We start from the raw sequence: 115,343 nt of genomic DNA on the forward strand, positions 1-115,343 counted from the left end.
AGGTAAGAGCACCAAAATCAACCCACTAAAGATGTCCGCTCTTCGCTCAAAGCAGACATTATCCTCATCCAAGTCTGCATCGCGCCAGGATAAAACCCATTACCCCCGCAGCCACGGCGTAATCGTCAGCCCGGTAAGCAAACCTTCCGGGCTGAGCAGGCGAGTGACGGTTTGCCCCCACGGCTCTATACGGTTAGCCACCAGCAACCGATAGCCTTTTTCGCTCAGAACGCGGGTAGCCGAGTCCAGATCCTGTACTTCGTACTCAATCCATCCCTGCGGTATCGGGTGCTCCGTGGGCCACTGTTCTTCTCCAAAACAGGACGCAGCCGCCTGTGCGAGCGGCCAGACGGCAAAATGCTTCACGCCTTCCAGCTGGCCCTCTTCAGTGAGCAGATATTCGCTGTTCCCCTCCATCGGCCTCAGCGGAAGGCCGAGTGTCTGGACATAAAACGCGGCGCTGGACTCCGTATCCCGCGATATGGGCCCGAACCCGGCGACGAACAAGACATTAACACCCGGTAACGTCTGCAACATATCCACTCCTGAATGAGGTGAAATTCACCCTGACATTATCTCACGATCGGCTGAAATACGACTCTAAATTCTGGTATCGCATTCACCGTGCCTGAACGTCCACGACGGGTTTAAAATTCAGCGCGATGACGATCAGCAGCACGACTCCCGCACTCATGATCAACCATGCGCTGGTCAGCGAGACCGAACTGTCGCTAACGATCCCCGCAATTAACGGCATAAGCGCGGCAATCATATATCCACCTCCCTGAACTTTAGACAGTAACTTCCCGGCCTGCGCGGGCGTTCGCGCATGATCGAACGTGACGATAAGCGACAGCGGGAAGAGGGCGCCGATCCCGGTGCCAAGCAGCAGCGTGGATAAGACGGGCGTTGTACCCGGCGAAAAGACCAGGCACAGGAGTCCCGCCAGCAGCAGCAACAATACGGCGATCAGCGGCACGCGGCGATCGGGGAATTTACCAATCAGCGCGGAGACGACAAACCCTGCAACAACCTCGGTTAACGTCAGCCAGGCCAGCATGTAGCCGCTGCTGCGTGCGGTCCATCCCGCCTGAATATAGAGCGGGGGCAGCCAGGCCAGTACCAGCGTATAGGCTCCCGTTCCCACGCCGAAAAAGAGCAACAGTAGTGCCGTACGGGAGGACGAGAGCGTAACGGTTTCGCGTGCTGGTTTTTCCCCCTGAGGATGCTTAACCAGAGTTAACCACATTATCAACGCCAGCAGCGCTAACAGTCCTGCCATAGCCAGTGCGGGCTTGAGCGTGAGCCATGAAAACAGCGGCTCGGCGCTGGCGGCGGCGACTGCAGCTCCGGCCATAATGCCCGTGCTGAATAGCGACATAATCGTGCTGGCCGTTTGCGTATACTCCTTTTTTACCAGGGCAGGCATTAACGCCTGGATAGTGCCTATGCTGGCCCCGCCGAGTAACGCGGTGCCCATAAGATTCGCCGGTGAAGCGCTAAAACCGCGTAATAAGCAGGCTACCAGCAGGATGAACAGCCCGAACATAATTCCCCGTACGGCGCCGACTGTGGCCAAAAGCCAGGGACCACACAGGGCGGCGAGTCCCATCATCGCCACCGGCAGGGTGGTCAGCAGGCTAAATTGCGTCGCGGTCAGCCCCGCTTCGCGCTGCAGCACGGAGTACAGTGGTCCAACCGAGGCCAGAATAGGGCGAAGGTTCAGCCCGACGATAAAAGCGATAATGGCGAAGAGTAATGGCGATGTGCGTTTCAACATGGAATCCTTTTCGGGTGTGAATGGCCCGGGCAAATCGCTGCGAGCATTTATCTTAACGTTAAGATAAAATGTGTTTTTGCGTAAGATGTACCGCACAACAGGATAAATTCCCACGCCATCAGGGGTGAAAATGAAAGACCATGTAGACTTCGTTGTCGGCCAGTGGAGCAGCGCCATGCCGGAGCTGGACGCCTCGTCGATGAAAATTTTTGGCCGAATGCTCCGGCTGATGAAGCATCTTGGAAAAGAATGGGCGGAGGCGATGGCGCAGTTTGGCTTTCGCGAGGGCGAGTTTGACGTCCTCGCCACGCTGCGTCGCGCCGGGGAGCCGTACTGCCTTTCGCCCACGCAGCTGTATACATCGCTGTTGATCACCTCAGGGGCGATAACGAACCGGCTCAACCGTCTTGAACAACAAGGGCTTATCAGGCGGATTGCCGATCCCGATGACAAGCGCAGCTCGCTCGTCAGCCTGACGCCGCGCGGGCAGGCTCGTATCGAACAGGCGCTGGTCGTGCACACGGAAACGCAGAATGCGCTACTGAGCAACTTGTCGGACGCGCAGCGCGCGCAGCTAGAGTCCCTGCTCAGGGAGCTGCTGCTGACGTTCCCATCTGAGGAATTGGGCGACAAGTCACTTAGTGCCGATAATACAAAAACTGCATGATTACACCTTACAGAAAGGGAACGTATGTCTTTACCGCCACTGTATGCGCTGCGCGCGTTTGAAGTTGCCGCACGGCTGAACTCCTTCAGCAAAGCGGCTGAAGTCCTTAATATCACGCCGGGTGCGGTCAGCAGGCATGTCCAGACGCTAGAAATGTGGTTCGACTGCGAGCTGTTTAAACGACAGGGGCCGAGAGTGGAGGTCAGCGACGCCGGGCGTATTCTGGCCGGTCAGCTTAGCGAAAGTTTCTCGAATATTGAGTGGGCCTGTCGCGCATTTAAAAGTGAAAACCACCTTCTGCGACTCAAAGCACCAAGCTCCCTGACGATGCGATGGCTTCTGAATGTGCTTAAATCCTTTCGCGAGAACCATGCGAAGCCGAAAATCGAAATTGCCAGCGTCTGGATGGACTTCGACACGGTTGACTTCAGCCGGGAACCTTACGATTGTGCGATCCTCCTCGGTAACGGCTATTTCGGCGAGTCAACGGAGAGCCGGCTGCTGTTCAGCGAATGGCTTATTCCGGTTTGTACGCCGTCTTTGCTGGAGCCTGCCCGGCATCAGCTTGCCCAGTGCGAGCTTATCCATCCCTCACCGGACCGACGAGACTGGCGACGCTGGCTTAAAAGGACGGGCTTATTCCCCGGACTCGACATGAGTGGAGGGATCGTGTTCGACACCCTGGAGCAGGGAAGCCTTGCGGCCATGCACGGACATGGTGTTGCTATAGCCGATCTTCGACTCACGCTGGAAGCCCTGAAAAGCGGGCTGCTCGCATTGCCCTTCAGGGAAGCCATCGCAACCGGTGACGGCTACTATCTTGTCTGGCCCAAAAATTCGCTCAGAGGAGAGAGCATTGAACGGTTGCTGGCCTGGCTTAACCTTAATGCGCCTGTGGTGCCTTCTTTGGATATCGTCTGTCTTGATTTCAATGAAAAGCGGGTTTAATAAATAGCGGAATATTATTGCGAGATATTCCGCATATTGAACGTATTTATGCGTAGGGGATATTTGCCATCTTTTTATATCTATCCGGCAGGGCGCTGTTCAGGTTGAGTAATTTATCCAGTATATAAAGCGCAGGCGTTCCCTTTGCGCGTTCAGCTTCGATCAGCGCAGAGCGCAACAGATTGGCAGCCGATGTCATTTCACGGAAGTACTCCTCAGATTCAGCCGTCTGAACTTCGCCTGACGCGGCGTAATGCACCCTTGGCCAGTCCGCAAAGTCAAGCAACGGAAGGAGACCATCTTCTTTGGGCAAATGCGCTGAAAGCAACTCTTCAGCGTTACCCGGATTGCTTTGGGCGAAAGACAGAAGATGCAGTCGATGCAAGAAAGGCGAAAGCGCTTCTGAACTTTCTTTTTCTGCTGAAAGTAATGTTATTAACTCATGCATATTTGCATCGCCGCTAAATTTACGCGGCGAGATAATATTTATTACAGGGAATAAAACATCGAGAGTCATAGGTGCTCCATACAAGCTTAGTAATATTTTTTTTATCCCAGGGATGAGGGGATGGTATTCAGGGCAATCACTTTTTAAAAACGATAAATAGTGGGAATCAATGTGAGTTTTACTCAACCTCGAATGTTGACACATCACGCTATACTTACGTTCTGTAACCAAACGAGTAGCTGAGGATGGTATGGCTGGCGAAAACCTGTCCAGAATGGGGGCAGCAAAAGTCCAATTGATTGCAGATCAACATGGCAACCAGGTAATAGAAAAATGCCCCGTTAGTGATGTTGAATACGGCTTTTATGAACATGCGGCGGAACCACTCATTGGCGTTGTTGAATCCCCTCGACTGTTGCACGCAGATACCCATCGACGCAGCCTGACGCTCGAATACGTTCCTCATAAGATCTCCCAGGAAGAGGTTGCAGGGGACGACATACTGAAACGACTTTCGCGCCTTCACGATTATCCTGCCGAACCGGGATGGATTTATCACAGCCATACCTGGTCTGAGTCAGCGCTTGAGAAATCCTTATCTCTTTTGGAATTACCCGTCCGCGCCGAGCAGCAGATGCGATGTTTTCAGCAGGCGGGCAGCGTTTTGTTTAGTCAGGAAGGTTTAATTTCTGGTGATACCAATGCGGGCAACTGGGGCAGAAGAGAAAACGGCGATGCGGTGCTCTTCGACTGGGAAAGGTTCGGCACAGGCAGCCCGGCCATTGACCTTGCTCCTCTGGTGAAGGGGATGGGCTCAAAACATAGCATTTCACAGCTTGCCGAGCGCTACTGTGTTTTTGCCACGCATTCGGCCACAGGCAGGTTAGCCAGAGAGATTGCTCTCGCTAAAGCATGGATTGTGACTGAAGTCGTATTACTTCTGCACGAAAGGAAAAAAAGTGATTTTCATCGCTACCTGAGCTGGTACAGAGAACATCTCCCCGGCTGGCTGGATGAGTCCATCACACTGCTTTGAGCACGATATAACAGAGCATGCGAAAACGTTGCAGCGTTTTGTTTCACAAACGCCATAGCTCATCGGCTTTTGAGGATGGTATAACGTCCTGCGGCAATCGGGTTGCCGTCCGCTGATCCCATCCACAAAGGTGTATATGAAACAAATTACTTTCAGTGACCTGCAGCAGCAAAGCGAGCAGGCGGCTAATTCCCCTCGCTTACGCGCGCATCGCAATTTACATCCTGAGCTTAGCGACCCGGTGCAGCGCCTGGCCATTGCAATGGAGCCCGGCACCTATGTTCGTCCCCATCGCCATCCGCACACCTTTGAACTGCTGACGGCGCTGAGCGGTCGCTTTCTGGTGTTGAACTTTGATGACAGCGGTAGCGTGACCCGGCGTGTCGTATTAGGCGAAGAGTGCAAGGTGCTGGAGATGGATGCCGGTACCTGGCATGCCGTTCTGTCGCTGGATAAAGGCGGCGTCATTTTTGAGGTTAAGCACGGGGGGTATCAACCCGTGCCCGAGCACGATACCGCCCCATGGTCACCTCCAGAAAACGAGCCCGGCACCGGGAAGCTGATGAAATGGTACGCACAGGCACAGGTGGGTGATGGTGGGTTTACCCTGTAATTATTCTCTTATGTGCCCGGCGCGCGGAAAGGCGAGCCGGGTAAAGAGATAAGCGATCACCTGAGTCAACTCACAGTACTAAAAAGCCAGTCACGAGCAGTCGACAGCGTCACAAACGGGCCTGACAGAGTGCTGTTGTGATGGGCGATAATATCGCTGGCGGATAAACAGTCATTATCCATTGTGGTATGCGCATCTGAAATCAATACCGTCCTGAAACCCAGCTCCGGTGCGGCACGGCAGGTGGTGTCGACACAAAATTCTGTTTTCATCCCGGCAATGACCAGCTGTTTGATGCCTCTCTGATTAAGTTCACGCAGCAATTTGGTATCCCGAAAACAGCTGGGATAGCGCTTGGTGAAAACAACGTCCTGCTTCTTCACGTCCAGTTCAGGTATCAGCTGTGTTAACGGCCCCTTTTCTGAGAAGGGGGAGTCGTCCGGCCCAATATGGCGGGCAAAAAAGACGGGCGCCTGAGCGTGTCGCGCGTTGGTGATTAACAGACGGATATTGGCCAGAACGGCATCGGCGGAACTGGGGGAAACTGGGCCCCGAAAGAGGCCCTGCTGCATGTCGATAATCAAGAGGGCATTGTCAGATGAAACCATTTTCTTTCTCCATTATGAGGGTGGTGAACGGAGAGAGATTTCCCCGTCCATGTCGGCGGGGATTGAGGTTCTGTTTGTCAGTCGTTCACTACAGATACGCTCGCACCGCCGAATGTTCCGGTGGTGGTGAGGGTGGTTGTTGGCTGAACTGACTGATACATGCAATGACCTTTGTTTATTTCGCTGTTAGCGTAACTATCGCGTACAGTTATAGCGTTGGTAAGAGATTCTCTTCAATACACCAACATCAGTAGGTGCAACATTAGCGTTGCGCCTGGCTGATATTATTTAATACTGTCGAGCCCTTTCAGGAAATCCTCAACCTGTTCAGGCGTCGCCGTGTCTGCCTGGTAAAGGATATCGAGCTTGACGTTCTTCAACCCGCAGAAGCCAAACACGCCTTCGATAATCTGCGTCTGAATCGCCGTCGAATAGCCGTGTTTATCAAATCCGGTCAGATCGCTACCGCCAGAGGCAATCATGCGGACGGGAACATCCCGTAAGTTGCCCACAATCCGGCCGTCTTCGGCCACCTTATACGCCCAGTTCAGGGTTAACACGCGATCGAACCAGCCTTTCAACAGCGCGGGAACCGACCACCAGTACACCGGGAAGACGAATACCAGCATATCCGCGCGCTCGACGCGCTGCTGCTCGCGCAGAATATCATCGGGGAGGGCGCTCGGATCGCCGTGATACAAATCGAGATCGGCGCGGGTCATCGACGGATTAAACCCTTCAGCATGCAGATCGGCGATCTCAGCCTGCGTACCTTCCTCGCGTAATTTCCCGGCAATACGGGCTGCCAGCGTATGGGATAACGAATTGTCGATCGGGTGTGCCGTCACGATCAGCGCGTTTTTAATGGCATGTGTAGCAGACATAATGACCTCCAGATGGGGGAGAAGTAACGCCTATATTACTATTAGTAACTTAGGTGTCAATCCGCCCCCGGCGATCATTTTGTGCTATTCGCGTAGGTCTCCAGCACCCCGGTCATAGCGCCGCTGAGCGTATCTTCCGCCACGTTCCGGGCGAGCACGCCGTTGCCCGCCGCGGTGCTGAGCGCCTCCGCCGCGCCAATAATGGCCGTCAGTACCGCTTCCCCCTGAACGCCTTTTAAGACGATAAAAGGGGAAAGCGCGGTGCGCAGGCAGTCGGCACATTCGGCCACGCATGCTTCCCGAAACGTCTGCAGCGCGCGAGAACCGGACAGCGCCGCGGCGATTGGCCCGGTTTCAGGCCCGGCGGCAATCGCACAGTCGATATAGGCCGCGCTGAAAAAACGGATCGTCTTCTCCAGCGTTTTGCTGTCGACCGCCAGCGTCTCGCGGAATTTCGCGAGCTGCCGATCGCTATAATCCTTGTACAGCGCCATCAGCAACCCTTCACGATCGCCAAAATGGTCGTAGGGGATAGGTTTGGTCACGTTGGCCCGCTCGGCCAGGTAGCCAAGCGTCAGCGCCTCCGTGCCTTGCTGACGCACGATCCCTCGCGCAACCTCCAGCAGCTGCACGCGGCGATCCTCTTTTCTTAAGCGCTTAACAACCATGTTTTCCTCAGAAGTGTTATCTACTCATGGTAGTTTACACGTTTTCAGCAACGTGCTGCACGCGTTGTTCCGCGGGGCGGATCCGGAACCAGATCGCATACATCGCGGGCAGGAAGACGAGCGTAATAATCGTCCCGCCCAGCGTTCCACCGATCAGCGTCCAGGCCAGCGTGCCCCAGAATACCGAATGCGTCAGGGGAATGAACGCCAGCACGGCCGCCATGGCGGTCAGTAAGACCGGGCGTGCGCGCTGGACAGTCGCTTCAACCACCGCCTGGAACGGCTCAAGGCCGTCCTTCTGGTTATGATCGATTTGACCGATCAGGATCAGCGTATTGCGCATCAGAATGCCGGAAAGGGCGATCAGACCGACCAGCGCGTTAATGCCAAACGGCTGATTAAATATCAGCAGGGTCGGCACGACGCCAATCAGCCCCAGCGGCGCGGTTAAGAACACCATCACCATCGCGGAGAGTGAGCGCACCTGCAAAATGATGATCAGCAGCGTCAGGGCTATCATGATCGGGAACAGCGGTAACATCGCCTGCGTCGCTTTGCCCGATTCCTCAATCGAACCCGCCATGTCAATACGGTATCCGGCCGGCAGCGCATCAACGATCGGCTGGAGCTGCTTCATGATGGCGACCGACACGTCCGGTGGCTGAAGATTGTCGGCAATATCGCCCCGCACGGTAATTGTCGGGGTGCGATCGCGACGGCGAAGGACCGGGTCTTCCATGCCGACCTCTATCTTGCCAATTTGAGACAGCGGCACGCGCTGTCCCGCATTGCCGACCAGGGTAAAGCCTTCGATTTTTGCCGGGTCAAGACGGATATCGCCCGCCGCGCGGGCAACGACGTCTACCGATCGAATATCTTCCCGCACGGAGGTGACAGGCACGCCTGAAAGCAGAAACTGAAGCTGATCGGCAACGGCGCTGGAGGTTAAGCCGGTCGCCTGCAGGCGGTTTTGATCGAGAGTGAAATGCAGGACGGGAACGCGTGACCCCCAGTCGGTGTTGACGGTTCGCATCATCGGGCTTGCCTGGAGTACGGCTTTCACCTGTTCGGCGATGTCCTGCACCTGTTTGACATCCGGGCCCGACACGCGCCAGGCAACCGGGAAGGGCGAGTAGGGGCCAAACACCAGCTGCGTCACCCGCACGCGGGCTTCGGGCGCAAGACCGCTGGCGACGGCCTCCCTGAGCCTGAACTTAAGCGCCTCGCGTGACGTCTCGCTGTCCGTCAGGATCACGATTTTTGCAAAAGAGGGATCGGGCAGTTCAGGCGCCATTGCCAGATAAAAACGGGGCGACCCCTGACCAATATAGGCCGTGACGATTTTGGCTTCCGGCTGCTGGCCCAGCCACGCTTCTATTTTTGCGGTGGCGGCGCTGGTTTGCGCAATCGAGGTGCCGTAGGGCATCTGTACTTCAACCAGCACTTCCGGGCGATCGGAGGTCGGGAAAAACTGTTTTTTTACCAGCCCCATGCCGAGCACGGCCAGAATGAAAATGGCAACCACGGAGCCGGCCACGCGCCACTTTCTGGCGATAACGCGGCCAAGCAGCTGGCGAAAACGGTTATAGCGGGGTGTGTTATAGATGGCGGCATGACCCCCTTCTACTTTGGGGATCGCCGGCAGGATCTTCACCCCAAGATAGGGCGTGAACACCACCGCGACAAACCACGATGCAATCAGGGCGAGGCCGACAATCCAGAACATATTGCTGGTGTATTCCCCGGCGGTCGACTGGGCAAACCCATTCGGCATAAAGCCAATCACCGTCACCAGGGTTCCGGCCAGCATGGGCGCGGCGGTATGGCTCCAGGCGTAGGCTGAGGCTTTGATTCTGTCGTAACCTTCCTCCATCTTCACCACCATCATTTCGATGGCGATAATGGCATCATCAACCAGCAGGCCGAGGGCGAGTATCAGGGAGCCCAGCGTGACGCGGTCAAAGTTTATTCCCGCGGCCTCCATCACCACGAAGACGACCGCCAGTGTCAGCGGGATCGCCGCCGCAACGACTACCCCCACGCGCCAGCCCATGCTGACAAAACAAACCACCATGACCACAAGCAGTGCGACAAAGAATTTGATCATGAACTCATCGACCGACGAGCGAATATTGACGGACTGATCGGTGACTTTGGTCAGGGACATGCCAAGCGGCAGGCTATCATTAATTTTTGCCGTTTCCGCATCCAGCGCTTTACCCAGCGCCAGACCGTTCCAGCCTTCGCGCATTACGATACCCAGCAGAAGGGCGGGTTCATGCTGATTGCGTATCAGCATCGTCGGGGGATCTTCGTAGCCTCGCTCAACCGTTGCCACATCGGACAGCTTGAGGGTTTTGCCCTGAGCGACAAAAGGTGTATCGCGGATTTTCTGCAGTTCATCGAACGCGCCGTCAAGGCGGATAAAAATCTGCGCTCCTCGGGTCTCAATCGAACCCGCCGCGGTCAACGCGTTCTGGCTGTTGAGGGCCTTGAAAATATCCTGGGGTGAGAGCCCTGTCGTCGCCAGACGGTCGTGGGAGAAGGCGACATAAATCCGCTCGGCCTGTTCGCCGATAATGTTCACTTTCTTCACGCCGGGAACGTGCAGAAGCTGCTGGCGCACGCCTTCGGCATCGCGTACCAGCTGCCGCTGCGGTTCGCCTTTTGCTTTCAGGGCAAAGAGGGCAAAGGTGACATCCGAGAATTCGTCATTGATCATCGGGCCGATGACGCCCGCCGGGAGACGCTGCGATTCATCTCCAAGCTTTTTACGCGCCTGATAGAACTCCTCCTGCACTTCGGCTGGCGGGGTTTTGTCCTGCAACGACAGCGTGATAAATGCCATGCCGGGACGGGTATAGGTTTCGGTACGGTCATACCACTTGAGTTCCTGCAGGCGCTTTTCCAGCGGCTCCGCGACCTGATCCTGGATCTCCTGCGCGGTCGCACCCGGCCAGACGGTTATCACCGTCATTTGCTTCACCGTGAAGGGCGGATCTTCCGCGCGGCCGAGCCCAAAGAAGGCGTAAATTCCGGCAATCGTCACCAGAACGATCAGAAACAGCGTGATGGAACGTTCGCGGACGGCCAGCGCGGACAGGTTGAAGCGGCTTCCGCTCATGGCGTGTCCTCCGCCAGGGCGTTATTGCGTTGTTTCGCGAGCCTGACGACCTCACCTTCGTGCAGAAGATGTGCGCCTAGCGCAACAATCTTCTCACCGGGCTTCACGCCGCCCCTGACCAGCGCCGCATCTTCACTCACGCTCAGCACCTTGACGGGCGTCCATGCGACCTTTGCGGGCTGGGCGGAAATGCGCCAGACGCCGGGACCTTTTCCTGCATCATAGAGTGAGGCCAGCGGGACCTGCATGACCTGAACTTCCGCTTTATTATCCTGAATGTTCAGCGTGACGGTCGCCCCCAGCGGCGCGTTCGCCAGCAGGCCATCCAGCACGTAGCGGGCTTCATACGTGCGGGTCGCGGCATCGGCCGAGTCAGACAGCAGGCGAAGCGTTGCGGTGACCGGGTGTTTTTCATTGCCATAAAGCGTGGCCTGCGCTTCGCTGCCGACGGCAGGGCGCAATGTTTCCGGAAGCTGCACGAGCGCTTCACGCTGTCCCGCTCTGGCAAGCCTGATCGTCACCTGTCCGGCACTGACGACCTGACCCGGCTCGGCGAGCGTCTCCATGACCACGCCGTCTGAATCCGCCAGCAGGACGGCATATCCCGTGGCGTTTTGCGCCACGTTGGCCTGCGCGCGGGCGGCGCTGAGATCGGCCCTGGCCGTATCGGCTGCCGCTTTGATCTGGTCATACTCCGAGGCAGAAACGGCGCCGGACGCCACAAGTCCGCGATAGCGCGCCTCATCGCTGGTGGCTTTTCTCGCCCGCGCCTGGGCAGCATCCACCGCGCGCTGCTGCGCCTGAGCCTGTAATTTCAGGTCAACCGGATCCAGGCGCAGCAAGGGCTGACCCTGTTTGACGGTCTGGCCCGTATCAACCAGTCGCTCAAGGATTTTGCCCTGAACTCTGAAGCCCAGGTCGCTTTGCGTTCTTGCGACCACCACGCCCGTGAAGGCGCGGGCGCTATTGTTCGCAAGCTCGACGGATGCGGATCGGACAAGCGGTGGCTTTGTACGCGGATCGTCACTTGCGGAAATATCGCCGCATGCCACCAGGGCAAACGGCAGGAGACAAACGGCAACGCGGGCTGAAGTGAGCCTGAGCATGGGAAACCTTTTCGACGTAACAGGACGGTTTCCGCATTCTCTGACTGGTGACCAAAAATGTCAATGGTCACAAATTAGGGGGCAAGGCTTCTTAAAATGAGTGAAGAGAGAAGCACCGCCGCGGTGGGAGCCATTTCGAGATTGTACTGCAGCTGAACGGGATTAATAAAAGGACACATCACCATGTGGATAGCCTGAGTGACCTCATCCAGCGGCGTTTTTCTTTCAAACTCACCGGCCTGCCTGCCTTCGATAATGATGCTCTCAATCAGCTTCATCAGACTTTCTGCATACCGCTCTGTCGACGGCCACTGCTCGCGCGCGGCGACGGCGGCGATGTCGTAAAGCTTACGATCGTGGAAAAACAGCTCGCTTCCGGCCTCGGTGAGCGCCTTGAAAAGACGGCGGAGTTTTTCGCTTGCTGACGGCGCATCCTCAATGGCGGAAAGCACTGCCGCCATGATCAGCTCCAGGCGGTTAGCGCAGATCACTTCGCCAATAGCCTGCTTGGAATCGAAGAACTTATAAATGTAGGATTTTGAAAAACCAATGGATTTTGCCAGTTCGGCGACGGTGGTTTTTTCATAGCCGTAATGGCCGAAGTGCTCAAAGGCCGCTTCGACGATTTGCTCTCTGACAGAATGGTCAAGTGGACCACGTATTGATGGGGCGTTCATAGTTTTAGTCATTATGTAAGCTTAGCGTGACGGGCCAGGGTTGGCAACGAGTGACCATTTTGTATTTTGGTTACAATTGTGCTGCCTTACGCCGTAAAGACGGGACAATCGGCCAGGTGGAGTAAGTGTATCACTGTTTTTTACGTTAATGTTTTTTAAGCCAGTCGAGAAAAAACTGGCTAAACGCCGTGACCTGAAGCGGCTGCAGTTTGCGCTGGGGGTAAACAAGCTGCAGCCCGACATCTTTGCGATCGTATCGGCTAAACCCGGTGAAGCTGTCGGCAAACAGCACCGTGAGCCTTCCGGTTTCAACGTCGTCTTTGACGTCCCACCACGATTTCCCCGCGATGCCCGCTCCGCTGAGCGCCCACTGACGAAGCAATGCTCCGTCGTCGCACACCATGGCGGGCTCAACGCGAACAATGCTTTCCTCACCATTAGTTTCAAAGCGCCATTCGTTCATCACCACGCCCTGCGATTCCAGCGCCAGGCACCGGTGCCGGGCTAAATCGGCAAACGTGGCGGGGACGCCGCGGTCGTTAAGATATTCTCCGGAGGCGACCAGCACCCGACGGTTCGGGCGGATGTTTCTTACGACAAGACTGCTGTCCGGCAGGTTGCCAAAACGCACGCTCATATCCAGCCGGTTAGCGACCAGATCCTCAACGTGTTCTCTTAACGAAATGAAAAATTTAACGTCAGGATGGCGCCGGGAAAAATCAATGACGGCGGGGCTAAGATACTGTCTGCCAAAATCCGAGGGCGCGGAAAGGCGAATATTGCCGCTGAGCACGCCCTCTTTTTGCGTCAGTAACGACTCGGCATGATGCATCTCTTCCAGCACGCGCAGCGCGGCATGGTAAAACTCTTCCCCGGCGCGGGTCAGGGTGAGGGATCGCGTTGAGCGGTGAAACAGGCGCGTCTGGTAACGCTCCTCAATCGCCTTCAGCCTGGCCGTCATGGTCGCGGGGGAAAGCGACAGGCGTCGTCCGGCGGCGGAAAGACTTCCGGCCTCGGCAACTTCCACCAGTAAAGCCATGTCTTCGAGTTTGCCCATTATTCATATTTTCCGAAAAGTGCATCTACTTTTAGCGTAATTATCAAAATCAGATGCGGACTGTAAAGTGATTTTATCCAAACCATAAGGGATAAAATCATGCAACGTACCTCACTTTTTGAACGCTACAGGCTGGGTTCGCTGGACCTGAAAAATCGTATCGTCATGGCGCCGATGACCCGCGCGCGCTCCCTTCAGCCGGGAAATATCCCCTCCGCGCTGATGGCAGAGTATTACCGGCAGCGTGCCAGCGCGGGATTAATCATCACGGAAGCCACGCAGATTTCGCCTCAGGGCCAGGGATACTCATGGACACCCGGCATCCATTCGCCTGAACAGGTTTCGGGATGGCAACTCACGACGGGCGCCGTGCATCAGGCGGGCGGAGTGATTTTTTCGCAGCTCTGGCACGTCGGGCGAATGTCGCACGCCAGTTTTCACCAGGATGGTCAGCCCGTCGCCCCGTCAGCGCTGGCCCCGGATGCGCAGGTGTGGGTGGTGAATGAGCGTGGGGAAGGCCAGATGGTTGACTGCCCGCAGCCGAGAACGCTCTCGCGCAAGGACATTCAGAACATCGTTGCGGACTATCGCCAGGCCGCTTTGAATACCGTTCAGGCCGGGTTTGATGGTGTCGAGGTTCACGGCGGAAACGGGTATCTGATAGACCAGTTCCTGCGCCAAACCTCCAACAAACGCACGGATGAGTACGGCGGTACGCTGGTGAACCGCATCCGTTTTGCCCAGGAGGTGTTAAGCGCCATTGCCGAGGCCATTGGTCACGAGCGCACGGGCATCCGCCTTTCCCCATTTATTACCCAGCGCGGGATGAACGACCCGCAGGTCTCTGAAGCCATACTTGCGCTTGCGGCCTGGTGTGAACAAAAAGGTATTGCGTTCATCCACCTGGCGGAAGCCGACTGGGATGATGCCCCTCAGGTACCCGAGCGTTTCCGTCAGTCCCTTCGCGAGACCTTCAGCGGAACTCTTATCGTCGCGGGTAACTATGACCTTGATAAAGCAGAAAAGATCCTTGCTGCCAGCTATGCCGATTTGATTGCCTTCGGCCGTCCGTTTATTGCCAACCCCGATTTGCCCCACCGGCTGGCAAACCAGCTGCCTCTTGCCCAAGTGCGCGACCCCGCCACGCTGTTTGGCGGTACCGGCACGGGATATACCGATTACCCAACGTACGCTCTACAGGAGGAAACATTATGACCCGTAAAACCTTAATTATCGGCGGCGCTTCCGGCATCGGTTTCGCCGTGGGCAGCCTGCTTGCCGGGCGCGGTGAGGAGATTATTCTTGCGGGACGCGACAGCGCAAAACTGGACGCCGCGCGACAGCGGCTGAGCGCCCACGCCGCGTCCGTTCATACCCTCGTGCTGGACATCAGCCGTGAGGAAGAGCTTGTTGCGCTCGGTGAAACGCTGGGCGAGGTCAATAATATTGTCGTCACGGCGGGTTCACAGGCGCCGGGCGGGTTGCTTTCCGGACTGGATCTCCGTGCGGCAAGGCAGGCCTTTGATACAAAATTCTGGGGAAGCCTCAATGTCGCTCGCTATCTCAGCGGGAATATTGCCCCCCGCGGTACGTTGACGTTCACCAGCGGTTTCGTGGCGCGCCGCACCGTGGCGGGCGCCATCGTAAAAACAACGATGAATGCCGCCATTGAGGCTGCGACAAAAGTGCTGGCGAAAGAGCTTTCACCGCTGCGCGTCAACGTCGTCAGTCCGGGGCTGACCGACACGGAAGCGTATGCGGGGATGGACGCCGCCGCGCGGGAAAAAATGCTCGTCGGCGCGGCGGAAACCCTGCCAGCCAAGGCCTGGGGAAGGGCGGAGGACATCGCGCAGGGGTATCTTTTCGCCATTGATAATCCCTTTGTCACGGGATCGATTATTGATATTGAGGGCGGGGCGTTAATTAACTGACCCTCATTAATTTGATCCGCAGGGCATCGTCTGCGGGTGGCGTAATACTCTATTGAGAAACAACATGAAATATACGACGTGTTTTCGTCCCGCTATCGCGGCGCTTATTTTTGCTGGTCTGTCGGGCAATGCTATTTCCTCGCAGGGGAAATGGCTGCAGCCGAACCAGCTTATTGTGGACAACAGTCTGTCACAGGCACAATTAAAGGCGAATGAAGCTGCTGCCAGAAAATATGCCACGTTCTGGAACACCGGTAATGAAACTCTGGCGCGTGATGCCCTGGCCGTAAACTTTATTGATAAAACGCCCCCGGAAGGACGTAAGCAAGGTCCCGAGGGCGCTATTCTAGCTTCCAGGGCGTTTCGGACAGCCGTGCCTGATTTGCGTTGTGACGTTGAGCAAATGATTATTTCAGGCGATCGCGTGGTTTCGCATCTACATTTTCACGGCACCTTCACCGGGACATTTGGCAAGTTGAAAGGACAGGGGCAAAAAATAGATTTTATCGCCACCGATATTTATGAATTCGCTGACGGTAAGATTGCGGCAAACTGGCACATTGAGGACAACCTGACGCTGATGAAACAGCTCGGCGCGCTGTAAAGTCACCACTCCGGTGCGGCCCGGAGTGATGCGAAAATCCTATAAGCCAAGATCGCTCAGCGAAGGGTGATCGTCCGGGCGTCTGCCAAGCGGCCAGTGGAACAGCCGCTCGGATTCTTTTATCGGCATATCGTTTACGCAGGCAAAGCGGCGCTTCATCAGGCCGTCCGGCTCAAACTCCCAGTTTTCATTGCCGTAAGAGCGGAACCAGTTGCCGGAATCATCATGCCATTCATAGGCATAGCGCACCGCGATCCGGTTATCCGTAAATGCCCAGAGCTCTTTAATCAGACGATACTCCAGCTCTTTTTTCCATTTCCGCTCCAGAAACGCCTGGGCTTCTTCACGGTTGGTGGCGAACTCTGCGCGGTTACGCCATTGGGTGTCCAGCGTATAGGCAAGCGCGACTTTCGCCGGATCGCGGCTGTTCCAGCCATCTTCTGCCAGCCTGACTTTTTCGATGGCGCTTTCACGAGTGAAGGGCGGTAAAGGAGGACGAGTGTTCATGGCGATTACCTCAGTGTGATTTATGTAGACAGGTCTGTCTACTTGCGGTAATCTATGCCTGAAAAATAACGCTGTCAACACTCTTTTTGAGGCTGTCGAAAAAATGAAAATCGAACCCGCAAGTAACGAGACAAAAATCAGCGTCAGAGATAAAATATTACTCACGGCGCACGATCTTTTTTATTCCACTGGATTCAGGGCGACGGGGGTGGACACGCTGATTAAAGCGTCGAAAGTGACTAAGGTGACGTTTTATCGCCATTTTCCGAGTAAGAGCTTGCTTATTCTCGCCTATCTACACTATCGACATGAAATATGGATTAACTGGTTTGAGGCCACGCTTCGTCGACATCTCGTGGACGGCCAAACGCCTGCGGACGCTCTATCGGCTACCCTTTATGAATGGTTTATTTCGCCCGAGTTCCACGGCTGCGCGTTTATTAATGCCAGCGCCGAAGCCAAATCCGAAGATATTGAAAGCGAAATAAAAGCGATATGCCGCGATCATAAAATCGAAACAAAGAAGATTATTGCGTCGCTGACAAAGATTGCTGATGAGCGCGTCGTCAATGAAATCATGCTGCTCATTGACGGTGCCATTATTCATGCGCAGATGGGCATGGATACAGAAACGATAATAAATGCGTTAAAAAGGGTCTTAGCGGAACTGACCGGCCAGTGAGATTCCGGTGCTTAATCAACTCTTGCACCAAGTCGATTAAGCATCCGCGTTACACTGTTGGAATGGTGCCGCCATCAATCACAAATTCAGTACCTGTGATACTCGCAGCATGCGATGAAGCGAGGAAGACGATGAGGTTGGCAACCTCAATCGGTCGGGCAGGGCGTCCGAGCGGTATTCCACCTAACGCCTTCATAATGATCTGTTTGCCACCTTCGTAGTCTGTTCCTGCTTGCTTTGCCAGTCTCTCCGCCAGTGCCACCGCCGCTTCAGTTTCGATCCAGCCGGGGGCAACGCGCACCACCCGAACACCTTTCGGCGAGACTTCCTTTGAAAGACTTTTACTGTAGGTTGAGAGGGCTGCCTTAGCCGCCGCATAACCCGTTGTTGAATCCGGTAAAGGCAGTTCGCGCTGGATAGACGTCACGTGAATAATCACCCCATTTCCCTGCTCAAGCATTCCGGGAAGCAGGGCGCGATCTAAGCGTACTGCAGGTAACAAATTAAGATTGAGCTCCTGCTGCCACTCGTCTTCGCCAAGTGCAGCAAAGCCGCCACCGGGTGAGGTTGAACCGCCTGCAACATGGATAATTACGTCGACACCTCCCATCTGTTCCTGCACTGCGGATGCGACTGAGGCACATCCAGCGACCGTAGTAAGATCAGCGGCTACGAAAGTATCCGCGATATTTACGTCTGGATCGTGGCGCGCCGTGGTAAATACCGTTGCACCGAGTTGTTTTAAAAGTCCGACGACTGCTTTGCCGAGCCCTTTCGTGCCAGCGGTAACAAGCACGCGCTTGCCTTTAAAATCAATATCTAATGACATGGACTTTCGCTCCCATTATTTACAGTACAGGTATATTCAACATAGACTGAGTAATTAACAAGTACGCACGAAAAAGTGAGTTACTAAATTATGAGTAAGTTATATAGTCCGGAATCTGCCGCAAGCGGCGTGGAGCAAGTATTACGGTTGCTGGAAGGGCGCTGGAAATTAATTATTCTTTTTCATCTTTTCGACGGAAAAGTGCAGCGCTATTCTGATTTCGAAAAACTGATCCCCGGTATTTCCCAAAAGATGCTGGCGCAGCAACTTCGACAACTCGAGTCCGACGGTATCGTTTCGCGGATGGTTTACCCTCAAGTGCCACCGAAAGTAGAGTATCGCCTCACCGATTGGGGGCAGGCATTATGCCCGGCGCTTGATGCCATGCTGAAATGGGCAGAAAAACGTGAGGCTTACGCAAGCCTGTAAGCCTGGCGGTCAGCACGCTTCAATGGAATAGCGTTATCCGTAACCCATTTGTGCAAAGGAAACGAAAAAATGAGAACACAGAAACGATGCCTTGGCTGCGTAGCTATTGTGGTTGATGACTACGATCGCGCCATTGAGTACTACACCGACAAGCTGGGGTTTACCCTCGTAGAGGATACGCCCCAACCGGGAAAACGCTGGGTAGTCGTCTCACCCAACCCGGAAAGCGACTGCAATATCCTGCTGGCTCGTGCCTCTAACGAGAGGCAGGAAGGTTTTATCGGTAATCAAAGCGGCGGCAGAGTTTTCCTGTTCCTTCAGACGGATGATTTTTGGCGCGATTACCATGCCATGAAGGCAAAAGGCGTTCATTTCTGCGAAGAACCTCGTGAGGAAGAATACGGTACGGTGGTGGTGTTTGAAGATATTTACGGCAACCGCTGGGATCTTTATCAGACTGCGCAACCGTGAATACCACCGCAAATGATGTGTCATTCGCTTTTTGTCCTGTACGCTTCCCAGCAGAGTGTACTCAAAATTATGGGGATGTCTCTTTAGGGCCAGGGCTCTCGTCCCGCTGTGCCAGCGCCAGCGCGCTGGCGCTGGCGGGATCGAACAGCGAGATGCTCTCAATCTGATTGAGTAAAATCACCTTGCGGAATGACATGGCGCTGCGGGGTTCAGAGTCGAGCGTAATGTCATGCTCCGCATACCACCTGCTGTAATTATTCTCGATGCGCAGGTTCATCGTCTTCGCATCCCGGTACCCGCTCAACATCGGGATCAGCACGATATTGGCCGTTTTTTCATATTCCAGCGTCGCGGTGTGGATCATGCCGACGTAAATCCGTCTCGAGCGGAGCGTGACCTGCGCCAGCTCGCCTTGTTCCATACACTGGTATAGCAGTTGTTCGATCCCGCTCGACTGCGCCAGACGTTTGTAGAGCTTTTTCCGGCTTTCGCCGTCCAGCCTGGCGCTGCCCGCCCAGTTAGAGCGGTAGAGGCAAAACAGGATGGCGAACGCCAGCATCACGACCACCGGCGCCTGAATGCCTAAAAAACTCCAGTTCATAAAGTCGATTTGCCAGTCGGTATATTTCGGTGAGGCAAAGTGAAAAGCGTTATTGGCGGCGGAAAGGGCGAGCAGCAGCAGCCAGAGCAGACCCGTGGCAATCACCCCCTGCAGAACGAAAATACAGCCGTACAGCGCCACAAGAAAATAGACGTCCCAGCCAAAGGAACGCTTGATTTTAAAGCGGGTCGACAGGTCGCGGCTGGTGTACCAGTACCCGCAGACCATCAGCACCATAAATATCGCCGTTCCCATATCAGGCCCTCTTCAGCATGTTGACGTGACGCAGAAAATCCTGCCGCACCTCGTTGCTTTTGTAGTTCACGGAGGCGTTTCCGTCCTGGTCGATAATGATGCGGTCGCCATCTTCGACGGCTTCAATAATTTCCTGCTGGCTCATCACCTGCAGTAAGGATTCCGGGCTGGAGAAAAGGGAGAGAAAGAAACGTTTCATGTCAGACATCCTTATGAATAAAAAGGATAAGCCTGGAAGATGACCGCTGAATTTGCCTTAAGGATAACCTGAAAGTGAAAGCCGGGTGGCGGCTACGCCTTACCCGGCCTACAAAAACGCCAAATGATTGAGTTGTCAAGTTGTTGATATTTATAAGTAATAAAAAATAAATTTGCACAAACTTGGACAAATAACGTTAATTGTGTAAGTTTTAAGTATGCGATTACGCCACGTTGTTTACAGCCAGGATGTGACCCATGAGCACTTTGCCCTCTGTCGTGAGTCGGTTTGTTGAGTACTACGCCGCACTGGATAGCCAGCCGCCGTCCGCGCTGGTCGGGCTTTACCATTCAAATGCCACGCTTGTCGATCCGTTCGGCGAGCATGACGGTATCTTTGCGCTTCAGCGCTATTTCACCCATTTGCTGGCCAACGTCGAGAATTGCCGTTTTTCTATCGATCCGCCGCTGTGCAGTGGGAACCGGTTTGTTGTCACCTGGGTGATGCACTGGTCGCATCCGCGCATTGCCGGAGGTGAGCCGCTCGATCTGCCAGGGTGCTCGGTGGTGGAGACGGAAAACGATCTCATCACGCACCAGCGCGACTACTACGATGCGGGAGAGATGATCTACGAGCATCTCCCTCTGCTGGGCTGGGCGGTACGCGGCGTGAAGCGGAGAGTTAAATCATGAAGACGGTGCTGATTACCGGCGCAAGCTCAGGCATTGGCGCCGGGCTGGCAAAATCCTTTGCCGCTGACGGCTACCATGTGATTGCCTGCGGGCGCGATCCGGCGCGTCTGGAAGCACTGCATCAGACCTGCCCCAATCTCACCGTTCGTCTGTTCGATATGACGGACCGGGACGCCTGTCGCCAGGCGCTGACCGGCAGTTACGCCGATCTGATTATTCTCTGCGCCGGTACCTGCGAATATCTCGACCAGGGCATGGTGGACGCGGCGCTGGTAGAGCGGGTCATGAACACCAATTTCCTCGGGCCGGTGAACTGCCTTGAGGCGCTACAGCCGCAGCTGGTTGCCGGTAACCGCGTGGTGCTGGTGAGCTCGATGGCCCACTGGCTTCCCTTCCCGCGTGCAGAGGCCTATGGCGCGTCCAAAGCCGCGCTGAGCTGGTTTGCCGAAAGCCTGCGCCTGGACTGGGAGCCAAAAGGCATTGCCGTGACGGTTGTTTCCCCGGGCTTTGTCGATACGCCCCTGACGCAAAAAAACGATTTTGCCATGCCGGGCAGGGTGGCCGTCGACGAGGCGGTGAAGGCGATCCGTATCGGTCTGGCGGCCGGGAAAATGCACATCGCGTTTCCGTCCGGGTTTGGCTTCATTTTGCGGCTGCTCTCCGGGCTGCCTGCGTTTCTACAGCGCGCGCTGCTGCGCAGGATGGTGCGTTCATGAACATTGCGATTATCGGCAGCGGCATTGCCGGGCTGACCTGCGCCTGGCGCCTGGCCGGGCATCATCAGGTGACCCTGTTTGAAGCGGGATCCACACCGGGCGGCCATACCGCAACGGTTGACGTGACGACGCCCCAGGGCACATACGCGATCGATACCGGTTTTATCGTCTACAACGACCGCACCTATCCGCGCTTTATGGGCCTGCTCAGCGAGCTGGGCATCAGCGGGCAAAAAACGCAGATGAGCTTTTCGGTACACAACCCCGAAACGGGGCTGGAGTACAACGGTCACACCCTGACGTCGCTGTTTGCCCAGCGCCGCAACCTGGTGAACCCGGCGTTCTGGCGTCTGCTCGGCGAGATCGTCCGCTTCAATCGTCTGGCAAAACAGGCGCTGGACGGGATGGTGGACCCGAACGCCACGCTGCAGACCTTTCTGGACCAGCACGGCTTTACGCCGTTTTTTGCGCGCCACTATATTTTGCCGATGGGGGCCGCCATCTGGTCATCCTCGCTGCAGGAGATGAAGCGTTTCCCGCTGCCGCTTTTCTTACGTTTCTTCCAGAATCACGGGCTGCTGGATATCACCCATCGCCCGCAGTGGTACGTGGTGCCGGGCGGCTCGCGAGAGTATATCCGTGCGATGCTGGACAAATTAGGCGATCGGCTGACTCTGCACCTCAATTCACCGGTGCAGCGGGTGAGCCGCCACGAGGACGGGGTTACGCTTCAGCTTGAAAACGGCAGCCATACTTTCGATCGGGTGATTTTTGCCTGCCACTCCGCCAGTGCTCTGGCGATGCTTGACGATCCCACCTCCGCAGAGCGCGAGGTGCTGGGCGATATTGGCTGGCAGCGCAACGAGGTTGTGTTGCACAGCGACCCGCGCTGGCTGCCGGTGCGGCCGCGGGCGTGGGCGAGCTGGAACTACCGCCTGAGCGCGCAGGAGCAGGCCAGCGCCTGTGTTACCTACAACATGAACATTCTGCAGGGGCTGCCTGCGGGCAGTCCGCTGTTCTGCGTCACCCTGAACCCTGACGCACCGGTAGATGAACGCTTCGTTCTGCAACGCTTCGTTTATGAACATCCGCTGTTTAACCCGCAAAGCTGGCGGGCGCAGGCGCGGCGCGGCGAGATCAACGGTCATAACCGGAGCTGGTACTGCGGGGCCTACTGGTACAACGGTTTTCATGAGGATGGCGTGCGCAGCGCGCTGGACGTGGTCAATGCGATAGCGGCCGGAGAGGGGAACTAAGATGAACAGCTGCCTCTACCACGGCGTATTACGCCACCGCCGCCTCCAGCCGAAAAACCACGAATTCAGCTACAGCGTCTTTATGGCCTGGCTGGATCTCGATGAACTGCCGCTGCTGCCGTCCGTCGGCGTACGGCACAATCGCTTTGCCGCCGCCTCGTTCCACGACGCGGACTATCCGCTCGGCACGCCGCTTAAGGAGAACGTGCTCAGCAGGCTGGAGAGCCTGACCGGAGAACGTCCGGACGGGCGGGTCATGCTCCTGACGCAGCTGCGCTATTTCGGCTTTCATTTCAATCCGGTCAACTTTTACTACTGCTATGACGAGAAGGAGACGCTGCGCTGGGTGCTGGCGGAGGTCCGCAACACGCCGTGGAATGAACGTCATTACTATGCCGTCAACGGACAGAATGCACAGCCCACGGAAAAAGCGTTTCACGTCTCCCCCTTCAATCCAATGGACATGATCTACCACTGGCGCTTTAACGACCCGGATAACACGCTGCATATGCACATTGAAAATCATCAGGAAGCGAAGGTCTTTGACGCCACGCTGGCGCTGCGCCGGGAGCCTTTGACGCGCCCCGCGCTGCGTGGGCTTTTGGTGCGTATCCCGCTCATGACCCTGAAAACTGTTTTTGCCATTTACTGGCAGGCGCTGCGGCTATGGCTCAAGCGCGTGCCGCTGTATAACCACCCCGTCAGCAGGAGTGAACGCTCATGACCGATCCCGTCTTTGCGTTAGAACCCGATATCCCGCGCAACGTGCGCATCGCGCGCTGGCTGCTTTTTCGTCTGTTAAGCGGTATCCGCGGCGGCTCGCTCACCCTGCGTGAAGGGGCGCAGACCTTCCATTTTGGCGAGACATCCTCCGCGCTGCACGCCGACGTACAAATCCTCACGCCCGGCGTTTACTGGCGCGTTTTAACGGGCGGTAGCCTTGCTGCCGCAGAAGCCTGGATGGACGGCGAATGGGAAACCACCCACCTTACGCCGCTTCTGGAACTGCTGGCGCTCAACGGCGAGGTGCTTGGCCGTCTGGAAAACGGGTTCCGCCTGTTCGGCAGGCCGCTGGAGCGTCTGCGCCACTGGACGCGACGTAACTCCCGCGCGCAGGCGCGTGAAAATATTGCCGCTCATTACGATCTGGGCAATACCTTCTACGCCCATTTTCTGGATAAAGAGCTGCTCTATTCCAGCGCCTTGTTTACGGATGACGAGCAGGATCTGACGGTGGCCCAGCAGGCCAAAATGGCGCGCCTGTGTGACCAGTTAATGCTAGAACCGAGTGACCACCTGCTGGAAATCGGTACCGGCTGGGGCGCGATGGCGGAATACGCGGCCCGTCATTATGGCTGTCGGGTGACTACCACCACGCTGTCACAGGAGCAATACGTCTGGGCGACCGAGCGAATTGCGCGCGCCGGACTGCAGGATCGGGTCGAGGTGCTGCTCTGCGACTATCGCGACCTCACCGGGCAGTACGACAAGCTGGTCTCGATAGAGATGATTGAAGCAGTCGGGCAGCGCTATCTGCCCACGTTCTTCCGTACCTGCCAGGCGCGGCTGCGCCCGGGAGGACGGATGGCGATTCAGGCCATCACGATTCAGGACCAGCGCTATCGCGACTACAGCAAAAGCGTCGACTTTATCCAGCGCTACATCTTCCCCGGCGGCTTCCTGCCGAGCATCACCGCGATGAACGAGCTGATGACGCGCCACACCGATTTCGTGGTGCGCAATCTTTTCGACATGGGACCGGACTACGCCCGCACGCTGGCCCACTGGCGGCAGCGCTTTGTCCACGCCTGGCAGGAGATTGAAAAGCTCGGCTTCGATGAGCGGTTTCGCCGCATGTGGCTGTACTACTTTGGCTACTGCGAAGCCGGGTTTAACGCCCGCACCATCAGCGTGGTGCAGCTGACCGCCGAGCGCGTATGAAACGATATCTTCAGGTCTTTCTGCTGGCCGTCGCGTTCGATCTTTACTGGGCGCTGGTGGTGCTCTTTCGCGAACAGGGCCTGATTATCTGGCTCGCGCTGGCGGTTCTGGCGTGCCTGCTTTTGCCGTCTGTATACCGTTTTTACGCCATTGGGCTGGCCGCGGCGGGAAGTTTGCTGGATACGCTCTGGACGCTGACGGGACTGATTGCCTTTACGGGCGACTCCCTGATGCCGCTATGGATGGTGGCATTGTGGCTGATGTTTGCCACCGTCTGGACGCAGCTTACGCGCACCACCACGTTGCCCGGCTGGCTGCTGACCCTGCTTGCCGCCGTGGGAGGCCCGGTAGCGTACCTGATTGGCGAGCGGCTGGGTGCCATCACGTTTCTGGAGCCAACCTTTATCGTCGTTAGCTGGATGGCGCCGGGGTGGCTGGTATTGATGCTGTTTTTCCACCTGCTGATGGGGAGACAAAAATGAAAGCTGCATTTTTGCTGCTTTGTCTGACGCTGGTTGTTCCCGTTGCCCAGGCCGCCGACTGGCTGGCGTGGCGGAAGGTGGGCGACGCCACGCTTACCTGGGGGCCGTTCACGGTCTATACCTCCCAGCTGCGTACTCCGGACGGGCGTTACGGTCGGGAGGACCAGGATCAGGCGCTGATTATTACCTATGCGCGCGACATCGATCGCGATGAACTGGTCGAGGCGACCCGCGACCAGTGGCAGGCGCAGGGTATCCTGGCGCAGGAAGCGCAAAGCGAAGCCTGGCTGCGGATGCTCCAGTCGCTGTGGCCTGATGTCCGACAGGGCTCACAGCTGGCGTTTGTTCTCAACGATAAGCAGGGGCAGTTCTGGTATCGCGATCCGACCCTTCAGAAAACCTTTATTCCCCTGGGACCACGCCAGTCAGAAGCGTTCAGCACCCGCTTTCTGGCCATCTGGCTCGATCCCCGCACGCAATACCCTGAACTGCGTCAGCAGTTAATCGGAGGCCAAAAATGAAACGTTTCCTGATGATGGCGCTGGCATTGACGATGCTTCTGGCGGGCTGTAGCACGGAGGTGACCGAGTACCGCCAGCAGCAGCCGCGGCTGGATATCTTCCACTACTTCCAGGGTAAAACTGAAGCGTGGGGGATGGTGCAGGATCGCAGCGGCAAGCAGATCCGTCGCTTTCACGTTGAGATTGCCGGGGATGTGATTGGCGATACGCTGACGCTCAACGAGCACTTCGTTTATGACGACGGTGAGAAGCAGCAACGGGTCTGGCATATCCGGCGCCTGGGGAACGATCGCTACGAGGGCACGGCGGGGGATATCGAAGGGGTGGCGACGGGGCAGGCCGCAGGCAACGCGTTCAACTGGCATTACAGCATGAACGTGAAGGCCAACGGCAGCACCTGGCTACTGAACTTTGACGACTGGATGTACCTGCAGGATGAGAACCATCTGTTTAATAAAACCGAGATGAAGAAGCTGGGCGTCACCGTCGCCACGGTAACGCTGTTCTTTACCCGTAAGACATGAGTCTAGTCGCGGGTGCTGTGAATTTTACTGCTCGAGTAGATGAACCAGAGAGCAATCCCCAGGCAGACTACCGCCCCCAGACGGCTCGGCGAAAAGGGAATAGCGGCATTACCCAGCCAGCCAAAGTTATCAATCAACATGCTCATGGTGAGCTGGCCGAATATGACCGCCACCGTGGCGACGGCGGTGCCGATGCGCTGCACCGCCACGACCATAATCACAATATAAGGCACGCCAAACATTGCCCCGAGAAGCTGCCATTTCGGCACGTCCAGCAGGCTGACGGCCTGCTTAGGCTCAAAGAAGAAAATCAGCAGGGCGGTCACCAGCGCGCCGACGGAGAAGGTCAGAAACGCGCTTTTAAATACCCCCACGCTGCTGCCGAGCTGGCCGTTAATGGCGGCCTGAATGCTCAGCGTTGCGCCGCCGCAGACGGCCAGAAGAATCATAATCAGTGTCATACGTTACCCCTGTGCGACCAGAACCAGTGCCGCAATGATGAACCCCAGTGCAATAATGCGCTTTGCGTTTATCTTCCTGTGCGGCGAACCCAGCAGACCATAGTGATCAATGATCAGGCTTTTAAAGACCTGGCCGGCCAGAATGCCAATCATGGTCATGGCAATGCCGATGGCGGGTGTCGCCACGGTCAGGATGACCACGTACACCGGACCGAGCACGCCGCCGAGCAGCTGCCAGCCGGGCTGTGCGAAAAACGACGGGCTGTTGCGCGGGCTGAAAAAGAGCATCAGCAGAAACGTCAGCGCGGCGCCGACGCCAAAAATGCTGAACGTCGCCCATAAATCCCCGACCTTTCCCCCCAGCGGTCCCAGCAGGCCCGCCTCGACGGAGAGGCCCATCCCGCCAGCAATCACCAGTAAAATCAAAACCAACTGCATTCTTCTTCCTCCGTTTTCAGGCGAAGAAGATTACGTGGGTTGTCCAGTGAGAAAAATGCCATAATGGTGGAAACACCTTTGCGAGAAATGCATTAATGGTTGACGCCAGCAACATTAACATTCGCACGCTGCTGATCTTCATCGACGTGTATGAAGCGCAGAATTTCTCAGTCGTGGCGCGGCGGCAGGGGATATCGGCCTCGCAGATATCGCGCGTGATCCACCAGCTTGAGGATGCGCTCGGGCAGCAGCTTTTCTACCGCAATACGCGGGCCGTCATTCCCACGGAAAGTGGTCATCTGTTTATTCGCTACGCCCGGTCAATGGCGGAAAACCTGGAAGAGGCGCGCCGGGAGCTGGACGCGCGTGCGGTGGAACCGTCCGGTGCGATCCGCATTAACGGACCGGTGTTTTTCGGCCAGAAACACATAGCCCCAGGACTTCCCGGCCTGTCGGAACGCTATCCCCGCCTGAGCGTAGAGCTGACGCTGACCGATGATTTTATCGACCCGCACCGGGATGCGGCAGACCTTATCTTCCGCATTGGTGTACTGACGGACTCCTCGTTTCGGGCGCGGGTGTTCGGGCAGCAGGTGTATCATCTGGCCGCGTCGCCAGATTACGTGCGTAGACACGGTGCGCCTGAAGGGCCGGACGATCTGAATCGCCATCACTGTCTTGTCTATCGCGGATCGTCAGGGCCTAACCGCTGGCTGTTGCGCAGGGCGGGCGAGGCGTGGACGCATTATCCCGTGACGCCATTGATGACCTCGAATAATGCGGAAGCGCTGCTGGCTGCGGCGCGGGGCGGGATGGGGATCGTGCTGTTCCCGGACTGGCTGGTGAGCGAGCCGCTCCAGCGCGGTGAGCTGATTCCGCTCCTGCCCGCGCTGGAGTGTGCCATCAATACGGAACAGCAGGCGATCGCGGCGATCTACCCTGATGCCCGACATCCGCCCCTGAACGTCAGGGCGGTAATTGATTATTACGTTGAGCGTTTTGGTACGCCGCTTTACTGGCAAACGTAAGGGATTACGCGCCAAGCTCTTTGCGGATAATCTCTGCGCCAGCGCTGAGTGCTCTCAGCTTGCCGTTAGCAACCTGACGGGAGAGGGGAGCCATGCCGCAGTTGGTTGACGGATAAAGCTTGTCCGCATCGACAAACTGCAGCGCTTTACGCAGCGTATCGGCCACTTCCTCCGGCGTTTCAACCGTGTTGGTTGCTACGTCAATCGCGCCAACCATCACTTTTTTGCCGCGGATCAGCTCAAGCAGATCCATCGGCACGTGGGAGTTGTGGCACTCCAGGGAGATGATGTCGATGTTAGAGGTCTGCAGCTTAGGGAAGGCCTCTTCGTACTGGCGCCACTCGGATCCGAGCGTCTTTTTCCAGTCGGTATTGGCCTTGATGCCGTAGCCGTAGCAGATGTGGACCGCGGTCTCGCACTTCAGCCCTTCAATGGCGCGCTCCAGCGCGGCGATGCCCCAGTCATTGACCTCGTCAAAAAAGACGTTAAACGCCGGTTCGTCGAACTGGATAATATCCACGCCCGCGGCCTCTAATTCGCGCGCTTCCTGATTGAGGATTTTGGCGAATTCCCAGGCCAGCTTTTCGCGGCTTTTATAGTGCGCGTCGTAGAGGGTGTCGATCATGGTCATCGGCCCCGGCAGGGCCCATTTGATCGGCTTGTCCGTGAGCTGACGCAGGTACCTTGCATCGTCAACGAAGACCGGTTTCTGGCGCGCAACCGCAGAAACTACGGTCGGCACGCTGGCGTCATAGCGGTTACGAATGCGAACCGTCTGGCGGTTCTCAAAATCAACGCCGCTCAGGTGTTCAATGAAGGTGGTGACGAAGTGCTGACGGGTCTGTTCCCCGTCGCTGACGATATCGATTCCCGCACGGATCTGCTCATCCAGAGACAGGCGCAGCGCATCCTGCTTGCCCGCCAGCAGTTCCTGATCCTGTAATTTCCAGGGTGACCACAGCGTTTCAGGTTGCGCAAGCCAGGTCGGCTTTGGCAGGCTGCCAGCGGTAGAAGTCGGGAGCAATGTTTTCATAATAAAAGACCTTTTTTAATGTATTAAAGCGTGTAGTTATCAGACCACTGCTCAAGAATGTGTTTGTAAGGCTTAATGAAGTACTCTTCGGTAAATCGACCCTGTTCAATCGCCAGACGGCTTCGCTCTTCCCGGTCATACACAATTTTGGTTAATGAGTGATCCTGCTGGTTCAGATCCGGTCGGTAGCACAGCCCGGCCGCCGAGTTGGCGTTATAAATCTCCGGGCGATAGATCTTCTGGAACGTCTCCATCGTGCTAATGGTGGCGATCAGTTCGAGATCGGTGTAGTCACTCAGCAAATCCCCGGTGAAGAAGAACGCGAACGGTGCCACGCTGTTTTCCGGCATGAAGTAGCGCACATTCAGGCCCATTTTCGCGAAGTACTGTTCCGTTAGCGACTCGCCGTCCGGCTGATACTCCACGCCCAGCACAGGGTGCTGGTTGCCGGTGCGGCGATAGGTATCTTTGCTGGATACGCTCAGGCAGATCACCGGTCCTTTTTTGAAGTTCTCTTTGTATTCCGGTGAACGCACAAAATGGCGGAAAATATTACCGTGCAGTTCGCCAAACTTTTCCGGAATGCTGAAGTGCTGCTGGTTCTTGTTGTGCTCCAGCAGCAGGACGCTGAAATCATAATCCCGCACGTAAGACGAGAAGTTATTCCCGACGATGCCAGGGATGCGCAGGTTGTTTTTCTTGTCGACAATAGTGGTTTGCAGTATCTCAATAGCCGGGAATGGCTTTTCCGCGCCAATGTTCAAATCGACAGAGATGATTTCAAGCTCAACCGCATAGCGATCGGCGTTTGGGTTATCCCAGCGCGCCAGAGCGTTGAAGCGGTTGTTGATCATCACCAGCGTATTGCGCAGGTTTTCCTGACGTTTTTCCCCGCGCGCCAGGTTGGCAAAGTTGGTGGTCGTACGCGTATTTTCAGACGGGTTGTAATTCTCATCGAAGCAACTGCGCTTAAGGGAATATGTGAAAGCTTTGCTCATTGTGGTTATGCATCCTAAGTTCATGTTGCTAAGAAGTTACCAATGCATAATTTATGCCTGAGCCCGCGGCGCAGGGGAAGTGACTTAATTTCACTGCAACATGAGGGAAGTTCATGATGTTGATCACAAATTCCCACGACTCCCGTTTAGTGCCAGTTGTTTTGCTAAGCAGACCGCTTCTTGCCTGCCGATGTAGGGACCATAGTTGTCAATTACGCGGTAGCCATTTCGCTCATAGAATTTCACCGCACGAGCATTAACGTGTCGGGTTTCTAGCCAGATTTCGCTATAACCTAAACGCTGTGCCGACGCTTCAAGAAAAGCCAGTAAAACCTTACCAATACCCGGCTCGCTCCTGTCGGAATACATGCGTTTCAGCTCGGCAACCTGTTCGGAAAGTGGTCGTAGTGCGGCACATCCAACGGCATCACCTGTTTCATTCCTGGCGACCAACCACAGGGCGCGTTCGGCCATCATCGAGTCGACGTTAAAATGACGCGTACCGCCATCCCCGGTAATGTTCGCCAGTTCTGATGATAATTTTTCAATCAGACTCAGGGATTCAGAAGAGTGCAGGTCGGCTTTTTGAATCGTTATCATTGGAGTGTTCCATTGTGTTTTATTTTGCAGGCGTCAAATTATCAGACGGTTAAGGTGAACCGTCCTATGTTTTACTTATGTTTCGGCACGCTCTTAATGACGCTATAATCCCCAAAATTTCCAACCGGTTTAGAAACAATCATGACAAAACTCACCTTACAAGAGCAGATGCTGAAAGCGGGCCTGGTCAGCAGCAAGAAAGCGGCGAAAGTGCAGCGTACGGCAAAGAAATCACGCGTTCAGGCGCGTGAGGCTCGGGAAGCGGTAGAAGAGAACAAGAAGGCGCAGATCGAGCGTGACAAGCTGCTGAGCGAGCAGCAGAAGCAGGCCGTGATGGCGAAAGAGTTTAAGGCGCAGGTGAAACAGCTGATTGAGATGAACCGCATCACCGTGGCGAAAGGCAACATCACCTTTAACTTCACCGACGGTAATCTGATCAAAAAAATCGACGTCGACAAGCAAACCCAGGCTCAGCTGATCAACGGCCGTCTGGCGATTGCCCGTCTGGTGATTAACGCCAGCGGCGACTGCGAATACGCGATTATTCCGGCGGTGGTAGCCGATAAAATTGCCCAGCGCGATGCCGACAGCATCGTGTTAAACAGCGCGCTCAGCCAGGAAGAGCAGGACGAAGACGATCCGTACGCTGACTTCAAAATCCCTGACGATTTGATGTGGTAAAACGCGTTCAGAACGGGGCGGCGTGTCGGGCGTTAACCGGCTCTCCGCTCACGGGATGAATAAAATTCAGCTCGCTGGCATGCAGCATCAGCCGGGGCGTTCCTTCAGCGCCCGGTACGTCAAGACCACCATACAGATCGCAGCCCAGAATCGGGTGCCCCAGCCCCTGGCAGTGAATACGCAGCTGATGGGTTCGCCCGGTCTCCGGAGTAAGTTCAACCCGCGTTAACGGCAGTCCCGTCTCCTGATAAAACCGTTCCATCACCCGGTAGCGGGAGCGGGCGGGTTTCCCGGTGATGGCGCAGATCGACATCAGCGGGAACAGCGCCGGGTCTTTGGCAATCGGCGCATCGATTACACCTTCGTCATTTTCCACATGTCCGCAAAGCAGGGCGCTGTAGACTTTCTCCACGCTACGCTGGCTGAACTGCTGGCACAGTGCCGCGTTGATGGTCTTATTGCGCGCAACCACCATCAGCCCGGACGTGCCGAAGTCCAGGCGGTGTACCAGCGTGCAGCCGGGGAAGGTCTGGACCAGACGATAGTGAACGGAATCAAGGTTTTGCGGATTTTTTCCCGAGAGGCTGAGCAGGCCGGAAGGCTTATCGATCAGCAGCAGATGTTCATCCTGCCAGAGGATCTGAATGTCATCGTGACACGGTGGGGCAATAAAAGAATCAATGATCGCAGACATCAGGCCGCCCGGCTGGAGAGTGGGAGCGGATGATAACGAAATGCGGGGGAAAAGAAAAACCCTCCCACCGGGCGGTGAGAGGGTGAAGTCTTACGCTGCAACCAGGCTGTCGATAGCGGCTTTCGCGTCGGTCTGCGCTTTGGTCGCCACTTCAGGACCGTAGGCGATACCTTCAGCGAACACGAAGTTCACGTCAGTGATGCCGATGAAGCCCAGGAACAGGCTCAGGTACGGCGCAACCAGGTCGGTTGGGGTGTCTTTATGGATGCCGCCACGGCTGGTCAGTACGATCGCACGTTTGCCTTTCACCAGACCTTCAGGGCCATTCTCGGTGTAACGGAAGGTTACGCCAGCGCGTGCCACCAGGTCGAAGTAGTTCTTCAGCTGGGTAGGGATGTTGAAGTTGTACATTGGGGCGTTGATGACGATAACGTCGTGCGCCTGCAGCTCGGCAATCAGCTCGTCAGAGAGCGCCAGGGCTTCCTGCTGACGTGGGCTCAGCGGTGCATCGCTTGGGCGCAGCGCGCCAACCAGCTCGCCATCCAGCACAGGAATTGGGTTTGCAGCCAGGTCACGCACGGTGATTTCGTCAGCAGAATGCTGTTCACGCCACTGTTCAACGAAGTAATCAGACAGCTGACCAGACTGAGAGTACCCTGCCAGAATACTGGATTTCAAAACTAATACTTTGCTCATGGGTGATTCCTGTTTTTGCATTTGATTGAAGGGGGTTGCCCCGTTGCTTGTTGACACTCTATTCACAATCCTGCCATAGAGATAGCGCAATATATCGAAGCCTATGTTCGAATTTTTTGAATAAGGCGCGAAAGGCGTCATTGTGGTACTCTATAGCAATCATTAAAAAGAGAATTTATCAGGGCGTGTACTGCCCTTTAACGCTATGACAGAACAACAAAAATTCACCTTCCCGATCCTCCTGCAACAGCTCGATTCTCTGATGCTGCGCGACAAACAGCGTTTCGCCCGCCGTCTGCACGGCGTTAAGAAGGTTAAAAATCCTGATGCTCAGCAGGCCATTTACCAGGAGATGGGGAAAGAGATTGAACAGGCGGCAGGGAAAGTCTTGCTGCGCGAAGCCGCGCGACCGGCGATTACCTACCCGGAAAACCTGCCCGTCAGCCAGAAAAAACAGGACATCCTTGAGGCCGTCCGCGACCACCAGGTGGTGATTGTCGCGGGTGAAACCGGTTCGGGGAAAACCACCCAGCTGCCGAAAATCTGTATGGAGCTGGGCCGCGGGATCAAAGGCCTGATTGGCCACACCCAGCCGCGTCGTCTGGCGGCGCGCACCGTTGCCAACCGTATTGCCGAAGAGCTGCAGACGGAGCCGGGCGGCTGCATCGGCTACAAGGTCCGTTTCAGCGACCACGTGAGCGATAACACCATGGTCAAGCTGATGACCGACGGTATTCTGCTGGCGGAAATCCAGCAGGATCGCCTGCTGATGCAGTACGACACCATCATCATTGACGAAGCGCACGAGCGCAGCCTGAACATCGATTTCCTGCTCGGCTACCTGAAAGAGCTGCTGCCGCGCCGCCCGGATCTGAAAATCATCATCACCTCCGCGACCATCGATCCGGAGCGCTTCTCGAAGCACTTCAACAATGCGCCGATCGTCGAGGTGTCAGGACGCACGTACCCCGTGGAAGTGCGCTATCGCCCGATTGTGGAAGAGGCGGATGATACCGAGCGCGACCAGCTGCAGGCCATTTTTGATGCCGTTGACGAGCTGGGTAACGAAAGCGCGGGCGACATTCTGATCTTCATGAGCGGCGAGCGCGAAATCCGCGACACCGCCGATGCGCTCAGCAAGCGCGACCTGCGCCATACCGAGATCCTGCCGCTGTACGCCCGTCTGTCCAACAGCGAGCAGAACCGCGTCTTCCAGCCGCACGGCGGGCGCCGCATCGTCCTGGCGACCAACGTGGCGGAAACCTCGCTGACCGTGCCGGGAATTAAATACGTTATCGACCCGGGCACGGCGCGCATCAGCCGCTACAGCTACCGCACCAAGGTCCAGCGGCTGCCGATTGAGCCGGTCTCTCAGGCGTCCGCAAACCAGCGTAAAGGCCGTTGCGGCCGCGTGTCGGAAGGGATCTGTATTCGTCTCTATTCCGAAGATGATTTCCTGTCGCGCCCGGAGTTTACCGACCCGGAAATTCTGCGCACCAACCTGGCGTCCGTTATCCTGCAGATGACCGCGCTGGGGCTGGGCGACATCGCGGCGTTCCCGTTCGTCGAAGCGCCGGATAAACGCAACATTCAGGACGGCGTGCGTCTGCTGGAAGAGCTCGGGGCGATTACCACCGACGAGCAGGCGACGGTCTACAAGCTGACGCCGCTGGGCCGCCAGCTCAGTCAATTGCCGGTCGACCCGCGTCTGGCGCGCATGGTTCTGGAAGCGCAAAAGCACGGCTGCGTGCGCGAGGCGATGATCATCACCTCTGCGCTCTCCATTCAGGACCCGCGCGAGCGCCCGATGGACAAACAGCAGGCGTCTGACGAAAAGCACCGCCGCTTCCACGACAAAGAGTCCGATTTCCTCGCCTTCGTGAACCTGTGGAACTACCTCGGCGAGCAGCAGAAAGCGCTCTCCTCGAACCAGTTCCGCCGCCAGTGCCGCGTGGATTTCCTCAACTACCTGCGCGTGCGCGAGTGGCAGGATATCTACACCCAGCTGCGCCAGGTGGTGAAAGAGCTGGGCATTCCGGTGAACAGCGAACCGGCGGAGTACCGCGAAATCCATATCGCGCTGCTGACCGGCCTGCTGTCCCACATTGGAATGAAGGACGCCGAGAAGCAGGAGTATACCGGCGCGCGCAACGCCCGTTTCGCCATCTTCCCGGGTTCCGGCCTTTTCAAGAAGCCGCCGAAGTGGACCATGGTCGCGGAGCTGGTGGAAACCAGCCGCCTGTGGGGACGCATTGCGGCCCGTATCGATCCGGAATGGGTGGAGCCGGTGGCGCAGCATCTGCTTAAGCGCTCGTACAGTGAACCGCACTGGGAGCGCGCGCAGGGCGCGGTGATGGCGACCGAGAAAGTGACCGTTTACGGCCTGCCGGTGGTCGCCGCGCGTAAGGTCAACTACAGCCAGATCGATCCGGCCCTGTGCCGCGAGCTGTTTATCCGCCACGCGCTGGTGGAGGGTGACTGGCAGACGCGGCACGCCTTCTTCCGTGAAAACCTGAAGCTGCGCGCCGAAGTGGAAGAGCTGGAGCATAAATCGCGCCGCCGCGACATCCTGGTGGATGATGAAGCGCTGTTCGAGTTTTACGACCAGCGCATCAGCCACGATGTTATCTCTGCCCGCCACTTCGACAGCTGGTGGAAGAAGGCCAGCAAAGAGACGCCGGACCTGCTCAACTTTGAAAAGAGCATGCTGATTAAAGAGGGAGCGGAGTCGGTCAGCAAGCTCGACTACCCGAACTTCTGGCATCAGGGCAACCTCAAGCTGCGTCTGACCTATCAGTTTGAGCCAGGGGCAGACGCGGACGGCGTGACCGTCCACATTCCGCTGCCGCTGTTAAACCAGGTGGACGAGAGCGGGTTCGAGTGGCAAATCCCCGGCCTGCGCCGCGAGCTGGTGATTGCGCTGATCAAATCCCTGCCGAAACCGGTGCGCCGCAACTTTGTGCCTGCGCCAAACTACGCGGAAGCGTTTTTGGGCCGCGTCACGCCGCTGGAGCTGCCGCTGCTGGACGCGCTGGAGCGTGAATTCCGCCGCATGACCGGGACGACCATCGACCGCGACGACTGGAACTGGGATCAGGTGCCCGATCACCTGAAAATCAGCTTCCGCGTGGTGGACGATAAAAACAAAAAGCTGCTGGAAGGGCGTTCCCTGAGCGAGCTGAAAGAGGCGCTGAAAGGCAAAGTCCAGGAGACGCTCTCTGCGGTGGCCGACGACGGCATCGAGCAGAGCGGGCTGCATATCTGGAGCTTTGGCCAACTTCCGGAAAGCTACGAACAGAAGCGCGGCAACTATAAGGTCAAAGCCTGGCCTGCGCTGGTGGACGAGCGCGACAGCGTGGCAATCAAACTGTTTGATAACCCGCAGGAACAGCAGCAGATGATGTGGCGCGGGCTGCGTCGCCTGCTGCTGCTTAATATCCCGTCGCCGATTAAATATCTGCACGAGAAGCTGCCGAACAAGGCCAAGCTGGGGCTCTACTTTAACCCGTACGGCAAGGTGCTGGATCTGATTGACGACTGCATCTCCTGCGGCGTGGACAAGCTGATCCACGAGGCGGGCGGTCCGGTCTGGACGGAAGAGGGCTTTGCCCAGCTTCATGAAAAGGTGCGCGCGGAGCTGAACGACACCGTGGTGGACATCGCGAAGCAGGTGGAGCAGATCCTCACCACCGTGTTCAATATCAACAAGCGCCTGAAGGGGCGCGTGGATATGACCATGGCGCTCGGGCTGTCAGACGTGAAGGCGCAGATGACCGGCCTGGTTTACCGCGGCTTTGTGACCGGCAACGGCTTCAATCGTCTCGGCGATACGCTGCGCTATCTGCAGGCGATTGAAAAACGGCTGGAGAAGATGGCCATCGATCCGCACCGCGATCGCGCGCAGATGCTGAAAGTGGAGAGCGTCCAGCAGGCGTGGCAGCAGTGGCTCAACAAACTGCCGCCTGCCCGCCGCGACGATGAATACGTGCAGGCGATCCGCTGGATGATCGAGGAGCTGCGCGTCAGCTTCTTTGCCCAGCAGCTCGGTACGCCGTATCCGATTTCGGATAAGCGTATTCTGCAGGCGATGGAGCAGATTTCCGGTTAAACCCTTGCCGGGTTTTCTCCCTCTCCCTGTGGGAGAGGGTCGGGGTGAGGGCATCAGCCCCGCACAATTTTCACCCGTTCACAATCGCCAGCGTAAACCCATCCCATCCCTTAACCCCCACCGTTTGCAGCGCGGTGGCGGTTAAACGCGGATTATCTCCTTCCATCTCAATAAAACGCCGCACGCCCAGCACGCGCGCGTCGTCGCTTTCCCCGTTGATTACCTCGCCGTCACGCACCACATTATCGCCGATAATTACCGTGCCGGGGCGGGAGTAGTGCAGTGCCCACTCCAGATAGCCGGGATTGTTTGGCTTATCGGCATCAATAAAGATCAGGTCGAACGGCGGAACGTCGCCGAAATTCTCCAGCGAGCTCAGCGCCGGGCCTTCAATTAATTCAATGCGTTCGTTTAACCCCGCAAGCTGAATATTCTCGCGCGCAACGCGGGCATGCGTGGGATCGGCCTCAAGCGTAATCAGCTTACCGTCCGGCGGCAGCGCACGCGCCATCCAGATTGAGCTGTAGGCACCCAGCGTACCGATCTCAAGTATCCGCCGCGCCTGCGTCATGCGCACGAACAGCGCCAGCAGCTGCCCCTGATTGGCCGCTACGTCGTGCTCGGGGAGCCCGGCGCGTTTGTTGTTTTCCAGAACCTGATTCAGTACGTCATCGTCAGGGATAAGAGAAGAAATCATGTAATTATCTACGGCAGACCATTTTTGTTGCATAGATTGACTCCTTGGGTTTTCTTCCTCGCCCTGTGGGAGAGGGCCGGGGTGAGGGCATCAGCGCCCAAACCGGGTTTACGCGCCATTCCAGCCGCCGCCCAGCGCTCTGTACAAATCAATCTGCGCCAGCAGCAGGTTATTTTTCACCTGCACGACGCTGGTCTGAACCGAGTACAGCGTGCGCTGCGCGTCCAGCACGTCCAGATAGGAGGAGTAGCCGTTGCGATTGCGGTTCTGCGCAATGCGCAGCGTCTCCTGGGCCACCTCCTGCTGGGCAAGCAGCTCCTTCAGCTGTTCCTGATAGCGACTTATCGCATCAAGGCTGTTGTTCACTTCGGCAAACGCGTTACGCACGGTTTTTTCATAGGCGTACAGCGCCTGGTTACGCTGGGACTGAGAAATATCCACCTGCGCATTCAGCGCCTGGCGGTTCAGCAGCGGGGCAAGGATACTACCTCCGACGCTCCAGAGCTGAAGCGGGTTGTCCAGCAGGCCGGAAAGGGTGCGATCCTGAACCGAACCGGTGGCGGTCAGGTTGATCGACGGCAGCAGGCTGGCGCGCGACGCCGCGAGCGAGGCGTCAGCCGCCACCAGCTGGCGTTCGGCCTGGACGATATCCGGCCTGCGGTTCAGGAGCGCAGAAGGCAGCTGTGACGGGAGCTTCAGGGGCGTCAGCGTCTCATAGCGTTCGCTGCGCGCCACCGCGCCGGGATTGCTTCCCAGCAGCAGGCTGAGGGCATTCTCCTGCTGCGCAATCTGATGCCGCAGCACGGGAACCTGCGCCCGCGTTGAGCGCAGTTCGGAATCCGACTGCATCAGCTCCAGGCGCGAGCTGTAGCCCGTCTCAAACTGACGTTTCGCGAGGTTAAACGCCTCTTCGCGCGATTTCAGCGTGGATTCGGTCACGCGCAGCTGTTCGTCAAGCGAGAGCAGGGTGACGTAGCCGGATGCAACGGAGGAGGCAACGGTCAAATCCGCGGCCGCGGCGGCGGCTTTTTGCGCCGCCAGCGAGGCCTCGGCGGCATTGGCCGTGCTGCGGTTGACGCCCCAGATATCCACGTCATAGCTCGCCGTCAGGCTACCTCTGTACAGCGTGCCGTAGACCGGCAGCCCGGTCGCGGCGGATTGTGAACGGGCGCGCGTCCCGGTTACGCCCGCGTCAAGCGAAGGAAACAGGCTCCCGTCAGCCGCATAGACCCGCGCCTGATACTCGTTAATTCGTTCGCGGGCGATCAGCACGTCGCTGTTATTCTTAAGCGCCTGATCCACATAGCGGTTGAGGTGGTTGTCATGAAAATTGCGCCACCAGAGCTGCTCCGCCGGGCTGGCAGGGCCGGAGACGGTGCGCCACTGCGCAGGAATTTGCAGCGTCGGCTGCACCGGTTTTACGTCTGCGGACTGGCATCCGGCCAGCATGACCGCCGCCGCCAGCGCGGCAATCGGGCGAAGGATCATTACTTCGCCTCCCGCGTATCAATGGTCACCTGTACCGACATACCCGGACGCAGCAGCGCGGAATCTTCTGGCTTACCGAGCACCTCAATGCGCACCGGAATACGTTGGGCGATTTTGACAAAGTTGCCGGTGGCGTTGTCCGGCGTGATGGCGCTGAACTCCACGCCGGTCGCCGGGGAAATACTCTCCACGCGGCCCTGATACGCTTTGTTGTTCAGGGCATCTACGGTGAACTTCACCGGCTGGCCGACGCGCAGCTCTGCGAGCTGAGTCTCTTTAATATTCGCAATGACCCAGTGCTGAGGAGGCACAAGGGTGGTGAGATGGGTTCCGGCGGTCACATACGCCCCGAGACGCACGGCGATCTGGCCGAGCTGGCCGTCGCGCGGGGCGATGATGCGGGTGTTTTGCAGGTCAATCTGCGCCAGCTCAAGCGCCGCTTTCGCGTTTTCGACATCCGCCTCCAGCGCGCCGCGGTTCACAATCACCGTCTGCAGATCCTGACGCGACATCTCAAGGGCGGCTTTCGCCTGGTCGATGTCGGCACTGCCCTGGGCGGCACTGGCCAGCGCCGCGTCGCGCTCGCGAATGGAAAGCGAGCCGTCAGAGGTCAGCTCTTTCACCCGCTTTAAATCCGCCTGGCTTTTCAGGCTCTGGGCGCGGGCATTTTTCAGCGCGGCGTCATTTTTGGCGATGACGGCTTCGGCGCTTTTACGCTGCTGCAGGTTGTTATTCAGGGCGGCAATTTTCATCGCCAGCTGCGCCTCGGCCTGATGCACGCGCTGCCGATAGATTCGGTCATCGATCTGCACCAGCAGGTCGCCTTTTTTGACCTGCTCAAAGTCCTGAACCTTGACCTCAGTGATATAGCCGTTTACCTGCGGGCTTATAAACGTCGTCTGACCGCGCACGTAGGCATTATCGGTAAACTGTGTGTGGCGGGTGAACGGCGGCAGCTGCCACGCGTAAAGGATCACCAGCACGCCAACAATACCGATGGCGGCGGCGGTAAAAACGGAAACAATGCGCACATTTTTGCGGGTGTTGGCCTGCTCTTTGGCGGCATCCTGCTGACTCATAAACTCTCCAGAACTCTTTCAATTATTTATTGCCGGTGGCGTTCTTCAGCGCCAGACGGGCAGTGATGCGCAGGCGCAGCAAGCGCCATAAAATCCAGACCAGCGTGGCGGCAGCGATGCTCGCCGTCAGCAGATAAGTATCGTTATAAGCCAGAATATTCGCCTCCAGCGTTGTGACCGTTTGCAGCTGCGTTATCGCCTGCGTTCCCAGCAGCGCGCTGTCGCCGATCAGGCTTTTATACATCTGGGTATAAAGCTGAATTCGCTCGTTGACCAGCGGATTGAGCGTGGTGAGCTGGTCCGCCAGCAGGCTGGAGTGGTACTTCTCGCGCCAGGTCTGGAAGGTGCCGAGGATCGCGGAGCCCAGCAGGCCGCCGAGGTTCTGGCTCATGCCAAACATCACCGAGAAGCTGACCAGGTTGCGTGGGTCGGCGATCACGCCGCCAATGGCGGCCAGCATGGCGGGCGCCAGGAAGAAGGCGCTGCCGAAGCCGAGCAGGAACTGGCTTACCATCAGCTGATCCGGGCGGGTCAGGTTGTTGGACTGGCTGTCCAGCAGCGAGGCAACAATCATCAGCGCCAGAGACGTGATGATTGGCCACGCCAGTTTCGTCGGCTTGATGGTGAGACAGCTGGTGACAATTCCGCAGACGATCCCAGCGAAAATAGACCACGCCAGGTGCGTCATCTGCTCGTTCTGTAAGCCTACGTACTGCAGCCAGCCGATGACACCGGTGTTTTGCTCTGCCAGCACGATACGGATCAGCAGCATAATCAGCCCCAGGCGGACGATGCTGCCGCTCGACAGCCAGCGGGTGTTCAGCAGCGGGTTAGTGCGGTTATGTTCAAAGACGATGGCCGCCACAATCAGCACCAGCGATAGCGCCAGCGACCAGCCAATCCACGGCGCTTCGAACCACCAGTCAAGGCGGCCTAACGAGAGTACGGCGCAGAGCAGGGCCATCCCGGGGGCCATTAAAAAGAAGGTGATAAAGTCTTTTTTCTCGAATACCTTGCGCCGGTCGCCCGGCGGCAGTTTTAAGGCTATCACGCAGGCCAGGGAGATCAGCGCCAGCCCTAGCTCGAAGAAATAGAGCCCGCGCCACTCGTCCAGCTGCAGCAGCTCGGTTGAAAACAGGCGCGCCAGCGGGATGGCGAGCGACGACCCGGTGATGCCAATGGTCAGCGCCTTCAGGCGGTGCTTCGCAGGCCAGGCCTGGATCTGGTAATAAATCCCCAGCGAGCTGAGCGCGGCGGCCACCATGCCGTGCGCGGCGCGAACCATCAGCGCCGAGCTGAGATCGTTAACGAACAGGTGGAAAAAGGTGACCAGCACGTACAGCACCAGAAACCCTTCCGTAAAGGCCCGCAAACCGTACTGCTGGCGGAATTTGACCAGTAGCAGGTTAATGGAGATGTTGGTCATCACATAGACCGCGGGCAGCCATGCGATTTCGGTCGACCAGGCGCCGAATGTCCCCTGCAAATTTTGCAAGTTGGCGGTCACCACCGCATTCCCCAGCGCCCCCGTCAGGCAGACCAGCAGGCCCACGACGCCGTAGGCAATGCGTTTTGGCGTACTGTGTTCTGGCGTGGAGGGCGAACCCAGCAGGGCGGGTTTCTCATGTGGCTGCCACTCGCGAGGAGCATAAGGGTCGCGTTCGGGCAGGCGCATAACGTCGTTTACCTTAGAAATGATTGAATAATTAGCGGGCTAGCGATTCTACGTCTGCCGCAAATGATAATTCAAGTGAATATGATTTACGCATGTTAATCAAATGGTGAAGGGAAATTTAAGGAAAAAGAGCGGCCCGCAGGACGGGCCGGGAACGGTCAGAGACGTTCGGGCTGCGCCTGGATGAGTGTTGCACGCTTAACGCGGCTGGCGCAGAAAATCGCGATTAAGGAAATGGTTACCGTGACGGCAAGATACCAGGCCACCGGCACCCAGTCGCCGTCATATTTTGCCAGCAGGCCGGTGGCAATCAGCGGGGCGGTACCGCCGGCCAGCGCGGCACCCAGCTGATAGCCGAGTGTAATGCCGGTGTAGCGCACGTTTGCACTAAAAATTTCAGAGCACAGCGTGCCGAGTACCGCCGTGACAGGGGCCCACAGCACGCCAAAGGCGATGACCGTCGCGAGCACGATGCCCCAGGTTGTACCGGTATTGAGCAGCATAAACCACGGTACGATAAACAGGCCAAGCACGAAGACGCTGATTGCGTACATGCGCTGACGGCCTATTTTATCGGAGAGCAGCCCCATCAGCGGGATCATAATGGTCGCCACCAGGGCTCCCAGCGTCACGGCCTCAAGCGCCTGTGATTTTTGATAGGTCAGCGTGCTGGTGGCATAGCTCACTACAAACGTAGAGAAGATGTAGAAGGGGGCGGTTTCAACCACCTTCAGACCGGCGGCGATCAGCACTTCACGCCAGTGATGCTTCAGCGTATCGCGCAGCGGGGCCTTAGCCACCTGACCGGACGCTTTGACTCTCTTAAAATCGGGCGTTTCATCAATATCCTTGCGGATCCACAGGCCGAGCAACACCAGAACCGAACTCAGCAGGAACGGGATACGCCAGCCCCAGGAGAGAAAATCCTCCTCGCTGAACAGAGTCATCAGCGAAACGATAAAGGTTGCCATCAGCATGCCGATGGTGACGCCCGCTTGCGGAATGCTGCCGAAGAAGCCTTTACGTTTTTCTGGCGCGTATTCATAGGCCAGCAGCAGCGCGCCGCCCCATTCACCGCCGATGCCCATCCCCTGAATGATGCGCATCAGGATCAGCAGAGCGGGAGCCCACAGGCCAATCATCTCATACGTGGGCAGCAGACCAATCATGACGGTTGCACCCCCCATTAGTGAGAGGGTTAGAACGAGGGTTTTTTTACGTCCGATGCGGTCGCCAATATGGGCGAAAAGTACCCCGCCAATGGGGCGAATAAAAAAGGTTAATGAGAAAGAGAGATACGAGAGAATGAGACCGATCACCGGATCGACCATCGGGAAAAAGATCTTATTGAAGACCAGCGCGGCCGCCGTACCGTAGAGAAAATAGTCAAACCATTCAATGGCGCTCCCGGTAAGGCTGGCGATTAATACCTTTTTATTTTTTCGTAATACCGTCGTCGTACTTTCATGTTCTGTCATGACCTGAAACCCCGCCACGTTGATGATGAGAGAGAGGTGTCACCTGGCGCGCTTCAGGTGCAACCTGTGATGATGAAAAAGGTTGTGAAATTGTTAAGCAACTTAGGGTTGGATGTTGTTTTTGGCAAGCGAAGGGGGGATAAAACTGGTCAGATCACGGTGAAATAAGCAGCGCCGGGTGCTTTTACATAACGTCTGCACAATACAATGTTTTGTAAGGCTGGAAATCAAAAGCATAATAGGCAGGTGCAACCCGATGATTTTTGGATGTTTCTGGTTATTTCAGAAAATGATAAATTCGGCGCTTCAACAACGTGAGGAGTTCACCATGGTTCAGCCCCATTTTCCCGTTCTGGCGAATGCCACGCTGGCGGCCATCAATACTGTCGGTGAATGGCTGGCGCAGGATGATCTGAGCGTGACGCGTCAGGCCCCGGAGATAGATGCGGTGATTCTGGCTGGAAACGCGGTGATCCCAACCATTGACGCGGCCTGCCGTATTGCCGCGCAGAGAGAAATCCCGCTCCTGATTAGCGGCGGCATCGGGCATTCGACCACCTTTTTATATGCTGCCATCGCCAGTCATCCGCGTTACCACACCGTACCGGTCGCAGGGCGGGCCGAAGCAAGCATTCTTGCCGACATTGCGCGGGAGTTCTGGCAGATCCCGCAGGGGCATCTGTGGGTTGAGGATCAATCCACCAACTGCGGTGAAAACGCGCGCTTTAGCTGGAACATGCTGAAACAGCGTCATCGAACGACCGGGCGGGTGCTGGTGGTGCAGGATCCGACGATGCAGCGCCGCACGATGGCGACGTTTGCCCGCGTTTGTCGGGATGAGTCCGAGTCACCGGAGTGGACAAGCCATCCCGGGTTTACGCCAACGCTGCAAAACGGAAAAGAGGGCGTGGAATTCGGTGAGGGCAACACCGGGCTGTGGCCCGTTGACCGCTATCTTTCTCTGGTTCTGGGGGAACTGCCGCGCCTGTATGATGACGCCAACGGCTATGGCCCGGCCGGGCGGGATTATATTGCTCACGTTGAATTCCCCGAGGCCGTCATGGACGCATGGAAACAGCTGCAGCAGGATCCGGTCCTGAAGGTGACGCGAAAAATCATCTGAGCACGGAACAATTCCCTCGCCCCAATGGGGAGAGGGTTAGGATGAGGGGAAAAAATCACAGTGCCGCAAACTTATCCAGCGTCCGCACCAGTTGAGTGACGAAACCGTATTCGTTGTCATACCAGGCAACGGCTTTCACCAGCTGAAGTTCTCCCGCCTCTGACACCTCCGTCTGCGTGGCGTCAAACACCGAACCATAGTGCGAGCCAATCACATCTGACGACACAATTTCTTCGTCGGTATACCCAAACGATTTATTGCCCTGCGTCGCCTTTTTCAGCGCGGCGTTGATCTCCTCAACGGTGACTTTCTTGCCCAGAATGGCCACGAGCTCGGTTACCGAACCCGTTTTTACCGGCACGCGCTGCGCGTGGCCCTTAAGTTTGCCGCTGAGCGCAGGGATCACCAGGCCAATGGCTTTGGCGGCACCAGTGGTGTGCGGAATAATGTTCTCTGCCGCCGCCCGGGAGGCGCGAAGGTCTTTCCCGCGCGGGCCATCTACCAGCGCCTGCGTACCGGTATAGGCGTGAATGGTGGTCATGGTGCCCACCTTAATTTCAAACGCATCGTTCAGGGCTTTCGCCAGCGGAGCGAGGCAGTTGGTGGTGCAGGAGGCGACGGAGATGATGGTATCACTGGCGTTAATGGTGTCGTCATTAACGCTGTAGACGATAGTTTTCATGTCACCCGCAGGCGCAGAAATCAGCACTTTCTTCGCGCCGGCGTCCAGGTGCGCCCGTGATTTCTCTTCAGAAGTATAAAAGCCGGTGCACTCCACGACGATATCCACGCCTGCGGCTTTCCACGGAATGTGCTTCGCCTCTTTCTCGGCGTACACCGCAATGGTTTTACCGTCCACAATCAGCGCATCCTCGGTGAAGTCCACGCTCCACGGGAAGCCACCGTAGTTGGAATCATGCCTTAGCAGGTAGGCCAGCACTTTCGGGGAGGTGAGGTCGTTGATGGCGACGACGGTATTACTGTCCTGGGTTTCAAGAAGGCGACGCAGTACAAGGCGCCCAATGCGTCCAAAGCCGTTAATGCCAATTTTACTCATGGTGTTCTCCTGTAAACGTGTCGATGCGACAGTTTGAACTCATCCAGGCTTAGACCATCACGGGCAGGGCGGCAATTGAAGATGCTTCATGCGGGAGGAAGTATTTGAAAAACCATACAGAAAAGTTAATGAATTTTTAAGGAAAGGGGATTATGTTGGCGCGGTAACTGTTTTTAATCGAGAAATCACATGCGCACTAAATATACAAGCCTGCAAATCGGCATCCACTGGCTGGTGTTTCTGTTAATCATCGTCGCCTACTGCGCCATGGAGTTCAGAGGTTTCTTCCCGCGCACCGCGCGCCCGGCGATCAACATGATCCACGTCTCTTGCGGTATCAGTATCCTGGTGCTGATGGTGACGCGTCTTCTGGTTCGCCTGAAGTTCCGCGCGCCACCGATTCAACCGAAGCCAAAAGCGATGGTGACGGGGATGTCCCATCTGGGGCATCTGGTGGTTTATCTGCTGTTTATTGCGCTGCCGCTGATTGGCATTGTGATGATGTATAACCGGGGTAGCGACTGGTTTGCTTTTGGCCTGGCGATGCCGCATGCGGCAGAGTCAAATTTTGACCTGGTTGATGTGCTGAAAGAGTGGCACGAAACGCTGGCAAATCTGGGCTATTTTGTGATTGGCCTGCACGCCGCGGCGGCGCTGATGCACCACTATTTCTGGAAAGATAATACCCTTCTGCGCATGATGCCGAAAAAGCGTTCGTAGTCTTTAACGCTTGCCGGGTGGCGATGCGCCACCCGGCTTGTTTTTTAACCCAGCAAAGCACGCTCTTCGGCAGTTAACGCCAGCCCCTGAGTTGACCCCGTCTCCGACGACTTCACCGCCGCTTCCAGCACGGCCATCACCGCTAATGCCTCAACAGGGTGGACAGGATTGGCGATTTCCCCGCGTAGCGCATCACGCACGTTAATATAGTACTGTCGCTGATCGCCTTTCGGGGTAGGGATCGTCTGCGGTGCGCCGTCGGCCCCAAAGAACACCATACTGTCGCTGTCTTCGCCCCAGGTTTCACTGCCAGGAGTCACCCCTGCGAGCAGCTGTGCTTCCTGCTGATCGATTCTGGCCTTCACCACGCTGCCCTTGTCCCCGTTGACGGCAAAGCGCGCCGTACCGCCTGCCACCAGCATGCTGGCGTGCAGAATCACCTTATGCTCCGGGTAGTTTAAGACCACGTGCGCCCAGTCGTTAACTTCAGCGCCGTCGCGCAGCGTCGCGATATTCCCCTGAACCGACTGCGGCAGGCCAAAGAGCTGCAGCGTCTGGTCTATAAGATGAGGCCCCAGGTCAAACCACAGGCCACTCCCGGGGACGTTCTGCTCGCGCCAGCGCACGCGCACTTCCGGGCGGAAGCGGTCGATGTGCGATTCAAGGTGTTTAACCTTGCCGAGCGTGCCTTGCTCAATAACCTGCTTAATGCCGAGGAAATCGCTGTCCCAGCGGCGGTTGTGGAAGACGGAGAGCAGCAGCTGCTTTTCCTCCGCCAGCGCAATCAGGTCGCGGGCTTCCTGCATGTCAAGTGTAAAAGGTTTATCCACGACCACGTGTTTACCCGAGTTCAGGGCCAGCGTCGCCAGCGGGGCGTGCGTGGCGTTGGGGGAGGCAATCACTACCAGGTCAACATCAGGATGCTGAATAGCCTCTTCAGGGGTGGAGACCACCTGTACGTCCGGCAGATCGCGTTTTACCTTCTCTTCATCGCGAGAAGAGACAACTGCCAGCTTAAGCCCGTCCACAGACTGGATCAGCGGGGCATGGAAGGTTTTCCCGACAAATCCATACCCGATCAGCGCAATGTTGATTGTTTGAACTTTACTCATGACCTTCTCCACGTTAATTCGCGCACACCGTGACCTGCAATGCGCCAGGGTCCCCAAGCTCAGGCCAGGGACGATCTAAAAAGAGTTGTTGAATGTTGGATAACCCGGAAACCAGATACGGCTCGCAGCGGTTAATTTTCAGATGATCGGCGACAATCCAGTGCACGTGGCTTGCGTCGAGCATTGCGCGTTTAACCTCGGCATCCGCTTCTTTACCGGCGCTCAGACCGAGTTCGGCATGAATGGCGCACGCCCCGAGGATGGCGATATCTGCCCGATAACGGGACAGCAAAGATAACGTGGCGCTTCCGGCAAACAGGCGCTGCTGGTGGTCCCATTTGCCGCCGAGCAGGATCAGCTCAACGTCTTCCCGGTCGCTAAAGTGCTGGGCGATATCCAGCGACGTGGTAATGACGGTGAGCGGCCCCTGAAGAAAGGTGGCGACGGCCATCACCGTGCTCCCGGCATCCAGAAAAAGGGTGGAGCCCGGTGGAACCTGCTGTGCGACCTGCTTACCCAGGCGCTGTTTGGTCTCCGGCAGCAGCGTATTGCGGCCCTGACGGTTCATGGCTGAGAGATTCAACGCGATGGCTCCGCCGTGGTTCTTCTGCGCCAGGCCCTGGTTCTCCAGGTCGGTCAGATCCCGACGAATGGTATCGGCTGAAACCTGCAGCTTTTCGGCCAGCTCGGTGATGCTGGCCTGGCCTTGCTCGCTCAGGATATCCAGAACGTAGCGTTGACGAGCGGTTTTGTGCATGGGGGTACATTCCTGCAAAATGTCGCAATAGTTTGCATAATACAGCATTTTAACGCAGAGAAAAGGGCAATGTCGTTTTGATGTCGGGGAGTGAGGTGATGATTCAGATGCGTGATTATTAAAATTTTATTAAAAAGGTATAAGCAAGCCGTTTTGAATGTTAATCATAATGTTATTGTTATGTTTTATTTAACAGTTTGGGTTATGTAACCACTGCACCATCATTGTCTGGGTTTTAATTCTGTTAAATGGTGATAGTTCGGTTTTTAATTGCTTTAATTAGTTTATTAATGGCATTAAATTTTAATTGGGCCTGTTTGGCTACTTAAATTGACACTTCTTTGAAAATCTTTGTGTCTGACCCGAGAGGAAATTAACGCAAAAATGTGCAGGGAGCAAATTAAGAATTTTCCTTAAATAACAGTCGGTTTATATGTTTCATCTGAAAGGTCATTTTAAGAGTTTTGTCCAGAAACCCCATATTTTTTCTTAATTGTAACACCGCCTTAACATTGAGGGTGTAGTGGCCTATAACACATTTTGTTATGCTGCTAACCACTTTAGGAAATAAGTAAATTCTTAATTTAAATAAGACGCAGGCAGATCTCATCTCCAGAGGAAATGGGTATGGGGGAGTTTTACCTAAAATACGGCAAGGATGCTAAATAAGATATTTGTCTAATTATCTATACCTCTTTTTGGGTAATTGCTTCAGTGTCACTCAGAGTCAGGGAGATAACAATGACGATATTACGAAAGCCTATGTTACGCCGATTTACAGCAGCACTGGCATTCATTTCATTAGCCATAAATACGGCGTACGCCAATAGCAGTCAGGTGGGCATTGCCCCGGTTGCCACGACAACCTTAAAAGAAAGTATTCTTTTTGCTATCGATCGCGATCCGTCTATTAGTCAGCAGGCCGCACAATTGGGTATTGGCCAGGCACAAATAGATGAAGCGCGCAGCGGCTGGATGCCGCAAATATCGTTGAACGGGAGTACAGGGCACAGCCAGACCACCGATTCCAGCGGGTCGCTGAAGAATTCGGCCGCCTGGGGGCTGAGCCTGACGCAGCTGCTGTACGATTTTGGCAAGACTAATAACAGCATCAGCCAGTCTTCCGCCCAGCGCGATAGCTATCGCTATCAGCTGATGGGCACGCTCTCTGACGTGGCGGAAAAAACGGCGCTGAGCTACGTCGAGGTCAAACGCTATGCCGATCTGCTGCAGGCGGCAAAGGAGAACGTTCAGGCGCTGAAAAACGTTGAGCAGCTGGCAAAGCTGCGTGCCGATGCGGGCGTGAGCTCGACCTCCGATGAGCTCCAGACCCGCACGCGTATTGCCGGCATGCAGGCGACGGTCGCGCAGTATCAGGCCGCCTTAAACAGCGCCCGCGCGCGGCTTGCGGTATTAACCGGTATGCAGGCAGAAAACTATTCGCCTGTACCTGCAAACCTCGCGGTTGAACCTGATTCGCTCAACCGCATTGATTACTCGCTGATACCGGCGGTTATGGCCGCGCAAAACATGGAGCGCTCTGCCCAGTACGGCGTGGAAACGGCGAAGTCCCAGCACTGGCCGACGTTAAGCCTGAAGGGTGGGCGCACCCGTTATGAATCGGACAACCGTTCGTACTGGGACGACCAGATCCAGCTCAATATTGACGCACCGCTTTATCAGGGGGGCGCAGTTTCCGCACGAGTGCGGCAGGCTGAAGGAGCACGAGCGATGGCCTCCTCTCAGGTCGATCAGGCGCGTTTTGACGTCCTGCAAAAAGCCTCCGTCGCGCAGGCGGACTGGACCGGCGCACGGGGAAGAATGGAGGCCGGAAAGCAGCAGCTGGAAAATGCCCTGCGCGCCCGGGATGTTTATAAAAATGAGTACACCCTGAGCAAGCGGAGCATTAACGATCTGCTCAGCGTTGAGCAGGATGTCTGGCAGGCTACTTCGGCGAAAATAATCGCTGAGTATGATGGCTGGAGTTCGGCAATTAATTATGCTTCCGCGGTTGATAATTTAATGCCGCTTATTGGAATAGAGAAAAACGCTGCCGCAAAATTACCCGATTTGAGTTAATAAAAGACGCGCAGTGTTGCGCAAAGTAAGACTGAAAATAATGGGTGTTTTTTCCCAGGGATAGCTACATCCATCTGGTGGACATATCCACAGGAATCCGTACACCTGCAAGGAGAAGAATATGAGTAACATAAAAGTTGTTGATGTCATCATTCGCAAAACGGCGGAGAAAACGAAATTAACCGGCGAAGGAAATCTGTCGGTCTCTATTTCATCCCCGAGCGTGATTGAAATCCAGGGTTCTGCTCAGGATGTGGTGCGCTATGTCCGCCAGGGTAAAGACCTCCTCATTTATATGAAAGATGGCAGCGTTATTCGCTGCAATAACTATTTTGTTGAAGATCCTGAAACGCATACTCAGTCAGAGCTGGTATTCAACGATCGTCAGGAACTGACGCATATTTCTTTTGCCGATGCCGGGGACGCGTCAGGCGCTGCGGTGACCGAGTTAACCGCGCAGGCCACACCGATTAGCAGCATTCAACCTTTCCTTGAACAGGAAAGCGTCTTAAGCGACGCGCCGTGGGGCTGGATTGCGGGAGCTGCATTAGGTGGCGGTGCCATCGGGGCGCTGCTGGCAAACGGCGGCGACGGCGAAACTAAGACAAAAGTTATTGATAATACGAAAGAGGTGGAAAGCGCCACGCCAACCTTCCTGCTGTCGGATAAAGCGGGTGACAAGCAGGGCGTGCTGAGCGCAAACGAGATCACGGACGACAGCAACCCAACCTTTAGCGGTACCGGTCAGCCAGGCGCGACCATCCAGGTTAAAGACAGCAGCGGCAGCACCATTGCGAGCACGATGGTCGGCAAAGACGGCACGTGGACGGTAATGTTACCGACCCAGACGGACGGGGAGCACACCTGGTCGGTCGTGCAGATCGACGGCAGTAAAACCACCTCTGCGGGCAGTATCACCGTGACGGTTTCAACCGCCGATGCCGCCATTACGCTTGCCACCACGGCGGGCGATAACGTGCTGAACGCCAGCGAACAATCCGCGGGCTTTACGGTTTCCGGAGCCAGCAAAAACCTGGCGCAGGGTACCTTACTTACCGTAACGCTGAACGGCAAAACCTACGCGGCTGAAGTCGGGGCAGACGGCGCGTGGAGCGTGAACGTGCCTGCAGCAGACGCGCAGGCGCTGGGCGACGGCACCTGGACGATTAACGTCAGCGGCAAAGACGCGGCGGGTAATACCGTGAGCGGCAGCCAGACGATCGGCGTGGATACCACCGCACCAACCCTCTCTGTCGATACCCTCGCGCAGGACAACATCATTAATGCGGCTGAGCACAATCAGCCGCTGACCCTGACCGGTAAAACGAATGCGGAAGCCGGTCAGATCGTCACGGTCACGCTGAACGGTAAAAACTATAACGCTACGGTGGGTAGCGCCGGCACCTGGTCCGTCACGCTTGCAGCGAACGACGTGCAGGCGCTCAACGAGGGCAATCACACTCTGACGGTTAACGTTAGCGACAAAGCGGGCAACGGTACGTCCGTGACGGGAGATTTCACGGTTGATACCACTGCGCCGGTCGTCACTATCGATACCGTGGCGGGCGACGATACCCTCAATATCAGCGAGCAGGGGCAGGCGCAGATTATTTCCGGGCAGGCGAGCGGCGCGTCGGCAGGCGATGTGGTCACCGTGACCGTTGGCGGACAGTCTTTCACCGGCGTGGTGCTGGCGGACGGCAGCTGGAGCGTAGGTGTTCCGGCGTCCGTGCTGGGCGCGTTGGGAGAAGGTAACCATACGATTTCAGTTTCCGTGACCGACGCGGCAGGCAACACCGGCAGCGCCACGCACGATATTACGCTGAGCGGAAACCCGCCAGAATTTACGATTGACGCCATCAGCCAGGACAACGTGCTGAATGCTCAGGAAGCAATGCAGCCGCTGAGCCTCACCGGCACCAGCAACCTGCCTGACGGCAGCGCCATCACCGTGACGCTGAACAACGTCAGCTATCAGGCCACCGTTGAAAACGGTATCTGGGCGGTCCAGGTGCCGGTTTCCGACGTGCTGAATCTGGCGAACACCCTTTACACCGTCAGCGTCAGCGGTACCGACAGCGTGGGTAACAGCGGCTCTGCCGGGGCGACGCTGCTGGTGGATACCGTACTTCCGCAGGTCATTATCAACACCTTTGCGGGCGACAACCTGGTCAATAACGCCGAAGCGGGCGTCGATCAAACCCTCAGCGGTCGCGTCACCGGCGCGGCGGCGGGCGATACCGTGTCTGTCACCGTGGGCGGCAAGAGCTACACCGCAACGGTTGGCAGCGACCTGACCTGGAGCGTGAAAATTCCGTCGGCGGATCTTCAGGCCTTCGGCGACGGGGATTTAACCTTTACCGCGTCGGTGACCAACGGGCACGGCAATACCGGCACCGGCGAGCGCGATATCAATATCAATGCTGAACTGCCGGGCCTGCGCGTAAACACCATTTCCGGCGATGACGTGATCAACGCCATTGAGCAACAGCAGGATCTGACCGTCACCGGCTCCAGCACCCATCTGGCAGCGGGCACGCAGATTATCGTCACCATCAACAACGTTGATTACGTTACCGCGGTTAACGCCAGCGGCAACTGGCAGATCGGCGTCCCGGCGGCGGACCTGCAGGCCTGGAGCGCGGGAGGCATCACGGTTAGCGTCAGCGCGGTAGATGCCTGGGGCAACACCGTTGCGGCTGAACACCCGATTGAACTGGATCTGAACGCCGTAGCGGTCACTATTGATACCGTCTCCGGCGACGACCTGCTGAATGCCGCAGAAAAAGGGGCCGATTTAACCCTTTCCGGCCAAACGCAGGGTGTAGAGGCGGGGCAGACCGTGGTGGTGAAATTCGCCGACCAGACCTTCACCGCGCAGGTGCAGCAGGACGGCTCCTGGAGCCTGACCGTGCCCGCCAGCGCCATGGAAACCCTGATTGACGGGCGCGCGCAGGTGAGCGTCAGCGTCACTAACGTCAACGGCAACAGTGCCGACGCGTCGCGCGTGGTCACGGTGGATACGCAGCCACCGGCGATTACGCTCGATAACCTGACCGCCGATAACATTATCAACGCGGCTGAAGCGCAGCAGGATTTACTGTTAAGCGGTAGCAGCAGTGCGGAACCCGGCCAGACGGTTACCGTGACGCTGAACGGCAAAACGTATCAGACCACGGTCCAGACGGACGGTACCTGGCAGCTGAGCGTCCCGGCGGCTGATGTCGATGCCCTCAACGATGGCATCGTTACCGTGACGGCCACCGTGAGCGACGTGGCGGGCAACACCAGCAGCGCCGACCGCGTGGGTCTGGTGGACGCGACCGTGCCGCAGGTGACCATCAACAGCTTTGTCACCGACACCAACACCGTTAACCAGCTCGCCCATTCACAGGCGCAGGTCCTGAGCGGCTCCGTCACCGGCGCGGCAGCGGGCGATTTGGTGACCATCACCATTAACAGCGTCGATTACACCACCGTGGTGGATGCGGCGGGCAACTGGAGCCTTGGCCTGCCGGCGTCCGTCGTGCAGGGGCTGGCTGACGGCACCTGGACAGTTGACGTCTCCGTGACCGACAGATCCGGCAATACCGGAAGCAGTTCGCTGGATGTGGTGGTGAATACCGTGACGCCCGTCATCGGTATCAACACGCTGGCGGCGGACGACGTGATTAACGCGACCGAGAAAGGCGAAGATCTGCAGATTTCCGGCACCAGCAACCAGCCGGAAGGCACGACTATTACGGTGACCCTGAACGGCATTCAGTACACGGCCACCGCTGACGCCAGCGGCAACTGGAGCGTGACCGTACCGGCGGCAAACGTGCTGGCGCTGGGCGAAGCGAATTACACCGTGACGGCGAACGTCACCGATAGCGTAGGCAACAGCGCCTCAGCCTCACACGATGTGCTGGTAGACAGCTCGCTGCCGGTGGTGACGATTAACACGCTGGCGGGCGACAATATCGTTAACGCGGCGGAAGTGGCGGCAGGGCAAACCCTGTCCGGTAAAGTCACGAACGCGGCGCCAGGTGACACTGTCACGATTATCCTTGGCGGCCAGACATACACGGCTACCGTGCAGGACGATATGACCTGGAGCCTGCCGTTAAGCGAGAGCCAGTTCACCGCGCTCGGCAACGGGGATCTCACCGTATCGGCAAGCGTCACCAACGCGCACGGCAATACCGGTTCCTCTTCGCTCGACTTCACCATCGACGCCCAGCTTCCGGGACTGCGTATTGATACGGTCGCAGGCGACGACGTGATCAACGTGATTGAACACGCTCAGAACCTGATTGTGTCCGGCACCAGCACCGATCTGGCGGCGGGCAGCGCCGTGACCGTGACCATCAACGGCAAAGCCTATTCCGCAACGGTGCTGGCGGACGGCACCTGGCAGGCAGCGGTACCTGCTGCGGACGTGTCCCAGTGGGCGGATGGCTCGCTGGATATCAAGGCAAGCGCGCAGGATGCTTCTGGCAACCCGGTAACCATCGGGACCGTCGTGGACGTCGATCTCGCGCCGGTCGCCATCACCATCAACAGCGTGACCGACGACAACGTGCTTAACGCGGCGGAAAAAGGCCAGGATCTGGTGCTGTCCGGCACCACTTCCGGTGTTGAAGCGGGCCAGACCGTGACCATCACCTTCGCAGGGAAAACCTACACCACGACGGTGGATGGCAACGGCGACTGGACCTGGACCGTTCCGGCTGCCGATCTGAGCGGCCTGAAAGACGGTGACGCCAGCGTTCAGGTCAGCGTCATCAACGTTAACGGCAACGCCGCGTCTTCGGCGCAGGAGTTCAGCGTCGACACCACCGCGCCGACGGTGACCATCAACACCATCAGCGGCGATAACATGCTGAATGCGGCAGAGGCGGCGCAGGATCTGACCCTGAGCGGGACCTCTACTGCCGAAGCGGGCCAGACGGTCACCGTGACCTTCAACGGCAATCAATACAGCGCGCAGGTGCAGGCGGACGGCAGCTGGACGCTGGACGTGCCTGCGGCGGATCTGGCGGGCATCACCGACGGCAGCGCCGCGGTAACGGCGACCGTGTCCGATAAAGCAGGTAACCCGGCCAGCGCGGGCTCATCGGTGCTGGTCGACACCACCGTACCGCAGATTAGCTTCAACATCGTTGCGGGCGATGACATCATCAATATTGCCGAGCACGGCCAGGCGCTGATCGTCTCCGGTAAGGTGACGGGCGCGCAGGCGGGTGACGCGATCACCGTGACCCTGAATGGTAAAGATTACACCGCCATGCTGGATGCGTCCGGCAACTGGAGCGTGGGCGTTCCGGCGGCGGACGTGGGCGCGCTGGTCAACGGTGAGCAGACGATTTCTGCGACCCTCACCGACAAAGCCGGTAACAGCACCACCGCGACGCACGAGTTTGACGTCTCCCTGACCGCGCCGGTCATTGCCATCAATACCCTGGCGGCTGACGACGTGATCAACGCGACCGAGAAAGGCCAGGATCTGCAGGTGTCCGGCACCAGCAACCAGCCGGAAGGAACCGCCATTACGGTGACGCTGAACGGCATCAGCTATACGGCCACCGCCGACGCGAGCGGGAACTGGAGCGTGACCGTTCCGGCGGCAAACGTCTCCGCGCTGGGCGAAGCGAGCTACGTGGTGACGGCGAGCGTAACCGACACCGCGGGCAACAGCGCGAGCACCGGTCACAGCGTGCTGGTCGACAGCGCGCTGCCGCAGGTCACCATCAACCCGGTCGCCACGGACGACGTTATTAACGCGGCGGAAGTGGCTGCCGGACAGACCCTGAGCGGGAAAGTGAGCGGCGCGGCGAGCGGTGACACCGTCACGATTTCAATTGGCGGCAATACGTACACCGCGATGGTTCAGGACGATCTGAGCTGGTCGGTCAACGTGCCGTCCACGATCTTAACCGCCATCGGGAACGGCGATCTGACCGTGTCAGCCAGCGTCACCAACGGCCACGGCAACACCGGAACCGGCGAGCGCGAAATCGTGATAGACGCTAACCTGCCTGGCCTGCGGGTCGACACCGTGGCGGGCGACGATGTCATCAACAGCATCGAGCACGCTCAAAACCTGATTATCACCGGCTCCAGCGAAGGCCTGGCAGCGGGCGCGGCGTTAACGGTGACCGTCAATGGTAAAACTTACGCCGCAACCGTGCTGGCGGACGGGACCTGGACGGCGGCCATTCCGGCGGCAGACGTCAGCGCGCTGAATGCGGGCACGGTCACCGTGACCGTGGACGGCCAGAGCGCGGCGGGCAATCCGGTTTCCATCAGCCATGACGTGAAGGTGGATCTGGCGGCAGTCGCCATCAGCATTGACCCGATTGCCTCTGACGACGTGATTAACGCGGCGGAGAAAGGCGCGGACCTGGTGCTGTCCGGCTCCACCACCAACGTGGAAGAAAACCAGACCGTCACCATCATCTTCGGCGGTAAGTCGTACACCGCGACGGTCGATGCCGACGGCAACTGGACGGCTACCGTGCCGTCCGCCGATTTGGGCAGCCTGAAGGACGGCGATGCCAGCGTGCAGGTGAGCGTCACCAACGTGAACGGCAACAGCGCGTCCGCGGGCCGCGAGTACAGCGTGGACGCTACCGCGCCGACGGTGTCTATTGAAATCATCAGCGACAACAACATCATCAATGCGGCCGAAGCGCAGCAGGATCTGGTGATTAACGGCGTCACCAACGCCGAAGCGGGTCAGACCGTCACCGTGACCCTGAACGGCGTGGACTACACCACCACCGTTGAGGCTAACGGCAGCTGGAGCGTGACCGTACCGTCCGCCGATCTGGGCGCGATTGCCGACGGGAACTACACCGTCAGCGCCGCCGTATCGGATAAAGCGGGCAACCCGGCCTCCGCGGATCGCGACGTGCTGGTTGATACCACCGTTCCACAGCTGACCATTCACACCGTTTCCGACGACGACGTGATCAACAGCGCCGAGCATGCGCAGGCCCTGATTGTCACCGGTTCCGTGACCGGCGCGGCGGCGGGCGATGTGGTCACCGTCACCCTCAATGGCAAATCGTACACCGCCACTCTCGACGCCTCCGGCAACTGGAGCGTTGGCGTGCCTGCGGCGGACGTAACCGCGCTGGCCGCCGGGGATTACACCATCACCGCGGCGCTGACCGATAAAGCCGGCAACAGCAACAGCGCCACGCACGGCGTAGAGGTGAACCTGACCGCGCCGGGGCTGACCATTGACACCGTTTCCGGTGACGATGTAATCAACAATACTGAGAAAACCCAGGATCTGACCCTCTCCGGTACGGCTTCCGGCCTGGCGGCAGGCGCGGTGGTGACCGTGATGCTCAACGGCAAAGCGTACAGTGCGCAGGTGGACGATAACGGAAAATGGACCACCACCGTTCCGGCGAGCGAAGTCGGTCAGCTGGGCGAGGCGCTTTACACCGTCACCGCCTCGGCGACGGACGGCGTCGGTAACAGCACCAGCGCGTCGCACACCGTGAACGTGGAGTCCGTTCTGCCGGGTGTGATCGTTAACACCATTGCGGGCGACGACGTCATTAACGCGGCAGAGCTGGCAGCCGGCCAGACCATCAGCGGTAAGGTGGTGAATGCCGAAGCGGGCAACACCGTGACCGTGACCATTGGCGGTAACATCTACACCGCAACGGTGCAGAGCGATCTCACCTGGTCCGTCGATGTGCCTGAATCTGTTCTGACGGCGCTGGGCAACGGCGATTTGACGGTGTCAGCCAGCGTGACCAACGGCGTCGGCAACAGCGGATCCGCTGAGCGCGATATCACGATCGACGCTAACCTGCCGGGCCTGCGCGTGGATACCGTGGCGGGTGACAACGTGATCAACAGCATCGAACACGGGCAGAACCTGATTATCACCGGTTCCAGCGACGGGCTGATGGCAGGCGCGGCGCTGACCGTGACCGTAAACGGCAAAACCTATCCGGCGACCGTGCTGGCGGACGGCACCTGGAGCGCGGCGATCCCGGCCGCGGACGTGGGTGCGCTGAATGCAGGCACGGTCACCGTGACCGTTGCGGGCCAGAGCAGCGCCGGTAACCCGGTTTCCATCAGCCACGATGTAACGGTGGATCTGGCGAGCGTTGCCATCAGCATTGACGCCATCGCCACCGATGACGTGATTAACGCGGCCGAGAAGGGCGCGGATCTGGTGCTCTCAGGCACTACCTCAAAGGTCGAAGAAAACCAGACCGTCACCATCTTCTTCGGCGGCAAAAGCTACACCGCGACCGTAGGCGCCGACGGCAAGTGGACGACCACGGTGCCAGCGGCCGATCTGGCGGGTCTGAAAGACGGCGACGCCAGCGTGCAGGTGAGCGTCACCAACGTCAACGGCAACAGCGCCTCGGCGGGCCGCGAGTACAGCGTGGATGCGACCGCGCCGTCCGTGACCATCAATACCCTGGCGACGGACGACATTCTCAATGCCACCGAAGCGAAGAGCGATCTGACGGTTTCCGGCACCAGCACCGCCGAAGCGGGCCAGACGGTCACCGTATCGCTGAACGGCAAAGACTACACCACAACCGTCAGCGCGGACGGCAGCTGGACGCTGAACGTTCCGGCGGCCGATCTGGCAGGATTAACCGACGGCAGCGTCACCGTTACCGCATCAGTCAGCGACAAGGCGGGTAACCCGGCGTCCGTGGATCACAACCTGGCGGTAGATATCACCGTCCCGGCGGTGACCATCAATACCGTGGCGGGCGATGACGTGATTAACATCGCAGAACACGGCCAGGCGCAAATCATCAGCGGCACCGCCACCGGCGCGGCTGCGGGCGATAAGGTCACCGTCACCATCGGCGGCCAGACGTACACCACCGTGCTGGACGCGGCGGGGAACTGGAGCGTGGGCGTCCCGGCGAACGTGATTTCCGGCCTCAGCGACGGCACCGTGACCGTCACCGCGTCGGTCACCGACGCGGCGGGCAACACCGGCACCGGCACGCATAGCGTGACCGTCGATACCGGTCTGCCTTCGGTCAGCTTCAACGCCATCAGCGGCGATAACGTGCTGAACGCGGTAGAAAAAGGTCAGGACCTGAGCGTCAGCGGCACCAGCGCCAACCTCGCGGAAGGCACCGTGGTGACCGTGACCCTGAACGGCAAAAACTACGCGGCCACGACGGCGGCAGACGGCACCTGGAGCCTGACGGTTCCGGCGGCGGATCTGGCGGGTCTGGGCCAGGCCAACTACACCCTGAACGCAAGCGCCACCAACGGCGTGGGCAACAGCGTGAGCAACACCGCGAACCTGCTGGTGGACACCGCGCTGCCAACGGTCACCATCAACACCGTGGCGGGCGATAACGTCATTAACGCGGCGGAAGTGGCGGCAGGCCAGACCCTGAGCGGCACCGTGGCGAATGCCGAAGCGGGCAACACCGTCACCGTGACCATTGGCGGCAACACCTACACCGCGACGGTGCAGAGCGATCTGACCTGGTCCGTCAACGTGCCGTCTGACGTGCTGACCGCGCTGGGTAACGGCAGCCTGAGCGTAACGGCGACCGTCACCAACGGCCACGGCAACACCGGTACCGACGAGCGCGAAATCGCTATCGACGCTAACCTGCCGGGCCTGCGCGTTGATACCGTGGCGGGCGACAACGTGGTCAACAGCATCGAACATACTCAAAACCTGATCGTCAGCGGATCCAGCGACGGGCTGGCGCCGGGCACGGCGCTGACCGTCACCGTCAACGGTAAAGACTATGCGGCCACGGTGCTGGCGGACGGCACCTGGAGTGCGGCTGTTCCGTCTACCGACGTGAGCGCGTGGCCGGAAGGCACCGTCAAAATCAGCGTGACCGGCGACAGCTCAGCGGGTAACCCGATTACCATCAGCCATGATGTGACGGTAGATCTGGCGACCGTTGCCATCAGCATCAATGCGATTGCGACCGACGACGTGATTAACGCGGCGGAGAAGGGCGCGGATCTGGTGCTGTCCGGTGCGACCACCAACGTGGAAGCCGGGCAGACCGTGACCATCAGCCTGAACGGCAAAATCTACACCACCACGGTGGACGACAGCGGCAGCTGGACCTGGACCGTACCGTCTGCGGATCTGGCTGGCCTGAAGGACGGCGATGCCAGCGTGCAGGTGAGCGTCACCAACGTCAACGGCAACAGCGCCTCGGCGGGACGTGAGTACAGCGTGGATGCCACCGCGCCGACCGTCACGATTAATACCCTGGCGACGGACGATATTCTGAATGCCGCCGAAGCGAAGAGCGATCTGACCGTGTCCGGTACCAGCTCTGCAGAAGCTGGCCAGACGGTGACCGTGTCGCTGAACGGCAAAGACTACACCACAACCGTCAGCGCGGACGGCAGCTGGACGCTCAACGTCCCGGCGGCCGATGTTGCGGCCCTGACGGACGGCAGCGTGACCGTTACCGCATCGGTAAGCGACAAGGCGGGCAACCCGGCGTTGGTTGATCACACTCTGACGGTGGACGTCACCGTTCCTGCGGTGACCATCAATACCGTGGCGGGCGACGATGTCATTAACCTCGCAGAACACAGCCAGGCGCACATCATCAGCGGCACCGCCACCGGCGCGGCTGCGGGCGATAAGGTCACCGTCACCATCGGCGGCCAGACGTACACCACCGTGCTGGACGCGGCGGGGAACTGGAGCGTGGGCGTCCCGGCGAGCGTGATTTCCGGCCTCAGCGACGGCACCGTGACCGTCACCGCGTCGGTTACCGACGCGGCGGGCAACACCGGTACCGGCAGCCATAACGTGACCGTCGATACCGGTCTGCCTTCGGTCAGCTTCAATGCCATCAGCGGCGATAACGTGCTGAACGCGGTAGAAAAAGGTCAGGACCTGAGCGTCAGCGGCACCAGCGCCAACCTGGCGGAAGGCACCGTGGTGACCGTGACCCTGAACGGTAAAAACTACGCGGCCACGACGGCGGCAGACGGCACCTGGAGCCTGACCGTTCCGGCAGCGGATCTGGCGGGTCTGGGCGAAGCGAATTACACCCTGAGCGCGAGCGCCACCAACGGCGTGGGCAACAGCGTGAGCAACACCGCGAACCTGCTGGTGGATACCGCGCTGCCGACCGTCACCATCAACACCGTGGCGGGCGATAACGTCATCAACGCGGCGGAAGTGGCCACGGGCCAGACCCTCAGCGGCAAGGTAACGAACGCGGAGGCGGGCAATACCGTCACCGTGACCATTGGTGGCAACACCTACACCGCGACGGTGCAGAGCGATCTGACCTGGTCCGTGAACGTTCCGGAGTCCGTCCTGACGGCGCTGGGCAACGGTGACCTGACCGTGTCAGCCACCGTCACCAACGGCCATGGCAACACCGGGACCGGCGAGCGCGAAATCGTTATCGACGCCAGCCTGCCGGGCCTGCGCGTTGATACCGTGGCGGGCGACGATGTGATCAATAGCATCGAACATACTCAAAACCTGATCGTCTCCGGCACCAGCGACGGGCTGGCGGCAGGCACAACGCTCACCGTGACCGTCAATGGCAAAACCTATGCGGCCTCCGTGCTGGCAGACGGTTCCTGGAGCGCGGCGATCCCGGCGGCAGACGTCGCGGCCTTCGCAGCAGGTACGGTCACCGTGACCGTTGCAGGCCAGAGCGCGGTGGGTAACCCGGTGACCATCAGCCATGACGTGACCGTCGACCTGGCGTCGGTGGCTATCAGCATCGATGCGATTGCCACCGACGACGTGATTAACGCGGCGGAAAAAGGCGCGGATCTGGTGCTCTCCGGCAGCACCTCGAACGTGGAGGAAAACCAGACCGTTACTGTTACCTTTGGCGGCAAGACGTACACCGCGAAGGTGGACGCCGACGGTAACTGGACGGCCACCGTGCCGTCTGCGGATCTCGCGGGCCTGAAGGACGGCGATGCCAGCGTACAGGTGAGCGTCACCAACGCGCACGGCAACAGCGCGTCGGCGGGGCGTGAGTACAGCGTAGACGCCACCGCACCAACCGTGACCATTGATACGGTTGCAGGCGATAACGTGATTAACGGCAGCGAAGCGGCTGCGGGCGTTGCCATCTCCGGCACCACTACGGCGGAAGTCGGTCAGACGGTCACCGTGACGCTGGGCGGTAAGAGCTATACCGCGCAGGTGCAGCAGGGCGGCATCTGGAGCGTTAACGTTCCGGGCAGCGATCTCTCCACGCTGGCGGATAACGGCTACACCGTGCAGGTTAGCGTGAGCGACGCCGCGGGTAACCCGGGCAGCGCGGGCAAGACAATTACGCTTGATACCACGCCGCCGACCGTCAGCTTTAACGTTGTCGCGGGCGATGACGTGATTAACAGCGTGGAGCACGGCCAGGCGCAGATCGTCAGCGGGTCGGCAACCGGCGCGAACGTTGGGGATAAAGTGGTTATCACCCTCGGTTCGCACCAGTACACCACCACCGTTGACGCCAGCGGCAACTGGAGCGTGGGCGTTCCGGCCAGCGTGATTTCCGCCCTGACCGACGGCACCGTGACCCTCAGCGCGACCATTACCGACAGCGCGGGTAACAGCAGCTCCCAGACCCATGACGTGGTGGTCAACACCGCCTCCGTGGCGCTGACGGTGAACACCCTTAGCGGTGACGACGTGATCAACGCGGCTGAAGCCGGTTCGTCACTGGTGATTAACGGCTCCAGCGCGCAGTTCGCCAGCGGGACTCAGGTCACCGTGACCCTGAACGGCAAGAGCTATACGGCCACCATTCAGAGCGACGGCACCTGGACGACTACCGTACCGGTTGCAGACGTCAGCGCCCTGGCCGATGGCGCCAGCTATCAGGTGTCCGTATCGGCACAGGACAGCGCGGGCAACAGCGCCTCCGCAACGCATACTATCAGCGTGGATACCACTGCGCCGGTGGTGAGCATTGGGACGCTGTCGGTTGACGACATGCTGAACGCCGCGGAAGCGCAGCAGCCGCTGACCGTGCACGGTTCTTCCAGCGCGGAGGCGGGTCAGACCGTTACCGTGACGCTGGGCGGCAAAACCTATACTGCGCTTGTCGGCAGCGACGGCACCTGGACGCTCGACGTGCCGGCGGCAGATCTGGCCGTCCTGAGCCAGGGCGCGCTGACGGTGACCGCCTCGGTCAACGATAAAGCCGGTAATAACGGCCAGACCACGCACACCTTAACGGTAGACACCGTTGCGCCAACCGTGACCATCAGCACCGTGGCCGATGACGATATCGTCAACAACGCGGAGCAGCTGGCGGGCCAGACGATCCGTGGTACGACCACGGCGGAACAGGGCCAGACGGTGACCGTCTCCTTCAACGGGCACAGCTATCAGGCGACCGTCGGGGCGGACGGATCGTGGTCGGTCTTCGTGCCGGGCCGTGATTTCCTCGGCCTGAGCGACGGGGAGTACACCATCACCGCTTCGGTGAACGATAAGGCGGGCAACCCGGGCAGCGCAACGCACGGCGTGACGCTGAACGGCGATGTCCCAACCATCACCATTAACACCTTTGCGCAGGACGACATCGTCAACGCCGCCGAGCACGGCACGCCGCTGGTCATCAGCGGTACCACCGACGCGCCTGCAGGCCAGAAGGTGACCATCACGCTGAACGGTAAAACCTATGCGGCTACCGTCCAGAATGACGGTACCTGGAGCTACACGGTGGGCAGCGCTGACGTGACCGCGCTGGCAGACGGCGGCTCGTACGTCATCAATGCGCAGGTGAGCAACACCATCGGCAACAGCGCCAGCGATAACCATACCGTCACGGTGGATCTCACCGCGCCGTCGATGGGGATAAGTATTGATTCGCTGCAAAACGATACCGGCCTGAGCGCAACGGATTTCATCACCAACGACAGCCAGGTCGTCGTCAACGGCTCGCTGACCGCGCAGCTCGGCAATAACGAGAAGGCGCAGATCAGCCTCGACGGCGGCGTCACCTGGATTGACCTGACCGTGACCGGCACCACCTGGCGCTACGCCGATGGCCGCACCCTGACGGACGGTACGTATCAGTACCAGGTCCGCGTGATTGATAACGCGGGCAACGTGGGGGCAACGGACAGCCAGGACGTGGTGATTGATCTGACGAAGCCTGCGGCAACCACCATTACCGTGGATTCCATTACGCAGGATACCGGTCTGTCCGGCAGCGACTTTATCACCAGCGACAACCAGATCAGCCTGAAAGGGACGCTCGGCGCGGCGCTGGGCAGCGGCGACCACGCGCAGATCAGCCTTGACGGCGGCGTCACCTGGACCGACGTCAGCGTCAGCGGCCTGAGCTGGACGTACGTCGATGGCCGCACGCTGGCCGACGGGGATTACAACTACCAGCTGCGCGTGATTGACGATGCGGGCAACATCAGCGCCACCGCCTCTCAGGTGGTGACCATTGATACCGTTGCGCCGGACGCCAGCAAAACGATCGCCATCGACAGCATCAGCGACGATACCGGCCTGAGCAGCAGCGACTTTATCACTCGCGACACGTCCCTGACGCTGCACGGCTCGCTCGGCGCGACGCTGGCCGACGGCGAATACGCGCAGATCAGCATCGACGGCGGCGTCACCTGGCAGAACGTGATTGTCACCGGCAACAGCTGGTACTACGTGGACGGCCGCACGCTGGGTAACCAGACCTATGACTACTACGTTCGCGTGGTGGATGCGGCCGGCAACGTCGGGGCCAGCGCCCATCAGCAGGTGACCGTCGATACGGTCGCCCCGGATGCGGCGATTACGGTGACCGTGGATAACATCACCGTGGATACCGGCTTCGACAATAACGACTTCCTGACCAGTTCGACCTCGTACACGCTGCACGGAACGCTCGGCGCAGAACTCGGCGCGGGTGAATTCGTGCAGGTGAGCATGGACGGCGGCAGCACCTGGGTATACGCCACCGTAAGCGGCACGCAGTGGAGCTACAGCGACACGCGTACCCTGACCGACGGCAGCCACAACTATCAGGTACGGGTCGTCGATCTGGCGGGGAACGTTGGGGCAACCACCTCGCAGGCGGTGACGGTGGATACCCAGGCGCCGCAGTACGGCGTCACCATCGACAGCATCAGCGAAGATACCGGCCAGTCCGGCAGTGATTTCATCACCATGGACACCACGCTGACCATTAACGGTTCGCTGGGCAGCGCGCTGGCAAGCGACGAGCGCGTACAGATCAGCCTGGACGGCGGGAATACGTGGCTCGATACCACGGTCACCAACCAGCGCTGGAGCTACACCGATACCCGCGATCTGCCTGACGGCGACTACACCTACCAGGTGCGGATTATCGACCTGGCGGGCAACGTGGGTTCGACCGCGTCTCAGGTCGTCACGGTAGACACCACGCCGCCGACCACGGTCGGCACGGTCGTCAGCTATACCGACGGCGAAGGCGAGCGTCAGGGCACCTTTGGCAGCGCGGTGGCAACGGACGATAACTCGCCGCTGATCAACGGGACGCTGAACCGTGCCCCGGATGACGGCGAGATCGTGCAGCTCTACCGTGATGGGGTACTGCTCGGCCAGGTGACCATGAACGGCAGCGCGAGCTGGTCCTTCCAGGACAACGGCCTGAGCGACGGGAATCACACCTACATCGTGCGCGTCACCGACAGGGCCGGAAACTACACGGAATCCGACGGCTTTGTGCTGAACGTCGACACCAGCATTCCGACCACCACTGCGGCGATTACCGCGCAGACCACGTCGGACACTACGCCGATCGTCACCGGTACCGTCTCCGCTGACCTGGTGAACGGCGAATATCTGGTGGTGACGGTGAACGGCAAAACCTACACCTCCCAGACCGGCGGTGCGGTGGTGGTCGACCCGGATCACAACACTTGGTATCTGCAGATCCCGGACGGCGATGCGCTGAGCGTGGCGAGCTACAGCGTGACCGCGCAGGTGAAGAGCAGCGCGGGTAACGGCAATACCACGGGTACGGCGACCGGCAGCCTGGTGATTGATACCACCTCGGTGAATACCGACTGGGCAACCGCGGCGGGGAACAGCAACAACTCCACCATGACTCTCGGCATGAACAGCAGCGGTCTGTGGAACATCATTGCTAACGGCCAGTCATACTCCAGCAGCGATAGCTCGACCTATGCCGGCAATACGCTGACCAACACCCGTAACTACTACGTGGTGAGCCAGACCGCCGCCGACTTTGACCGTAACGGCACGCAGGACATTTTCGCGACGGAAAATACCTACGCCGGGTCAACGCAGGTGATGTGGACCTACGATGGCAGTACCTATAACGCCAGTCAGCTGGCAATGGGCACTACCATCTGGTACGGCGGCGTGATTGCGTACGATAAAACAGGTGATGGGTATCTGGATCTGGCGTACGGCGATGCCGGTATGGATTCCCTGACCTATCTGGTGAACAACAAGGGTGTCCTGTCGCCGGACGGCACCGGTGGGGAAGGCGGTTTCTACGGCCAGTTTGATTCCGGGCGCGAAATCTCCGGCGTTGACCTGAACAACGACGGCACGGTAGATATTGTCCAGCACACTAACCGCAGCGGCGCGTACTCGTTAACCGTGATCAACAACAACGGTAACGGCACGCTCTCCATCGGTCAGAACCTGACGAACGTGTTTGTGGCAAACGCCTCGAATACCACCACGGCGGCATCCATGACGTGGGCGGACTTCAACGGCGATGGCTACATGGATCTGTACCTGGGCAGCAGCTACAACAACAACGGCGGGGTGATCTACTACAACGACGGTACCGGGAAGCTCTCGGCCACCAAGAGCGCGGTAGAAGCCTCTAACGCAGCGGCGGGCTATTTGTCTGTGGCGGTGGACTGGAACGGCGACGGACAGATGGACATCGTCAAGCTCAGCACCTACGGCGGCTCGCAGACGGCGACCCTGTTCACCAACAACGGTTACGGCTCTACCTGGACCTCAAGCCAGCTGGCTTCAGGCCTGGCGAACGTCACTGGCGTGGCGGCTGTGGACTACAACTGGGACGGCGCGCAGGACCTGCTGGTTTCTCAGCAGAACGGCAAGGTGGTGCTGGTGCAAAACAGCAAAACCATTGCTGACGGCACCGCGATGCATCTGCACATTGTCGACAGCGAGGGCATCAACGCCTACTACGGCAACACGGTCAATCTGTACAACGCCGCGGGCGTGCTGGTGGCCTCGCAGATCATCAACGCCCAGTCCGGTATCGGTTCGAACGATACCTCTGCGCTGGTGAGCTTCTACGGGCTTGATCCGAATGAAACCTATTCGGCTGAGATCCTGAAGATCACCAACGGCGTGTCGGATAACGTCACCTGGAGCGGTCTGGAAGCGGGCAACGGCAAAGAGGGCTACGTTCTGACGGCCGAAGCGGCCACCGGCGGCCACAGCGGAACCATTACCGGGACCGGGTATAACGACACCTTTATCGCGGAAAACGGCACCTATACCTACAACGGTTCCGGAGGCTGGAATACCCATTCCGACTATGACACCTGGAGCAACACCGGTGGTATGGACGTGGTGGATTACCGCAATGCGACCTCCGGCGTAACCGTTGACCTGCGCCTCTCAACCGCGCAGGACACCGGGTTCGGCACCACGCGTCTGCTGAACATTGAAGGGATTAACGGTTCGGATTTCGACGACGTCATCACCGGCAACAGCGGTGATAACCAGTTCGAAGGTCGCGGCGGAAATGACACCTTCAACATCGGCAGCGGCGGTCACGATACGTTGCTCTACAAGCTGATCAACGCCTCGGATGCAACGGGCGGTAACGGCCACGACGTGGTGAACGGCTTTACGGTCGGGACCTGGGAAGGGACAGCGGACACGGATCGTATTGACCTGCGCGATCTGCTCTCCGGCAGCGGCTATACCGGCACGGGCTCGGCGAGCTATGTGAACGGCGTGGCCACGCTGGACAGCAGCGCGGGCAATATCAGCGATTACATCCGCGTGGTGCAGAACGGCAGCAATACCGAGATCCAGGTTGACCTGGACGGTACGGGCGGCCAGTTCTCGCCGACCACTCTGGTGACCCTGAACGGCGTGCAGACGGATCTGGCGACGCTGCTGGCGAACCATCAGCTGTTAATTGCGTAAAACAACGCCGCGGGGAGCGATCCCCGCGGCCTTTTGGCATTTCTTTACACGAATAGTCATAACCCTATATTTCACAAGATTATTTTGCGGGCTCGTTTAGAAAGCGTTCGTTTTTTAATCATCCCGTAAAGGTATCATTTCAGGGCGGAATTACCGCTCTGGACAGGACGTAGCCTTATGAAGACACATCCACTGTACGAACCTTGGCTGCAGGGCATGCTCATCATCGCGAAGCACTACCGGCTGGATTTTTCCGCGGAGCATGTTCGGGTCACAATTAACCATGAAAGCCAGTCTCCGCGCCAGCTGGTGCTGGAGGAGATGGCGCGCCAGCTTGGGCTGGGGATGCGTGTGGTGGCGGCGGAAGCGGTATCCCTCGATCCGTGGCGTCTGCCGCTGCTGGCGGAATTTACCGGCGGGCAGATTGCGGTGATCAACCGCATGGACAACGAAGGTAACGTCAGCCTGCAGTTCAGCGGCGATGCGGGGCTGGAGACGACGCTGACGCGCGAGGAGATCGGGTCGCGGTTAAAGGGCCTGATGGTACTGCGCCCGCTTGAATCCACGCCGGATGCCCGCGTGGATGACTACATCAAACCGTATGAGAAAAACTGGTTCTGGCAGCTGGCGCTGAAGGACTGGCGACGCTACAGCGACATTATGCTTGTGGCGCTGGTGGCTAACGTGCTGGCGCTCTCAGGCATGGTCTTCTCCATGCAGGTATACGACAGGGTGGTGCCGTCGCAGTCGGAGGCCACGCTGTGGGTGCTGTTTGGCGGCGTGATGATTGCCATCGTGTTCGAATTCATCATGCGTATGCTGCGGGTGCATATTTCTGATGTAGTGGGCAAGCGCGCCGACCTGCGTATCTCTGAACGCGTTTTTGCCCACGCGCTGCGGATTAAAAACGGCGCGCGATCGAAATCAACCGGATCGTTTATCGCGCAGATCCGCGAGCTGGAGTCGGTGCGCGAGCTGATCACTTCCACCACCATTGCGGCGATTTCCGATCTGCCGTTCTTCCTGCTGTTCGTCTTCATTCTGTGGATGATTGGCGGTCCGCTGGTGCTGGTGGTTCTGCTCGCCGTGCCGCTGCTGCTCATCCCGGGCCTGCTGGTACAGCGCCCGCTGGGGAAACTCTCCAGCGAAGGGATGCGCGAATCCGCCATCCGAAACGCCACGCTGGTGGAAGCGGTGCAGGGCATTGAAGACATCAAGCTGATGCGCGCCGAACAGCGTTTCCAGAACCAGTGGAATAACACCAACGACGTCGCCGCCAGCGTCGGCATGAAGCAGCGCTGGCTGACGGGCCTGCTGCTCACCTGGACGCAGGAGGTGCAGTCCATCGTTTATGCGGTAGTGCTGCTGGCGGGATGTTATCTGGTCATCAGCGGCGATATGACCACCGGTGCGCTGGTCGGGACCTCGATTCTGGCGTCGCGAACCATTGCGCCGCTGTCGCAGATCTCAGGCGTGCTCTCGCGCTGGCAGTCGGCGAAAGTGGCCCGCAAGGGGCTGGACGATCTGATGCAGCGTCCGATTGACGATCCGCAGCACGGCAAGAAGGTGCACAAGGCCCACCTGCGCGGCGACTATTCGCTTGAGGACGTTGGGTTTTACTACGACGAGGAAGAGAAACTCACCGTGCTCAACATCAGCAAGCTGCAGATCCGCGCCGGGGAGCGCGTGGCGGTGCTTGGACGCAATGGTTCCGGGAAAAGCACGCTGTTACAGCTTCTGGCGGGCATGCAGGAGCCGCAGCAGGGCAGCATTCTGCTGGACGATATTGCGCTCAATCACCTCGACCCGGCCGACGTGCGTCGGGACATGCAGCTGCTGAGCCAGCAGGCCCGGCTGTTCTTTGGCTCCGTGCGGGACAACATCCTGATGGGGAACCCGCTCGCCACCGATGACGAAATTCATCAGGCGCTGGTCAACAGCGGCGCGCTGGAGTTTGTGCGCAAGCAGAAAATGGGGCTGAACACCATCATTAACGAAGGCGGAACGGGCCTCTCCGGCGGACAGCGTCAGGCGCTGCTGCTGGCGCGTGCCCTGATCACTTCACCAAATATCCTGCTGCTGGACGAACCTACCGCCTGGCTGGACGAAATGAGCGAGAAGCAGTTTATTCAGCATCTTCACAAATGGCTGGGTAAACGCCGGACGCTGGTCGTGGCGACGCATCGCCTGCCGATTCTGGACCTGGTCGACCGCATCATCGTGCTGGAAAACGGCAAGGTGGTGATGGACGGACCGCGCGACGCTATCCTGCACCAGCACGGTATGGCACCGCAAAAAGCAGCACAGCGCACCGTGACCATGAAGCCGGCGGCGGTTGCAGAGGAGGGCGCGGCATGAATGATTTGTCTCGTTTCAATAGCCGGCTGAAGGAGCCTCGCCTGCCGCGCTCTACCCTGGTGGCATGGTCGCTGTTTGCCCTGCTGGCGGTGTTTATCGCCTGGGCAAGCCTGTTCCATCTGGATGAGGTGACCACCGGCAGCGGTAAGGTGATACCGTCTTCGCATGAGCAGGTCATTCAGTCCCTGGAAGGCGGCATTATCCACAGCCTGATGGTGCGCGAAGGCGACATTGTGGAACGCGGCCAGCAGCTCGCGCAGCTTGACCGGACGAAAACCGAGTCGAGCGTGCTGGAGAGCGAGTCTCGTCTGAATGCGGCGCTGGCAACGGCGGCGCGCCTGAAGGCCGAGGTGAACGACACGGAACTCGCGTTTCCGGAAGAGCTGGATGACGACGTTGAGCTGGTCAAACAGGAAACGGCGCTCTACCAGTCCCGTCGTGAAAGCCTCGAAAAAGGACTGGCCGGTTTGCGTCAGGGGGCCGAGCTGGTGCAGCGCGAACTGTCGTTAACCCGTCCGCTGGTGACACAGGGAGCGGCCAGCAAGGTGGAGGTGCTGCGTCTTGAGCGTCAGAAAAATGAGCTTGAGAACAAAATCACCGAGATGAAAAACCAGTATTACGTTCGCGCCCGTGAAGAGCTGGCGAAAGCCAATGCGGAGATTGAAGCCCAGCGTTCGGTGATGAAGGGGCGTGAAGACTCTCTGACCCGGCTGACCTTCAATGCCCCGGTTCGCGGGATCGTGAAGGATATTGACGTCACGACCGTGGGAGGCGTCATCCCGCCGAACGGCAAGCTGATGAGTCTGGTTCCGCTTGACGATCAGATGGTGATTGAAGCGAAAATCTCGCCGCGCGATGTGGCGTTTATTCATCCTGGCCAGAAGGCGCTGGTGAAAGTGACGGCCTATGACTACTCCATTTACGGCGGGCTGGAAGGGGAAGTGACCATGATTTCGCCGGACACCCTGCAGGATGAGGTGAAAAGAGATGTTTACTACTATCGCGTCTATATTCGTACCGACAGTAACCATCTGACCAATAAGCAAGGTCAGGAGTTCCCGGTCTTTCCCGGCATGATTGCCACCGTAGACATTAAAACCGGCAGCAAAACCATTCTGGATTATCTGTTAAAACCGCTGAACAAGGCAAAAGAGGCGTTGCGGGAACGATAGATGAGTGGCGTTCGGAATTCCGAACGCCTGGTGAATTATACGGTTGACGTCATGTTATGAGCGTGGCGTCGCTCTTTAGGTACGACGTTGATGTAATGGGTAACATACGCAAAATATAATCCGGCATAATTTTCAACAAGTTCGAGAAACGCCGGGTATATCGACATTCGACCATCACCACGATCTTTAAGATAACCCGCCTCTTGTGCCGATTTAATAATTCGGTTGACGTGAATGCGCGAAACAAAAAATTCTTTTGCTAGCGTGCTTGCTGAGTATTCAATGACGGCACCATGGGCAGATTTGTTTTTCATGGCCTGCAGGTAAAGATAAAGCATAATCATACGCCCGCCATCTTTATCGATAAATAATCCCACTTCTGGCAGCACCTTTCGGAACGTTAATCCCCGAAAAAGATATTCAGCCGCACGGCGAAAAAAGTTGTTTCTCAAAATATCATTATCCAGCAGGTTAACATTAATGTTAAATGCTGGGTAAAGAATGCTGACGGGCAAAAAAGCACCGGACATATAACGCTTAAGTTCATTGAGACCTTTTTCAGTTGGCGCGATTCTCGTTTTACGCCGGTCTTCCTTGCAGCGCCAGGTCCTGATGCGCCCGGTGGTTCTGAGTATCGTAATGATCGCAATAACGCTGTTAGGGCTGGCTATTTTATAGCGAGAACATAACTCTTTAATCTCTGAAACTGACTCGGCCTGATTCCCAAAAATAAAGCAACACATTGAGAGAATAATATTGAATCGTGATTCCTGCAGCATTGTCTTGTAGAACAAAGGTTGTTTTTTGTAGATGGTGTCATTAATTGTGTAGTGCTCTAATATTGCCTCACCGAATCGCGGATTGCTCTTTATAACATCCCTTCGATGTAGCAAGGCCCTGGATGAGATATGATTATCCATAGCATTTTTCTCGTATTTGAATGAACCGATAGATGAAGTATCCAGTCTTCTTTTTCGGAATTTTCATTATACCCTGAGAATGAGATGTTTGTCGGGGTTATTTGAAAAGAAAAGTATATTTAAACCGCGGTGATTAACGCAAAGATGTTCCGTTGAGTTCAGCTGATAATTGTTTCGTACCCTGTGGCTGTATTGTAAAATTAATGATTATAAAAGGTGCGTTAAATTTTACGTATTCACAAATGGAAAAGGTGCGTTAGTGCCCAGGAGCAGTTTATGACCCACAAAATTTCTCACAGAAATGGGGCGTGCGATGAACAAAAATTTGTCATTTCAGCCTGCGGTTTTACGTTCCAGGGATATCGTCTGATCCTAAGCCAGTACGAAATAGAGGCTTCGCATCTGCACTTTGAGGGGGATGAGATATCCGAGCGGGATATGGAAAATATCCTTATAAATCAAAATGCTCATATCGTTGTCTTTCTTGGTAAGGGGGTCGTGAATCTCCTGGAAAGCCTGAAGCGTCTGGCATCCGTGCTCAATACACTTCCCGTTATTAGACGTGTCACCCTGTATGGTGACATACCGGATGGCTGGCTGTATCGCACCCTGGGCAGTCTTTTAAATAATAGTTATCAGTTATCATTGATTCGTATAGCCCGCGTTTCAGATATTATAACCTTTATTCATACGCACCATAATGTATTTAAGGACCGTTCGTACTTATTACGCGATCGTTACCGGGATAACTCTTCCCAGGAAAACGTAAAGTGGCTAACAAAAAGAGAGATTGATGTTTTATTAAATTTCTATCGCGGTATGTCAGTAAAAGAAATGTGCGAAAGAATGGGGTTGTCGAATAAAACGGTTTATACCCATCGGAAGGAGGGTGTGCTCAAATTAAACTTAATTAAGCGATGGCTACACGATCCGCATAATTTAAAAGCGGAAAGGCGAATTAAACATCAGCGCCAGAAAACAGAATTCACGGATAAGGAAACAGAAATATTTAATGCGCTACTTAAAAGAGAGATCTTCCCTGCCTATCAGATTATTACCGATCGTGACAAAAAGGGCGTAGGTTTTGAAATACTTATTCGCTGGAATAAAAATGGTAAAATTGTCAAGCCAGCCAGTTTTCTCACGGACATCTCAAATCATGAGATATGGTTAAAAATAACAGCGTTAGTCATCCATGCCGCCGTTTCGGGTATTAATAAGTATAACGGGAAATATTATTTTTCTGTGAACATCCCGCCTCGCCTGGCTTCCGGAAATGCATTGCCTGATATGGCACGCAAAGCCATCGATATGCTGCTCAAACCGCAGTGGGCCGAAAAGCTGGTCTTTGAATTTGCAGAGGATATTGACGTAACGAAGGACAAAAGGATCCCTGAAACCATGCGGCATTTACGTAATACAGGGTGTCGATTGTATCTGGATGACTGCTTCTCAAATCATCAAACCATGTTCCCGGTTCGCCAGGTGCATTTTGATGGACTTAAGCTGGATCGGGACATCGTTGAGCATTTTGTGGCAAACGACAATGACTATAACCTGATTAAAGCGATACAGCTTTATAGCGATATGACCGGAACGGACTGTATTGCCGAGGGGGTTGATAGTGAAGAAAAGTTTGAAAAATTAGTCGCGCTGGGCGTCAAGAACTTTCAGGGGTATTATTTATCGCGGGCCGTGAAAGAGGAAGAGCTAGACCGTATGGTAAGATTGTTTAGTTAGGTAAAAATAAAGCCCCGAAGGGGCTTTTGTTATTTTCGACCCAGCAACAGACCGAGAACAATACCGACAGCACCCGCGGCGACGAGGCCGGTGAGGGGATTATTTCTGACCGCTTCTGTTACATCGGAAACGGCATCGCTGGCCTGCGCGGCATATTTTTTAGCTGCACCTTTTACCTGATGCTTTGGTGAATCAACGAATTCACCAAACTGCTGCTGCGCTGAGCCTGCTAGTTCATCAAATTTATTTTTTGCTTTATCTTCAGCAAACTGGGTGTTTTTATCAGTACCGAAATCAGACATTTTTGCCTCCTTTTGTTGATAATTAAAGGATAGCCGCTCTTTGTGGATACGAGAGACGCAAGGCTAAATTCGGCACCTGAAAGGGCGGTTTTCGGATATATCTCTATATCCGGAACCCATTATTTCTCATTGTCATCCTGACCGTAAAACAGTTTCCCGATGCGGATCAGCGGGCGGCCCTGTGACTTACGGTGCAGGTTACTGTCTCTGAGCGAATAAACGCAGCCGCAGTATTCCTGCTGGTAAAACTGTTCCCGCTTGCTGATCTCAATCATGCGTGAAGAGCCGCCCTGTTTGCGCCAGTTATAGTCCCAGTAAACCATACCCGGATAGCGCGCGGCCGCACGCTGGCCGCAGTCGTTTATCTGCTGCATGTTCTTCCAGCGGGAGATCCCGAGCGAGCTGCTGATGACGCTGAATCCATTCTCTGCCGCATAGAGCGCCGTACGCTCGAAACGCATATCGAAGCACATGGTGCAGCGGACGCCGCGCTCGGGTTCCCATTCCATGCCTTTCGCGCGTTCAAACCAGTTATCGGTGTCGTAATCGGCATCAACAAACGGCACGCCGTGTTTTTCCGCAAAGCGTATATTCTCCTCTTTACGAATGAGGTATTCCTTTTGCGGATGGATATTGGGGTTATAGAAGAAAATGGTGTACTCAATGCCCGACGCCTGGATGGCCTCCATCACTTCACCCGAGCAGGGGGCGCAGCAGGAGTGCAGCAGCAGTTTGTCAGCGCCGTTTGGCAAGGTGAGTTGAGGGCGGATAAAAGGGGCTGTCGTCATGGCGTTCTGCACTATGTTTATGAAATTTATGGAAGGGTAGCATAAATTCAGAATCTGTTGAGACGGGATCGACGCAGGAAAGAGCGATCCCGCGGGGCGGGATCTTCTCGGGTATGACGTGCCGCTATTCGGCAAATTTGAGCAACGCTTCTCCGTCAAGACGGTATCGCACCCATTCGGACTGCGGCAGCGCGCCAATGCTCAGATAAAAATCGATGGCGGGCTGGTTCCAGTCCAGCACGCTCCATTCAAGGCGGCCACACTGCCGTTTTACCGCGAGCTGAGCAATATGTTTCAGCAGCGCTCTTCCCGCGCCTTTACCGCGATATTCCGGGGAAACGTAAAGGTCTTCCATATAAATCCCGTTGCGGCCAAGCCAGGTTGAATAGCTGGTGAAGAACACGGCATAGCCGGCGATCTTGCCTTCATACTCCGCGATCAATGCCTCGGTTTTAGTGCCTGCACCAAAGAGCGTTTCCCGGATCTCCTCCGGCGTGGTAACCACTTCTTCCGGGGCTTTTTCATACACCGCCAGCTCGTAAATCATGGCGTAAATGGCCGCCGCATCTTCGGGGCGTGCCTGACGAAGGGTGATGCTCATTGTTTTTCCTGCTTTTTAGCGTGCGTCCTGATTGATGGCGTTAAGCATACGGAGTATTGTCCGAAGAATTAAGTGCAATGAAATCAACATATGATGAATATTATGCATCCGGCCCTGAGACGGCTTGATTTAAACCTGCTGCCCGTTTTCGACGCGATTTACCGCCACCGTTCCGTTCGGCTGGCCGCTGACGAGCTGGCGATGAGCACATCCGCGCTCAGCCATGCGCTGTCGCGCCTGCGCGCCAGCCTGAATGACCCGCTGTTTTTCCGCGAAGGGCATCGTATGTCCCCCAGCGTTTATGCCTCTCAGCTCGCACCTTCGATTGCTTCCGCACTCTCGTTCCTTAATCATGAACTGACCCCGCAGCCGGAGTTTGATGCGGCCAGCAGTACGGAGAGCCTGCAGATTGCGATAACGGACTTTACCGCGCTTTGCATTTTTCCGGCTCTGATGCACAGGCTGCAGCTTACTGCCCCGGGGTTACGCTTTGAATTGCGCTATCTGCCGCACAGTCCGGCGCTGACGGAACTGCTGGCGGGCGAGGTGGATCTGGCGCTGGGCTTCAGCACTCAGGATGATATCCGACACCCGGAACTGGAAGAGATCGACTGGTTTGAAGATGAGTATGTGGTCATCAGCAACGCGCGGCGGACGCGTCTGACGCTGGAGGACTATCTCGCGGCCCGACATCTGGTGGTGACCCCATGGAATGAGAAGCAGGGCGTTCTTGACGTACGGCTTGAGCAGTTGGGCTATACCCGGCAAATCGCGATCAAAACGCCGTCAATGCTCAGCGCACCGTTTATCGTAGCGGAAAGCGACCTGCTGATGGCGATCCCTCGTTACGCCGCTGAGAAGCTGGTTGGGGCAGCAGACCTGAGGATTTTTGCTTTACCGTTTTCGATACGCACGTTTGAAGTGAAAATTTACTCGCATAAACGCAGCGGCCAGCGGGGCGCAACGCGCTGGCTTCAGGAGGAGCTGCAAATGCTGGCGCAAAATTCCATAAAGGCTTCGACTGCGGCGGGAGGAAGTCGACGTGAGGGCCGCGTGATATAGAGAGGATAGGTTTCGCCCGGCCATTCCGGAAAAATTTCGACCAGCACTCCGTCAGCGATCAGCTGTTCAACGCTGAGTGAAAGCACCTGGGCAATGCCAACGCTACTTACGCAGGACTGAACCATCAGATCGACATCGGTTGTGGTGAGATGGCCACGGGTTTCAACCGTCAGAACTTCCCGACCACGGCGGAATTCCCATTCGAACGGCTTACCGCGGCGAGGATCGATAAACTGGATGCACTCATGACTCTTCAACGCTTCAGGATGCCCCGGTCGCCCGTGCCGTTCCAGATAGGCCGGTGATGCTACCGTCAGTACGCGCGTCTTTAACAACAATTTTGACGTAATAGTCGAGGGGAGTTGCGGCCCAAAACGCACCGCAACATCAATTCCCTCCGTCACTAAATCCCCGACGTCCGGTTGCTGGACCACTGTCAGTTCCAGTTCCGGATGACGTTCGCGTAACAGCGGCAGGTTCGGCGCCAAAATATGTCGGGCAAATATTGGATTAAGGCTGACCCTTAATGTACCCCGAACAGCCACGGCGGCACCGGAGACGTAGCTTGCTGCAACTTCGATACCTTCCAGATGTGGCGCGGCGCGCTCATACAAAGCCCGACCTTCATTCGTCAGGTTCAAGGTACGCGTAGTCCGGTTCAGCAAGCGCACGCCTAGCCTCTCTTCAAGCCTGTCTATCGATCTGCTGACGCCAGACGCTGACAGCCCCAGCACCTCGCCAGCGCGGCTGAAGCTGCCCGCCTCTACCACCGCGGCCAACACGCTTAATCCTGACAGTAACCGTCCGTCAAAACTCATTCCCGCTCACCTTTGACTTTATGCAAATATAATTTGAATAAAGCTACCTTTATCAAAGATGGCGCGCAACCTATTGTGTCAGCCAATTCGTTGCGAAGAGCAATTTTCACGATCGTCGCCCTGGCGAACCGCGCAACGAACGGCACCACTTAACCCTGAGGAACATGAAATGACAACGACGCGCACACTTTTTAAAGGCGGCATCATCCTGACCCTGGATGCTGACGTACCCAATCTCTCCGTGGGCGATGTGCTTGTGCAGGACGACCGGATAGCGGCTGTCGGCCCGGATCTGCATGCGGATGAAGCCCATGTGATTGACGCCACCGATCATATTGTTATGCCCGGCCTGATTGATGCCCATCACCACGCGTGGCTGGGGGTTATGCGCCGCATGATGCCGGACGTCGACGATCTTTTTGCTTACATTGATGTCGTCGCAGAGAAACTGGGCAAACACTATCGTCCACTGGACATGTACCTGAGTACCATGCTCACGGCACTTGCCTCACTGGACGCTGGTATCACGACCATTATTGATGCCTGCCACAACTCGCGCAGCCCCGAGCACACTGATGCAGCACTAGATGCTCTAAAGGAGAGCGGCATCCGTGCGTTACATATGGTTGGTGCGGCAATGGATAAAGAAGCTTCATCGGCGCATTTGCCTGCCGATTTGGAGCGACTGTCGCGAAGCTGGAATACAAACGACAGCCTTGTGCAGGTTGGTCTGTTTGGTCAGCTCAATCTTGCCTGGTGGGAGATCGCACACAAGCTCGACATGCGCATTCTGACTGAATTCATCGGCGATCTCGCTAGCCTCGGCCCTGAGTTTGCCAGACCGGGCGTACTGGGCACGGATAACATCTTCAATCACTGCTCAAGAGTTCCTCAGGATACGTGGAAGCTGCTGGCCGATGCACGGGTCAACGTCACGGTCAATCCACGTTCGGATGCGTTATTTGGTTTCGACGATGAAACCTTTGCTTACCAGCAGGCTGTTGATAACGGCTTAACCCCGGCGCTGGGCATCGACCTGGATACGGCGTTTGGCAGCGATATGTTCGGAGAAATGCACGCGCTGTTCGGTCAGCAGCGATCGGCTATGCGCTACCGTCGCTTCCGTTGCGAGGAGAACGTGCCATCTCCCATTACGGCAGAGGCGGTCCTTAAGGCGGCAACTGTGAATGGCGCGCGAGCGGCTGGACTTGAGGACCAGATTGGGACCCTTACGCCAGGAAAGCAGGCCGACATTATCATGATTCGTACTAACGGCGTCGCCGTTTTCCCCGTGACCAACGCGATCGGCACTGTTGTGCAGGCGATTGAACGGTCTGATGTGGATACCGTGATGGTGGCTGGCCAGCTGCGCAAGCGTGCGGGCAAATTAACGGGCATCGATCTGGCGTCGCTGAGTGCGGATATCATCCGCTCTCGCGATTACCTGCTCAAAGCCAGCGGCTATCACGCCGATCTCTTTACAGCATCTTGATAACTGAGCGGCCCGATACTCCGGACCGTTCAACTCTCTCACGCCTGTATCATCAAGGAGAATTTGATGGAAGCCCACGTCATAAAGCGGCTAGCGGAGGATAATACTCTGCCCGTGCTTCTTCCCCGCCCGGCAACGGGCATTATCGCCGCGCTATTTTTTGGCTATCTGGCCGTCGGACTGCCGTTGCCGGTGATTCCTTTGTTCATCCACGGCCATCTCGGCTTTAGCAACGTCGTGGTGGGACTGGTAATAGGCATCCAGTTCCTGGCAACGGTGCTCACTCGCGGTTACGCCGGACGGATTACCGACCAGAAGGGCGGCAAATGTTCCGCGCTTCAGGGCGCGATCCTTTCGGCGCTGGCTGGAGGACTCTATCTGGTCGCTTCAGCAACGGACCTTTCACCCACAGCCACACTTTGCATTGTTATCGCAGGGCGTCTGATGGCCGGGTTTGGCGAAAGCCAGTTCGTGACTGGATGCGTGTCATGGGCAATTGCCTCCGTTGGCCCTCAGCGCGCCGGGATGTCTATGTCGTGGACTGGCATCGCTATGTTTGCGGCACTTTCAATCGGTGCTCCTGTTGGAATGGCGTTTTATCAGCATTACAGCCTCGCGACGGCGATGATTGCCTGTATTGCTTCACCGCTATTGGCCACGCTGATTGCATTAGGTACTACATCATATAGATCGCCAGGAGGTCCGCGGCTGCCATTCCATCGCGTAGTAGGGCGCATCTGGCGCGAAGGTCTGGGATTGATGCTGCAGGGTGTCGGGCTTTCCGGGCTTACCGCTTTTGCCTCATTGTACTTTGCAGCACATCACTGGCAGAACGCTGGACTGGTAATGACTGCCTTTGGCCTCGGTTTTATTTTTGTTCGCCTCGCCTTCGGGCATCTGCCAGTTCGGCTGGGCGGCTACCGCGTTGCGGTATGGTCCCTGGTGGTTGAAGCTCTCGGTCAGGCCATGTTGTGGCTGGGCTCAAACGAAGGGGTGGCGCTTGCCGGCGCTTTGGTCACCGGGTTGGGCTGTGCGCTGGTATTCCCCGCGCTGGGCGTTGAAACCTTAAGACGCGTTCCACAAGCCAACCGCGGCAGTGCAATGGGCGCATTCGTTGCCTTTCTGGATGTCGCTTATGGAATCGCCGGGCCTGTAGCTGGCCTGATCGCCGGTCAGTTTAGTTATGCCGCTGTATATCTGTCTGGTGCAGTCTGTGCGCTGCTGGGGGCGCTGATTGCGAGCGCGTCTCGCATGCAGCAATCCTGAATAAACATCCGAGCCGGTAGCCCTTGCTGTCGGTTCAATAATCTGGAGAAATTATATGTCACGCATTTTCATCTCCGGTTCGTCTACAGGCCTCGGCCTGATGGCAGCCGAACTGCTGGTTCAACAAGGACATCAGGTTGTATTGCACGCGCGTAATGCCAACCGTGCTGAAGATGCCCTGCGCGCCTTACCCCAGGCTGAAGCCGTCGTTGTAGGTGACCTGGAGACCATTGCCGGTGCCAGGAAACGGCTTTATGCGTCAACGACCTGGGGCATTTCGATGCCGTGATCCACAATGCTGCCGTTGGCTACAACGAAGCCTATCGCGTGACCCGCGACGGGCTGCCGCATGTTTTCGCGATCAACACGCTCTCGGCTTACATACTTACCGCGTTGATTGAACGTCCGCAGCGCCTCGTCTATCTGAGTTCGGGTATGCATCATCATGCCCGGGCAAACCTGGATGATATTCTCTGGCAAAAACGTCGCTGGAATGGTGCTGACGCCTATGCTGAGAGCAAATTACATGACGCTATGCTGGCTTTTGCTCTGGCGCGTCGCTGGCGTAACGTGCGGATCAACAGCCTGGAGCCTGGCTGGGTGCCGACAAAAATGGGTGGGCCGCACGCTCCGGACGATATGGACCTGGCACATCTCACTCAGGCATGGCTCGCAGCCAGCCATGATTCTGCGGCTGATGTGACGGGCAAATATTTCTACCACATGAAGCGCATGGCCGCTAATCCACAGGCTCTCAATGCGGCATTGCAGGATCGTCTCATTGATATTTGTACTGAGATTTCAGGTATAGCGCTGCCGGAGTAATACGTAACGTTAACGAAATGCGCATTAACCATAAAAAACAGAGTGTTTACATATCAAGGATAAAATAGGTACCATACCCCCCTATAGTATCAGGAGGGCGTATGCCGCATTCACCCGAAGATAAAAAACGTATTCTTACCCGCGTCCGGCGCATTCGGGGCCAGGTTGATGCCCTTGAACGCGCGCTGGAGTCGGGCGATCCCTGTCTGGCCATCCTGCAGCAAATTGCCGCCGTGCGCGGGGCTGCCAATGGCCTGATGGGCGAAATGGTTGAGATTCACCTAAAAGATGAGCTGGTAGCGGGGGAAACCACGCCGGATCAGCGTGCCGTACGCATGGCGGAAGTCGGCCATTTACTGCGCTCTTATCTAAAATAAATCCACATACCTGACAAGAAGGGAAGACATATGAAATCTCGCGCTGCAGTTGCATTTGGCCCCGGCCAGCCGCTCAAAATCGTTGAAATTGACGTGGCACCGCCAAAGAAAGGTGAAGTGCTGATCAAAATTACCCATACCGGCGTATGTCATACCGATGCGTTTACGCTCTCGGGCGACGACCCGGAAGGCGTTTTCCCGGCGGTACTCGGCCATGAAGGCGGCGGGATTGTGGTGGAAGTGGGCGAGGGCGTGACCAGCCTGAAGCCAGGGGATCATGTGATCCCGCTGTACACCGCGGAATGCGGCGAGTGTAAGTTCTGTAAATCCGGCAAAACTAACCTCTGCCAGGCGGTGCGCGCCACTCAGGGGAAAGGGCTGATGCCGGACGGTACTTCCCGTTTCTCGTATAACGGCGAGCCGGTTTATCACTACATGGGCACCAGCACCTTCAGCGAATACACCGTTTGCGCGGAGATCTCGCTGGCGAAGGTGAACCCGCAGGCGCCGCTGGACAAAGTCTGCCTGCTGGGCTGCGGCGTAACCACCGGCATCGGCGCGGTGCACAACACGGCAAAAGTTAAAGAGGGCGATACCGTGGCGGTGTTCGGTCTCGGCGGCATTGGTCTGGCGGTGATTCAGGGGGCGGTTCAGGCGAAAGCCGGTCGTATCATCGCGGTCGACACCAACCCGGAGAAATTCAGGCTGGCAGGTGAAATGGGCGCGACCGATTTCGTGAACCCGAAAGATCACGAGAAGCCGATTCAGGACGTCATCGTTGAGATGACCGACGGCGGCGTGGACTTCAGCTTCGAGTGTATCGGCAACGTCAACGTGATGCGTTCCGCGCTGGAATGCTGCCACAAAGGCTGGGGCGAGAGCATCATTATTGGCGTGGCCGGAGCGGGCCAGGAAATTAAAACCCGTCCATTCCAGCTGGTCACCGGTCGCGTATGGCGCGGTTCCGCGTTTGGCGGCGTGAAGGGGCGTACCCAGCTTCCGGGTATGGTTGAAGATGCGATGGTCGGCAAGATTCAGCTCGATCCGTTCATTACCCACCGCTTACCGCTGGAGCAGATTAACGAGGCGTTCGATTTGATGCACGAAGGAAAATCCATCCGTACCGTTATCCATTTCGGCGACAAGTAACTCTTCTGCCAGCGGTTTTTCGCCGCTGGCGTTTCTTTAATAATCTTCTCTAAAGTGTGACCAGTGCGGCGTTTTTAGCCGTAATCTAAATCTCTGCCGTGCCGATGACTATTTAACAGGCGTGTTTTTACGCATCTTACCTACAAGAGAGTCGACGGTCATGGACAACACTACTTCGATGCTGGCGCAGCGCAAGCTGGGCTTCTTGCATCACATCAGGCTGGTTCCGCTGTTTTCCTCCATTCTCGGTGGCATTATTCTTCTGTTTGCCTTGAGCTCGGGTCTGGCAGGGTATTTCCTGCTGCAGGCCGATAACGATCAGCAGGATGTCACATCCGAAATTCAGGTGCGTATGGGGCTGTCGAACAGCTCAAACCATCTTCGAACCGCGCGTATTAATCTGATCCACGCCGGTGCGGCAAGCCGAATCGCGGAGATGGATGCGATGAAGCAGAACATCAGCGAGGCGGAAACACGCATTAAGCAGTCTCAGGATAGCTTTACCGCCTACATGAATCGCGCCGTGCGTACCGCCGAGGGCGCAGCGCTGGATGCGGAGCTTAAGACCCGGTATGACGCCTATATCGCGGGCATGCAGCCGATGGTGAAATTCGCCAAAAACGGCATGTTCGAGGCGATTATCAACCATGAAAACGAAACGGCGCGTCCGCTGGACGACGCTTACAACGCCGTACTGCTGAAGGCAATTAAAATCCGTACCGACCGTGCCAATGCGCTAACGGCGCAGGCGCACAGCCGCACGCAGCTGGGCCTGATGTTTATGGTGGGCGCGTTTGCGCTGGCGCTGGTGCTGACGGCGATGACCTTTGTCGTGCTGCGCCGCACGGTAATCAATCCGCTGCAGCGTGCAGCGAAACGTATCGAGAATATCGCTAAGGGCGACCTGACGATGCCGGACGACGTGGCCGGGCGCAGCGAGATTGGCCGCCTGACGCGCGATCTGCAAACCATGCAGCACTCGCTTGAAAAAACGGTCGGCACCGTGCGTCAGGGGGCGGAGGAGATTTACCGCGGCACCAGCGAGATCTCTGCCGGTAACACCGATCTCTCTTCCCGCACCGAGCAGCAGGCTGCCGCCATCGAGCAAACCGCCGCCAGCATGGAACAGCTGACCGCGACGGTGAAGCAGAACGCCGATAACGCCCATCATGCCAGCAAGCTGGCGGAAGATGCCTCCGGGAAAGCCACCCGCGGCGGTCAGATGGTTTCCGGCGTGGTGAAAACCATGGGCAATATCTCCAGCAGCTCGAAGAAGATCTCTGAAATCACCGCCGTGATTAACAGCATTGCCTTCCAGACCAATATCCTGGCGCTTAACGCGGCGGTAGAAGCGGCGCGGGCGGGCGAGCAGGGGCGCGGATTTGCTGTGGTGGCAAGTGAAGTGCGCACTCTGGCAAGCCGCAGTGCGAATGCCGCAAAAGAGATCGAAAGCCTGATCAACGAATCGGTATCGCTGATCGACCAGGGTTCCGGCGAGGTTGTCGCCGCCGGTAACACCATGAATGAAATCGTCGAAGCGGTTAAACGCGTGACCGACATCATGCTGGAGATTGCCGCAGCGTCCGATGAGCAGAGCCGCGGTATCGTGCAGGTGAGCCAGGCGATTTCCGAGATGGATAAAGTGACCCAGCAGAACGCCTCGCTGGTGGAGGAAGCCTCCGCGGCGGCGGCGTCTCTGGAAGAACAGGGCGCGCGTCTGACCGAGGCGGTCGGCGCGTTTCGGTTGAGCAGCAAGACACAGGGGCGTACTCAACCGCAGAACTCCGCAGCGGTAAAACCGGCTGCACTACGTCCGGCGGTTGCAGATAGCGGGGACAACTGGGAGACGTTCTGAGTCGACAGTCGTGTCGGGTGGCGCTTCGCTTACCCGACCTACAAAAACTGACCTACAAAAAAGGGACCTTTCGGTCCCTTTTTCACATCTTATTTCTTATCGGGTAATGCGTACGCGATAACGTAATCACCGCGGTCCGGCGACTGGCGGGCGCCACCGGCGTTAATGATGATGTACTGCTTACCGGTTTTCGGCGACACGTAGGTCATCGGGCCGGACTGGCTGCCAACCGGCAGGCGGTATTTCCAGATCTCTTTCCCGGTGGCGGTATCAAACGCGCGCAGGTAGAAATCCTGGGTACCGGCAAAGAACAGCAGGCCGGACTGGGTAGAGAGCGACGCGCCCAGGGTCGGCATGCCGATCGGGATTGGCATGTGCATGCGAATGCCCAGCGGGCCGGTATCTTCCACCGTGCCGACAGGAACCTGCCACACCAGCTTGCCGGTTTTCAGGTCAACGGCTGACATGGTGCCAAACGGCGGCTTCTGGCACGGAATGCCCAGCGGCGACAGGAAGCGTTCACGCATCGCGCCGAACGGCGTGCCGTCCATTGGAACTATCCCCATCTCGATGCCGCTGGCATTTTTCGCCACGTTTGCGCGCGGCACCATATAGTTTGCCAGGCCCAGGCGCATATCGTTGACAAACATCAGGCTGTTGTTCGGGTCAACGGAGACGCTGCCCCAGTTCATCCCGCCGAGTGAGCCAGGGAACTGCAGGGAACGGTCGAGACCCGGTGGGGTGAAGACGCCCTGATGACGCATCTCTTTAAACTGAATGCGGCACAGCAGCAGGTCGACAGGCGTCGCGCCCCACATGTCGGATTCGGTCAGCGTCTGGTTGCCAATCATCGGCATGCCGACGGAGTACGGCTGGGTCGGGGAATAGCGTTCACCTTCAACGTTACCCGCCGGGACAGGGCGTTCCTCTACCTTCGCGACCGGCTTACCGGTTTCGCGGTTAAGCATGAAGATCATGCCCTGCTTGCTGGTCTGCACCAGCACAGGCGTGGTGCCGCCCTTACCGTCAGGCAGGTCGTACAGCAGCGGCTGGGAAGGCAGGTCGAAGTCCCACAGGTCGTGGTGGGTAGTCTGGAAATGCCAGCGAACCTGACCGGTGGCCGCGTCGACGGCGACGATGGATGAACTGTACTTATCGTCCAGCGCGGTACGCTCTCCCGCCCAGAAGTCTGGCGTGGCGTTGCCGGTTGGCAGGTAGATCAGGTTCAGTTTGGCGTCGTAGGACATCGCGGACCAGACGTTCGGCGTACCGCGGGTGTAGGTCTGGCCTTCCGGCGGCAGGCCGGTCAGGTTCGGATTACCCGGATCCCACGCCCAGGCCAGCTTACCGGTGTGAACGTCGTAGGCGCGCACCACGCCCGGCGGCTCGCCGGTTGAGTAGTTATCCGCTACGCGACCGCCGACGACGACAACGTTCCCGGCAACCAGCGGCGTCGAGGTTTGCTGATAATATCCGGGCTTAATCTCACCCATGCCGACGCTCAGATCCACGGTGCCATGGTCGCCGAAGTCGTCGCAGACCTTGCCGGTATCCGCGTTGATGGCAATCAGTCGGGCATCGGTAGTGGGCAGGAACAGGCGGCGAGGGCATGCAGCAGGCTGTGTTTCTGCCTGTGACGTTGTCACGCTAGAGTGGTCTTCAAAATAGCCCAGACCGCGACAGCGCTGCCAGTTAGGGGCCGTGGCTTTGGAATCGTAGCGCCATTTTTCTTTACCGGAATCCACGTCCAGCGCCAGCACTTTACTGTATGGGGTACAGACGTACAGCGTGTCGCCAACCTGCAGAGGCGTGTTTTGATCTTCCGCACCCGAGCCGTTGCTCTGCGGAATATCGCCGGTGTGCGCAACCCACGCGACTTTCAGCGAGCTGACGTTTTGCTTGTTGATCTGGTCCAGCGCGGCGAAACGGTCGCCGTGGGTGGTATTGCCCCAGTGCTCCCAGTTCTTTTGCTGCTCGCCGGGGGCGACGGGTTTCACCGGAACGGGCTCGTTCGCTGCCACGAGGGTCTGCGGCTTAAACATCCAGCCCAGGCTGACCAGCATGGCCACCGCGAGCAGGGCCGCGACGCCAAAGGCGGGCGTCTTGTTCGGTGCAGCGTAGTTTGCCGTGCGCAGGAAGGGCCAGACGATGGTGCACAGGAACGCCAGTACGGCAAAGGTAAACAGGCGGGAGAAGAGCGGCCAGAAATCCCAGCCCGCATCGCTTACCGCCCAGAATAGCGAGGCGATAAACGCGATGCCGTAAAGCACAATCCCGCTGGTGCGGTTGAGGAAAATCAGGATCGCGGCAATCACCATTACCACGCCCATTATCAGGAAGTAACTACTTCCGCCCACGGTGGCGAGCTTTAAGCCCAACCCGCCGACGGCCAGACCGATGAGCATCATCAGTCCGGCAAGAAGCCACTGCAGAATACGAGGTATCCCGCGCGGCGCGCTGCCAAATGCCATTTCTGTCTCCTTAGCTCCCCCCGCTGTGTCGGGTATGTACCAGTTGGGTAATAAATGCGGTGGGATTGATGGTTAATACCGGTGAATTCGTTTATATCAAATAATTTGCGAACCATTTGGTGAATTCGCCGCTATGATAAAACTGTTAAATTGTTTTACGCAATTGTTAATGATTTATTCCGCATTATTTGATTAACGCACAGGTCAACCCCCTCGCCCCTAAGGGGAGAGGGTCAGGGCGAGGGGCAAAAAGGTTCTAAACCGGCATTGATTTACGGATGGCGCTCAGCAGCGTCTGCGCACCCGTTGAGAGTGGGGTGTCGACGCGGGTCAGTATGCCGATAGGTTCACCGGGGCCAGGGGAGGTAATCGGCAGCGCGATCAGCGTTGCCTGGCGTAAATCATCTTTTACCGCCCCGGAAGGGACGAACCAGACGTAGTCATAATCCAGCGTAAGCTGGCGTGAAAGCGAGGCTGACAGCGTTTCGATACACCCTGAGGGCAGCGTACACCCCTGCATTTGCAGCAAGGTTTCGGCGGTCTGGCGCGGGACGGTCCCTTTGGGGCACACCACCACCGGCCACTCCATGACGCGGCTTAACGTCACCGTGTCCTGCAGCAGCGGGTGATCGGGACGAACCACCAGCTTCAGGGACTCCAGGAACAGCAGTTCGTAATTGAGACCCCCCATCAGTTCAGGGTCGGACATGCGGCCGATACCGATATCCAGCTCGCCCGATTTCAGCCCCGCGAGCAGCATGGTGTTATTCATGGTGGCAACCTGAATCGTGGTATGCCGTTGCTGCTTGTGGAACTGGCCAATCACCGGCGGAAGAATGCCGAGCGCGGCGGTGGGCAGGGCCCCGACGCGGACGACCTCGCTGGTGTGTTCTTCTTTTCGGTGCAGGGACTGGCCTGCGGTATTGAGCGCATCCAGCACCTTAACGGCGTGCGTAAGGAACTGTTCGCCCACGATGGTAAGCTGCGCCCCCAGCCGACCGCGGTCAAAAAGACGGGCGCCGGTCAGCTGTTCAAGCTCGTTGAGGGTTTTTGAGAGCGCAGGCTGGCTCAGGTTAAGAGTTTCAGCCGCACGCCCCAGCGTTCCCTGTTGAGCGACGGCCACAAATGTATGCAAATGGCGCAAGCGTATGCGCTGACTGAACAGACCATTTTTTTCCATAGGCGATGTTAAAAACAGAGCGATGCGGGTGACAAGTTAAGATATTTAATTTTGATAACCTGATAGCAAAATATTTTTAACATTTGATCTGTTTGAGTTACAACATGTTTTTCGGCGGGGAATAAGAGCGAACGTCCTTGTTCATTTATTGCTCATTGCTGAGGGGAAAGGGTTAAGCGGTTAGATTACGCCGTCACCGCCGTCAGAACACCACACCTGGCCGGACGTAAACGAACATTCATCCGAGGCCAGCGTGACGTACAGCGGGGCGATCTCGACGGGCTGACCCGGACGTCCCAGCGGCGTATCTCCGCCAAACTCCTTCACTTTTTCCATCGGCTGGCCGCCGCTGGACTGCAGCACCGTCCAGTATGGGCCGGGAGCGACCGCGTTGACGCGAATGCCTTTCGGACCCAGCTGCTTGGCTAAGGATTTGGTAAATACCGCCAGACAGGCTTTGGTCTGGGCGTAGTCCAGCAGCACCGGGCTTGGCTTCACGGCCTGAACGGAGGAGGTATTAATGATAACGGACGAGGCCTTCAGGTGCCGCAGGGCCGCCTTCGTGATCCAGAAAGGAGCATAAACGTTGGTTTTAAACGTCGCGTCAAAATCTTCAGTAGTCAGCTCTTCGAGGGATTCACGGAACTGCTGGCGACCGGCGTTGTTGACCAGAATATCCAGCCCGCCCAGCTTCGAGACGGCTTCTTCGACCAGGTTCTGGCAGAAGGTTTCGTCCCGAACGTCCCCCGGCAGCGCGACGGCGTTCCGGCCTTCGGCTTTGATCAGGTCGATGACCTCCGCGGCGTCTTTTTCCTCTTCAGGCAGATAGTTAATCGCCACGTCAGCGCCTTCACGGGCATAGGCGATGGCCACTGCGCGACCGATACCCGAGTCACCGCCGGTGATCAGCGCTTTTTTACCGGCCAGGCGGCCATGCCCTTTGTAGCTGGTTTCCCCGTGGTCGGGTACAGGCTGCATTTCGGATGCCAGTCCCGGTGGCGTTTGTGGCTGTTCCGGGAACGGGGGCTGCGGATAAGCGTTCGTACGTTGTTGGGTATCACTCATAGCTGACTCCTTAAGCCAAGGGGTGAGATTTGATGGATAACTGCAGCGTTAACGCTTCGCTGAATTATTTCTGCAAACGATCGACGCGGACGACGGCAGGAGATGATTTTTTATCAAGCGAACCGTTGATGCTGATCATCTGGTCGGGTTTTACCGTTCTGCCATCGAAGACTGCCTGGGGAATAATAACGTCGATTTTTCCGGTTTTATCCTGAAATACAAACTTATCGCCGCTACCGTCAATAAGATTACCGCGCAGTGAAATGGTGGCACCGTCGTGCAGTTGTTTTGCCTGATCGATGGTCATAATACGCGCATCATCGGTTCCGCGATATCCGCTATCCAGCGCATGGGGTGGCGGCGGGGCTTCACCTTTTTGTAACCCGCCGTTATTATCTGCGAAGGCGGCCGGAACCAGAAATATCATAAAAGCGGAAATAAGCGATAATTTCATCGGATATCCTTCATTTTGGGTGTCTTGACTTATTAAGTATTGTTGCTATTCCTTTATGTGGCAAATGTGATAAGTCCTAAAAACATTCGCGTGAGAAATCAAACTTATCGGATAATAAGCGAAACGGTGACGATGACCATGAAGCGTGAAAATGAAAAGTTGCCCGGGATAGATGAGAGTTTTCGCTTGCTGACGTTTGAATACGCGTTTCGTCAGGTGGGTTTTATTGTTCTGCTGGCTATTATCATCGCGGCTATCGCCGGTCTGTTTTCAAGCGGGTGGGTCAGCGATACGGTCAAAACCAATTCCGCAAAATCACTGACCATAAGCTATGAACGGTTTGGCCGCCGGGAGACGGAGACGCGAATGGAGCTGGCGTTCCCGGTGCAATCAGAGGGTAAGTATGTTCTCAGCATGACCAGCGAGAGCAGCGATGTATACGAGCCTGGCAGCGTCTGGCCGCAGCCGGACAGCATGTTCAGCCGTGGCAAGACCCTCTATTTCGTCTATAACAACCTGAAAAAGTCAGACCGCTTCGCGGTGTTATTCTTCACCACGCCTTCGAGAGCCGGTAAATGGAACACAACCATCCGTATTAACAGCGAGCCGGAGATAACCTTCTGGCAATTTATTTACCCCTAGGAGGCTGATATGGATATGGTCTTTCGTGCGCTGGCGATTTATCTGTTCCTCGTGGTGGTTTTTAAAGTGGCCGGGCGGCGTGCGCTGCTGCAGATGACCAGCTTCGATCTCATTCTTCTCCTGATAATTAGTGAAGCTACTCAGCAGGCGCTTCTCGGACAAGATTTTTCCGTCACCGGTGCGATGATTACGATTACCACCCTGGTGGTAGTGGATATTATTTTTGGCCTTATGAAGAAGTATTTTTCCCCGGTGGAGAATATTCTGGACGGCACTCCAGTGATTCTTGTGGAAAACGGCGTACCCCTGGCTGATAAACTCAAAAAGGTCGATGTCTCTTGCGATGATATTCTGGTGTCAGCGCGTCAAAATAATGGTATTAACGAAATAAGCCAAATTAAATATGCCATACTGGAGCGCAATGGACATATTTCAATCATTCCATTCGAGAAATAAGAGGCGCAAAGATGAGCAATCTTTTTCACGACAACAATTATACCGTGGGTGAACTGACGAAAAAACTGGCGAGCAAATTAACCGATCTCGGGCTTCGCTTAACCACGGCGGAATCCTGTACCGGCGGAAAGCTATCGGTAGCTCTTTGTGCCGAAGAGAACACGGCCGATTTTTATGATGTTGGCCTGGTCGTATTCAGCGACGAAGCCAAAGCACGGATCCTCGGCGTTCGTCCTGAGACGCTCGCGCGGTATACCTCGGTCAGTGAGCAGACGGTGACCGAGATGGCCGCCAGCATCCGCGACATCGCCCAGGCTGATATCAGTATCGCCATCAGCGGCTATGCTGGCCCGGAAGGGGGAGACGACGGCACGGCGGCGGGGACGGTCTGCTTTGCGTGGAACATTCGCGGCGAGACGCAAACCCGCACCGTACTGTTTTCCGGAGACTGTCAGGACGTGGTGGAAAAAGCGGTGCATTTTTCGCTGGCCGAGCTGGTGACAGCATTGTCGGACGGGCATAACGGTTGAGTTCACGTGGAGGTTCTATGGCTGTCATAGTAATTACCGGTGGGACGGCGGGCGTGGGAAAAGCCACGGCGCTGCACTTTGCAAAAGCAGGTTACGATGTGGGCCTCATCGCCCGCGATGAAGCAAGCCTGCACTCCACCCAGGAAGAGTTGCGCCGCTTCGGCGTAAATGCACACGCCGTGCAGGCGGACGTCGCCGACAGTCAGGCGGTGGTGGATGCGGCTAACGAGATTGAGTATCGCCTCGGCGCGATTGATGTCTGGGTGAATAATGCCATGGGGGCCGTGCTGGCACCGTTTCGTACCCTTACGCCGGACGAGTTTCGGCGCGTGACTGAGGTGACGTACCTCGGCTACGTGAACGGCACCCGCGCGGCGCTGGAGCTTATGGTTCCGCGCGACAGGGGCGTGATTATCCAGGTAGGCTCCGCGCTGGCCTACCGTTCCATTCCCCTGCAGTCCGCCTACTGCGGGGCCAAAGCGGCGATCCGCGGGTTTACCGATGCGGTGCGTACCGAGCTGATGCATGAAAACAGCCGGGTTCAGCTTTCGATGGTGCAGATGCCGGGGCTTAACACGCCGCAGTTTGAATGGGCAAGGAATAAGTTCGCCTGGGCAATGCGGCCGGTACCGCCGGTGTTCGAGCCTGAAGTCGCCGCCAGCGCCATCTTCAGGGTGGCGCAAAAGCCGGTACGCGAGCTGTGGGTTGGCAGCAGCACCATTCAGTCGATTGTCGGGCAGTTCCTCTTCCCGGGTTTTCTGGACAGGCTGATGGTGAAGAAAGCCTGGGAAGGCCAGATGACCGACGATCTGAACGCGCCGGACCGTCGGGATTATCTCGACCAGCCGGTTAACGACCTGCACAAAATCCATGGCCGTTTCACTGATGAAGCGAAAACCCGCGCGTCGTCCGTGACCTCCGGTATGCCGGGCAAAGTGGCGTTAGGGGGGCTGGCGTTGGCGGGTATTGTGTTGACGCGTTTGCTAACCCGCCGGAAACCATAATCAGCGCAGCGCGCTGCGGTGCGTCCAGAACCAGCGATAGCCGTAGCCGCCAAGGCTGAGCTCAACGGTTTTACCGCAAACCAGCGCGTCATCGTAGCGTTTGTCCGCAAGACAGGCGGTCCAGGTGGCGTTGCGGATCCCCTTGACGGTGAACCGTACCGGCTGGTCGTTGAAGTTAACAAAGGTCAGGATGCTGCGTTCTTCGGTCTCGTAATAGATCCCCAGCACCGCGTCATTATCGATCGTGAGGAGCCGAAAGGGCGCAACGGCGATTTCGGGGAACTCCGAACGGGTATTGGCGATATCAATGATCCGGTGCAGGAGCGAGTTGCGGTGGAGCAGCGAATCGGCGACGTTGATTTTCTGATAGCGATAAGGGCCGCGGTCGATAATCGGCCCGATAAATTTTTTCGGGTCGGCTGCCGAAAAACCGCCGCCTTGCGATCCGGCCCACTGCATCGGGGTGCGCACAGCGTAGCGCTCCTCCAGATCGAGGTCATCCCCCATGCCGATCTCATCGCCGTAGCGCATCACCGGAACGCCGGGCAGGGAAAATAGCACCGCATGGCAGAACGCCAGCCGCTTCCGATCGCCGTTGAGCATCGGCGCCAGGCGGCGGCGGATCCCGCGCTGATAGACGTTCATTTCCTCTTCAGGGGCGAAGGTATCGAGGACAAACTGTTTGTCTTTCTGGCTGATGCCCTCCAGATCCAGCTCGTCGTGATTGCGCAGCCAGTTGGCAAAACAGCATGAATCGGGCGGGACGATCATCTTCTTCACCGCGTTGCGCAGCGGACGGGCGCTTTTGCGGGCCAGGCTGACGTAAAAATATTTGTTGAGCCAGAAATTGAGCACCAGATTCAGGCGGTCATTATTGCCAAAGTAGTCCTGATAGGCCTCCACCTCAACGTCGACCTCACCCAGCAGGATCGCGTCCGGGTTGTGTTGCTCGATAAGACGACGCATATGCTCGAGGATCCACAGGCCCTTTTTTTCATCACCGTTTCCCGCCTGGGTGGTCAGGTGAGATGCGGCATCCAGTCGAAATCCCGACACGCCCAGCTTGAGCCAGAAGAGGATGATGTTCTCAATCTCTTTCAGCACCGCGGGCGAGGTGAGGTTCAGATCCGGTTCGTGGCGATAGAACATGTGCCGGTAGTATTGTCCCGCCTCGTCGTCCCAGCTCCAGATGCTCTTTTCGACGCCGGGAAACATGGGGGGCGTATCGTCCTCGTCGTTATCTGACCAGAGGTAGTAATCCCGGTAGGGTGATGCCGGGTTGCGGCGGGCCTGCTGGAACCAGGGATGCGCGTCGGAGGTGTGCTGGATCAGCAGCTCGATAATGACCTGCATGCCCAGCTCGCGGGCCTGTTCGATAAAGGTGATGATATCGGCCAGCTTTCCGAAGCGGGGATCCACCTGGAGATGGTCGCTGACGTCATAGCCTTCATCAAGAAAGGGCGTGAGGTAAAACGGGGTGATCCAGATAACTGTCGCCCCCATGCGGCGAATGTAGCGCAGCTTGGCCGTTATCCCGGCGATGTCCCCGCAGCCATCGCCGTTCAGGTCATAAAAGAGTGCGGTATCAATCTGGTAAATAATGGCCCGTGTATGCCAGTCCGTCATAGCGTTCCTCAGTGATAGCCTTCAGTATCCGAAACCTTGCCCCGGAACACGTAATAGCTCCAGGCGGTGTACACCAGGATCACCGGAATAATCAATAACGTCCCGACCAGCATAAACAGCTGGCTGGCAGGCGGAGCTGCGGCCTCCCACAGGGTGATGCGCGGCGGAATAATGTTCGGCCAGAGGCTGATACCCAGCCCGCTGAACCCGAGGAAGATCAGCCCCAGCGTCAGCAGGAAAGGGCGCGCGTGGCTGTCCGGATTGCGGGTCAGGCGCCAGATCAGCACGCTGAAGATCCCGACCAGCAGCGGAACCGGCAGGAACCAGAAGAAGTTGGGCAGGGTAAACCAGCGGTCGGCGACGTACTGCCAGCCGAGCGGCGTCCAGACGCTGACTACCGCGATAACCACCATCAGGGCCAGCAGCACGTGGCGGGTCAGCTCGCGCATGCGCTGTTGCAGCGCGCCTTCGCTTTTCATAATGAGCCAGGTGGTGCCCAGCAGCGTGTAGGCGACGACCAGCCCGATGCCGCAGAACAGGTTGAAGGGGGTGAGCCAGTCCAGCGCCGAGCCGACATAGCGTCGGCCCTCCACGTCAAAGCCGTTGATCACGGCGCCCACCACCACGCCCTGGCTGAAGGTAGCGAGCAGGGAGCCGCCGGCAAAGGAGTAGTCCCAGAATTTACGGTGTGAAGGGGTGGCTTTGAAGCGGAACTCAAAGGCGACGCCGCGAAAGATGAGGCCGATCAGCATTGCGGTGAGCGGGATCGTCAGCGCATCAATAATGACCGCATAGGCCAGCGGAAACGCGCCGAAAAGCCCCGCGCCGCCGAGCACCAGCCAGGTCTCGTTGCCGTCCCAGACGGGCGCGACGCTGTTGACCATCACATCGCGCTCTTTCGCATCGCCCACGAAGTTAAACAGCAGGCCAATCCCCAGGTCGAAGCCGTCCATAATGATATACATCAGCGTGGCAAACACGATGATGGCAAACCAAATCACCGAGATATCGACGCCCATCAGATTCTCTCCTCTTCCGGAACAGACTCCGCGGCTGACAGCGGACGGGCAGGCGTGCCCGAGGTGTTTGACGTCAGCGTATCGACGGGCTGAGGACCTTTCTTAATCAGCCGGATAAGATAAACATAGCCCACGCCAAACACGGATGAGTAGACGACGAAGAACGCCAGCAGGCTGATGCTCATCTGCAGGGTGCTGTGCAGCGATACCGCGTCGATGGTGCGCAGGTAGCCATAGACGACCCACGGCTGACGGCCCACTTCGGTGGTCACCCAGCCGGCGAGCAGCGCCAGCAGCCCGGCAGGCCCCATGCAGAGGGCAAACCAGTGGAACGGACGCGAGTGGTAAAGTCGATGGCGATAGCGCAGCCAGAGGCTGACCAGACCGAGGGTAATCATCAGCAGCCCCATCCCGACCATCACGCGGAACGACCAGAAAACGATGGTAGAGTTTGGGCGATCCTCTTTTGGGAAGTCTTTCAGCGCGGGGACCTGTTTATCCAGACTGTGCGTCAGGATCAGGCTGCCGAGGGCAGGGATCTCCAGACCGTATTTGGTGCGCTCCTCCTCCATATCCGGCAGGCCAAACAGCAGCAGCGGGGTGGCCTCGCCGGGCGGATTTTCCCAGTGCCCCTCAATAGCGGCGATTTTCGCCGGCTGATGCTCAAGCGTGTTCAGGCCGTGCATATCGCCCACCACCGCCTGAATGGGTGCGACCAGCAGCGCCATCCACATCGCCATCGAAAACATGGTGCGAACGGCTGGCGTATCGTTCCCGCGCAGCAGGTGCCAGGCACCCGACGCGCCGACAAACAGCGCGCTGCTCAGGAACGCGGCGATAGCCATATGAATAAGACGGTAAGGGAAGGAGGGGTTAAAAACGATGGCCAGCCAGTCCTGCGGGATAACCTGCCCATTTTCGATAGTGAAACCCTGCGGCGTATGCATCCAGCTGTTGGAGGCGAGGATCCAGAAGGTCGACATTAGCGTGCCGAGCGCCACCATGCAGGTCGAAAAGAAGTGCAGCCCCGGGCCGACCTTGTTCCAGCCGAACATCATAACGCCGAGGAATCCGGCCTCCAGGAAGAAGGCGGTTAACACCTCATAGGTCAGAAGCGGGCCGGTAATGCTGCCCGCGAACTGGGAGAACCCGCTCCAGTTGGTGCCAAACTGATACGCCATAACCAGCCCGGAAACGACGCCCATGCCGAAGTTAACGGCAAATATCTTTAGCCAGAAGTGGTATAGCGATCGCCAGACGTCGTTTTTGGTGCGCAGCCACATGCCTTCCAGCACCACCAGATAGCTGGCGAGGCCGATGGTGATCGCGGGAAAAAGGATATGGAACGAGACGGTAAAAGCGAACTGAATTCTGGCCAGATGAAATGCATCGAGTTCGAACATGGTCCGTACCTCTGAGACGATGGGGCACGCGACTTGCCGGGCAGTTCAGGACTGCCCGGCAAACCGATTACGGTTTAGTCTTACCGGCACCCAGCTCGGCACCGGTCAGCGGGTCGGAATGTGGATCGGACTTCGTGCGGGCAGACATCGCCTTAACCAGAGTTGCCTGCTCGGTTGTGAGCGTCACGCTGGCACTGCCATCGCCGCCGTCAACCGCAGGCTGGGGGGACTCAACGTAATCGAAATGTTTATCGCTGTTCCAGCTTCCGCGAACCTCTCCACCTTCAGACATATTGTAGTACTTGTTGGTGAATTCCTCGATTGGCGGCAGTTTTCCCGGCGGGAAATTATTACGGATGGACTGCAGCGCCTTCTCAAAGGAGAGCTGATGCGCCGCCTCACGCGTCATCAGAAACGCCAGCGCGTCCTTAACGCCGGGATCGTCGGTCACGTTGATCAGCCGTTCATAGATGATTTTGGCTCTGGCTTCGGCCGCAACGTTCGAACGCAGATCCGCCGTCGGCTCGCCAATGGTGTCGACGTAGGCCGCCGTCCAGGGCACGCCCGCTGAGTTGGTGAGCGGAGTGCCGCCGCCGTAGAGCAGGGAGGTGATGTGGCTGTCATTCCCGTTTTCGGTCATGGAGCGATACAGCTCGGCCTCATTTTCCACCCCTTCCGCCAGCGCCCCCTTGGCACATTTATTCAGCATGCCGACCAGGGTGCCGATAATTTCGAGGTGGCTTAACTCTTCGGTTGCGATATCCATCAGCATATCCTTACGGCCCGGATCGTCATCGCTCAACCCTTGCGTAAAGTACCTGCAGGCGGCAGCCAGTTCACCCTGCGGCCCGCCAAATTGTTCCAGTAAAAGGTTGGCAAGGCCGGGATTCGGTTCGGCGACGCGAACCGTGTATTGCAGCTGTTTGACGTGTCGAAACATGCTCACTCTCCTGTGGATTATTTTTTCGCTTCGACACCCGACGCGTCTGAACGCAGCAGGAACTGTTCCGTCGTTTGCGGGATATGACGAATCAGCCAGTCGGCCATTTCGCGCTCTTCGGCGAGGATCGTCTCAATAGCGGGTATTGAAGCGGTATCGCCCGCTTTTTTCGCCGCCGCGAGCAGGGAGGTATAGCAGGCGATTTCAAACTGTTCGAAAACATAGCCGCTGATCGAGCCCTTCACGATTTCGTCGGAAGGGAACATGCCGCCGATGGATTGTCCCAGCGCCGCCATTTTGCTCATCGAGTCTTTTAAGACCGAACGAGAAATATCATTACGGTCGAGGATTTCCTCCAGCAATGTGATTTGCCGTTTTGTCTCATTAATATGTTGCTCAATTCTGGCGCGAACATCAGGATAATTATCGATACGGCTGGCCATGGATTCCAGCATTGATTCGGCTTGCTTTTCCATTGCATGGGCATCGCGTAGCCAGTCATGGTAGTGTTCTACGTGATTCATCATTGTATCCTCATTAGGGGTTCGCTTATTTGTTCTCACTTTCAGCAGCCTGATCGGCACGTGCGGCACTGTAGCCAGGTAAATGGCCGACAATATTGGCATAAATACTGATGATAATGACCCATAGCACGCTGTTCTTCCACCATATTACGGAAGGAATAGCGAGAATGAACCATATTATTGCTGCCGCCAAATGGCACCGTTTAATTGTCCTGGGACTGATGCTCATTTTATTTAACCTGTATTATTGCGTCATTTCTGCGCTTTTTGGTTAATATTTCCTACGGCCAGGTCGGTGAGTTTAAGGTCGGTCTCTTTTTCTTCTTCCAGCGTTTCGGCAAGAAGCTTAACGGCTTTTTTATAGCCCAGTTGTTCTGCTAATGTGGCAAGGGTACCGTAGCTGGCTATTTCGTAATGCTCGACTTTTTGCGCAGCGGCAATTAAGGCAGCATCACGCACTTCATTTTTTTCGGTGCTTTCGATCACTTCGTTGGCTTCTTCAATTAAGCCTTCCATCGCCACGCACTTCATGCGTTTAATCTTAACTCCTTCTTCCTGTTCGACGATCTGGTCGATACGTTCGATCTGACCCTGCGTCTCTTCCAAGTGGGCGGTAAAAGCAGCGCTCAGCTTCTCGCTGGAGGCGGCGCGGGCAAGCTTGCTTAACGCTCGGGTAAGCTGCTTTTCTGCGCTGTAGGTATCCGACAGAAGATGAATAAAGACATCCTCGACGCTTTTCATATTCATAATAATTACGCTCCGGTAAAATATAGAAAGGGTACTGCGAGCTTTTCAGCCCGCAGCATGCTCTCTGGTTTTATTAAAAGAGTACTAAATAAGATCAGGAGTTATCAGACTTACGGCCTCCGCCGTGACTGTTCTGTCCCCCTTTCTTACCCGCTTCAGATGCGCGTTGCGGATCGTTTTTAAAATTACCACCGCTGTGCTGGCCACCTTTACGTCCAGCTTCTGATGCTTTTTCACGGTCTTCAGCGAAATTACCGGAACCACCACGATGCTCTGCCATATTAAACCTCATAGTCATATATTGGTTATGCCAGTACGATACGAAAATATTCCGTATCACTCGTCGTTCGAGTAATAACTCTAGTCGCTGTGCGGTATCCGTCAAATGCGTTTTGCTATTTGCGGTTGCGTTATTTTTAAATATTTGTAAATTTACGCTTCGCTTAAAAGGGAAATATGGATAGACAGGAAGGACTTGTAAACAGCCATTCAGATTAATCCTAACTTCGAGCTAAAAATTTGAAAGGTGAGGATAAAAATAATGGCTTACTCGAATTGGTTAATTTGCATTCAGGAGAGACCCCAAAAATACTCCTTTATAGCTAGAAAGCGGAACCCTAAATAATTATAAGTAAAATCCTGGATAAAAGCGTTCAGGTTTAAAGGGCGGTTCCGTTCGGCGCTGTTCAGGGACCAGTAGCACACGGTTTGACCACTGTCGTCTTAAGATCACAATTCAGAAATTCTTCCCCCCGGAAGGAACGGGTTTCTCTACACTCCAGGTAATATTCACTGGAGGCATGACATCATGGCGAACACCATCACGGCTGATGACATTCGGGAACACTTTTCGCAGGCTATGTCGGCGATGTACCAGCAGGAAGTTCCGCAGTACGGCACCTTGCTTGAACTGGTTGCGGACGTAAACCTGACGGTTCTGGAAAATAATCCACTATTACATGAACAACTGGCAAACGCTGATGAGCTTGCGCGCCTGAACGTGGAGCGTCACGGAGCAATTCGCGTTGGCAGTGCGCAAGAACTTTCAACCCTGCGCCGTATGTTTGCCATTATGGGCATGTACCCGGTCAGCTATTACGATCTCTCCCAGGCGGGGGTGCCGGTTCACTCAACGGCGTTTCGCCCGATCGATGATGCGGCGCTGTGCCGTAATCCGTTCCGCATCTTTACGTCGCTGCTGCGCCTTGAGCTGATTGAAAACGTCGCGCTGCGCGAACGTGCGGCGGAAATCCTCTCTCACCGGAACATCTTCACCCCGCGCTGTCTGGCGCTTCTCGATCTGTATGAATCGGAAGGGCAGTTTACTGACGAGCAGGCGCACGAGTTTGTGCAGGAAGCGCTGGAAACCTTCCGCTGGCACCGTCACGCGACGGTCGATCGGGAAACCTATCTTGCGCTGCACAACGAGCACCGGTTGATTGCCGATGTGGTCTGCTTCCCCGGCTGCCACATTAACCACCTCACGCCGCGCACGCTGGATATTGATCGGGTGCAGGAGCTGATGCCGAAGTACGGTATCGAGCCGAAAATTCTGATAGAAGGCCCGCCGCGTCGCGAGGTGCCCGTCCTGCTGCGTCAAACCAGCTTCAAGGCGCTGGAAGAGCCGGTGCTGTTTGCCGGGGAACATAAGGGCACCCACACCGCGCGCTTCGGTGAGATTGAACAGCGCGGCGTGGCGCTGACCCCGAAAGGCCGGGAGCTGTACGATAGCCTGCTTGCCCAGGCAGGCACCGGCAAAGATAACCTGACCCACCAGCTGCATCTGCGCGATATCTTTAGCGCCTTCCCTGACAGCGAACTGTTGATGCGCCGTCAGGAGCTGGCGTATTTCCGCTACCGTCTGACGCCCGCGGGAGAAGCGCATCGCCATGCGTTCCGGCCGGGAGACGATCCGCAACCGCTGATCGAGCGCGGATGGGTGGTTGCCCAGCCGATCACCTACGAAGATTTCCTCCCGGTCAGCGCCGCGGGGATTTTCCAGTCCAATCTCGGGAATGAAACACAGGCCCGCAGCCACGGTAACGCCAGCCGCGATGCGTTTGAAGACGCGCTGGGCTGCCCGGTATATAACGAGTTTACGCTCTACCAGGAGGCTGAAACGCGCAGCAAACAGCGTTGCGGTTTGCTCTGAAATCGTTACTCTGCTGGGGTGTGATGGAAAAAATAAGGTCGTTATGCAAAATCCTTCCGCCCCTGTGGTTGAAACGCGCCAGGGCGCACTTTCTGGTTTAACCGATGAAAATGTCCACGTCTGGTGCGGTATTCCTTATGCTGCACCGCCCGTGGGCGAGTGGCGCTGGCGCTCCCCGCGGCCCCCTGAGCCGTGGGATGGCGTTCGCGAGGCCACCGCCTTTTCGGCCTCAAGCTGGCAAAGCAGCGAATATTGTCAGGAGCTGGGCGGAGGCGATCCCGGCCAGTTCTCGGAAGACTGTCTTTATCTGAACGTCTGGTCCCCCAAAGAGCGCGCCGGGGCGCTTCCGATTATGGTCTGGCTGCACGGTGGTGGCTTTACCATTGGCGCGGGGGGGTTACCGCCCTATAGCGGTAAAGCGCTGGCTACGCGAGGCGTTGTTGTCGTGACGATCAACTACCGTCTCGGCCATCTCGGCTTTTTCGCCCATCCCGCGCTGGAGGGCGAGGAAGATCGCGTGGTGCATAATTTTGCACTGCTGGATCAGATCGCCGCGCTCGAATGGGTTAGGGACAATATCACCGCATTTGGTGGCGACCCCGCTAACGTGACCCTGTTTGGCGAATCCGCCGGTGCGCGCAGCGTGCTTTCTCTGATGGCCTCGCCGCTGGCGGCAGGATTGTTCCATAAGGCTATTGTGCAAAGCGGGTACACCTTGCCGGACACGCCGCGCGAGCAGGCGCTGCGAAAAGGGGAGGCGCTGGCCGCCCATTTTGGCCTGGAGAAGGCGACTGCTGAGCAGCTGCGCGCCATTCCGCCCGAGGCGTTCTGGCCGTTAACCGCGCCGCTGAACGTCGCACCCGCGCCCATCGTCGGGGACTGCGTTCTGCCCGAAGCGATGCTGGACGTCTTTTTCGCGGCCCGCCAGCATCCCGTACCGGTAATGATTGGGTCGAACAGCGATGAGGCCAGCGTAATGGCGGTGTTTGGCATCGATCTCGCCGGGCAAATCCAGAAGCTCCGCCGGGAGCGGCGCTTCGGACTGGGGCTGATTAAGCTGCTCTATCCTGGCGTCAAAGGCGATGAAGAGCTGGGCAGGCAGGTGTGCCGCGACATGGCGTTCACCACGATGGGCTACGTCGTGATGCAGGCTCAGCAGCGCGTCGGCGGATTGTGCTGGCGTTACTGGTTTGACTATGTCGCGGAAGCGGAACATGCCACCTATATCAACGGTGCCTGGCACGGCAACGAGGTTCCCTATGTCTTTGATACGTTAGGTCAGGTAGAGCCTTCACGTCAGTACGTCAACGAACGGGATCTGCAGTTTGCTGCCCACGTGGCCGATTACTGGGTGAGCTTTGCGCGTGACGCTGGTCCTCGCGAGATCCTGCCCGGGCCGACGCACTGGCCCGCATGCCGAAAAGGGCGGGACGTTTTATTACGCATTGGCGTGAATAAACATGCAGGTTTCAGGCTTGAAAACCGCTTTATGCGCGCCCGGATGAGCCTCTTCAAACGGGTGATGAAGCACCACGTCAGCCTCGATTAAGCAAACATGCGCGAAACGCCGCCAGTCCATTTTCCTCGCCTGGCGCTTCGCGCAGCACCAGCCGGTAGCTCGCGCCGGTTTTTATGCTGGTTTCATAAGGCCGCATCAGTCTTCCCGCGCGGACATCTTCGGCCACCAGCGTTTCGTCGGCAATGGCAACGCCCAGCCCCTGAATGGCGGCCGTGATGGCGAGATCCATCGTGTCGAAGTGTTGATTTTTGTGCATAGCAAAGCCCGGACCTTCCTGTTTCGTCAGCCACAGCGACCAGTCTGTCTTATCTCTTGTGGGGTGCAGGAACGTCAGCGATCCCAGCGTTGCACCCGCCCGCACCGGGCTTATCACCGGGGTGAGCGCCTCTTCGAACAGCAGGTCGCCTGCGCTCATGTGCGTCCCGAACACGATGGCCGCGTCGTAAGATTCGGTTTTGAAATTGACGTTGTGATCGGTAGTGGTGGTCAGGGCGATCTGCAGATCCGGCTGCTCACGCTCAACCTCCAGCAGGCGCGGCACCAGCCAGCGCATGGCGCAGGTGGGTGCCTTGAGCCGGATCACGGTCTGCTGGCTGCGGGCCTGGTCGGCCACGGTCAGCAATTGTTCAAAAGCAGACTGCAGCTCCGGAAGCAGGGCGCTGCCCTGCGAAGAGAGGCGCAGGCCGCGCGCGTGGCGTTCAAAAAGCGGAAAGCCAAACCACGCTTCAAGGGAGGCTATCTTGCGGCTCACGGCTCCCTGCGTCAGGCAAAGTTCTGCGGCAGCATGGGTCAGATTCAGGTGACGCGCGGTGACTAAAAATGCGTCGATGGCATTGAGCGGGAGCGAACGGCGCGACATGGAAAACCCTCAGCTATGCATTTTTATCATGGCTATTATGACAACAATTCGATTGTCCCGACAACAGAGATGTTGTTTGAATAGTTATGCAATGTCCATGAGAAGGGAAAGAGGATGACTTTACGAACGCCAGTGCAGACGCGCTCCAAACTGCCCGATGTGGGCACCACCATTTTTACCGTTATCGGCCAGCTCTCGGCGCAGCATAACGCGATTAACCTTTCTCAGGGCGCACCGAATTTTTCCTGCGACCCGAAGCTGATTGCGGGCGTCACCCGCGCAATGGAGTCGGGGCATAACCAGTATGCGGCGATGACCGGCCTGCAGCCGCTCAAAGAGCGCATTGCCGATAAAATTGCCACGCTTTACGGCACGCGGTATGACCCGGCCGGCGAGGTCCTGGTGACCGCCAGCGCCAGCGAAGGTCTCTATTCGGCGATTAGCGGGCTGGTGCACCCGGGTGATGAGGTGATTTACTTTGAGCCCTCTTTTGACAGCTACGCGCCGATTGTCCGTCTGCAGGGGGCAACCCCAATTGCCATCAAGCTGACCGTGCCGGATTTTGCCGTCAACTGGGATGAGGTCCGGGCTGCTATCACCCCGCGCACGCGCATGATTATCATCAATACGCCGCACAACCCGAGCGGTCAGGTCTTTTCGGCCAACGATCTGCAGCAGCTGGCGGCGCTGACGCGCAATACTGACATCATTATTTTGTCTGACGAAGTGTATGAACACGTGGTTTTTGACGGTGAGCCGCACCATGGGATGGCTACGCACCCGCAGCTGGCGGAGCGTAGCGTGATTATTTCTTCTTTCGGAAAAACCTATCACGTCACCGGCTGGCGCGTGGGTTACTGTGTTGCACCGGCGGTGCTGATGGACGAGATTTGTAAAGTCCATCAATTTTTAATGTTCTCTGCCGATACGCCAATGCAGCAAGCGTTTGCTGAACATATGGTCGACCCGCAAACCTGGCTGTCGCTGTCGGCGTTTTACCAGCGCAAGCGCGATCTGCTGCAGAGTCTGCTGGCCGATTCGCCGTTCACGCTGCTGCCCAGCGCCGGATCGTTCTTCATGCTGGCGGACTACAGCCAGTTCAGCGACGAGCGCGACAGCGATCTGGTGAAGCGGCTGATCGTTGAGTACGGTGTTGCCACCATTCCGCTGTCGGCGTTTTATGCGGACGGTACGGATAATAAATTGATTCGTCTCTCTTTTGCGAAAGATGAGGCGACGTTACGGGCAGGTGCCCAGGCCCTGTGTCGGGTTAAACCACGCTGAGATAGGCTCTGAGGAGTATGAGATGAAATTACGCGCGTTAGTTGTCGGCATGGGATTGCTGTGTACCTTTTCCTCCTTCGCGGCGTCCGAGCTGCGTTACGGTCTGGAAGCCGAATATCCGCCGTTTGAAAGCCGCAATGCGGCAGGCGAACTGGAAGGGTTTGACGTTGAACTGGGGAACGCCATCTGCAAAGCGGCAGCGCTGAAGTGCAGCTGGGTGGAAACCTCGTTTGATGCGCTGATCCCGGGCCTGGTGGCGAAGAAATTCGACGCCATCAACTCGGCGATGAATATCACCGAGCAGCGCCGCAAGAGCATTGATTTTACCCAGCCTATCTACCGTATTCCGTCGCAGCTGGTCGGCAAGGCCGGTACGGCGGTCGAGGCGACGCCTGAAGGGCTGAAGGGGAAAACCATCGGCGTGCTGCAGGGCTCCATTCAGGAAACCTATGCCAAAGAGCACTGGGAAAAGCAGGGTGTCACCGTGGTGTCTTATAAAGATCAGAATATGGCCTGGGGCGATCTGCTGAATGGCCGTATCGACGCCTCGCTGGTCATGTCCGCGGCCGGGCAGGCAGGTTTCCTCAGCAAGCCGCAGGGGAAAGGGTTTGGCTTCATCGGCAAGCCGGTGTCTGACGACACTATCCTCGGCAGTGGGATCGGCTTTGGGTTGCGTAAAGGTGACGAGGCCACCAAAAAGCAGCTTGACGCCGCAATTGATAAAGTACGTGCCGACGGCACGATCGCCAAACTCGCTGATAAGTACTTCCCGGGTATCGATGTCAGCGTAAAATAACCGCCTCTTTGGCCCCGGTGAACGATGTCGCGCCGGGGCATTTTTCTACACATTTTCCAGGCTTTCTTTACACCACTTTCGGGCCGTTCTGGTCGACAGAAAATATTTCTCACTTTGTTCATATAATCACCGGCCAACAATTGGATTCTTAACCATTTTTGTTTAGGCTGTGCGTTCTTTCTTGCCGTCATTTCGCCGAGCGCGGAACACATTCACACGACCATAAGGACGTTTTTCCAGGCATGAATCGCAGACGTTTTCTAAAAGGCTCGCTGGCAGCGGCAGCCCTGAGCGGCACATCCGGCCTTGCCTCACTGTTTTCCAAAGCGGCATACGCCGCCGACTCTGACATTGCTGACGGCCAGAGCCGTCGTTTTGACTTCTCCGTACTGCAATCCATGGCGCATGACCTGGCAAAAACCCCGTGGGGTGGCGCGCCGCGCCCGCTGCCGGAGACGCTGGCGACCATGACGCCGCAGGCGTACAACGCCATCCGCTACGATGAAAAACAGTCTCTGTGGAACAACATTGAAGGGCGTCAGCTGGACGTGCAGTTCTTCCATATGGGAATGGGGTTCCGCCGTCGCGTGCGGATGTTCTCGCTGGACCAGTCGACCTCTATGGCGCGCGAGATCCACTTCCGTCCTGAGCTGTTCAGCTACGGTGAAACGGGCGTGGATACCAAACAGCTGGAAGGGCAAAGCGATCTCGGCTTTGCGGGCTTCCGCGCCTTTAAGGCGCCAGAGCTGGCGCGTCGCGATATCGTCTCCTTCCTGGGCGCGAGCTACTTCCGCGCGGTGGATGACACCTACCAGTACGGCCTTTCCGCCCGCGGTCTGGCGGTAGACACCTTTACCGACACGCCGGAAGAGTTCCCGGACTTTACCTCCTTCTGGTTTGAAACCGTCAAGCCAGGCGACACGACCTTTACCGTTTATACGCTGCTCGACAGCCCGAGCATCACGGGTGCCTATAAATTCGTGATCCACTGCGAGAAGAGCCAGGTGATCATGGAGGTGGAAAACCACCTCTACGCTCGTAAGGACATCAAGCAGCTCGGCATTGCGCCGATGACCAGCATGTTCAGCTGCGGTAATAATGAACGCCGCATGTGTGACACCATTCACCCGCAAATTCATGACTCCGACCGCCTGGCGATGTGGCGCGGCAACGGGGAGTGGATCTGTCGTCCGCTGAACAACCCGCAGAAGCTGCAGTTCAATGCCTATATGGACAAAAACCCGAAAGGGTTCGGTCTGCTGCAGCTCGATCGCGATTTCTCGCACTATCAGGACGTGATGGGGTGGTACAACAAGCGTCCAAGCCTGTGGGTGGAACCGCGTAACGACTGGGGTAAAGGCGCGGTTGGCCTGATGGAGATCCCGACCACCGGTGAAACGCTGGATAACGTGGTCTGCTTCTGGCAGCCGGAAAAAGCAGTCAAAGCGGGCGACGAGCTGGACTTCAAATATCGCCTCTACTGGAGCGCTATGCCGCCGGTGCGTTCTCCGCTGGCCAACGTCTTCGCCACCCGTACCGGCATGGGCGGGTTCCCGGAAGGCTGGGCGCCGGGCGAAAACTACCCGAAAGTATGGGCCCGTCGCTTTGCGATAGATTTTGTCGGCGGCGATCTGAAGGCCGCTGCGCCAAAAGGCATCGAGCCGGTGATTACGCTCTCCAGCGGTGAAGCGAAGCAGGTGGAGATCCTCTACGTTGAACCGTTTGACGGCTATCGAATTCTGTTTGACTGGTACCCGACGTCGGATTCGACGGAGCCGGTGGATATGCGTCTGTTCCTGCGCTGCCAGGGCGACGCCATCAGTGAAACCTGGCTGTACCAGTATTTCCCACCGGCGCCGGATAAACGTAACTACGTTGACGACAGGGTAATGCGTTAACGATCGATTCCCTCTCTCTCCGGGAGAGGGTTAGGGTGAGGGGCAATGACCGTAGTAAAATCCGAAATTATCCCGGTATCTGACGCTCTCGAGCTTCGCGCCGTCGAAGAGCGCTATACCGCCGATCTGCACAATCTCGTCGTCAAAAACAGAATCTTTCTGCAAACCGCCTTTTACTGGGCGCAGCACGTAGGCAGCGAAGAGGATACCCGCCGCAACGTGCAGAGTAACCAGATGCTGCACCAGCGCGGCTACGCCAAAATGTTTTTGATCTTTAAGGATGATGCGCTGGTTGGCGTACTGTCGTTCAACACGATTGAACCAACCAACAAGGCCGGGTACATCGGCTACTGGCTGGATGAAGCCCACCAGGGGCAGGGTATTCTCTCCAGGTCACTGCAGGCGTTTATGCGCTACTACGCTGAGCGCGGTGAGATCCGTCGTTTTGTGATCAAATGTCGGGTGGCGAATCAGCACAGCAACAGCGTTGCCGTACGCAACGGTTTTACGCTGGAAGGGTGCTTGCGGGAAGCGGAATACCTGAATGGCCGCTTTGAAGACGTGAATATCTACGGCAGGATTTATACCCTATAACGCACCCAGCAGCGGCGTGCGGGTGATGCGCTGGTCGCCGTTAATCACTTTTTCGCCGCGCAGGTGAATGCTCTCGCCGGCAAATGCTTCAATAACCGCATCGCCGGTAATTTCAACCCGATGTTCGATCAGCACATCCCCGCTGATGCGCGCGCGCCCCTGAATCACGACTTTATCATCCAGCATGATCGGCCCGCCGCGCAGCCAGGCCTGACCGCCAATCAGGACGTGATGCTTGATGACACAGTTTCCCTCGACCACGGCATTCTCCGCAATCTGCGAGCTGTAGCGCACCGTTGGGATGGCATCTTCATCAAAGCCGGCAATCACGCGGGCGTTACCATAGACTTTTGCGCAGTCGCACACCCACACGTTGTTGAGTTCGTTTCCCTCGAGGATCGCGTTGTCGAAGACTTCGGCCCGGTGTTCAACAAAGGCAAAATTAACCATCGCCTCGCCGTAGATTTGCGCCTGGTGCACAATCCTCGACTGGATCACCGTTGCCTTATCGTAGATTTGCAGGATCTGTTCATGGTCCGGCGTAAGCCCTTTGGCAGCAATGACCACGCTGTGGTGCAGCACGCGCGCTTCGCCGTAGATATGACACTCGCCCCGCACGCAGGATTGCTGAATGGTGACGTTGTCACTTATTCGCGCCCCGTGGCTGACCTCTGCGCCGTCCAGCCAGCAGCTGTCACCGATACGGGCATCATGGCTCACGACGCACGGCAGGGTAAGACGCGCGTTGCCGGACACGGTCGCTCCGGCGAACACCACGCTGTTTTCATCGTAGATCCAGCAGTGGCCGTCCTGCGCGAGGGCGCGCTCATCGTCAATCCAGCCGCCTCTCGTCCCGACCGTCACGTCGTTAAAGTCCGCCGTGGCGATAATCTGCCGCAGCGTAGTGGCGTGGGTGGTTTCGCCGTTTTTCCATTGCCAGAGGCGGGTCTCGTCGCTAAGGCGATATTTGTTCATCTTTATTTCTCTGATAAGCGTCTTAACTAAACGTAGCAAATTTTTCGATTTTCGAGCGGCTGGCAACCAGACGGTAAACGCCTTAAAATAGCATCCAGGATGCACTTTCACTTTATGAGAACGCAGGAAAACAATGACCGTCGATGAGAATTACTTCACAGAGAAATATGGCTTAACCCGTACCCATTCAGAGGTGCTGTACAGCGCGGAGATTGTGAAGCCCGGTAAAACGCTGGATCTGGGCTGCGGCAACGGCCGTAACAGCCTCTATCTTGCAGCTAACGGCCACGATGTCACCGCGTGGGACAAGAACCCGATGAGCATCGATAATATCGAGCGCATTAAGGCGGAAGAAGGGATCGATAACCTCCACGCGGCGATTAAAGATCTCAACAACCTGAGTTTTGACGGCGAGTACGATTTCATTCTTTCCACCGTGGTGCTGATGTTCCTGGAGTCAAAAACCATCCCGGGTCTTATCGCTAATATGCAGCGCTGCACCAGGCCTGGCGGCTACAACCTGATTGTTGCCGCGATGGACACGGTGGATTACCCGTGCACCGTCGGCTTCCCGTTTGCGTTCAAGAGCGGTGAGCTGAGCAACTACTATGAAGGCTGGGAGTTGCTCAAATACAACGAAGACGTTGGCGAACTGCACCGCACCGATGAAAATGGTAACCGCATCAGGCTGCGCTTTGCCACGATGCTGGCGCGCAAGCCCGCTTAACGGGCGGCCAGCAGGCAGATCTGCAGGGCCGTGTTGTAAGACGCTTCGAACGACGACAGCGGCAGGAATTCAAACTTCGAGTGGAAGTTATGCGCCCCGGTGAAGAAGTTCGGCGTGAGTAGCCCTTTTGCCGAGAGCGCCGCGCCGTCGGTGCCGCCGCGCATCGGCGTCGGTTTCGGCGTGATGCCGAGCGATTCCATCGCTTCGAACATCAGATCGATAGCGCGCCGGTCTTCACCAATCGCATTGCTGATATTGCTGTAGGTATCTTCAATGCGATAGTCCACTCTGGCCGTCGAATATTGGGCGGCAATCAGTGCGGCCACGTCGGCAATCTGCTGCTTGCGCGCGGCAAAGCTCTCCTTGTCAAAGTCGCGGATATTGGCCTTAAGAACGGCCTCGTTCTGTCCGGCCTGAATGCCGTTAAACCAGATATAGCCTTCACGTCCCTCGGTGCACTCCGGCGTTTGCTGGCGGTCAAAATGGCTGATGTAATCAGTCGCCATCAGCAGGGGATTCACCAGCACGCCTTTGGCGGACATCGGGTGCGCCGTTACGCCGGTAAAGCGGATCTCCGCGGCGGCCGCATTAAAATTCTCGTAAACAATTTCACCCAGCTCGCAGCAGTCGATGGTCCAGGCAAAGTCGACGTCGAAGCGCTTAAGATCCAGCGCCTTGGCACCGTTCAGGCCGATCTCTTCGTCAGGCACAAACGCCACGACGATATCCCCATGCCGATGCTCCGCCGTGAGGTTTTCCAGCACCGTCATGACCACCGTGACCGCCGATTTATTATCCGCGCCCAATACGCTGGTTCCGTCGCTGAAAATAATCTCCTCGTTCGGATAAGCCAGAATTTCAGGGTGCTCGTTAACCCGCAGCCAGATGTCTTTCTCTTTATTCAGACAGAGATCTTCACCGGTAAACATTAATATTTGTGGATGAATATCCGGTGAAAGTCCCACGTCGACGGTATCAATATGGGTAATAAAGCCGATGCGCGGCGCACCGGGCACGTTGCCTTTTTTTACCGCCGTCACCGTGGCGAATTCATCAATCACAATGTCGTCTAACCCCAGCTGTGCCAGCTCCTGCGCCAGCTCGCGCGCCATGTCATGCTGGCCCGGCGTTGAGGGCAGGGTTTTGACTTTGGGATCGCTCTGGCTGGTGATCGCGAGATAGCGGAAAAAACGGTGCGTTAATTGTCTGGAAAGCGGCGAGCCCATAGTGATTTATTCCTTATTTATTTTTCAGGTGTTTGTCACATCACTTTAATGTTATTTATGAAATGGCAAAAGAATTAATTAGCCGTCGAATTAAAAAGACAGGAATAAATGATGACAAGCAAACTCACAACTTTCACATTGGCGCTCGCGGCACTCACGGTCAGTTCCGCTGTCGCTGCGAAAACGCTGGTGTATTGCTCCGAAGGATCGCCGGAAAACTTTAATCCTCAGCTATACACCTCGGGAACCAGCGTGGACGCCAGCGCCGTGCCGGTCTATAACCGTCTGGTCGATTTCAAACCCGGCACCACGGAGCTGGTGCCAAGCCTTGCGGAGCGTTGGGAGGTGAGCGACGACGGCAAGGTCTACACCTTCTTTCTGCGTAAGGGCGTTAAGTTCCAGAGCAATAAATCCTTCACGCCAACCCGCGACTTTAACGCCGACGACGTGATCTTCTCGTTTATGCGGCAGAAAGACGTGAATCATCCCTACCACAACGTCTCTAACGGCAGCTACTCCAACTTCGAAAGTCTGGAGTTCGGCAGCCTGATAACCGCGATTGATAAAGTCGATGAGCATACCGTGCGCTTTACCCTGGCGCACCCGGAAGCGCCGTTTGTCGCCGATCTGGCCTGGTATTTTGCCTCAATCCTTTCGGCGGAGTATGCCGACGCGATGCTAAAAGCGGGCACGCCGGAGAAGGTGGATATGGAGCCCATCGGCACCGGGCCGTTTAAGCTGGCGCAGTATCAGAAAGATTCCCGGATCCTTTTCACGGCGTTTGCCGACTACTGGCAGGGGAAATCGAAGCTGGACAGGCTGGTGTTTAGCATCACCCCAGATGCCTCCGTGCGCTTTGCCAAAATTGAGAAGAACGAATGTCAGGTCATGCCCTTCCCAAACCCGGCCGATCTGCCGCGCATGAAGGCCAACAAAGACATTAATCTTATGAGTAAGGCGGGGCTAAATACCGGCTTCCTGGCGTTCAACACGCAGAAGCCGCCGCTGGATAACGTGAAGGTCCGTCAGGCGCTGGCGATGGCCATCAATAAACCAGCCATTATTGATGCGGTGTTCCACGGTACCGGCACCGCTGCGAAGAACCTGCTGCCGCCGGGCGTATGGAGCGCAGACAGCGAGCTTAAGGATTACGACTACGACCCTGAAAAAGCCAAAGCGCTGCTGAAAGAGGCCGGTTTTGCCAGCGGCGTCAGCATCGATTTATGGGCGATGCCGGTGCAGCGTCCCTATAACCCGAATGCGAAACGCATGGCGGAGATGATTCAGGCGGACTGGGCGAAAATAGGCGTGCAGACCAAAATCGTTACCTACGAATGGGGCGAGTATTTGAAACGCGTGAAGGGCGGAGAGCATCAGGCCGCGCTGATGGGCTGGACGACGGCAACGGGCGATCCGGACAACTTCTTCGGCCCGCTATTCACCTGCACCTCGGCAAACGGTGGGTCAAATTCGGCGAAATGGTGCTATAAGCCCTTCGATAAAATTATTGCGGAAGCAAAATCAACCACCGATCGCGATAAACGCGTGGCGCTGTATAAAGAGGCGCAGCAGATGATGCATGACCAGATGCCCGCGGTGATGATTGCGCATTCAACCATTTTCGAACCGGTGCGCAAGGAGGTGACGGGCTATGAAATTGACCCGTTTGGCAAACATCTGTTCTGGCAACTGGATATAAATCAGTAATTTTTCACTGCCCGGCACGCTTGCGGGCAGTCTTTTCGCAATTTGTGCTCTCCGCATCATTTTTTGTCACAACAAACCCGCCGGTCTTTTGCTATAACTTCAAATGCATACTTGCAGATAACATGGAAAACTATCATGCGTACTCAAACTTTTTTTAAAGTTGCAGTGCTTACTGGTCTGTTGGCGTTAGCGGGCTGTTCTTCGAAAGTCGCAGCTCCCGAACAATATTCTGGCTTTTTAAAAGACTATTCAGGCTTGCAGCAGACAACGTCTGCGACGGGTAAACCAACGCTGCGTTGGGTTGATCCTTCCTATAACGAAGCTAATTACGACAGTATTCTCTGGACACCGATTACGTATTATCCAACGCCAAAACCAACCACGCAAATTGGGCAAAAAACGCTTGATGAGCTGTTGAACTACACCAATACCAAAATGAAAACTGCGATTGGCACGCGTAAGCCGATTGTGACCACGCCGGGTAAACATAGCCTGATTTTCCGCGGTGCAATTACCGGGGTGAGTTCGCAGAAAGAAGGTCTGCAGTTCTATGAAGTGGTGCCGGTCGCGCTGGTGGTAGCAGGTACGCAGATGGCAACCGGGCATCGCACTATGGATACGCATCTCTTCTTTGAAGGCGAACTGATCGATGCGGCCACCAACAAACCGGTCATGAAGGTTGTGCGCAAAGGCGAAGGTAAAGATCTGAACAACGAAAGTACGCCGATGACCTTTGCAACCCTGAAGCAGGTTGTTGATGACATGGCGACGGACGCCACCATGTTTGATGTGAAAAAGACCGCGAAATAAAATAAAACGGCCTGCGTAATGCAGGCCTTTTTATTTACGCCGTTCGTAAGCGTCTGAACCAGGTTTCTGGTTTGGTAAACATCACCATATTTCCCCCCAGAATCAGCAATAACCCCACGATACCGTTGATATGCCAGACGTATCCTTCATACACCGTAGAGATGGACAGCGCCACCAGTGGGAAGAGTAGCGTACTGTAGGCCGCTTTGCCCGGGCCAATGCGTCCCACCAGCGTGAAGTAGGCGCCAAAGGCAATCACCGAACCAAATACAGCCAGATAGAGCAGCGCGCCAATGTAGCTGATGGTCCACTCTGGCGCGAAGCTATCGCCTCTGAACAGCGCAATGCAGCCCATCACCAGCGTGCCGTAGAGCATCGCCCAGGCGTTGGTGGTCATGGTTTCTAGGCCTCTGCGCTGATGGCGCATGCTGATCATATTGCCCAGCGAGAAGCCGTAGGTGCCGAGCGCGGAGAGGCCAATCCCGGTCAGGAGCGACGCGCTCCAGCCGCTGGCCAGCAGATCGTCCCAGAAGAGAGTGACGATCCCAGTCAGGCCCAGTGCCGCCGCCGTCCAGAAGCGCGCCGGCGGGCGCTGCCCGAAGAAGATAAAGCTGTTGATGGCGTTATAGAGCACGGCCATGGAGAAGATCACGGATTCCAGCCCTGTGTTAATGTGCGAGGCTGCGGCGTAAAAACACCAGAAGTTAAAGCAGAAAACGCAGCATCCCTGGAGTATACAAAAGAGGTGATCCCGCAGCGCCAGCTTGCGCAGGCGGCGCAGGGCGATTAACACCGCCATCATCGTGAGGCTGGCGACGGCGAAGCGCCAGAAAATCGACACCGGCGCCGCGACGGGGCCCTGCTGCAGGAAAATCGCAATCCAGGTGGTTCCCCAGATAATGACCACGAGTCCATATAATAATGCGTTCATAGTTCTCTCTTCTCAAACCGCGGAAGCCCGCAGTATGGCGCTGAAACTCGCGACGGGCTTTCACCGGGTTGCGGGTGACTTGCAAAATCTTGCGCTTTTTTCTTCCGGCGGGACTGGCAACGGGGGGCAACTCTTCTTAGACTGATATTCCCATCAATTATGCGCTAACGGTTATGTCTCACGCTTACGATACCTTTGAAACGCTTTGCCAACAGAATGCAGTCCTGCGGGAAACCGTCTCGCTGAATTCGGGTATTCAGCTGGCAGCGTGGTACAACAAGCACGATACGATAACGGTAAAAAGTAACCATCATACCCTCAGCCTGTACGTGGCGGACGGCTACGAAAGCTATCAAAAAACGCCGGGCGGCTGGAAGAACGGCGGGGGGCCGGACCGTTTCTGTCTGATGCCCAAAGAGAGCGAATCGACGTGGGATATCCGCGATGACCTGTCGTTTGTGCATCTCTACTGCACCGACGAACACCTGCGCGACGTGGGGGAAAAAATCTGGGACAAGCGCCCGCTTTCGCTGACCCTGGACGAGCGCATTTTTGGTAGCGATCCGAAGATCACCGCGCTGTATCGCCAGTTTTTGCTCGGCTGTGACTGGCAGCAGCACGCCAACCAGCTCACCCTGAGCACGGCCTCCACGCTGCTGCTGACCCATCTGCTGCAAAACTACTCTAACGTGCA

100 protein-coding genes (1 of these 100 only partly in view) are annotated in these 115,343 nt (G+C 57.1%); 50 read left to right on the forward strand and 50 right to left on the reverse strand.

The genetic code is table 11. From position 1 onward, the window contains the following. Positions 1 to 99 precede the first annotated feature (99 nt). Positions 100 to 537 carry a VOC family protein gene (locus tag AB3N39_RS09745; protein WP_136194804.1) on the reverse strand — a complete coding sequence of 146 codons (438 nt, stop codon included), beginning with the start codon at positions 535 to 537 and terminating at the stop codon, positions 100 to 102. An 82-nt stretch (positions 538 to 619) separates the two neighbouring features. After that, entirely contained in the window at positions 620 to 1,780 is a 1,161-nt protein-coding gene (locus tag AB3N39_RS09750; RefSeq protein ID WP_325813418.1) for an MFS transporter, read from the reverse strand. A 130-nt stretch (positions 1,781 to 1,910) separates the two neighbouring features. On the opposite strand from AB3N39_RS09750, the gene AB3N39_RS09755 reads away from it, so the two are divergent. Next, on the forward strand, positions 1,911 to 2,447 hold the full coding sequence (locus AB3N39_RS09755) for a MarR family transcriptional regulator (protein ID WP_248173993.1): 537 nt from the start codon (positions 1,911 to 1,913) through the stop codon (positions 2,445 to 2,447). 24 nt (positions 2,448 to 2,471) lie between these two features. Continuing rightward, positions 2,472 to 3,395, forward strand: a complete 924-nt coding sequence (locus tag AB3N39_RS09760; protein ID WP_367897257.1) for a LysR substrate-binding domain-containing protein — start codon at positions 2,472 to 2,474, stop codon at positions 3,393 to 3,395. Positions 3,396 to 3,441: 46 nt separating this feature from the next. Here AB3N39_RS09760 and AB3N39_RS09765 read toward each other — a convergent pair whose 3' ends face one another. Then, entirely contained in the window at positions 3,442 to 3,912 is a 471-nt protein-coding gene (locus AB3N39_RS09765) for a hypothetical protein (protein ID WP_136194807.1), read from the reverse strand. A gap of 181 nt (positions 3,913 to 4,093) precedes the next feature. Between AB3N39_RS09765 and AB3N39_RS09770 the strand changes: the two genes are divergently transcribed. Continuing rightward, positions 4,094 to 4,879: a phosphotransferase family protein gene (locus AB3N39_RS09770; protein WP_136194808.1), complete on the forward strand. Its 786-nt coding sequence runs from the start codon at positions 4,094 to 4,096 to the stop codon at positions 4,877 to 4,879. A 136-nt stretch (positions 4,880 to 5,015) separates the two neighbouring features. Further along, on the forward strand, positions 5,016 to 5,492 hold the full coding sequence (locus AB3N39_RS09775; protein ID WP_136194809.1) for a WbuC family cupin fold metalloprotein: 477 nt from the start codon (positions 5,016 to 5,018) through the stop codon (positions 5,490 to 5,492). Positions 5,493 to 5,557: 65 nt separating this feature from the next. On the opposite strand, the gene AB3N39_RS09780 is transcribed toward AB3N39_RS09775, so the two are convergent. From AB3N39_RS09780 to AB3N39_RS09810, 7 genes are all read right to left on the reverse strand, one after another. Beyond that, positions 5,558 to 6,100 carry a cysteine hydrolase family protein gene (locus tag AB3N39_RS09780; protein ID WP_136194810.1) on the reverse strand — a complete coding sequence of 181 codons (543 nt, stop codon included), beginning with the start codon at positions 6,098 to 6,100 and terminating at the stop codon, positions 5,558 to 5,560. A 284-nt stretch (positions 6,101 to 6,384) separates the two neighbouring features. Then, on the reverse strand, positions 6,385 to 6,984 hold the full coding sequence (locus AB3N39_RS09785; protein WP_143345063.1) for an NAD(P)H-dependent oxidoreductase: 600 nt from the start codon (positions 6,982 to 6,984) through the stop codon (positions 6,385 to 6,387). Between the two features lie 74 nt (positions 6,985 to 7,058). After that, entirely contained in the window at positions 7,059 to 7,652 is a 594-nt protein-coding gene (locus AB3N39_RS09790; protein WP_111964699.1) for a TetR/AcrR family transcriptional regulator, read from the reverse strand. Positions 7,653 to 7,686: 34 nt separating this feature from the next. Further along, positions 7,687 to 10,776: an efflux RND transporter permease subunit gene (locus AB3N39_RS09795; RefSeq protein WP_367897258.1), complete on the reverse strand. Its 3,090-nt coding sequence runs from the start codon at positions 10,774 to 10,776 to the stop codon at positions 7,687 to 7,689. Continuing rightward, positions 10,773 to 11,882 (reverse strand): efflux RND transporter periplasmic adaptor subunit, encoded by a 1,110-nt coding sequence (locus tag AB3N39_RS09800; protein WP_367897259.1) that lies wholly within the window; start codon positions 11,880 to 11,882, stop codon positions 10,773 to 10,775. Before AB3N39_RS09800 ends, AB3N39_RS09795 begins: the two co-directional genes overlap by 4 nt. Positions 11,883 to 11,956: 74 nt before the next feature. After that, on the reverse strand, positions 11,957 to 12,571 hold the full coding sequence (locus AB3N39_RS09805; RefSeq protein WP_115874978.1) for a TetR/AcrR family transcriptional regulator: 615 nt from the start codon (positions 12,569 to 12,571) through the stop codon (positions 11,957 to 11,959). 133 nt (positions 12,572 to 12,704) lie between these two features. Beyond that, entirely contained in the window at positions 12,705 to 13,616 is a 912-nt protein-coding gene (locus AB3N39_RS09810; protein ID WP_136194814.1) for a LysR family transcriptional regulator, read from the reverse strand. Between the two features lie 99 nt (positions 13,617 to 13,715). Between AB3N39_RS09810 and AB3N39_RS09815 the strand changes: the two genes are divergently transcribed. The 3 genes from AB3N39_RS09815 to AB3N39_RS09825 all read left to right on the forward strand — a co-directional run bounded on the left by AB3N39_RS09815 (position 13,716) and on the right by AB3N39_RS09825 (position 16,151). Beyond that, positions 13,716 to 14,831, forward strand: a complete 1,116-nt coding sequence (locus AB3N39_RS09815) for an alkene reductase (protein ID WP_252092856.1) — start codon at positions 13,716 to 13,718, stop codon at positions 14,829 to 14,831. After that, positions 14,828 to 15,547, forward strand: coding sequence for an SDR family oxidoreductase (locus tag AB3N39_RS09820; RefSeq protein ID WP_367897260.1), 720 nt, complete (start codon positions 14,828 to 14,830; stop codon positions 15,545 to 15,547). Before AB3N39_RS09815 ends, AB3N39_RS09820 begins: the two co-directional genes overlap by 4 nt. A gap of 64 nt (positions 15,548 to 15,611) precedes the next feature. Continuing rightward, positions 15,612 to 16,151: an ester cyclase gene (locus AB3N39_RS09825; RefSeq protein WP_367897261.1), complete on the forward strand. Its 540-nt coding sequence runs from the start codon at positions 15,612 to 15,614 to the stop codon at positions 16,149 to 16,151. Between the two features lie 39 nt (positions 16,152 to 16,190). Here the strand turns inward: AB3N39_RS09825 and AB3N39_RS09830 are convergent, their stop codons facing one another. Next, complete coding sequence (locus AB3N39_RS09830) at positions 16,191 to 16,658, reverse strand: nuclear transport factor 2 family protein (protein WP_111964691.1); 468 nt, start codon at positions 16,656 to 16,658, stop codon at positions 16,191 to 16,193. Positions 16,659 to 16,761: 103 nt separating this feature from the next. Between AB3N39_RS09830 and AB3N39_RS09835 the strand changes: the two genes are divergently transcribed. Beyond that, positions 16,762 to 17,340 (forward strand): TetR/AcrR family transcriptional regulator, encoded by a 579-nt coding sequence (locus tag AB3N39_RS09835; RefSeq protein ID WP_367897262.1) that lies wholly within the window; start codon positions 16,762 to 16,764, stop codon positions 17,338 to 17,340. Between the two features lie 49 nt (positions 17,341 to 17,389). On the opposite strand, the gene AB3N39_RS09840 is transcribed toward AB3N39_RS09835, so the two are convergent. Further along, positions 17,390 to 18,169 (reverse strand): SDR family oxidoreductase, encoded by a 780-nt coding sequence (locus AB3N39_RS09840; protein ID WP_049121983.1) that lies wholly within the window; start codon positions 18,167 to 18,169, stop codon positions 17,390 to 17,392. Between the two features lie 90 nt (positions 18,170 to 18,259). Here AB3N39_RS09840 and AB3N39_RS09845 point away from each other — a divergent pair, with 90 nt between their 5' ends. Together AB3N39_RS09845 and AB3N39_RS09850 are read left to right on the forward strand one after the other, a co-directional pair. After that, entirely contained in the window at positions 18,260 to 18,598 is a 339-nt protein-coding gene (locus AB3N39_RS09845) for a helix-turn-helix domain-containing protein (RefSeq protein ID WP_115874985.1), read from the forward strand. 69 nt (positions 18,599 to 18,667) lie between these two features. Beyond that, the gene (locus tag AB3N39_RS09850; protein WP_325813425.1) at positions 18,668 to 19,069 is read left to right on the forward strand and encodes a VOC family protein; all 402 of its coding nucleotides are present in this window, start codon (positions 18,668 to 18,670) and stop codon (positions 19,067 to 19,069) included. A gap of 67 nt (positions 19,070 to 19,136) precedes the next feature. On the opposite strand, the gene AB3N39_RS09855 is transcribed toward AB3N39_RS09850, so the two are convergent. Both AB3N39_RS09855 and AB3N39_RS09860 read right to left on the reverse strand, forming a co-directional pair. Beyond that, a complete protein-coding gene (locus tag AB3N39_RS09855; protein WP_248174008.1) occupies positions 19,137 to 19,925 on the reverse strand; it encodes a hypothetical protein in 789 nt (262 codons plus the stop codon). Between the two features lies 1 nt (position 19,926). Further along, on the reverse strand, positions 19,927 to 20,124 hold the full coding sequence (locus tag AB3N39_RS09860) for a hypothetical protein (protein ID WP_023311615.1): 198 nt from the start codon (positions 20,122 to 20,124) through the stop codon (positions 19,927 to 19,929). Positions 20,125 to 20,381: 257 nt separating this feature from the next. On the opposite strand from AB3N39_RS09860, the gene AB3N39_RS09865 reads away from it, so the two are divergent. Genes AB3N39_RS09865 through AB3N39_RS09900 form a run of 8 tightly spaced genes read left to right on the forward strand, consistent with a single transcriptional unit; the run spans position 20,382 to position 26,256 of the window. Beyond that, the gene (locus AB3N39_RS09865; RefSeq protein ID WP_008502330.1) at positions 20,382 to 20,816 is read left to right on the forward strand and encodes a nuclear transport factor 2 family protein; all 435 of its coding nucleotides are present in this window, start codon (positions 20,382 to 20,384) and stop codon (positions 20,814 to 20,816) included. Further along, a complete protein-coding gene (locus AB3N39_RS09870) occupies positions 20,813 to 21,532 on the forward strand; it encodes an SDR family NAD(P)-dependent oxidoreductase (protein WP_367897263.1) in 720 nt (239 codons plus the stop codon). Before AB3N39_RS09865 ends, AB3N39_RS09870 begins: the two co-directional genes overlap by 4 nt. After that, complete coding sequence (locus AB3N39_RS09875; RefSeq protein WP_133294352.1) at positions 21,529 to 22,788, forward strand: NAD(P)/FAD-dependent oxidoreductase; 1,260 nt, start codon at positions 21,529 to 21,531, stop codon at positions 22,786 to 22,788. Before AB3N39_RS09870 ends, AB3N39_RS09875 begins: the two co-directional genes overlap by 4 nt. A gap of 1 nt (position 22,789) precedes the next feature. After that, positions 22,790 to 23,512 (forward strand): DUF1365 domain-containing protein, encoded by a 723-nt coding sequence (locus tag AB3N39_RS09880; RefSeq protein WP_115874991.1) that lies wholly within the window; start codon positions 22,790 to 22,792, stop codon positions 23,510 to 23,512. Continuing rightward, entirely contained in the window at positions 23,509 to 24,729 is a 1,221-nt protein-coding gene (locus AB3N39_RS09885) for a class I SAM-dependent methyltransferase (RefSeq protein WP_367897264.1), read from the forward strand. Before AB3N39_RS09880 ends, AB3N39_RS09885 begins: the two co-directional genes overlap by 4 nt. Next, positions 24,726 to 25,211 (forward strand): DUF2878 domain-containing protein, encoded by a 486-nt coding sequence (locus AB3N39_RS09890; protein WP_136194822.1) that lies wholly within the window; start codon positions 24,726 to 24,728, stop codon positions 25,209 to 25,211. Before AB3N39_RS09885 ends, AB3N39_RS09890 begins: the two co-directional genes overlap by 4 nt. Next, entirely contained in the window at positions 25,208 to 25,732 is a 525-nt protein-coding gene (locus tag AB3N39_RS09895) for a hypothetical protein (protein ID WP_136194823.1), read from the forward strand. The genes AB3N39_RS09890 and AB3N39_RS09895 overlap by 4 nt, the downstream gene beginning before the upstream one ends. Further along, complete coding sequence (locus AB3N39_RS09900) at positions 25,729 to 26,256, forward strand: DUF3833 domain-containing protein (protein WP_111964680.1); 528 nt, start codon at positions 25,729 to 25,731, stop codon at positions 26,254 to 26,256. The genes AB3N39_RS09895 and AB3N39_RS09900 overlap by 4 nt, the downstream gene beginning before the upstream one ends. Positions 26,257 to 26,258: 2 nt before the next feature. On the opposite strand, the gene AB3N39_RS09905 is transcribed toward AB3N39_RS09900, so the two are convergent. Next, on the reverse strand, positions 26,259 to 26,717 hold the full coding sequence (locus AB3N39_RS09905) for a DMT family transporter (RefSeq protein ID WP_111964679.1): 459 nt from the start codon (positions 26,715 to 26,717) through the stop codon (positions 26,259 to 26,261). A gap of 3 nt (positions 26,718 to 26,720) precedes the next feature. Continuing rightward, positions 26,721 to 27,155: a DMT family transporter gene (locus AB3N39_RS09910; RefSeq protein ID WP_047075294.1), complete on the reverse strand. Its 435-nt coding sequence runs from the start codon at positions 27,153 to 27,155 to the stop codon at positions 26,721 to 26,723. A gap of 95 nt (positions 27,156 to 27,250) precedes the next feature. On the opposite strand from AB3N39_RS09910, the gene AB3N39_RS09915 reads away from it, so the two are divergent. Continuing rightward, positions 27,251 to 28,183: a LysR family transcriptional regulator gene (locus AB3N39_RS09915; protein ID WP_325813427.1), complete on the forward strand. Its 933-nt coding sequence runs from the start codon at positions 27,251 to 27,253 to the stop codon at positions 28,181 to 28,183. Positions 28,184 to 28,187: 4 nt separating this feature from the next. Here AB3N39_RS09915 and AB3N39_RS09920 read toward each other — a convergent pair whose 3' ends face one another. From AB3N39_RS09920 to AB3N39_RS09930, 3 genes are all read right to left on the reverse strand, one after another. Further along, positions 28,188 to 29,216 (reverse strand): methionine synthase, encoded by a 1,029-nt coding sequence (locus AB3N39_RS09920; protein ID WP_367897265.1) that lies wholly within the window; start codon positions 29,214 to 29,216, stop codon positions 28,188 to 28,190. A 23-nt stretch (positions 29,217 to 29,239) separates the two neighbouring features. After that, positions 29,240 to 30,214: a DUF1852 domain-containing protein gene (locus AB3N39_RS09925; protein WP_252092867.1), complete on the reverse strand. Its 975-nt coding sequence runs from the start codon at positions 30,212 to 30,214 to the stop codon at positions 29,240 to 29,242. Positions 30,215 to 30,337: 123 nt separating this feature from the next. Continuing rightward, entirely contained in the window at positions 30,338 to 30,814 is a 477-nt protein-coding gene (locus AB3N39_RS09930) for a GNAT family N-acetyltransferase (protein WP_367897266.1), read from the reverse strand. A gap of 141 nt (positions 30,815 to 30,955) precedes the next feature. Here AB3N39_RS09930 and AB3N39_RS09935 point away from each other — a divergent pair, with 141 nt between their 5' ends. Then, positions 30,956 to 31,495 (forward strand): DUF2058 domain-containing protein, encoded by a 540-nt coding sequence (locus AB3N39_RS09935; RefSeq protein WP_115875000.1) that lies wholly within the window; start codon positions 30,956 to 30,958, stop codon positions 31,493 to 31,495. Positions 31,496 to 31,502: 7 nt separating this feature from the next. Here the strand turns inward: AB3N39_RS09935 and AB3N39_RS09940 are convergent, their stop codons facing one another. After that, entirely contained in the window at positions 31,503 to 32,189 is a 687-nt protein-coding gene (locus AB3N39_RS09940; RefSeq protein WP_367897267.1) for an RluA family pseudouridine synthase, read from the reverse strand. Between the two features lie 90 nt (positions 32,190 to 32,279). Further along, entirely contained in the window at positions 32,280 to 32,885 is a 606-nt protein-coding gene (azoR, locus tag AB3N39_RS09945; protein WP_008502313.1) for an FMN-dependent NADH-azoreductase, read from the reverse strand. A gap of 205 nt (positions 32,886 to 33,090) precedes the next feature. On the opposite strand from azoR, the gene hrpA reads away from it, so the two are divergent. Further along, positions 33,091 to 36,993, forward strand: coding sequence for an ATP-dependent RNA helicase HrpA (gene hrpA / locus AB3N39_RS09950; RefSeq protein ID WP_367897268.1), 3,903 nt, complete (start codon positions 33,091 to 33,093; stop codon positions 36,991 to 36,993). A 70-nt stretch (positions 36,994 to 37,063) separates the two neighbouring features. Here the strand turns inward: hrpA and AB3N39_RS09955 are convergent, their stop codons facing one another. The 5 genes from AB3N39_RS09955 to AB3N39_RS09975 form a co-directional block, all read right to left on the reverse strand. Beyond that, entirely contained in the window at positions 37,064 to 37,723 is a 660-nt protein-coding gene (locus AB3N39_RS09955) for an O-methyltransferase (protein ID WP_367897269.1), read from the reverse strand. Positions 37,724 to 37,798: 75 nt separating this feature from the next. Next, the gene (locus tag AB3N39_RS09960; RefSeq protein ID WP_367897270.1) at positions 37,799 to 39,178 is read right to left on the reverse strand and encodes an efflux transporter outer membrane subunit; all 1,380 of its coding nucleotides are present in this window, start codon (positions 39,176 to 39,178) and stop codon (positions 37,799 to 37,801) included. Beyond that, the gene (locus AB3N39_RS09965; RefSeq protein ID WP_367897271.1) at positions 39,178 to 40,257 is read right to left on the reverse strand and encodes an HlyD family secretion protein; all 1,080 of its coding nucleotides are present in this window, start codon (positions 40,255 to 40,257) and stop codon (positions 39,178 to 39,180) included. The genes AB3N39_RS09960 and AB3N39_RS09965 overlap by 1 nt, the downstream gene beginning before the upstream one ends. Before the next feature lie 22 nt (positions 40,258 to 40,279). Then, the gene (locus tag AB3N39_RS09970; RefSeq protein WP_064790983.1) at positions 40,280 to 41,932 is read right to left on the reverse strand and encodes an MFS transporter; all 1,653 of its coding nucleotides are present in this window, start codon (positions 41,930 to 41,932) and stop codon (positions 40,280 to 40,282) included. A 158-nt stretch (positions 41,933 to 42,090) separates the two neighbouring features. After that, positions 42,091 to 43,410, reverse strand: a complete 1,320-nt coding sequence (locus AB3N39_RS09975) for an MFS transporter (RefSeq protein ID WP_248174042.1) — start codon at positions 43,408 to 43,410, stop codon at positions 42,091 to 42,093. Between the two features lie 328 nt (positions 43,411 to 43,738). Between AB3N39_RS09975 and AB3N39_RS09980 the strand changes: the two genes are divergently transcribed. Further along, positions 43,739 to 44,533, forward strand: a complete 795-nt coding sequence (locus AB3N39_RS09980; RefSeq protein ID WP_367897272.1) for a YdcF family protein — start codon at positions 43,739 to 43,741, stop codon at positions 44,531 to 44,533. Positions 44,534 to 44,588: 55 nt separating this feature from the next. On the opposite strand, the gene gap is transcribed toward AB3N39_RS09980, so the two are convergent. Next, the gene (gene gap, locus AB3N39_RS09985) at positions 44,589 to 45,590 is read right to left on the reverse strand and encodes a type I glyceraldehyde-3-phosphate dehydrogenase (RefSeq protein WP_288461741.1); all 1,002 of its coding nucleotides are present in this window, start codon (positions 45,588 to 45,590) and stop codon (positions 44,589 to 44,591) included. A 189-nt stretch (positions 45,591 to 45,779) separates the two neighbouring features. Here gap and cybB point away from each other — a divergent pair, with 189 nt between their 5' ends. Next, positions 45,780 to 46,310: a cytochrome b561 gene (gene cybB / locus AB3N39_RS09990; protein WP_111964665.1), complete on the forward strand. Its 531-nt coding sequence runs from the start codon at positions 45,780 to 45,782 to the stop codon at positions 46,308 to 46,310. A 44-nt stretch (positions 46,311 to 46,354) separates the two neighbouring features. On the opposite strand, the gene AB3N39_RS09995 is transcribed toward cybB, so the two are convergent. Both AB3N39_RS09995 and AB3N39_RS10000 read right to left on the reverse strand, forming a co-directional pair. Next, on the reverse strand, positions 46,355 to 47,422 hold the full coding sequence (locus tag AB3N39_RS09995; protein ID WP_136194833.1) for an oxidoreductase: 1,068 nt from the start codon (positions 47,420 to 47,422) through the stop codon (positions 46,355 to 46,357). A 13-nt stretch (positions 47,423 to 47,435) separates the two neighbouring features. Continuing rightward, entirely contained in the window at positions 47,436 to 48,179 is a 744-nt protein-coding gene (locus AB3N39_RS10000) for a DeoR/GlpR family DNA-binding transcription regulator (protein WP_115875010.1), read from the reverse strand. A gap of 741 nt (positions 48,180 to 48,920) precedes the next feature. Between AB3N39_RS10000 and AB3N39_RS10005 the strand changes: the two genes are divergently transcribed. The 4 genes from AB3N39_RS10005 (at position 48,921) to AB3N39_RS10020 (ending at position 71,915) form a co-directional block, all read left to right on the forward strand. Further along, positions 48,921 to 50,258 (forward strand): TolC family outer membrane protein, encoded by a 1,338-nt coding sequence (locus AB3N39_RS10005; protein ID WP_133294365.1) that lies wholly within the window; start codon positions 48,921 to 48,923, stop codon positions 50,256 to 50,258. Positions 50,259 to 50,379: 121 nt separating this feature from the next. Beyond that, positions 50,380 to 68,385, forward strand: coding sequence for an Ig-like domain-containing protein (locus AB3N39_RS10010; protein WP_367897273.1), 18,006 nt, complete (start codon positions 50,380 to 50,382; stop codon positions 68,383 to 68,385). 177 nt (positions 68,386 to 68,562) lie between these two features. Beyond that, a complete protein-coding gene (locus AB3N39_RS10015; RefSeq protein WP_367897274.1) occupies positions 68,563 to 70,743 on the forward strand; it encodes a type I secretion system permease/ATPase in 2,181 nt (726 codons plus the stop codon). Next, complete coding sequence (locus AB3N39_RS10020) at positions 70,740 to 71,915, forward strand: HlyD family type I secretion periplasmic adaptor subunit (RefSeq protein ID WP_115875014.1); 1,176 nt, start codon at positions 70,740 to 70,742, stop codon at positions 71,913 to 71,915. Before AB3N39_RS10015 ends, AB3N39_RS10020 begins: the two co-directional genes overlap by 4 nt. A 35-nt stretch (positions 71,916 to 71,950) precedes the next feature. On the opposite strand, the gene AB3N39_RS10025 is transcribed toward AB3N39_RS10020, so the two are convergent. Beyond that, the gene (locus AB3N39_RS10025) at positions 71,951 to 72,835 is read right to left on the reverse strand and encodes a MarR family transcriptional regulator (protein WP_367897275.1); all 885 of its coding nucleotides are present in this window, start codon (positions 72,833 to 72,835) and stop codon (positions 71,951 to 71,953) included. 276 nt (positions 72,836 to 73,111) lie between these two features. Between AB3N39_RS10025 and AB3N39_RS10030 the strand changes: the two genes are divergently transcribed. Beyond that, the gene (locus AB3N39_RS10030; RefSeq protein WP_248174128.1) at positions 73,112 to 74,575 is read left to right on the forward strand and encodes an EAL domain-containing protein; all 1,464 of its coding nucleotides are present in this window, start codon (positions 73,112 to 73,114) and stop codon (positions 74,573 to 74,575) included. Between the two features lie 29 nt (positions 74,576 to 74,604). On the opposite strand, the gene AB3N39_RS10035 is transcribed toward AB3N39_RS10030, so the two are convergent. The 3 genes from AB3N39_RS10035 to AB3N39_RS10045 form a co-directional block, all read right to left on the reverse strand. After that, a complete protein-coding gene (locus AB3N39_RS10035; RefSeq protein ID WP_023311651.1) occupies positions 74,605 to 74,877 on the reverse strand; it encodes a YqjD family protein in 273 nt (90 codons plus the stop codon). 119 nt (positions 74,878 to 74,996) lie between these two features. Beyond that, positions 74,997 to 75,665 carry an epoxyqueuosine reductase QueH gene (locus AB3N39_RS10040; RefSeq protein WP_008502293.1) on the reverse strand — a complete coding sequence of 223 codons (669 nt, stop codon included), beginning with the start codon at positions 75,663 to 75,665 and terminating at the stop codon, positions 74,997 to 74,999. Positions 75,666 to 75,789: 124 nt separating this feature from the next. Then, entirely contained in the window at positions 75,790 to 76,266 is a 477-nt protein-coding gene (locus AB3N39_RS10045) for a GNAT family N-acetyltransferase (RefSeq protein WP_047717718.1), read from the reverse strand. 90 nt (positions 76,267 to 76,356) lie between these two features. Here AB3N39_RS10045 and AB3N39_RS10050 point away from each other — a divergent pair, with 90 nt between their 5' ends. Continuing rightward, on the forward strand, positions 76,357 to 77,328 hold the full coding sequence (locus AB3N39_RS10050) for a LysR family transcriptional regulator (protein ID WP_136194836.1): 972 nt from the start codon (positions 76,357 to 76,359) through the stop codon (positions 77,326 to 77,328). On the opposite strand, the gene AB3N39_RS10055 is transcribed toward AB3N39_RS10050, so the two are convergent. After that, positions 77,241 to 78,146, reverse strand: a complete 906-nt coding sequence (locus AB3N39_RS10055) for a LysR family transcriptional regulator (RefSeq protein WP_136194837.1) — start codon at positions 78,144 to 78,146, stop codon at positions 77,241 to 77,243. The genes AB3N39_RS10050 and AB3N39_RS10055 overlap by 88 nt on opposite strands. 169 nt (positions 78,147 to 78,315) lie before the next feature. Between AB3N39_RS10055 and AB3N39_RS10060 the strand changes: the two genes are divergently transcribed. From AB3N39_RS10060 to AB3N39_RS10090, 7 genes are all read left to right on the forward strand, one after another. Next, on the forward strand, positions 78,316 to 79,638 hold the full coding sequence (locus tag AB3N39_RS10060; RefSeq protein WP_367897276.1) for an amidohydrolase family protein: 1,323 nt from the start codon (positions 78,316 to 78,318) through the stop codon (positions 79,636 to 79,638). 114 nt (positions 79,639 to 79,752) lie between these two features. Then, positions 79,753 to 80,904, forward strand: coding sequence for an arabinose transporter (locus tag AB3N39_RS10065; RefSeq protein ID WP_252092894.1), 1,152 nt, complete (start codon positions 79,753 to 79,755; stop codon positions 80,902 to 80,904). Between the two features lie 55 nt (positions 80,905 to 80,959). Further along, on the forward strand, positions 80,960 to 81,193 hold the full coding sequence (locus AB3N39_RS10070; protein WP_367897277.1) for an SDR family NAD(P)-dependent oxidoreductase: 234 nt from the start codon (positions 80,960 to 80,962) through the stop codon (positions 81,191 to 81,193). Continuing rightward, positions 81,190 to 81,729 carry a hypothetical protein gene (locus tag AB3N39_RS10075; protein WP_367897278.1) on the forward strand — a complete coding sequence of 180 codons (540 nt, stop codon included), beginning with the start codon at positions 81,190 to 81,192 and terminating at the stop codon, positions 81,727 to 81,729. Before AB3N39_RS10070 ends, AB3N39_RS10075 begins: the two co-directional genes overlap by 4 nt. Positions 81,730 to 81,830: 101 nt before the next feature. Then, complete coding sequence (locus tag AB3N39_RS10080) at positions 81,831 to 82,106, forward strand: metal/formaldehyde-sensitive transcriptional repressor (RefSeq protein ID WP_021242544.1); 276 nt, start codon at positions 81,831 to 81,833, stop codon at positions 82,104 to 82,106. Between the two features lie 30 nt (positions 82,107 to 82,136). Beyond that, positions 82,137 to 83,255 carry an S-(hydroxymethyl)glutathione dehydrogenase/class III alcohol dehydrogenase gene (locus tag AB3N39_RS10085; RefSeq protein ID WP_367897279.1) on the forward strand — a complete coding sequence of 373 codons (1,119 nt, stop codon included), beginning with the start codon at positions 82,137 to 82,139 and terminating at the stop codon, positions 83,253 to 83,255. A gap of 160 nt (positions 83,256 to 83,415) precedes the next feature. Next, positions 83,416 to 85,110: a methyl-accepting chemotaxis protein gene (locus tag AB3N39_RS10090; RefSeq protein ID WP_136194841.1), complete on the forward strand. Its 1,695-nt coding sequence runs from the start codon at positions 83,416 to 83,418 to the stop codon at positions 85,108 to 85,110. Positions 85,111 to 85,199: 89 nt separating this feature from the next. Here AB3N39_RS10090 and AB3N39_RS10095 read toward each other — a convergent pair whose 3' ends face one another. The 4 genes from AB3N39_RS10095 to AB3N39_RS10110 all read right to left on the reverse strand — a co-directional run bounded on the left by AB3N39_RS10095 (position 85,200) and on the right by AB3N39_RS10110 (position 90,280). Beyond that, positions 85,200 to 87,581 (reverse strand): glucose/quinate/shikimate family membrane-bound PQQ-dependent dehydrogenase, encoded by a 2,382-nt coding sequence (locus tag AB3N39_RS10095; protein ID WP_367897280.1) that lies wholly within the window; start codon positions 87,579 to 87,581, stop codon positions 85,200 to 85,202. 256 nt (positions 87,582 to 87,837) lie between these two features. Then, positions 87,838 to 88,761: a LysR substrate-binding domain-containing protein gene (locus AB3N39_RS10100; protein WP_127730796.1), complete on the reverse strand. Its 924-nt coding sequence runs from the start codon at positions 88,759 to 88,761 to the stop codon at positions 87,838 to 87,840. A 180-nt stretch (positions 88,762 to 88,941) separates the two neighbouring features. Beyond that, entirely contained in the window at positions 88,942 to 89,826 is an 885-nt protein-coding gene (locus AB3N39_RS10105; protein ID WP_021242539.1) for an SDR family oxidoreductase, read from the reverse strand. A 64-nt stretch (positions 89,827 to 89,890) separates the two neighbouring features. After that, on the reverse strand, positions 89,891 to 90,280 hold the full coding sequence (locus AB3N39_RS10110) for a YdeI family stress tolerance OB fold protein (RefSeq protein ID WP_045910503.1): 390 nt from the start codon (positions 90,278 to 90,280) through the stop codon (positions 89,891 to 89,893). Positions 90,281 to 90,418: 138 nt separating this feature from the next. Between AB3N39_RS10110 and AB3N39_RS10115 the strand changes: the two genes are divergently transcribed. The 4 genes from AB3N39_RS10115 to AB3N39_RS10130 are packed head-to-tail and all read left to right on the forward strand — an operon-like array spanning position 90,419 to position 92,912. Next, positions 90,419 to 90,922: a hypothetical protein gene (locus AB3N39_RS10115; protein ID WP_133294378.1), complete on the forward strand. Its 504-nt coding sequence runs from the start codon at positions 90,419 to 90,421 to the stop codon at positions 90,920 to 90,922. A 9-nt stretch (positions 90,923 to 90,931) separates the two neighbouring features. After that, positions 90,932 to 91,378: a DUF421 domain-containing protein gene (locus AB3N39_RS10120; RefSeq protein WP_127730802.1), complete on the forward strand. Its 447-nt coding sequence runs from the start codon at positions 90,932 to 90,934 to the stop codon at positions 91,376 to 91,378. An 11-nt stretch (positions 91,379 to 91,389) separates the two neighbouring features. Then, complete coding sequence (locus AB3N39_RS10125; RefSeq protein ID WP_367897281.1) at positions 91,390 to 91,908, forward strand: 2-oxo-tetronate isomerase; 519 nt, start codon at positions 91,390 to 91,392, stop codon at positions 91,906 to 91,908. Positions 91,909 to 91,925: 17 nt separating this feature from the next. Then, on the forward strand, positions 91,926 to 92,912 hold the full coding sequence (locus AB3N39_RS10130) for an SDR family oxidoreductase (RefSeq protein WP_104948601.1): 987 nt from the start codon (positions 91,926 to 91,928) through the stop codon (positions 92,910 to 92,912). On the opposite strand, the gene AB3N39_RS10135 is transcribed toward AB3N39_RS10130, so the two are convergent. The 8 genes from AB3N39_RS10135 to AB3N39_RS10170 form a co-directional block, all read right to left on the reverse strand. After that, positions 92,913 to 94,538: an alpha-amylase family protein gene (locus AB3N39_RS10135; RefSeq protein WP_133294381.1), complete on the reverse strand. Its 1,626-nt coding sequence runs from the start codon at positions 94,536 to 94,538 to the stop codon at positions 92,913 to 92,915. Between the two features lie 8 nt (positions 94,539 to 94,546). Further along, on the reverse strand, positions 94,547 to 95,557 hold the full coding sequence (cydB, locus tag AB3N39_RS10140) for a cytochrome d ubiquinol oxidase subunit II (RefSeq protein WP_133294382.1): 1,011 nt from the start codon (positions 95,555 to 95,557) through the stop codon (positions 94,547 to 94,549). After that, a complete protein-coding gene (locus tag AB3N39_RS10145; RefSeq protein WP_143345098.1) occupies positions 95,557 to 96,960 on the reverse strand; it encodes a cytochrome ubiquinol oxidase subunit I in 1,404 nt (467 codons plus the stop codon). The genes cydB and AB3N39_RS10145 overlap by 1 nt, the downstream gene beginning before the upstream one ends. Before the next feature lie 67 nt (positions 96,961 to 97,027). Continuing rightward, entirely contained in the window at positions 97,028 to 97,900 is an 873-nt protein-coding gene (locus tag AB3N39_RS10150) for a manganese catalase family protein (protein WP_367897282.1), read from the reverse strand. 17 nt (positions 97,901 to 97,917) lie between these two features. Further along, positions 97,918 to 98,424 carry a ferritin-like domain-containing protein gene (locus AB3N39_RS10155; protein WP_014883791.1) on the reverse strand — a complete coding sequence of 169 codons (507 nt, stop codon included), beginning with the start codon at positions 98,422 to 98,424 and terminating at the stop codon, positions 97,918 to 97,920. 25 nt (positions 98,425 to 98,449) lie between these two features. Continuing rightward, positions 98,450 to 98,653 (reverse strand): hypothetical protein, encoded by a 204-nt coding sequence (locus tag AB3N39_RS10160; RefSeq protein ID WP_367897283.1) that lies wholly within the window; start codon positions 98,651 to 98,653, stop codon positions 98,450 to 98,452. Between the two features lie 23 nt (positions 98,654 to 98,676). Then, positions 98,677 to 99,171, reverse strand: coding sequence for a ferritin-like domain-containing protein (locus AB3N39_RS10165; RefSeq protein ID WP_143345099.1), 495 nt, complete (start codon positions 99,169 to 99,171; stop codon positions 98,677 to 98,679). A gap of 94 nt (positions 99,172 to 99,265) precedes the next feature. Further along, positions 99,266 to 99,451, reverse strand: coding sequence for a general stress protein (locus AB3N39_RS10170; RefSeq protein WP_004150795.1), 186 nt, complete (start codon positions 99,449 to 99,451; stop codon positions 99,266 to 99,268). 528 nt (positions 99,452 to 99,979) lie between these two features. Here AB3N39_RS10170 and AB3N39_RS10175 point away from each other — a divergent pair. Then, a complete protein-coding gene (locus AB3N39_RS10175; protein WP_367897284.1) occupies positions 99,980 to 101,323 on the forward strand; it encodes a VOC family protein in 1,344 nt (447 codons plus the stop codon). Positions 101,324 to 101,366: 43 nt separating this feature from the next. Next, positions 101,367 to 102,872 carry a carboxylesterase/lipase family protein gene (locus AB3N39_RS10180; RefSeq protein WP_367897285.1) on the forward strand — a complete coding sequence of 502 codons (1,506 nt, stop codon included), beginning with the start codon at positions 101,367 to 101,369 and terminating at the stop codon, positions 102,870 to 102,872. Here the strand turns inward: AB3N39_RS10180 and AB3N39_RS10185 are convergent. Next, positions 102,859 to 103,701, reverse strand: coding sequence for a LysR family transcriptional regulator (locus tag AB3N39_RS10185; protein WP_136194845.1), 843 nt, complete (start codon positions 103,699 to 103,701; stop codon positions 102,859 to 102,861). The genes AB3N39_RS10180 and AB3N39_RS10185 overlap by 14 nt on opposite strands. A gap of 114 nt (positions 103,702 to 103,815) precedes the next feature. Between AB3N39_RS10185 and AB3N39_RS10190 the strand changes: the two genes are divergently transcribed. The 4 genes from AB3N39_RS10190 to rimL all read left to right on the forward strand — a co-directional run bounded on the left by AB3N39_RS10190 (position 103,816) and on the right by rimL (position 108,273). Beyond that, positions 103,816 to 104,985 carry a pyridoxal phosphate-dependent aminotransferase gene (locus tag AB3N39_RS10190; protein WP_136194846.1) on the forward strand — a complete coding sequence of 390 codons (1,170 nt, stop codon included), beginning with the start codon at positions 103,816 to 103,818 and terminating at the stop codon, positions 104,983 to 104,985. Between the two features lie 22 nt (positions 104,986 to 105,007). After that, positions 105,008 to 105,781, forward strand: coding sequence for a transporter substrate-binding domain-containing protein (locus AB3N39_RS10195; RefSeq protein ID WP_021242531.1), 774 nt, complete (start codon positions 105,008 to 105,010; stop codon positions 105,779 to 105,781). 242 nt (positions 105,782 to 106,023) lie between these two features. Beyond that, positions 106,024 to 107,679, forward strand: coding sequence for a glucan biosynthesis protein D (locus AB3N39_RS10200; protein WP_252092906.1), 1,656 nt, complete (start codon positions 106,024 to 106,026; stop codon positions 107,677 to 107,679). Between the two features lie 45 nt (positions 107,680 to 107,724). After that, positions 107,725 to 108,273 (forward strand): 50S ribosomal protein L7/L12-serine acetyltransferase, encoded by a 549-nt coding sequence (rimL, locus tag AB3N39_RS10205; protein ID WP_367897286.1) that lies wholly within the window; start codon positions 107,725 to 107,727, stop codon positions 108,271 to 108,273. Here rimL and ydcK read toward each other — a convergent pair. Further along, a complete protein-coding gene (ydcK, locus tag AB3N39_RS10210; protein ID WP_367897287.1) occupies positions 108,268 to 109,248 on the reverse strand; it encodes a YdcK family protein in 981 nt (326 codons plus the stop codon). The genes rimL and ydcK overlap by 6 nt on opposite strands. Positions 109,249 to 109,381: 133 nt before the next feature. Here ydcK and tehB point away from each other — a divergent pair, with 133 nt between their 5' ends. Next, positions 109,382 to 109,975: a tellurite resistance methyltransferase TehB gene (gene tehB / locus AB3N39_RS10215; protein WP_133294392.1), complete on the forward strand. Its 594-nt coding sequence runs from the start codon at positions 109,382 to 109,384 to the stop codon at positions 109,973 to 109,975. On the opposite strand, the gene pepT is transcribed toward tehB, so the two are convergent. Beyond that, a complete protein-coding gene (gene pepT / locus AB3N39_RS10220; RefSeq protein ID WP_367897288.1) occupies positions 109,972 to 111,201 on the reverse strand; it encodes a peptidase T in 1,230 nt (409 codons plus the stop codon). The genes tehB and pepT overlap by 4 nt on opposite strands. Before the next feature lie 111 nt (positions 111,202 to 111,312). Here pepT and AB3N39_RS10225 point away from each other — a divergent pair, with 111 nt between their 5' ends. Further along, on the forward strand, positions 111,313 to 112,908 hold the full coding sequence (locus AB3N39_RS10225) for an ABC transporter substrate-binding protein (protein WP_325848150.1): 1,596 nt from the start codon (positions 111,313 to 111,315) through the stop codon (positions 112,906 to 112,908). Positions 112,909 to 113,043: 135 nt separating this feature from the next. Beyond that, on the forward strand, positions 113,044 to 113,718 hold the full coding sequence (locus tag AB3N39_RS10230; protein WP_111964626.1) for a DUF3313 domain-containing protein: 675 nt from the start codon (positions 113,044 to 113,046) through the stop codon (positions 113,716 to 113,718). A 34-nt stretch (positions 113,719 to 113,752) separates the two neighbouring features. On the opposite strand, the gene AB3N39_RS10235 is transcribed toward AB3N39_RS10230, so the two are convergent. Beyond that, the gene (locus AB3N39_RS10235; protein ID WP_133294394.1) at positions 113,753 to 114,649 is read right to left on the reverse strand and encodes a DMT family transporter; all 897 of its coding nucleotides are present in this window, start codon (positions 114,647 to 114,649) and stop codon (positions 113,753 to 113,755) included. Between the two features lie 173 nt (positions 114,650 to 114,822). On the opposite strand from AB3N39_RS10235, the gene AB3N39_RS10240 reads away from it, so the two are divergent. Continuing rightward, a protein-coding gene (locus AB3N39_RS10240; protein WP_367897289.1) for a helix-turn-helix domain-containing protein crosses the window boundary here: on the forward strand, positions 114,823 to 115,343 show its 5' portion. It continues 352 nt past the right edge of the window; the window shows 521 of its 873 coding nt (coding positions 1-521); its start codon is at positions 114,823 to 114,825; its stop codon lies beyond the right edge, outside the window.

Source organism: Enterobacter vonholyi (assembly GCF_040834095.1).
GTDB lineage: Bacteria > Pseudomonadota > Gammaproteobacteria > Enterobacterales > Enterobacteriaceae > Enterobacter > Enterobacter vonholyi.

Bases quoted from the DNA above. Each gene is read 5' to 3' on its own strand.
- AB3N39_RS09810 (WP_136194814.1), bottom strand. From the start codon at position 13,616: ATGGGCAAACTCGAAGACATGGCTTTACTGGTGGAAGTTGCCGAGGCC.
- AB3N39_RS10125 (WP_367897281.1), top strand. From the start codon at position 91,390: ATGAGCAATCTTTTTCACGACAACAATTATACCGTGGGTGAACTGACG.
- AB3N39_RS09800 (WP_367897259.1), bottom strand. From the start codon at position 11,882: ATGCTCAGGCTCACTTCAGCCCGCGTTGCCGTTTGTCTCCTGCCGTTT.
- AB3N39_RS10050 (WP_136194836.1), top strand. From the start codon at position 76,357: ATGATGAATATTATGCATCCGGCCCTGAGACGGCTTGATTTAAACCTG.
- AB3N39_RS10145 (WP_143345098.1), bottom strand. From the start codon at position 96,960: ATGTTCGAACTCGATGCATTTCATCTGGCCAGAATTCAGTTCGCTTTT.
- AB3N39_RS10045 (WP_047717718.1), bottom strand. From the start codon at position 76,266: ATGAGCATCACCCTTCGTCAGGCACGCCCCGAAGATGCGGCGGCCATT.
- AB3N39_RS10060 (WP_367897276.1), top strand. From the start codon at position 78,316: ATGACAACGACGCGCACACTTTTTAAAGGCGGCATCATCCTGACCCTG.
- AB3N39_RS09910 (WP_047075294.1), bottom strand. From the start codon at position 27,155: ATGCAGTTGGTTTTGATTTTACTGGTGATTGCTGGCGGGATGGGCCTC.
- AB3N39_RS09840 (WP_049121983.1), bottom strand. From the start codon at position 18,169: ATGTCATTAGATATTGATTTTAAAGGCAAGCGCGTGCTTGTTACCGCT.
- AB3N39_RS10020 (WP_115875014.1), top strand. From the start codon at position 70,740: ATGAATGATTTGTCTCGTTTCAATAGCCGGCTGAAGGAGCCTCGCCTG.
- AB3N39_RS09845 (WP_115874985.1), top strand. From the start codon at position 18,260: ATGAGTAAGTTATATAGTCCGGAATCTGCCGCAAGCGGCGTGGAGCAA.
- cybB (WP_111964665.1), top strand. From the start codon at position 45,780: ATGCGCACTAAATATACAAGCCTGCAAATCGGCATCCACTGGCTGGTG.
- AB3N39_RS09775 (WP_136194809.1), top strand. From the start codon at position 5,016: ATGAAACAAATTACTTTCAGTGACCTGCAGCAGCAAAGCGAGCAGGCG.
- cydB (WP_133294382.1), bottom strand. From the start codon at position 95,557: ATGGGCGTCGATATCTCGGTGATTTGGTTTGCCATCATCGTGTTTGCC.
- AB3N39_RS09815 (WP_252092856.1), top strand. From the start codon at position 13,716: ATGCAACGTACCTCACTTTTTGAACGCTACAGGCTGGGTTCGCTGGAC.
- AB3N39_RS10035 (WP_023311651.1), bottom strand. From the start codon at position 74,877: ATGTCTGATTTCGGTACTGATAAAAACACCCAGTTTGCTGAAGATAAA.
- AB3N39_RS10105 (WP_021242539.1), bottom strand. From the start codon at position 89,826: ATGAGTGATACCCAACAACGTACGAACGCTTATCCGCAGCCCCCGTTC.
- AB3N39_RS10000 (WP_115875010.1), bottom strand. From the start codon at position 48,179: ATGCACAAAACCGCTCGTCAACGCTACGTTCTGGATATCCTGAGCGAG.
- AB3N39_RS09865 (WP_008502330.1), top strand. From the start codon at position 20,382: ATGAGCACTTTGCCCTCTGTCGTGAGTCGGTTTGTTGAGTACTACGCC.
- AB3N39_RS09940 (WP_367897267.1), bottom strand. From the start codon at position 32,189: ATGTCTGCGATCATTGATTCTTTTATTGCCCCACCGTGTCACGATGAC.
- AB3N39_RS10160 (WP_367897283.1), bottom strand. From the start codon at position 98,653: ATGAGCATCAGTCCCAGGACAATTAAACGGTGCCATTTGGCGGCAGCA.
- AB3N39_RS09975 (WP_248174042.1), bottom strand. From the start codon at position 43,410: ATGACAGAACATGAAAGTACGACGACGGTATTACGAAAAAATAAAAAG.
- AB3N39_RS09875 (WP_133294352.1), top strand. From the start codon at position 21,529: ATGAACATTGCGATTATCGGCAGCGGCATTGCCGGGCTGACCTGCGCC.
- AB3N39_RS09770 (WP_136194808.1), top strand. From the start codon at position 4,094: ATGGCTGGCGAAAACCTGTCCAGAATGGGGGCAGCAAAAGTCCAATTG.
- AB3N39_RS09780 (WP_136194810.1), bottom strand. From the start codon at position 6,100: ATGGTTTCATCTGACAATGCCCTCTTGATTATCGACATGCAGCAGGGC.
- AB3N39_RS10090 (WP_136194841.1), top strand. From the start codon at position 83,416: ATGGACAACACTACTTCGATGCTGGCGCAGCGCAAGCTGGGCTTCTTG.
- AB3N39_RS10195 (WP_021242531.1), top strand. From the start codon at position 105,008: ATGAAATTACGCGCGTTAGTTGTCGGCATGGGATTGCTGTGTACCTTT.
- AB3N39_RS09925 (WP_252092867.1), bottom strand. From the start codon at position 30,214: ATGAGCAAAGCTTTCACATATTCCCTTAAGCGCAGTTGCTTCGATGAG.
- AB3N39_RS09890 (WP_136194822.1), top strand. From the start codon at position 24,726: ATGAAACGATATCTTCAGGTCTTTCTGCTGGCCGTCGCGTTCGATCTT.
- AB3N39_RS09900 (WP_111964680.1), top strand. From the start codon at position 25,729: ATGAAACGTTTCCTGATGATGGCGCTGGCATTGACGATGCTTCTGGCG.
- AB3N39_RS10225 (WP_325848150.1), top strand. From the start codon at position 111,313: ATGACAAGCAAACTCACAACTTTCACATTGGCGCTCGCGGCACTCACG.
- AB3N39_RS09965 (WP_367897271.1), bottom strand. From the start codon at position 40,257: ATGAGTCAGCAGGATGCCGCCAAAGAGCAGGCCAACACCCGCAAAAAT.
- AB3N39_RS10010 (WP_367897273.1), top strand. From the start codon at position 50,380: ATGAGTAACATAAAAGTTGTTGATGTCATCATTCGCAAAACGGCGGAG.
- AB3N39_RS09830 (WP_111964691.1), bottom strand. From the start codon at position 16,658: ATGAACACTCGTCCTCCTTTACCGCCCTTCACTCGTGAAAGCGCCATC.
- AB3N39_RS09995 (WP_136194833.1), bottom strand. From the start codon at position 47,422: ATGAGTAAAGTTCAAACAATCAACATTGCGCTGATCGGGTATGGATTT.
- AB3N39_RS09760 (WP_367897257.1), top strand. From the start codon at position 2,472: ATGTCTTTACCGCCACTGTATGCGCTGCGCGCGTTTGAAGTTGCCGCA.
- AB3N39_RS10095 (WP_367897280.1), bottom strand. From the start codon at position 87,581: ATGGCATTTGGCAGCGCGCCGCGCGGGATACCTCGTATTCTGCAGTGG.
- AB3N39_RS10110 (WP_045910503.1), bottom strand. From the start codon at position 90,280: ATGAAATTATCGCTTATTTCCGCTTTTATGATATTTCTGGTTCCGGCC.
- AB3N39_RS09955 (WP_367897269.1), bottom strand. From the start codon at position 37,723: ATGCAACAAAAATGGTCTGCCGTAGATAATTACATGATTTCTTCTCTT.
- pepT (WP_367897288.1), bottom strand. From the start codon at position 111,201: ATGGGCTCGCCGCTTTCCAGACAATTAACGCACCGTTTTTTCCGCTAT.
- AB3N39_RS10025 (WP_367897275.1), bottom strand. From the start codon at position 72,835: ATGGATAATCATATCTCATCCAGGGCCTTGCTACATCGAAGGGATGTT.
- AB3N39_RS10005 (WP_133294365.1), top strand. From the start codon at position 48,921: ATGACGATATTACGAAAGCCTATGTTACGCCGATTTACAGCAGCACTG.
- AB3N39_RS10170 (WP_004150795.1), bottom strand. From the start codon at position 99,451: ATGGCAGAGCATCGTGGTGGTTCCGGTAATTTCGCTGAAGACCGTGAA.
- hrpA (WP_367897268.1), top strand. From the start codon at position 33,091: ATGACAGAACAACAAAAATTCACCTTCCCGATCCTCCTGCAACAGCTC.
- AB3N39_RS10235 (WP_133294394.1), bottom strand. From the start codon at position 114,649: ATGAACGCATTATTATATGGACTCGTGGTCATTATCTGGGGAACCACC.
- AB3N39_RS09755 (WP_248173993.1), top strand. From the start codon at position 1,911: ATGAAAGACCATGTAGACTTCGTTGTCGGCCAGTGGAGCAGCGCCATG.
- azoR (WP_008502313.1), bottom strand. From the start codon at position 32,885: ATGAGCAAAGTATTAGTTTTGAAATCCAGTATTCTGGCAGGGTACTCT.
- AB3N39_RS09860 (WP_023311615.1), bottom strand. From the start codon at position 20,124: ATGAAACGTTTCTTTCTCTCCCTTTTCTCCAGCCCGGAATCCTTACTG.
- AB3N39_RS10080 (WP_021242544.1), top strand. From the start codon at position 81,831: ATGCCGCATTCACCCGAAGATAAAAAACGTATTCTTACCCGCGTCCGG.
- AB3N39_RS09745 (WP_136194804.1), bottom strand. From the start codon at position 537: ATGTTGCAGACGTTACCGGGTGTTAATGTCTTGTTCGTCGCCGGGTTC.
- AB3N39_RS10175 (WP_367897284.1), top strand. From the start codon at position 99,980: ATGGCGAACACCATCACGGCTGATGACATTCGGGAACACTTTTCGCAG.
- AB3N39_RS09825 (WP_367897261.1), top strand. From the start codon at position 15,612: ATGAAATATACGACGTGTTTTCGTCCCGCTATCGCGGCGCTTATTTTT.
- AB3N39_RS09785 (WP_143345063.1), bottom strand. From the start codon at position 6,984: ATGTCTGCTACACATGCCATTAAAAACGCGCTGATCGTGACGGCACAC.
- AB3N39_RS09905 (WP_111964679.1), bottom strand. From the start codon at position 26,717: ATGACACTGATTATGATTCTTCTGGCCGTCTGCGGCGGCGCAACGCTG.
- AB3N39_RS10165 (WP_143345099.1), bottom strand. From the start codon at position 99,171: ATGAATATGAAAAGCGTCGAGGATGTCTTTATTCATCTTCTGTCGGAT.
- AB3N39_RS09820 (WP_367897260.1), top strand. From the start codon at position 14,828: ATGACCCGTAAAACCTTAATTATCGGCGGCGCTTCCGGCATCGGTTTC.
- AB3N39_RS09835 (WP_367897262.1), top strand. From the start codon at position 16,762: ATGAAAATCGAACCCGCAAGTAACGAGACAAAAATCAGCGTCAGAGAT.
- AB3N39_RS09915 (WP_325813427.1), top strand. From the start codon at position 27,251: ATGGTTGACGCCAGCAACATTAACATTCGCACGCTGCTGATCTTCATC.
- AB3N39_RS10230 (WP_111964626.1), top strand. From the start codon at position 113,044: ATGCGTACTCAAACTTTTTTTAAAGTTGCAGTGCTTACTGGTCTGTTG.
- AB3N39_RS09795 (WP_367897258.1), bottom strand. From the start codon at position 10,776: ATGAGCGGAAGCCGCTTCAACCTGTCCGCGCTGGCCGTCCGCGAACGT.
- AB3N39_RS09920 (WP_367897265.1), bottom strand. From the start codon at position 29,216: ATGAAAACATTGCTCCCGACTTCTACCGCTGGCAGCCTGCCAAAGCCG.
- AB3N39_RS09750 (WP_325813418.1), bottom strand. From the start codon at position 1,780: ATGTTGAAACGCACATCGCCATTACTCTTCGCCATTATCGCTTTTATC.
- AB3N39_RS09970 (WP_064790983.1), bottom strand. From the start codon at position 41,932: ATGCGCCTGCCCGAACGCGACCCTTATGCTCCTCGCGAGTGGCAGCCA.
- AB3N39_RS09805 (WP_115874978.1), bottom strand. From the start codon at position 12,571: ATGACTAAAACTATGAACGCCCCATCAATACGTGGTCCACTTGACCAT.
- AB3N39_RS09870 (WP_367897263.1), top strand. From the start codon at position 20,813: ATGAAGACGGTGCTGATTACCGGCGCAAGCTCAGGCATTGGCGCCGGG.
- AB3N39_RS10190 (WP_136194846.1), top strand. From the start codon at position 103,816: ATGACTTTACGAACGCCAGTGCAGACGCGCTCCAAACTGCCCGATGTG.
- AB3N39_RS09880 (WP_115874991.1), top strand. From the start codon at position 22,790: ATGAACAGCTGCCTCTACCACGGCGTATTACGCCACCGCCGCCTCCAG.
- gap (WP_288461741.1), bottom strand. From the start codon at position 45,590: ATGAGTAAAATTGGCATTAACGGCTTTGGACGCATTGGGCGCCTTGTA.
- AB3N39_RS10100 (WP_127730796.1), bottom strand. From the start codon at position 88,761: ATGGAAAAAAATGGTCTGTTCAGTCAGCGCATACGCTTGCGCCATTTG.
- AB3N39_RS10040 (WP_008502293.1), bottom strand. From the start codon at position 75,665: ATGACGACAGCCCCTTTTATCCGCCCTCAACTCACCTTGCCAAACGGC.
- AB3N39_RS09960 (WP_367897270.1), bottom strand. From the start codon at position 39,178: ATGATCCTTCGCCCGATTGCCGCGCTGGCGGCGGCGGTCATGCTGGCC.
- AB3N39_RS10155 (WP_014883791.1), bottom strand. From the start codon at position 98,424: ATGAATCACGTAGAACACTACCATGACTGGCTACGCGATGCCCATGCA.
- AB3N39_RS09765 (WP_136194807.1), bottom strand. From the start codon at position 3,912: ATGACTCTCGATGTTTTATTCCCTGTAATAAATATTATCTCGCCGCGT.
- AB3N39_RS09895 (WP_136194823.1), top strand. From the start codon at position 25,208: ATGAAAGCTGCATTTTTGCTGCTTTGTCTGACGCTGGTTGTTCCCGTT.
- AB3N39_RS10085 (WP_367897279.1), top strand. From the start codon at position 82,137: ATGAAATCTCGCGCTGCAGTTGCATTTGGCCCCGGCCAGCCGCTCAAA.
- AB3N39_RS10030 (WP_248174128.1), top strand. From the start codon at position 73,112: ATGACCCACAAAATTTCTCACAGAAATGGGGCGTGCGATGAACAAAAA.
- AB3N39_RS10185 (WP_136194845.1), bottom strand. From the start codon at position 103,701: ATGTCGCGCCGTTCGCTCCCGCTCAATGCCATCGACGCATTTTTAGTC.
- rimL (WP_367897286.1), top strand. From the start codon at position 107,725: ATGACCGTAGTAAAATCCGAAATTATCCCGGTATCTGACGCTCTCGAG.
- AB3N39_RS10120 (WP_127730802.1), top strand. From the start codon at position 90,932: ATGGATATGGTCTTTCGTGCGCTGGCGATTTATCTGTTCCTCGTGGTG.
- AB3N39_RS10070 (WP_367897277.1), top strand. From the start codon at position 80,960: ATGTCACGCATTTTCATCTCCGGTTCGTCTACAGGCCTCGGCCTGATG.
- ydcK (WP_367897287.1), bottom strand. From the start codon at position 109,248: ATGAACAAATATCGCCTTAGCGACGAGACCCGCCTCTGGCAATGGAAA.
- AB3N39_RS10150 (WP_367897282.1), bottom strand. From the start codon at position 97,900: ATGTTTCGACACGTCAAACAGCTGCAATACACGGTTCGCGTCGCCGAA.
- AB3N39_RS10130 (WP_104948601.1), top strand. From the start codon at position 91,926: ATGGCTGTCATAGTAATTACCGGTGGGACGGCGGGCGTGGGAAAAGCC.
- AB3N39_RS09980 (WP_367897272.1), top strand. From the start codon at position 43,739: ATGGTTCAGCCCCATTTTCCCGTTCTGGCGAATGCCACGCTGGCGGCC.
- AB3N39_RS09790 (WP_111964699.1), bottom strand. From the start codon at position 7,652: ATGGTTGTTAAGCGCTTAAGAAAAGAGGATCGCCGCGTGCAGCTGCTG.
- AB3N39_RS09930 (WP_367897266.1), bottom strand. From the start codon at position 30,814: ATGATAACGATTCAAAAAGCCGACCTGCACTCTTCTGAATCCCTGAGT.
- AB3N39_RS10115 (WP_133294378.1), top strand. From the start codon at position 90,419: ATGAAGCGTGAAAATGAAAAGTTGCCCGGGATAGATGAGAGTTTTCGC.
- AB3N39_RS09850 (WP_325813425.1), top strand. From the start codon at position 18,668: ATGAGAACACAGAAACGATGCCTTGGCTGCGTAGCTATTGTGGTTGAT.
- AB3N39_RS10180 (WP_367897285.1), top strand. From the start codon at position 101,367: ATGCAAAATCCTTCCGCCCCTGTGGTTGAAACGCGCCAGGGCGCACTT.
- AB3N39_RS09855 (WP_248174008.1), bottom strand. From the start codon at position 19,925: ATGGGAACGGCGATATTTATGGTGCTGATGGTCTGCGGGTACTGGTAC.
- tehB (WP_133294392.1), top strand. From the start codon at position 109,382: ATGACCGTCGATGAGAATTACTTCACAGAGAAATATGGCTTAACCCGT.
- AB3N39_RS10200 (WP_252092906.1), top strand. From the start codon at position 106,024: ATGAATCGCAGACGTTTTCTAAAAGGCTCGCTGGCAGCGGCAGCCCTG.
- AB3N39_RS10135 (WP_133294381.1), bottom strand. From the start codon at position 94,538: ATGACGGACTGGCATACACGGGCCATTATTTACCAGATTGATACCGCA.
- AB3N39_RS10015 (WP_367897274.1), top strand. From the start codon at position 68,563: ATGAAGACACATCCACTGTACGAACCTTGGCTGCAGGGCATGCTCATC.
- AB3N39_RS10055 (WP_136194837.1), bottom strand. From the start codon at position 78,146: ATGAGTTTTGACGGACGGTTACTGTCAGGATTAAGCGTGTTGGCCGCG.
- AB3N39_RS09935 (WP_115875000.1), top strand. From the start codon at position 30,956: ATGACAAAACTCACCTTACAAGAGCAGATGCTGAAAGCGGGCCTGGTC.
- AB3N39_RS09885 (WP_367897264.1), top strand. From the start codon at position 23,509: ATGACCGATCCCGTCTTTGCGTTAGAACCCGATATCCCGCGCAACGTG.